This window comes from Streptomyces venezuelae, assembly GCF_008642315.1.
In the GTDB taxonomy this organism is placed as follows: Bacteria; Actinomycetota; Actinomycetes; order Streptomycetales; family Streptomycetaceae; genus Streptomyces; species Streptomyces venezuelae_D.
The window spans coordinates 5917083-6032425 of record NZ_CP029192.1 but is presented as its reverse complement, the minus strand read 5'-3'; the positions used below and the strand labels follow the sequence as shown (position 1 = coordinate 6032425).

Here is a 115343-nt window from a genome sequence, read left to right as displayed (position 1 = left end):
CTGGCCACGCTCAGCGCCCGCGTCAGGTCGCCCACCTCGACGAGGTGCTCCTCGGCCACCCAGCTCCGCAGGTCGATCAACGGCTCCATGGCGGCCGCGCCCCGGCCCTCCACCTCGGGCCGCAGCGCGCTCCACAGCGCCTCGATCTGGTCGGCGAGCTGTCGCCCACGCTCGCGCAGCCGCCATGCGTGCGCGGACGGCACCAGCTGTCCGTCGAGGTACCCGACGACCAGGTCGGCCGCCCGGTCCAACGTCCCTTCCTGCCGCGCCCGCTCCCGCAGCACCCGCTGCACGAGCCGGTGCACGGCGACCGCGTCGCCGCCGACCCGCGTGATGACCGACGCGTCGACGAGCGCACCGAGCACGTCGTCGACCGCCCCTGCTTCCTGGCTCCCCACCGCCCCGGCGAGCAGCTCACGCGGCACCCCGTCGGGCGACAGCACGGACAGGGTGTCCAGCAGCACCCGGACGAGCCCACCACCGCACCGCCCCTCCACCTCCTCCACCGCCAGCAGAACCGCCTCCCCCACCCGATGCGGATACCGGTCCCCCGGCGCCCTGGCCAGCACCTCCCGCACGGGATACGTCCGCAGCCGCTCCAGGTACCCCCGGTATCCGACGCCCCGCCCCCGGATCACCTCCGCCGCCTGCGCGAGGGCCAGCGGCAAGTAGCCCAGCTCGGAGGCGAGTTCCGCGGCCCCGTCCGGGGCCCCGCACTGCGACCGTTCGCGCAGGAAGTCCAGCGCCTCCTCCTCCGTGAACACGTCCACGTCGACCAGCGCGCCGGCGATGTTCCCGAAGGACCGCACCGTTGTCGTCACGACGACCTGCGCCCGCCCCGCGACGGGGAGCCACGCGGCGACCTCGTCCGGGTCCGTCGCGTTGTCGACGACGATCAGGCACGGCAGCTCGGGGTGGGAGCCGATCCAGCCGAGGGCGGCGCGGGCCGCCGTGGCCACGTCGTCGCCGGGGGCGCGCACGCCGAGCCGGTCGGCGAGTTCGGCGAGGCCCGAGGCGAGGCGGCCGCCGCTCTCCGCCGCGATCCACGCGACGACGGGCCAGCCCTCCACGATGCGGCGCCGCGCATAGGCCGCGGCGAGCTGCGTCTTGCCGACCCCGCGCGCGCCGGTGACGGCGTGCACGACGGTGAGGCCGGGTGCGTCCGCCGCCTGTTCGAGGCCCGCGAGGAGGTCTTCGCGGGGCTGGAAGCCACGGGGTCGGAGAGGGAGTTCACCCATGCGGACGAGTACGCGGGCAGGGTCGGGGATGGAGTCACGGACGGGAGCAGAATCCGACGGACCCGGACCCGGACCCGGACCCGGACCCGCAGCCGGAGCCGCAGCGCGCGCGTCGACCACCGCCCGCCCCACCCACGCCGCCCCCGCCGTCCCCCCGAGCGTCGCCACGACGGTCGCTGCCGCGACCCCGACGGCGATCCGGCCCTCCTCCGCGGAGGGCAGCAGCGGCACGCGGATCGCGTAGAACAGGACGAACACCCCGGCGAACGCCAGGGTGTTCAAGAGGATCACGGCCGCCCAGCGGACCCCGTCCTTGCGCACGCGGGCCGGGTTCGGCTCAGGACGGTGTCCGGGCCGTCGCGAGGAGGCGTGTCACGTCCTCCGAACAGATCGTCAGGGCGCAGCCCGCCGTGCTGAGCACATCGCGTTCGGCGGGGGTGTAGGGACCGTCGGCGAGGGCGATGCGTGCGCCCTGGAGGAGGAGCGCGTCGCGGCCCGCGGGGGCGAGGTGCGGGGCCAGCGGGCCGAGGGCCTCGTGGAGTTCGATGGCGAGGCCGGGGGCGCAGTCGGGTTCGGCAGCGCGCCCGGCGTCCGTGGCGAGCGCGTCGACGAGGGCGACGAGGCGGTCCTCCGTACAGTCCTCGTGGCCCGCGCCCTGCAGCGCGCAGACGGCGGTTTCGAGGACGGGGCGCGAGCCCGTGCCGCCCGTGGAGAGGACGGCGAGGACGATCGTGTGGACGGCGTCGCGGAGCATCGCGGAGAGCCGGGTGGTGGTGGGGTGGTCCAGGACGTCAGGGTCGAACAGGTCCTGGCAGGCGGCGCACTGGATGACGGGGCCGCGGGTGCCGCGCGGCAGGACGGGCACGCCGAGCAGGACGAAGCGGCGCCGGCCGGTGAGGCGCTGGTAGTTGCGGTCACCGCCGCACGCCGGGCAGAAGAACTCGCCGTCACCGACGGCGTCCCAGGCCGTGTTCATGCCGACCACGCGCCTGCACAGCGCCCGCCCGCGGGAGACCGGCTTGGCGGGGATGCGGGAATTCCGGCCGTTTCGTCCCCGATCTGGCAGCATCACGCACCTCCGTAACTCCCCGGCTGCATTGCCGTGTTGGCGTGATGTTAGCCACATCGATGATGTGGCGTCAGCACCTCGTACAGGAGAGCGAGCCCGACATGGCCGGGAGATGACGCGGCCCCGCCCGCCGGAAGGGCGGACGGGGCCGGGCGCGGAAGGGCGGCGGACTAGCGCGCCGCGCGGTTGACGGCGGACACGACGGCCTTCAGGGAGGCGCGCGTCGTGTTCGCGTCGATGCCGATGCCCCACAGCACCTTGTCGCCGATCGCGCACTCGATGTACGAGGCGGCCTGCGCGGACGCGCCCTCGCTCATCGTGTGCTCCTGGTAGTCCAGCAGGCGTACGTCGATGCCGATGCCCTGCAGCGCGTCGAAGAACGCGGAGATCGGGCCGTTGCCCGTGCCGGTCAGGACGGTGTCTGCGCCGTCCAGCGTGGCCTCGACGGTGAGGCGGTCGACGCCGTCGGTGTCGGTCGTCGTCTGGCCGTTCTTGACCTGAATCCGACCCCAGGGGTTCGCGGGGTTCGGCAGGTACTCGTCCTGGAAGACGCTCCAGATCGCGCCGGGCGTGACCTCGCCGCCCTCGGCGTCGGTCTTCGTCTGGATGATCCTGGAGAACTCGATCTGCATGCGGCGGGGCAGGTCCAGCTTGTGGTCGTTCTTCAGGACGTACGCGATGCCGCCCTTGCCGGACTGCGAGTTGACGCGGATGACGGCCTCGTAGGACCGGCCGACGTCCTTGGGGTCGATGGGCAGGTACGGCACGGCCCACTCGACGTCGTCGACGGTCTTGCCCGCGGCGGCGGCCCGGGACTCCAGCGCGTCGAAGCCCTTCTTGATGGCGTCCTGGTGGGAGCCGGAGAAGGCGGTGTAGACCAGGTCGCCCGCGTACGGGTGGCGGGGGTGGACCTCCATCTGCGTGCAGTACTCGTACACGCGGCGGACCTCGTCGATGTCGGACAGGTCGACCTGCGGGTCGACGCCCTGCGAGAAGAGGTTCATGCCCAGCGTCACCAGGTCGACGTTGCCGGTGCGCTCGCCCTGGCCGAACAGGCACCCCTCGACGCGGTCGCCGCCGGCCATGACGGCCAGCTCGGCGGCGGCGACGGCGGTGCCGCGGTCGTTGTGCGGGTGGATGGAGAGGCAGACGAACTCGCGCCGCGACAGGTTGCGGGACATCCACTCGAAGCGGTCCGCGTGGGTGGAGGGCGTGGAGCGCTCGACCGTGGCGGGCAGGTTGAGGATGATCTCGCGGTCGGCGTCGGGCTGCCAGACGTCCATGACGCCCTCGCAGACCTCCAGCGCGAAGTCCAGCTCGGTGTCGGTGAAGATCTCGGGGCTGTACTGGTAGCCGAAGGTCGTGCGGTCGTCGAGCAGCTTGTCGGCGTACTCCATGACCAGGCGCGTGCCGTCGACGGCGATCTGCTTCACGGCGTCGCGCGAGCCGCGGAAGACCACATCGCGCCACACGGGAGCGGTCGCGTTGTACAGGTGGACGGTCGCGCGCCGGGCGCCCTTCAGTGACTCCACCGTGCGCTCGATGAGCTCTTCGCGCGCCTGCGTCAGGACGGAGATCGTCACGTCCTCGGGGATCGCGTCCTCGTCCTCGATGATCGACCGTACGAAATCGAAGTCCGTCTGGCCCGATGAGGGGAAGCCGACCTCGATCTCCTTGTAGCCCATGCGGACCAGCAGGTCGAACATGGCGCGCTTGCGGGCCGGCGACATCGGGTCGATCAGCGCCTGGTTGCCGTCGCGCAGGTCGGTGGAGAGCCAGCGGGGAGCGACCGTGATCCGGTTGTCGGGCCAGGTGCGGTCGGGGATGTCGACCTGCTCGTACTGCCCGTACTTGTGGATCGGCATGGCAGTGGGGCGCTGGAAGTTCGGCATGTGCGGGGCTCCTCGGAAGTGTCCTGAAGGACGGCCGACGGTCTTAGCGCAACGCCGAACTCCGCGGGGAGGGGGTCGGCCTCGACTACAGGCCCTCGCCGCGGCAGCTAAGGAGAAGCAGCCCGAATCGCATGATGTGCCGCAGCCTAGCCGAGCCGCACTCGATCGCGCGGGCCCGTATCAGTATGCGGGACCGTGGCCGGATAAACCCCTAGTGGTGATCAATCCCTCTATTTCAGCAATCATGGTGGCAGGTAGTGACAGCGGCATGACCCAGTGCCACATTGCCGCCATGACCGTCAACCCACGAGCCTTCGAGCCCGTCTTCTGCACCATCGTGCCGCCCCACGTCCTGGACACGCTCGCCCAGAGCCAGGACCCCGCGCTCGCCGCGCCCGCCCGCCGAACGCTTGAGCGGGACTCCATCGAGCGCACGCACCGCCGCCTGACGACCGTCATCGGCGCGCCCAGCGCCGCCCCGCCCAAGGAAGCCGCGGCGGGCAAGCCGCACCGCACGATCTACGACGCCAAGCACCGCACGGAGCTCCCTGGCCGCAAGGTGCGCGGCGAGGGCGACAAGCCCGGCAAGGACGCCACCGTCAACCGCGCGTACGCGGGCCTCGGCGCGACCTTCGAGCTCTACCAGAAGTCGTACAACCGCAACTCCATCGACGACAGCGGCCTGCCGCTGAACGCGACGGTCCACTACGGCGAGGAGTACGGAAACGCCTTCTGGAACGGCGAGCAGATGGTGTTCGGCGACGGCGACAACGAGATCTTCCTGGACTTCACCATCCCCGTGGACGTCATCGGCCACGAGCTCACCCACGGCGTGGTGCAGTACACGGCGAACCTCACGTACTTCGGCCAGCCAGGCGCCCTGAACGAGTCGATGGCGGACGTCTTCGGCTCGATGATCAAGCAGTACACGCTCGGCCAGACCGCCCAGGAGGCCGACTGGCTGATCGGTGCGGGCCTGCTCGCCCCGCGCGTCACCGGCAAGGCGCTGCGCTCCATGAAGGAGCCCGGCACGGCGTACGACGACGACGTGCTCGGCAAGGACCCGCAGCCCGCCGACATGGACCACTACGTGCGCACGGGCCGCGACAACGGCGGCGTGCACATCAACTCCGGCATCCCGAACCGCGCGTTCTACCTGGTCGCCGACGCCCTCGGCGGTCACTCGTGGGAGCGGGCGGGACAGATCTGGTACGCGGTCCTGACCGGTGGCGAGCTGGCGCAGGACGCCTCCTTCACCGACTTCGCGAAGCTGACGGTGGCCGCCGCGCGCACGAAGTACGGCGACGGGGACGAGCTCAAGGCCGTCATCGACGCGTGGTCCACGGTCAAGGTCCCCGCGACCGACTGATGACGTGCTACCGGCCGCCCGCCCGGTGGAGTAGACAGGACCCATGCGTATCCAGGTGAAGCGGACCGGAGGATTCGCGGGCATCGACCGGCACGCCGAGGTGGACACCTCGGAGCTGGCCGATGCCCCGGAATGGCACGCCCTGGCCGAACAGGCCGTGGCCGAGGGTCGGAGCGCCCCGCCGATAGGGGTGCCGGACGGCTTCAACTACCAGCTGACGGTGGACGGGCGGACGGTGTACTGCTCGGACCCGCGACTGACGGAGCCGCAGCGGAAGCTGATCTCCCGGGTGCTGAAGGAGGGCTCATAACCACGGGCACGACAGAAACTTGAGGGTTGTTCACTTTTTCCGTGCACGGCCATTGACTTCCGTGTTCGCCGGTACGGAAGATCCCGCCCATGGCAGCGAGCGCGGCACCGGCGAGACCACCGTTCCCTGAGTTCCCCGGCGACTTCCTGTGGGGCGTCGCCACATCGGCCCACCAGATCGAGGGCGCCGCCGACGAGCGCGGCGCCTCCGTCTGGGACGCGTTCACGGCCGTGCCGGGGAACGTGAAGGACGGCTCGACGGCCGCGGTGGCCTGCGACCACTACCACCGCTACCGCGAGGACGTGGCGCTCGTCCGCGACCTCGGCGTGGACGCGTACCGCTTCTCGGTCTCGTGGCCGCGCGTGCTGCCCACCGGGGCGGGCGCGGTGAACCCGGCGGGCCTCGACTTCTACGACCGTCTCGTCGACGAACTGTGCGCGGCGGGCGTACGGCCCGTGCCCACCCTCTTCCACTGGGACACCCCGCTCGTCGTGCAGCAGTCGGGCGGCTGGCTGGACCGGCGCACCGCCGAGAAGTTCGCCGAGTACGCGGCGGTCGTCGCGGCCCGCATCGGCGACCGCGTCACCAAGTGGATCACCCTCAACGAACCGGCGGAGCACACCCTGCTGGGCCACGCCCTCGGCCAGCACGCCCCCGGCGAGCGGCTCCTGTTCGACGCGCTGCCCGCCGCCCACCACCAGCTCCTCGCGCACGGCCTCGCCGTACGGGCGCTGCGCGCGGCCGGCGCCCGCGACATCGGCATCGCCAACTCGCACGGCCCGACGTGGCCCGCGTCCGCCGCCGAGGACGACACGGCCGCCGCGGACTTCTACGACCTGCTCCTCAACCGCCTCTTCGCGGACCCGCTGCTCCTCGGCGCCTACCCGGAGGGCATCGGGGAGCTGATGCCCTCGGCGGACCTCGCGGCGGACCTGAAGGTGATCTCCGAGCCGCTCGACTGGTACGGGATCAACTTCTACCAGCCGACGAAGGTGGGCGCGCCGCTGCCCGAGGGCACGGCGGCGGAGTTCGCGGGCGTCACGCTCCCGCCCGAACTCCCCTTCTCGCCGCGGCGGATCGACGGCTTCCCGGTCACGGACTTCGGCTGGCCGGTCGTCCCCGACGCGCTCCCCGAACTCCTCGCCGCGTTCCGCGAGCGGTACGGGGACCGGCTCCCGCCCCTCATCGTCACCGAGAACGGCTGCTCGTACGACGGACTCGACGACCAGGACCGCATCGCCTACCTAGACGGCCACCTGCGGGCGCTGCACCGCGCGCTGGAGTCGGGCGCGGATGTGCGCGGCTACTTCATCTGGTCGCTGATCGACAACTTCGAGTGGGCGGAGGGGTACCGGCAGCGGTTCGGGCTCGTCCACGTCGACCACGCCACGCAGGTGCGCACGCCCAAGGCGTCGTACCACTGGCTGCGCGAGGCCCTGCGGGCGCGCCGCCCATGACGCCGGCCGCGTCGGCCGCGCTGCGGGAGCCGTCCGAGCGGGTCGGCCGCGGCTGGACGGCCTCGCTGTCGCTCGCGAACGGCGCGATCTGGGTGGGCTGGTACGGGCCGCTGCAGATCCTGCTCGCCGTCCAGGCGGAGGATCTCGCGCCCGCGGGCACGTCCAAGGAGACCGTCCTCGCGTGGGTGACGGGCGTCGGCGCGGTCGTCTCCCTTGCCGCGAACCCGCTCTCCGGCGCGCTCTCGGACCGTACGACGTCCCGCTGGGGCAGGCGCACCCCGTGGATCGTGGCGGGCACGGCGGGCGGCGCGCTCTCGCTCCTGTTCCTCGCCGCGGCGGACTCGGTGTGGTGGCTCGCGGCGGGGTGGTGTCTGGTCCAGCTCACCCTGAATGCCGCGTTCGCGGCGGTGACGGCGGCCGTGCCGGACCGCGTGCCGCGGCTGCAGCGGGGTTCGGTGGGCGGGTGGCTGGGGGCGGCGCAGCTGCTCGGCGTGGTGGTGGGGACGGGGCTCGCGACGGCGGCGGGCGGAACGGTCGGCGGGTACGCGGCCTGCGCGGTCTTCACCCTGGCGGGCGTCCTGCCCTACGTCGTACGCCACCGGGACCTGCGCCTGTCCGCCGCCGACCGGCCACCGTGGTCCCCGCGGGACTTCCTGGCGGGCTTCCGGCTGAGCCCGCGCCGCCATCCGGACCTGGCGTGGGCCTGGCTGACCCGGTTCCTGCTGAACGTCAGCAACTCCCTGGTCCTGCTCTACCTCCTGTACTTCCTCCGCGACCGCCTGCACCGCCCCGATCCGGACGAGGGCGTGCTGATCCTGACGGCGGTGAACGGCGCGACGATGCTCGCCACGGTCGTGGTGGGCGGCGCCTGGTCGGACCGGACGGCCCGCCGCAAACCGTTCGTGATGTGGTCGGGCGCGCTCATGGCGGCGGCGACGGCGCTATTGGCCCTCTGGCAGACCTGGCCCGGCGCGATCGTCGCGGCGGCGGTGCTCGGCATCGGCTTCGGCGTCTTCACGTCGGTGGACTTCGCCCTGATGACGGACGTCCTCCCCACGGCGGCGGACCGCGGCAAGGACCTCGGCATCATCAACATCGCCAACTCCCTCCCCCAGGTGGCGGCCCCCGCTCTGGCGGCCCCGATCGTGACCCACCTGGGCGGCTACCGCACGCTGTACCTGACGGCGGCGGCGATCGGTCTGGCCGGGTCGGTCCTGGTAACCCGGATCAGAGGGGTGAGATAGCGGAGCGGCGCCTCAGAAGCCGAGCTTGCGCAGCTGGCGCGGGTCACGCTGCCAGTCCTTGGCGACCTTCACGTGCAGGTCGAGGAAGACGGGCGTACCGAGCAGCGCCTCGATCTGCTTGCGGGACTTGATGCCGACGTCCTTGAGGCGCTTGCCCTTCGGGCCGATGATGATGCCCTTCTGGCTGGGCCGCTCGATGTAGACGAACGCGTGGATGTCCAGCAGCGGCTTGTCGGCGGGACGGTCCTCGCGGGGCAGCATCTCCTCGACCACGACCGCGATGGAGTGCGGCAGCTCGTCCCGCACACCCTCCAGCGCCGCCTCGCGGATCAGCTCCGCGACCATGACCTGCTCGGGCTCGTCCGTGAGGTCGCCCTCGGGGTAGAGCGCGGGGCCCTCGGGCAGCAGCGGCACGATGAGGTCCGCGAGCAGCCCGACCTGCTGGTCGCCGACGGCCGACACCGGCACGATCTCGGCCCACTCGAAGCCGAGCTCCTTGCCGAGCTGGTCGATGGCGATGAGCTGCTCGGCGAGCGCCTTGCTGTCGACCAGGTCCGTCTTCGTGACGATCGCGATCTTCGGCGTCTTCTTGATGGAGGCGAGCTCCTTGGCGATGAACCGGTCGCCGGGGCCGAGCTTCTCGTTCGCGGGCAGACAGAAGCCGATCACGTCGACCTCGGCCCACGTGGTGCGCACGACGTCGTTCAGCCGCTCACCGAGCAGCGTGCGCGGCTTGTGGAGCCCCGGCGTGTCCACCAGGATCATCTGCGCGTCGGGCCGGTGCACGATGCCGCGCACCGTGTGCCGCGTGGTCTGCGGCTGGTTGGCGGTGATCGCCACCTTCTTGCCGACCAGAGCGTTCGTGAGGGTGGACTTGCCCGCGTTGGGGCGGCCGACGAAGCAGGCGAAGCCGGCGCGGTGGACGGCCTCGGACGGCTCGGCTGAAGACGGGGTACGAACGCTCATGGCGCCCATTGTCCCTGATCCCCGGAGCCCCGCCGCACCGACCGGCGCCACGGGCGGTTCGTGCCCCTCAGGCGCGCGCTTTCAGCCCCTCCGGCGTTTGAGGAGCGGGGTCCGGGGCGGAGCCCCGGTTTCGGGAAGGGGCGGGGTGGGGGAACAGACCTCAACCCGCCTCGACCCGCACCCGGACCTCCCCGTCCACCCCCGCGAGGAACACCGGCGTCCCGACCCCACCCAGGTCCCGTACCGCGGCGAGATCCTCGTCGGTGACCGCCTCCGCCCCGGAGACGACCGCCGCCGCCTCCAGCGACTCCGCCCCGGACGCCACGGCCATGGCGACCGCCGTCCTCAGCGCGGACAGCTGAAGGGAGTCGAGCGCGACCGTCCCCGCCACATACGTGCGTCCCGTCTCGTCCCGCACCGCCGCCCCCTCGGGCACACCGTTGCGGGCCCGGGCCGAACGGGCCAGGGTGACGATCTTGCGGTCCTCGGGGTCAAGCGCGGCGCTCTCAGTCATGCCCCGAGCATACGGGGCACGCCCGCCCTGCCCGCCACCGGATGGAGCGGCGACTACCCGGCCACCGGATAGATCGACCCGCGCCGCCCCTCGGGCGTGGCCAGCCACGCCAGCTTCCCCGCGGTGTCCACCTCGGCGTCCGGCATCGGCGTGTGCAGCGCGATCGTGAGGTCGGGCCTGGCCGGCACCTTCAGCTGCGTCGACTCCAGGAACAGCGTCCCGACCACCGGGTGCTCGATCTCCTTGGCGACCTGTCCGCCGGGCAGGATGTCGCGCCGCTCCCACAGCTCGACGAACTCCGGGCTCATCGCCTTCGCCTCGGCGATCACCGCGGCGAACCCGTCATCGTCGGGATGCTCCGAGCACGCGGCCCGGTACATCGCCACGACCTGCGGCGCGTTCCGCTGCCAGCTCTTCGCGCGGGTCCGGTAGATGGGGTCGGTGAAGAAGGTGAGCAGACAGTTCTCGGAGGTCTCCGAGCGCATCCCGAGCACGGAGGCGGCCGCGTCGTTGTACATGACGCAGTTCCAGTACGCGTCCATGATGTGCGCCGGCTGCGGCATCCACGTGTCGATGAGCCGGTGCAGCCCCTCGCACATCTCCTGGTCGTCCCTGGCGACCTCGGGCCGCGGCGGATTGAGCCCCGCCAGCACGTACAGATGGCGACGCTCGGCGCCGCTCAGCTTCAGGACGCGCGCCACGGAGTCCAGGACCTGCGGCGACACGGAGATGTCGCGGCCCTGCTCCAGCCACTGGTACCAGGACGCCCCGACCCCGGCGAGCACGGCGACCTCCTCGCGGCGCAGGCCCGGCGTGCGGCGGCGGGCCCCGCCGTCGGGAAGCCCGGCCTCCGCGGGGCTGACCCGCGCGCGGCGGCTCATCAGGAACTCCCGGAGCTCTCCCAGCCGACGCGCCTTCGAGGCGTCCGTGTCCGACGTGACCGGCACTGCTGCTGCCATGTGGCGCTCCCCCAAGCCCTGACTGGTGTTCCGACCACCAGCATAAGTTCCCGCTCCCCACGTCTATTCCGGCCGAAGCAAGCTCTTGACCATGGCGATCGACACCACCACTGCCCCGTCCCCCCAGGCCGCTCCTCCGGCGCCGCAGCCGCACGGCCCCAAGCTCTCCACCCGCGACAAGCTCGTCCTCTTCGTGCTCTGCGCCGCACAGTTCATGGTCGCGCTGGACTTCTCCGTACTGAACGTCGCACTGCCTGTGCTCGGCCCCGACCTCGGCATGAGCCACTCCGCGCTGCAGTGGGCGGTGACCGCCTTCGCCCTGCCGTCCGGCGGCTTCCTGCTCCTTTTCGGCAGGACCGGTGACCTCTTCGGGCGCCGCAAGCTGTTCCTCGCGGGGCTCGCGCTCTTCGGCCTCGCCTCACTGCTCGCCACGTTCGCGTGGGACCCGGCGTCGTTCCTCGCCGGGCGCGCGCTGCAGGGCGTGGGTGCGGCGGCCATCGTGCCGACCGGCATGTCCCTGCTGACGACCACGTTTCCCGAGGGTCCGGCGCGCGACCGCGCGCTCGGCATCTCCGGCACGCTGCTCTCGCTCGGCTTCACGGTCGGCATGGTGCTGGGCGGCGTACTGACCGACACCCTCGGCTGGCGTTCCACGATGGGCCTGCTGACCCTCTTCGCCCTGATCGTGCTGCCGCTGGCGCCGGGCCTGCTGCCCGAGTCGCGGACCCCGGACCGCCCGCGCCTGGACATCCCCGGCGCCGTGACGGTCACCGGCGGTCTGCTCTCCCTGATCTACGCCCTGTCCACGGCGGCCGAGCGCGGCTTCGGCGGCACGGACGTCATCGTCACGCTGATCGCGGGCGTGCTGCTGCTCGCCGTCTTCGGATACGTCGAGTCGCGCGCCGAATCCCCGCTGGTCTCGCTGCCCATGCTGCGCCGCCGCACGGTGGCGTGGGGCAACCTGGGCGGTCTGGTCACGTTCTCGATGATGTCGACGGTCGTCTTCGTGCTGACCCTCTACTTCCAGGAGGTCCTGCACCTCTCGGCCTTCGAGACCGGCCTGATCTTCGGTGTGCAGGGCGTCCTGTCCGTGGTCGCCGGTGTGTACGCGCCGAGGATCATCGGCCGCTTCGGTGCCCGCCGCACGCTGGTGGGTTCGCTCGCCGGGCAGGGTGTGCTGGTCGCGGCGCTGCTCGGCATCGGCGGGGGCGGCTGGTCGGTGTGGCTCGCCACGGCCGCGGTGTCGGTGGCGAGCATGTTCCACCTGGGGGCGATCGTGTCGTACGGCGTGACGGTCACGTCGGGCGTCCCCGACGCGGAGCAGGGCCTGGCGACGGGCCTCGTCACCTCCACCCAGCAGGTGGGCCTCACCGTCGGCATCCCGGTCCTCGGTGTCCTCGCCACGACGGTCCCGGATCTGCTCACGGGCACGCGGACGGTCCTCGCGATCGACGCGGCGGTGGTCTTGGCGACGGCGGCGCTGGTCTCGCTCGGCCTACGTCGGAAGGCCTCGCGCGCTTGAGGCCTTCCGATTCGGCGACGGCCCGGCTCTTTCAGAAGCCGGACGTCGTCGAACTCCGCGGCTTCGATGCCCCGGCCAGGGTGAGGAACGCCGACCAGGCCTCCGGCCCGAAGACGAGCACAGCGCCCCGGGGGCGGGTGGAGTCGCGCACACGGACCGACTCGCCGATCCGGGCGACCTCCAGGCAGTTGCCCGAACTGCCGTCACTCGCGCTGCTCTTGCGCCACGTCCATGAGCCGCCCACGCTCGTCCTCCACCCCGGGTGCGGAAGGCCAGCCATCGCTTCCCGCGCGCGGCTGGTGCAGGGACACGCAGCACCTCTTCCAGAGTAACGGGACGTCACGCAAATATGAACGAGCCGATTCTCGCCAAGGTCGCCTGCCCTGCACGGAGTTACGCCTTCGCCACCTCCTGTGGCACGGCATCCTGGATCAGGGCCTCCAGGTCGTCCTTGCCCTCACCCATCCGGACGGCGAGGGCACGCAGCAGGGCGGGCATGTCTTCCTTGATGGCGAGGTCCTCCAACTCCCAGAACCGCTCCAGGTAACGACCGGTCTCCTCCGGGGCGTCGGTGACGTACGAGTCGCCGCGCGGGTTCTCCAGATAGAGCGAGTCCGGCATCTCGTCCACCTCGAACTCGAAGTGGCTGAAGGGGCCTTGAATTCCTGCATGGGCCCCCACACTGAACGGAAGGATCTGGATGGTGACGCTCGGCCTCTCCGCCAGTTCGGCGAGTCGCTCCAGTTGGGCCCGCATCACCCCACGCCCGCCCACGTGCCTGCGCACGACCGCCTCGTCCAGGATGTAGAAGACCTCCCGCCCTCCCGAGGTCAGCAACTCCTGACGGGTCTGGCGGACTTCCACACTGCGTTCCAGGCGTTCCTCGGGAATGTCCTTCTCGTAGGAGAGCATGATCGCGCGCGCATACTCCTCGGTCTGCAGCGAACCCGGCATCAGCAGCGCCCCGTAGTGCCGGACGATCGACGCGGAGGACTCAAGTGCGAGGAACTGCAGGAACTCTTTGGTGTAAAGGTCGCGGTACTCACTGAACGGCATGCGCCGACTGCCTCTGGCGAGGTCAAGGAGCTCCTCGATCTTGCGGCGGTCCCGGATGCCGTAGGCGTCCAGCAGGGGGCGCAGGTCATTGACGGAGACCCCCACCTCACCGGACTCGATCCGGATCAGTTTGGAAGAGCTCCACTCCATTTTCGCGGCGACCTGCCGCTGAGTGAGACGTGCGGCGGTCCGCGCCTTTCGGAGCTCGGTGCGCAGCCGCAGCCGCTGAAGTGCCGCACTTGGCGCGCTCATGATGGCTCCACCTCCAACCGGACCGTGCGAGGTGCAACATAGCAGACTAGCAGCTTACTCATCGAGACCTTCCGGGACGACACTTCACGCCACTGTCAGGAGACCTCGGAGCGCAGGAACGCGCAACCACGGGGGCAGTCCGAGGCCGACAGTTGCCGAGTAGCTATATCGCACTTGGCGAGGCCACGATGAGCAACGTGGACTTCAGTACTACCCATGTCGCAGCGTCCGGGCTACGATATGGCAGAGGGTAGCCTGCTCAACTGGCAACAGCCGCAAGGAGGTTGAGAACAGAGCCGATTCGGTACGGACTCACTCCATCGAGTGCGTCGCCGCCGCTGAGTTCCCCCTTCCTGGCGCCACCCGTTCGTGGCTCGCCGCGGTATCCACGACTTGCGTGGAACCAGGAAGGAGTACAGCCCGATGGCCGAGAAGCCTGACGGGCGCCGCACCATCAGCACGTGGACCGAACGGGCCGCACTGTCGGCCCCGTGGGTGAGCCTCTTGGTGATGATCCAGGAGATCATCGACAGGTGGGTGCTGCCCCACGTGTGAACGCGAACCGGCCCCGACCTGAGGCCGGGGCCGGCTGCGGCGGACGCCATCGCACAGACGTTTCCACTCCGAGTTCCTTGGCCGGCAGCCCGGAGTGGGAGCGTTTTCGGATCCGCCTGTCACTCCATTCTGCCCGCCCCACCACCCCGATGGCGAGGGGCTGTTGGGACACTTCGCCGAGCGCCTGCCCGGCCCCGCACGCCCCTCAGGGGCGGTCGAGCCGCAGCCGCTGCGCCCGGGGCAGTTTCGCCACCACCAAGTCGTACGAGTCCTCGATGAGCTCCCGGATCTGCCGGTCGGGCAGGCCGCCGTCGACGGTCACCGTGTTCCAGTGGCGCTTGTTCATGTGCCAGCCCGGCACGATCTCCGGGTGCGCCGCGCGCAGCCGGTCGGCGATGTCCGGCTCGCATTTGAGATTGACCTTGAGCGGTCGCGCGTCGAGGGTCGTGAGCGCGAACATCTTCCCGGCCACCTTGAAGACCGACGTCTCCGGCGTGAAGGGGAAGTCCTCCACCGCGTCGTTGAAGGAGAGACAGAACGCGCGCAGGCCCTCGGGCGTCACCCGGACTCCCCCGCCTTCTCCGCGCCCTGCTGCTCGGCGTGGGCGCCGTCGTCCGGCACGGGCTCCACGAGCACCGTCATGATGCGGTTGCGGCGGCCCGCCGCGGACTCCGCGGTGAGCTTCAGCTCGCGCCCGTCCGGCAGCGGCACCGTCGCGGAGGCTCCCGCGATCGGGACGCGGCCCAGCTGCTTGGCGAGGAGGCCGCCGACGGTCTCCACGTCCTCGTCGTCGAACTCGTCGAACCCGAAGAGCTCCCCGAGGTCGCCGATGTCGAGGCGGGCCGTCACGCGGTAGCAGCCGTCGGCGAGCTCCTCGACGGGCGGCAGCTCACGGTCGTACTCGTCGGTGATCTCGCCGACGATCTCCTCGAGGATGTCCTCGATGGTGACGATGCCGGCGGTGCCGCCGTACTCGTCGATGACCACGGCCACGTGGTTGCGCTCCTGCTGCATCTCGCGCAGCAGGTCGCCCGCGTTCTTCGTGTCGGGGACGAAGGTGGCGGGACGCATCGCCGTCGACACCAGCTCCGACTCGCTGTCGCGGTTGATGTGCGTCTTGCGGGCGAGGTCCTTCAGGTACACCATGCCGACGATGTCGTCCTCGCTCTCGCCCGTCACCGGTATGCGGGAGAAACCGGAGCGCAGGGCGAGGGTGAGGGCCTGGCGGATCGTCTTGAACCGTTCGATGGCGACCAGGTCCGTGCGTGGGACCATGACCTCCCGCACGAGCGTGTCGCCCAGCTCGAAGACGGAGTGGACCATGCGCCGCTCCTCGTCCTCGATCAGCGACTCCTTCTCGGCGAGGTCCACCATCGCGCGCAGCTCGGCCTCGGACGCGAACGGACCGCGCCGGAAGCCCTTGCCGGGCGTGAGCGCGTTGCCGATGAGGATCAGGAGCGGCGGGATCGGGCCCATGATCCTGGCGAGCGGCAGCAGGATGTAGGCCGCGGCGGTCGCCGTGTTCAGCGGGTGCTGGCGGCCGATCGTACGGGGGGAGACGCCCACCGCGACGTAGCTGACCAGGACCATCACGCCGATGGCGACCGCGAGGGCGTGCCAGGTCTCGGCGAACTCCTGGAGGCAGGCGTACGTCACGAGGGCTGCCGCGGCCATCTCGCACGCCACCCGCACGAGCAGCGCCACGTTGAGGTAACGCGTCGGGTCGGCGGCGACCTGCGCGAGCTTCGCGCTGCCGCGTCGCCCCGAACGGACCGCCTCGTCGGCGCGGAAGCTGGAGACACGGGCGATGCCCGCTTCGGCGCACGCCGCGAGCCAGGCCACGACGACCAGGGCGACCGCGCCGGCGATCAGTTGAGGATTCATGGCGCTACGAGACCGTGGGCGCCGGGGACGGGCCGGTCAGGCCCTTCTCGGCGCGCCAGCCGTCGACGATCGCGGCCTGCAGGCCGAACATCTCGGCCTTCTCGTCGGGCTCCTCGTGGTCGTACCCGAGCAGGTGCAGGACGCCGTGGACGGTGAGGAGCTGGAGCTCCTCGTCCATGGAGTGCTCCGTCGGGGCGTCCTTGCCCTGCTTGGTGGCGACCTCGGGGCAGAGCACGATGTCTCCGAGGAGGCCCTGCGGGGGCTCGTCGTCGTCCTTCATGGGCGGCCGCAGCTCGTCCATGGGGAAGGACATGACGTCCGTGGGCCCCGGCAGGTCCATCCACTGGATGTGCAGCTGCTCCATGGCGTCGGTGTCCACGACGATCACCGAGAGCTCGGAGAGCGGGTGGATGCGCATCCGTGCCAGGGCATAGCGGGCGATGTCGAGGATCGCCTGCTCGTCGACCTCGGTTCCGGACTCGTTGTTGACGTCGATCGACATGGTGCTGCTGGTCTACTTCCCGTTGTTGCCGCCGCTGCGGCTGTCGTGCTGCTCGTACGCGTCGACGATACGGCCGACCAGCTTGTGCCGGACCACGTCGTTGGACGTGAGCCGCGAGAAGTGGATGTCCTCGACGCCGTCGAGGATCCGCTGCACCTCGCGCAGGCCGCTCTTGGTGCCGCCGGGCAGGTCGACCTGGGTGATGTCACCGGTGATGACGATCTTCGAGTCGAAGCCGAGGCGGGTCAGGAACATCTTCATCTGCTCGGCGCTGGTGTTCTGCGCCTCGTCGAGGATGATGAACGCGTCGTTCAGCGTCCGGCCGCGCATGTACGCCAGGGGGGCGACCTCGATGGTGCCCGCGGCCATGAGGCGCGGGATGGAGTCGGGGTCGAGCATGTCGTGCAGCGCGTCGTACAGCGGGCGCAGGTACGGGTCGATCTTCTCGTACAGCGTGCCCGGCAGGAAGCCGAGCCGCTCGCCCGCCTCGACCGCGGGGCGCGTCAGGATGATGCGGTTGACCTGCTTGGACTGCAGGGCCTGCACGGCCTTGGCCATGGCGAGGTAGGTCTTGCCGGTGCCCGCGGGCCCGATACCGAAGACGATGGTGTGCTTGTCGATCGCGTCGACGTACCGCTTCTGGTTGAGGGTCTTGGGGCGGATGGTGCGGCCGCGGGACGAGAGGATGTTCTGCGTGAGGACCTCGGCGGGGGTCTCCTCCGCGCCGTTGCCGTTCTCGTCCGCCCTGAGCATGGCGATCGAGCGTTCCACTGCGTCCTCCGTCATCGGCTGACCGGTGCGGAGCACCAGCATCATCTGGTCGAACAAGCGCTGGATGAGAGCGACTTCGGGGGCGCTGCCCACGGCGCTGATCTCATTGCCCCGGACGTGGATGTCGGCCGCCGGGAAGGCCTTCTCGATCACCCGCAGCAGGGCGTCGCCGGAGCCGAGGACCGTCACCATCGGGTGGTTGGCCGGGACGGTGAAGTGGGCTCGGGCCTGGCCCTGCGCGTCGGTGTGAGTCGTGGGTGTCTGAGTCATGGGCCGGCTCTGTAGGCCTGCTCATCCTCCTCGTGCGGGGCTTGGTGGCCGCTCGACAGCCTTGCTCTCCCAAGAGTACGACGCGGCACTGTCAGTGCCGAAGGCCTTTTCCTCCCTTCCGCCTCAGCTCTCCCCCGCCGCACCGACCACGACGCCCTACGCCGACCGGAACCCGATCGTCGGCACGGCCCTGCGCAGCGGCCACGGGCGGGCCGCGGCGGGCAGGAGGGACTGGAGGAAGGCGTAGCGCCGCAGGGCCAGGGGGTCCTGGTCGTCGAATTCGCGGACCCGGCGCCACCACGCGCCGACCTCCGCCCAGCCGGGCGCCGACAGGGAGCCGCCGAACTCCTGGACGGAGAGGGCCGCGGTGAGGCCCGCGAAGGCGAGCCGGTCCGCGAGGGGCCACTCCGCGAGGGTGCCGGTGACGAACCCGGCGACGAAGACGTCCCCGGCGCCGGTGGGGTCGAGCGCCTCGACCTCGATGGCCGGGACCTCCGCGGTCTCGCCGGTCCGCCCGTCCACGGCGTACGCGCCCTCCGCGCCGAGGGTCACCACGGCGAGCGGCACGTGCTCGGTGAGGGCGCGGGCCGCGGCGCGGGGGCAGGAGGTGCGGGTGTAGCGCATCGCCTCCTCCGCGTTGGGCAGGAACGCCTCGCAGTGCTCCAGGTCGGCGAGGCCCGCGAGGTCCCAGCGGCCGGTGTCGTCCCAACCGACGTCGGCGAAGATGCGGGTGCCGCTGCGTGCGGCCTGCGCGATCCAGGGGGCGCGGGTGCCGGGGGTCAGGGAGGCGACGGCGGCACGCGCGCGTGGCGGGCAGGAGGGGGCGCCTCCGTCGGGGGCGTCGGCGTCCGGCGGCGGCTCGTGGCCGTGGCTCACCATGGTGCGCTCTCCCTCGTACGCCATGGAGACGGTCACCGGGGAGTGCCAGCCGGGCACGGTGCGTGAGGGGGTGAGGTCGATGCCCTCTCCCTGTTCGAGTGCGTCCCAGCAGTACTCGCCGTAGTGGTCGTCCCCGAAGGCCGCGGCGAGCGAGGTGTGCAGCCCGAGGCGGGCGAGGGCGGTCGCCATGTTGGCGACGCCCCCGGGGCTCGATCCCATGCCGCGGGCCCAGGACTCGGTCCCGCGCACGGGCGCCGAGTCGAGGCCGGTGAAGATGATGTCGAGGAAGACCGTGCCGGTGAGGTAGACGTCGCAGTCCGGATCCCCGGCTCTGCGGGCCGCTTTCAGCGGGTCGACGGTGGGCTGTACGGGTACGACCATGCAGGCAACGTAACGGACGATGCCTGAAGAGGCTCGCGGTTACCGGCCGTGGACCTAGGGCCTGTGTCGGAAGTCCCGCCTGCCCGGCCTCCGGGCGGACGACGGGACTTCCGACACAGGCCCTACCAGCGCGGCACGGCCGGAGTGGTCCATTCCGGGTCGGCGGCCCGCATCGCCGCCGCGTCGTCGCGCTCCCGCAGCGCACGGAAGTCGTCGTCGAGCCAGCGCGCGTGCAGGGCGGCGAGCTTGTCCCGGTCGAGTGCGACGCCGAGGCCCGGGGTGTCGGTGACGGCGACCTTGCCGCCGGTGAACCGGAGCCGGGAGGTCAGGACGTCCTCGACCTGCCACGGGTAGTGCGAGTCGCAGGCGTGGTGCAGGTCGGGGACGGTGGCCGCCACGTGCGTCATCGCGGCGAGGCTGATGCCCAGGTGCGTGTTGGAGTGCATGGACACGCTGACGCCGAACGTGCGGCAGACGGCGGCCAGTTCCCGGGTGCGCCGCAGTCCGCCCCAGTAGTGGTGGTCGGAGAGCACCACCTGCACGGCACCCGTCCCGAAGGCCTCCGGTATCTCCTCGAAGGTCGTCACGCACATGTTCGTGGCGAGCGGGACCCGCGTGCCCGCGGCGACCTGCGCCATGGCGGGCGTGCCGAGCGCCGGGTCCTCCAAGTACTCGAGTACGTCGCCGAGTTCGGCCGCGACCTTCAGGGACGTCTCCACGGACCAGGCGCCGTTGGGGTCGAGCCGCAGCGGCAGGCCGGGGAAGGCCGCGGCCAGCGCGCGGATCGCGGCGACCTCCTCGTCGGGCGGGAAGACGCCGCCCTTGAGCTTGAAGGAGGTGAAGCCGTACCGCTCGGTGAACAGGCGGGCCTGGGCGACGATCCCGGCCGGGTCGAGCGCGGCGCCCCACCCCTCGTCCGGCTCGCTCGCGACGCCGGCCGGGTGCCCGGCCCACTTGTAGAACAGGTACGCGCTGTACTCCACGGCGTCGCGCACCTTGCCGCCGAGCAGTGCGTGCACGGGCAGCCCGAGCGCCTTGCCGAGGGCATCGAGGCAGGCGACCTCGAACCCGGAGACGACGGACAGCCGCAGCTTGTCGGCGGTCTGCACGCCGCGCAGACCGCCGACATCCACCGAGTCGTCGACCCGCGCGGCGTCCACGGCCACGTCGTCCGCGAGTGTGAACAGCCCGTTCAGTTCGGACACGTCGTGCCCGACGAGCCGCCCGGCGAACGGCCGGGCGAGCTCCAGGTACTTCGAGTCCCCGTACGTCTCCCCTATGCCCGTCACTCCACCCTCGGTGACCACCTCGATGATCAGGCGGGGCGTGTAGGGCTGATGCACGCCCTGGGTGTTGAGGAGCGGCGGATCGGCGACGAGGACGGGCGTGAGACGGACGTCCGCGATGACGAGACTCTGTCCATACATGAGAACGGAGACTAGGTACGCGAACGTCGAGCGTCAATGGCGCACCCGGAGGGCTAGAGCTCGGCCTCGATCAGATCGGCCGCGCGTGCCGCGCCGCCCTCCGCGCGCACCTGCTCCCTCAACTCGGCGCACCTGCGCGCGACCTCGGGGTCCGAGGTCAGCTCCAGAAGCGCGGTCCGCAGCACCTCACCCGTCGCCTCCGGCGTGTCGACGCGCCGCGCGACACCGAGCTCCACCAGCCGGTCCGCGTTCATCGGCTGCTCCGCGCCCTGCGGCACGGCGATCATCGGCACACCGGCGTGGAGACCCTCGCCACTGCTGCCCATCCCGGCATGCGTGACGAAGGCGTCGGCCTGCTCCAGGACGGCCAACTGAGGTACCCAGGAACGGACTTCGACGTTGCCGGGCAGGCCGTCGCCCAGCTCCGCGGGATCCACGTGCCTGCCGATCTGCAGCACGACGTGCCACCCCGGCAGGTCCCCGAAGGCTGCCACGCACTGCCGGTAGAACTCCGGCTGCACGGTGTACGCCGAGCCGAGCGAGACCAGGAGCACCTTCTCGGCGTCCGAGGGCCGCACCCAGCTCTCCCGCGCGGCGCGGTCGCCGAGGCAGGGCCCGACGAAGTCGACCCGCGTGGCGTCGACGGTGTCCGCGTGCGGCTGCATGGCCCGCGGCACGGTGGCGAGGGCGCGCGGCGGCACCCCGGAGAACTCCGCGACGTCCAGCGTGGTGGCCCCGCACCCGGCGAGCCACTCCTTGAAGCGGGCCTCCAGGGCGTCGGCGCCCGGGAGTCGGGCGAGATGCGCGCCGACGTCCTCCTGATAGCTGCCCCACGCCACGAAGGTGGGCGACAGCTGGACGAGCGGCCGTCCCTGCGTCTCGGCGAGCGCACGGGCGACGTACGCGCCGATGTCGTACAGGTACAGGTCCGCGGGGTCGTCGTCGTACGCCGCGCGGAGCTGCGGGAGCACCGCCATCGCGTCGTCGAGGAAGAGCGAACTGGCCTCGATCGGGTCGTCGGGCCAGATGTTGTCGCGGAACGGGAGCGTGGACTCGTACGCGACGAGTTCGGCGCCGGTGGGCTCGATGAGCCCGGCGGTCGCGGGGTCGTTGGCGTACGTCACGCGGTGGCCGCGCGCCACCAGTTCACGGATGACTTCGAGACCGGGCAGCACGTGGCTGACCATCGGGACGCCGACCATGGCGATGTGGGCAGGGCGGCGGGAGAGCCGACGAGGCATGGGTGTTCCTCCAGGAACGGAGAGCTACGGATCCGCGGCGGTGCGGATGTGGACACGGCGGCCCGCCGCCACGGTCCTGTCCGGACGGGCGGGGGCCTGCTGGGGCCGTGTCAGCCGTAGATCTGCGCGATGGAGTCCATGCCGGGGACCCTAGCCCGGCACCCGGCGATCAGTCGAACGAATATCAGTCGAAGGCATAGGCGTCGACCTCGGCGAGGTACTTCGCCCGCAGTGCCTCGTCCGCCGCGTCCCGGTCGAGGAAGCTCGCCAGGAAGGAGTTGCGGGCGAGCGTGCGCAGCCGCTCCGGGTCGAGGCCGAGGGCCTCGCGCACGGCGTGGAAGTTGTCGTCGGCGTACCCGCCGAAGTAGGCGGGGTCGTCGGAGTTGACCGTGCACATGAGGCCCGCGTCCAGCATCCGCGGCAGCGGGTGGTCCTCCAGGACGTCGATGGTGCGCAGCCGGACGTTGGAGAGCGGGCAGAGCGTGAGCGGGACGCGGTCGCGGACCAGGCGCTCCACCAGTGCCGGGTCCTCCACGCAGCGCAGTCCGTGGTCGACGCGCTCGACGCGCAGGACGTCGAGGGCCTCCGTGATGTACGCGGGCGGGCCCTCCTCCCCCGCGTGGGCGACGAGCCGTAGGCCGCGGGCGGCGGCGGCCTCGTACACCTTCTTGAACTTGGCCGGCGGGTGGCCGACCTCGGCGGAGTCCAGGCCGATGCCGATGATGCGGTGGAGGTACGGCTCGGCGGCCTCCAGCGTCCGCATCGCGGACTCGGCGGACTGGTCGCGCAGGAAGCACATGATCAGGCGCGTGGAGACGCCGTGCCGTTCCTCGCTGCGGTCCAGGGCGCGGGCGAGCCCCTCGACGACGGTGCCGATGGGGACGCCGCGCGCGGTGTGGGCCTGCGGGTCGAAGAAGATCTCGGCGTGCCGGACGCCCTGTGCGGCGGCGCGGGCGAGGTAGGCGTCCGCGAGCTCCTCGAAGTCGGCCTCGGTGCGCAGCACGGCCATGAGCCGGTAGTAGAGGTTGAGGAAGGTCTGGAGGTCGTCGAAGAGGTAGGCCTCGCGGAGCTCTTCGGTGTCGGCGTAGGGCAGTTCAACGCCGTTGCGTGCGGCGAGCGCGAAGGCGAGCTCGGGTTCGAGGGTGCCTTCGATGTGGAGGTGGAGTTCGGCCTTGGGGATCGGCATGGTGCGGTCTCGCTCAGGTTCGCTCGGGGGCTCAGGTTCGCTTGGGGAGGGGTACGCGCGACAGGTCGCGGGCGACGGTGAGTTCGCCGTCGAATCCGGCGGCGCGGGCCTGCTGTTCGTACAGGCTCGGGTCGGGGTAGCGCTGGCTGAAGTGGGTGAGGACGAGGTGGCGGACGCCCGCGTCGACGGCGACGCGGGCAGCCTGCCCGGCAGTCAAGTGGCCGTGATCGACGGCGAGTTGCTCATCTTCATCGAGGAACGTCGACTCGATGACGAGCATGTCGCAGCCCTCGGCGAGGGCGTGCACGCCGTCGCAGAGCCGGGTGTCCATGATGAAGGCGAACCGCTGTCCGCGCCGCACCTCGCTGACCTCTTCGAGGGTCACGCCGCGCAGGCTGCCCTCCTTCTGGAGCCGGCCGACGTCGGGCCCGCCGATGCCGTGCTCGGCGAGGCGCTCCGGCAGCATCCGGCGCCCGTCGGGCTCGGTGAGGCGGTAGCCGTACGACTCGACGGGATGGGAGAGCTTCATCGCGTCGAGGGTGTACGCGGGCGTGACGTCCAGGGGGCCGTCCGCGGCCACCGGCGCCTCGGTGAGCCGCACGGTCTCGCGGTAGGCCGTCGCGTACCGCAGCCGGTCGAAGAAGCGCTGTCCCGACGCCGGGTAGTGGGCGGTGACGGGGTGCGGGACCCGGTCGAGGTTGATGCGCTGGATCACCCCGGCAAGGCCCAGCGAGTGGTCGCCGTGGAAGTGCGTGACGCAGATCCGGTGCAGGTCGTGGGCGGCGACCCCGGCGCGCAGCATCTGGCGCTGCGTGCCCTCGCCGGGGTCGAACATGATGCCCTGGCCGTCCCAGAGCAGGACGTAGCCGTTGTGGTTGCGGTGCCGGGTGGGGACCTGGCTGGCGGTGCCGAGCACCACCAGTTCACGTGCGGACAAGGAGGACGGTCCCCGCTATCCGGGGGGCCACTGGAGGCCGCGGCCTCCCAGGACGTGCGCGTGCGCGTGCCAGACGGTCTGGCCCGCGCCGGACCCGGTGTTGAAGACGATGCGGTAGCTGTCGGCCTTCTCCTCGGCGGCGACCTCGCCCGCCTCCCGCAGCACGTCCGCGGCGATCGCCGGCTCGGCGGCGGCGAGCGACGCGGCGTCCGGGTAGTGCGCCTTGGGGATCACCAGGACGTGGGTCGGCGCCTGCGGGTTGATGTCACGGAAGGCCACGGTCGTCTCGGTCTCCCGGACGACGGTCGCCGGCACCTCACCCGCGACGATCTTGCAGAACAGGCAGTCGCTTTGCGCTTCGCCCGCCATGGGCCGCCTCCTGGGTCAGTGAAGATCAGTACGCTTCGCATGCTATCGGCCCGGCGCCACGGGGCCCGGGCGAGGTCGCCGGGGCACGGCCACCGGGCGGGATCGCCGGAGCACGGCCGCCAAAGCACGGCGTCGCGGCCCAGCCGCCGGGGCGAGACCGCCGGGGCACGGCCGCCGGGCGGGATCGCCGGGGCACGGCCGCCGGGCGGGATCGCCGGGGCACGGCCGCCGGGCGGGATCGCCGGGGCACGGCCGCCAAGGCATGGCGTCGCGGCCCAGCCGCCGGGGCGAGACCGCCGGAGCACGGCCACCGGGCGGGATCGCCGGAGCACGGCCGCCAAGGCATGGCGTCGCGGCCCAGCCGCCGGGGTGAGACCGCCGGGGCACGGCCACCGGGCGGGATCGCCGGGGCACGGCCGCCAAGGCACGGCGTCGAGGCACCGCCACCTCAACGAAGTCGCCGGGCCCGACCGCCGGGGCGCGGCCACGGGGTGGGACGGCCGCGGCCCGGCCGCCGGAGCACGGCCGCCGGGTGCGGTCGTCTGGTCGTGTCACTCCGTGCCCGGCAGCTCCGGGGGCGTCTTCGCCGGGTTCTCCGTCAGGGCGGCCAGTGCGATGCGGATCGCCTCGTCCAACTGCGGGTCGCGGCCCGCCGCGTGGTCGTCCGGGGTGGTGACCACCTCGACGTCCGGTTCGACGCCGTGGTTCTCGACGCCCCAGCCCTCGCCCTCCAGCCAGAACGCGTACTTCGGCTGCGTCACCAGCGTCCCGTCGACCAGGTGGTAGCGGCTGTCGATGCCGATGACGCCGCCCCACGTGCGGGTGCCCACCACGGGCCCGATGCCGAGCGCCCTGATCGCGGCGTTGACGATGTCGCCGTCGGAGCCGGAGAACTCGTTGGCGACGGCGACGACCGGACCGCGCGGCGCGTCCGCCGGATAGCTGAGCGCGCGGGAGCCGCGGGGCAGGTCCCAGCCGACGACGCGGCGCGCCAGCTTCTCCACGACGAGCTGCGAGGTGTGCCCGCCGCGGTTCTCCCTGACGTCCACGACCAGTCCCTCGCGGGCGACCTCGACGCGCAGGTCGCGGTGGATCTGCGCCCAGCCGGGCGCCTGCATGTCGGGCACGTGGAGGTAGCCGAGACGGCCGCCCGAGTGCTCGTGGACGTACGCCCGCCGGTCGGCGACCCAGGCGTGGTAGCGCAGCGGTTCCTCGTCGTCGACGGGGACCACCACGGCGTGCCGGGCGTCACCGCCGCCGGACGGCGAGACCGTCAGCTCGACGGCCTTGCCCGCGGTGCCGACGAGCAGCGGCCCCGGCCCGGCCACCGGGTCGACGGGCATGCCGTTCACCTCGATGACCGCGTCACCGGGACGGACCGCGACGCCGGGCGCGGCCAGCGGCGACCGCGCGTCCGGGTCGGACGTCTCCGAGGGCAGGATCCGGTCGATGCGCCACAGGCCGTCCTCGCCGCGCGCGAGGTCCGCGCCGAGGAGTCCCTGCCGGTGCGCCCCGCCCCCACCGCCGCGCGGGGTGACGTAGGCGTGCGAGGTGCCGAGTTCGCCGTGCACCTCCCACAGCAGGTCGACGAGGTCGTCGTGGGTGGCGACGCGGTCGAGGACGGGGCGGTAGCGCTCCAGTACGGCGTCCCAGTCGACGCCGCCCATGTCGGGCCGCCAGAAGTTGTCCCGCATGAGGCGGCCCGTCTCGTCGTACATCTGGCGCCACTCGGCCGCCGGGTCGACGGTGTGCCGGATGCGGGTGAGGTCGACGGTGATGTTCGACGCGCTGTCCTCGTCGCCGGAGGCGCGCCGGTCGCTGGGGACGACCTTCAGCTTGCCGTCGGTCCACAGCAGGATCCGCTTGCCGTCGCCGGTGACCGCGAAGTGGTCGGCGTCCGCGGCGAGTTCCTCGACGCGGCGGTCCGCGAAGTCGTACCGCTCCAGCTCGGTCCTGGGGTCCGGGTCGTGCGGGGTGGCGCGGGAGGCGCCGAGGACGCCGCGCACCGGGTGGCGCAGCCACAGCAGACCGTCCTTCGCGGCCCGCAGCGTGCTGTAGCGGGCGGCCTCGACGGGGAACGGCACGATGCGGTCGGCGAGCCCGTCGAAGTCGATGCGGGTGACGGGCGCGCCCTCGCTGTCGGGGGTCTCGGCGCCGTCCTGCGCCTCGAAGGGCCTGCCGTGCCGCTGCGGCCCGAAGGGGGACGGCGTGGTCGCGGCGAGCGTGATCAGGTGCGGCCGGGAGCCGCCGACGAACGCGAGGTCGAAGACGTGCGCGTCGTAGACCGGGTCGAAGGAGCGGGCGGAGAGGAACGCGAGGTGCTTGCCGTCAAGGGTGAACGCGGGCGCGTAGTCGCGGAAACGCAACGGGGTCGCCTCGGCCACCGACAGGTCGGCGGTGTTGGCGAGCTTCAACTGCCGCAGCGGGCTGGGGCCGGGGTGCGACCAGGCGAGCCAGGCGGAGTCGGGCGAGAAGACGAGCCCGGTGGCCTCGCCGTCCTCACTGCGGTCCACCTCGCGCACCTCGCCGCTCTCCCGCTCGACGAGCAGCACGCGTCCGTCGTGCGAGGCGACGGCGGCGCGGGAACCGTCGGGGGCGACGGCGAGCCCGAGGACCCGCCCGAGCTGTCCCGCGGCGAGTCTGCGCGGGGTGGCGCCGGGCGCGGAGCCGGTGGCGGGCGCGAACTCCAGGGCCTCGTCGCCCTCCGCGTCCGTGACCCATACGACGTGTTCCTCGCCCTGCACCCGGAACGTACGCGGCAGCCGGGCGCGCACCCCGTGCTCGGCGGCGAGCGCGCGGGCGGGGCCCTCGCGGTGCGTGACCCAGTGGACGGAGCCGCGCACGGAGACGGCGCTGCCGCGTCCGGTGTGGTCGGGGGCGGCGGCCCCGAACCAGCGGGCGGCGCTCACGGGGTGCGGCTGCAGGTCGGTGCGCTGGCCGCCGAGGCGCAGGTCGACGCGGCGGGGCTCGGCGTCGAACAGGTCGTCGAGGAGCCAGAGTTCACCCGCGGACACGTAGACGACGCGGGTGCCGTCGGTGGCCGCGTGGCGCGCGTAGAAGCCGTCGAGCGGGGTGTGGCGGCGCAGGTCGGAGCCGTCGGGCAGGGAGGAGTAGAGGGCGCCGACGCCTTCGTGGTCGGAGAGGAAGGCGATGCGCTCGCCGACGACGAGCGGGTACTCGATGTTGCCGTCGAGCTCTTCGTGGACGCGTACGAAGCGCGACTCTCCACCGGCGGGGGCCGTGCCGTCACCGGGGGCCACGCCGTCCCCGTCGGTGCGCCGGATCCACAGCTTGCCCGCAGTGCCGCCGCGGTACCGCTTCCACCAGGCGGCCTCACGCCCCATCGGCGCGGAGAGCAGCAGGACCTGCCCGTCGGGGCCGTGGGCGGCGTCGCCGACGGGTCCGTACGGCAGGGTGGCGGCGGGGCCGCCGTCGAGCGGCACGGCCCGCGCCCAGCTGCGGCGCAGGGAGGCCTGGCCCGCCGTGCTGATGGCGAGGACCTGCCCGTCGGGCGTCCACCCGCGCACGGAGGTACGCCAACTCCCCCAGTGCGTCAGCCTCTTGGAGGGGCCGCCGTCGACGGGCGCGATGTGCACCTCGGGGGCTCCGTCGCGCGTGGAGGTCCAGGCGACGGTCGTGCCGTCCGGGGATATGCGGGGATGGTTCACGGGCATGTTGTCGGCGCTGACCCGCCAGGCCCGGCCCCCGTCGAGGGGCGCGACCCAGACGTCGTCCTCTGCCGCGAACGCGAGCAACTCGCCGTGGATGTGCGGGAACCGGAGATATGCGCGGTGCGCTGCCTCTGTCACACCGACCAGCCTAGGCAGGCTCCGGGCGGGCCGTCAGGGGGACGATCATTTCCCGGGCAGGCAGTCGCAGGTCGGCTCGGGCGGGGGCGGGTCCGCGGTGACGGTCACGGTGACGGTGGAGGTGGGCGCGGGGTCGGGCTCCTGGTGGGTGGGCGGGGTGGACGGCTGGTCGCCCCCGTCGTTCCCGCCGTCACCGTTCCCGCCGCCGTTGCCGTTGCCGTCACCCGCGTCGCAGTTGCCGAGGACGTCGACGCGGAACCACTGCTTGCCGCCGACCTTGGCGGTGAGGTTGCCGCGTACGCAGGCCCCGTCGACGACGGAACTCACCCGGCCCTTGACGCTGATGTCCGTGCCGTCGTCGGTCTCGCCCTGGCAGTCCACCTCGATCACGGACTCCGTCTCGCCGGAGGCGCCGCTCGGTGTGACCTTGTCCTTGAAGCTCGCGGTGCAGCTGAGCCAGGACACGTCGGCACCCTGCCGCTCCAGCTCCTTGGTCCCCATCTCGTCCACGGTGAGCGCGACCGCGGAGGTGTTCATCCCGCCGTTCACGGGATCGCACGCGGTGACTCCCAGCGCGGCGGCGCCGGCGAGCCCGACGGCGTACAGGATCGTCCTACGCCGTGTCCCCGACACCCGGCCGCGTAACCGCCTCAATGCCCCCATAGGCGGCAGAGTGCCACCGCGGACGCCGGTCCGGTAGACCGCATGCGGCCATGCTCAGGTGCGCAGCAGAAGCCACTCCTGCAACTCCACCAGGTTCCCCTCGGGATCCTTGAGGTAGGCCACCCGCATGCGTTCGGTCACGGGCGCGGGCCCGTGCGCGAGGACGGCCCCGCGTCCGACGATGTCCGCGCAGTACGCGTCCAGGTCGTCGACCCTGAGCACCACCAGCGAGCGGTGCCCGGTCGCCGCGTCGGCGAGCTCACCGAGCAGCCCCGCCATCATCGCCCGGTCCTGCAACGCGATGCCCGCCGAGCCGACGGCGGGACTGAACTTCTCGTACGGTCCGTCCTGGGCGCCCGACTGGGGCTTGAGGCCCAGCACTTCGCCGTAGAAGCGGTAACAGGCGGGGAAGTCCGCGACGAGCAGACGCACCTGGGCGAGTTCCAACGCATCCCCCGTGGGGTTCGGTCAGGACCAGCGGCCGGTGCGTCCGAGGAGGAGCGCCGTCGCCGCGGTCCCGGCGGTCGACGTGCGCAACACGCTACGCCCGAGCCGGTACGGCTTCGCGCCCGACTCGGCGAACACCGCGAGCTCCTCCGGGGAGACGCCCCCTTCGGGCCCGACCACCAGCACGATGTGCCCGGCCGCGGGGAGTTCCGCCGTGGCCAGCGGATCGCTGCTGCCCTCCTCGTGCAGGACGGCCGCGAAGTCGGCGTCCGCGAGGAGCGCTGCGACCTGCTTCGTCGACGCGGCGTCGGCTACCTCGGGGAAGCGGACCCGGCGCGACTGCTTGCCCGCCTCACGCGCGGTGGCCCGCCACTTGGCGAGGGCCTTGAGGCCGCGCTCGCCCTTCCACTGCGTGATGCAGCGCGACGCGGTCCACGGCACGACGGCGTCGACGCCGGTCTCCGTCATCGTCTCCACGGCGAGTTCGCCGCGGTCGCCCTTGGGCAGGGCCTGGACGACGGTGATACGGGGCGACTCCTCGGGCTCGTCGGCCACGGAGTCCATGTGGACGATCAGCCGGTCCTTGCCCTCGGTGTCCACGACCACGCACTCCGCCCAGCGCCCGGCGCCGTCGGTCAGGACGACGTCCTCACCGGCGCGCAGCCGCTTCACGGAGACGGCGTGCCGCCCCTCGGGCCCGTCGAGCACGTAGCGCCCGCCGCCGCCCGCGTCGAAGTGGTCGACGACGAAAACCGGGGCGGTCACGCGGCACCCTCCGCATCCGACGCGACCTTCGCCTTCGCCTCGGCCAGTTCGGCGGCGAGGACCTCGACGAGCTGTCCTGCGGGCAGTTCGCGGGCGAGCCGGTGGCCCTGCCCGGCCCAGAGCGCCATGGCCTGCGCGTCCCCGGCCTTCGCCGCGGCCTTGCGCACGGCGCCGGTGAGGTGGTGGACCTGCGGGTAGGCGGCGGGGGCGTACGGGCCGTGCTCCCGCATGAAGCGGTTGACGAGGCCGCGCGCGGGGCGCCCGGAGAACGCCCGGGTCAGCTCGGTCCGCACGAAGAGCGGGTTGGTCATGGCCTGCTTGTGCAGCGGGTTCGCACCCGACTCGGGGGTGACGAGGAAGGCCGTGCCGAGCTGTGCGGCGTCGGCGCCCGCGGCGAGTACGGCGGCGATCTGTGCGCCGCGCATGAGCCCGCCGGCGGCGACGATCGGGATCTGCACGGTCTCACGCACCTGCGTGATGAGGGAGAGCAGCCCGATCCCGGCCCCGTCGGTTTCCGGGTTGTCCTTGTGGGTGCCCTGGTGCCCGCCCGCCTCGATGCCCTGCACGCACACGGCGTCGGCGCCGGCCCACTGGGCGGTCTGGGCCTCCTCCGCGGTGGTGACGGTGACGACGGTCAGGGTGTTGACGCGGGCGAAGGCGTCGAGGACGTCACGGGTGGGGCAGCCGAAGGTGAACGAGACGAGCGGCACGGGGTCGTCGAGCAGGATCGCGAGCTTGGCGTCGTACCCGTCGTCGCGTCCGCTGTCCGGGTCGCCGAGCTCCGTCTCGTACCAGGTGGCCTCGCCGGCGAGCTGGTTGCGGTACACCTCGACGGCCGCGGCGTCCGCGGTGTCGGGCTGCGGCATGAACAGGTTGACGCCGAAGGGGCGCGAGGTGAGCCCTCGCAACTGTTTGATCTCCTGGTACATCCCGTCGGCGGTCTTGTACCCGGCGGCGAGGAACCCGAGCCCTCCGGCCTCGGCGACGGCCCCGGCCAGTGCGGGCCCGGAGGCACCGCCTGCCATGGGGGCCTGCACGATCGGGAGACGACAGAGCTCGGTCAGCGCGGAGGACATGACGGCATCGTGCCACGGTCCTCTTCTCCCGCCGAATCGCGCACCCCGCGCCGGTGTGCGCCACCCGTCTGCCCCTTCCCCCGCACCGGCGGCCGCGGCCCGTCCCGGGCTGGTCGCGCAGTTCCCCGCGCCCCTGAAGGGGCGCGGGACGGGGGGGTTTTAGGGGCGCGGGGAACTGCGCGACCAGCCCCCACGCAGCCGCAGGCGAAGACAAAGCCCCCGGCGACGGTCAGAGCCGTCGCCGGGGGCCGGGGAAACACCGCTCAAGGCGCTACCGCCCGTTGAACGCGTCCTTGAGGCGCGAGAACAGCCCCTGCTGCCCCGGCTGGAACTGCCCCGTGGGCCGCTCCTCGCCGCGCGCCTTCGCCAGTTCCCGCAGCAACCGCTCCTGCTCGGGGTCGAGCTTCGTCGGCGTCAGGACCTCGACGTGCACGATGAGGTCACCGCGACCACCGCCCCGCAGATGCGTGATGCCGCGCCCGTGCAGCGGAACGGACTGCCCCGACTGCGTGCCGGGCCGGATGTCGATCTCCTCCAGGCCGTCGAGCGTCTCCAGCGGCACCTTCGTGCCGAGGGCCGCCGCGGTCATCGGGATCGTCACCGTGCAGTGCAGATCGTCGCCGCGCCGCTGGAACACGGCGTGCGGCAGCTCGTGGATCTCGACGTACAGGTCACCGGCGGGGCCGCCGCCGGGCCCGACCTCGCCCTCGCCCGCGAGCTGGATCCGCGTGCCGTTGTCGACACCGGCGGGGATCTTCACCGTCAGCGTCCGACGCGAGCGGATCCGTCCGTCGCCCGCGCACTCCGGGCACGGCGTCGGCACGACCGTGCCGAAGCCCTGGCACTGCGGGCAGGGCCGGGAGGTCATGACCTGCCCGAGGAAGGACCGCGTGACCTGCGACACCTCACCGCGACCGCGGCACATGTCACACGTCTGGGCGGAGGTGCCGGGCGCGGCACCCTCACCGCTGCAGGTCGTACAGACGACAGCCGTGTCGACCTGGATGTCCTTGGTGGTCCCGAAGGCGGCCTCGTCGAGGTCGATCTCCAGGCGGATCATGGCGTCCTGGCCGCGACGCGTGCGCGAGCGCGGTCCGCGCTGCGACGCCGTCCCGAAGAACGCGTCCATGATGTCGGAGAAGTTGCCGAAGCCGCCGGCGCCGAAGCCACCCGCGCCTCCGCCGCCGCCCGCCTGGGACAGCGGGTCTCCGCCGAGGTCGTAGACCTGCTTCTTCTGCGGGTCCGACAACACCTCGTACGCGGCGTTGATCTCCTTGAAGCGCTCCTGAGTCTTCGGGTCCGGATTCACATCCGGGTGAAGCTCACGAGCCAGCCTCCGGAAGGCCTTCTTGATCTCGTCCTGGGAAGCGTCGCGGCGCACGCCGAGTACGGCGTAGTAGTCCGTGGCCACTTACGACTCCGCCAGGATCTGTCCGACGTAACGTGCCACTGCGCGTACTGCTCCCATCGTTCCCGGATAGTCCATGCGGGTCGGTCCGACCACGCCGAGTTTGGCGACTGCCTCGCTGCCCGAACCGTAGCCGACCGAGACCACGGACGTGGAGCTGAGCCCCTCATGGGCGTTCTCATGACCGATCCGTACGGCCATGCCCGAATCCTGCACTTCCCCAAGCAACTTGAGGAGCACGACCTGCTCCTCGAGGGCTTCGAGAACGGGCCGGATGGTGAGGGGAAAGTCATGTCCGAAGCGGGTGAGATTGGCGGTGCCGCCGATCATCAGCCGCTCCTCCGTCTCCTCCACGAGCGTCTCGAGGAGGGTGGACAGGACCGTCGCGACGGTGCCGCGGTCCTCGGCCTCGAAGGCCTCGGGCAGGTCCTGCACCAACTGTGGCACATCCGCGAAGCGCCGCCCCGCGACCCTGCTGTTCAACCGGGCCCGCAGGTCCGCGAGCGCGGTCTCGCCGAACGGCGCGGGGCAGTCGATCATGCGCTGCTCGACCCGGCCCGTGTCCGTGATCAGTACGAGCATCAGCCGGGCGGGGGCCAGCGAGAGCAGCTCCACGTGCCGCACCGTCGAGCGGGTGAGCGACGGGTACTGCACGACGGCGACCTGCCGGGTGAGCTGCGCGAGCAGCCGCACCGTGCGCCCCACGACGTCGTCGAGGTCGACTGCGCCGTCGAGGAAGTTCTGGATGGCGCGCCGCTCGGGCGCGGTCATCGGCTTGACGCCCGCGAGTTTGTCGACGAAGAGGCGGTAGCCCTTGTCGGTGGGGATGCGCCCCGCGCTGGTGTGCGGCTGGGCGATGAACCCTTCCTCCTCCAGCACCGCCATGTCGTTGCGGACGGTGGCCGGGGAGACCCCCAGACGGTGCCGCTCGGTGAGCGCCTTGGAGCCGACGGGCTCCTCCGTCCCCACGTAGTCATGGACGATGGCGCGCAGCACTTCGAGCCTGCGTTCACTGAGCATCGCGCACACCTCCAGCTGTCTCCGTCGTTCACGACGTCGTTCACGACGGGCCCCGGCATCCCCCGAGCCCCCTCGCCTGGCACTCCCCGCGGGCGAGTGCCAGCACTTCAAAAGGTCAGTGTACGGCCGTCGGGTACGGGCCCGGCAAGACAGCGGCTGCCGAACACCGCCCGTACGGATAGCGTCACCGTATGAACGTGACGCCGGCATGGGAAGCGGCGGGCTGGGAGCGGCTCGCACCGCGTGTGGGACGGTGCCGTCTGCCCGTCTGGGACTGCACGGCGGGGCTCGTCGTCGGCGACGACGCGGCCCTCATGATCGAGGGCGGGTCGAGCCTCGCGGAGGGCGCGGCGCTGCGCACGCAGGCCCGGCGGATCCTGGGCGGCGACCGCAGAGTGACCCATCTCGCGCTCACGCACCCGCACTTCGACCACGTCCTCGGGGCGGCGGCGTTCGCGGGCGTGGAGGTGTACGGGGCGGTGGGCATCGACACGGTCTTCACCAGGGGCCGCGACGAGCTGCGCGAGGACGCGGTGCGGCACGGCCTCGACCCGGACGCGGCGGCGGAGGCGGCCGACCTCCTGGTCCACCCGCGCCATCTGGTCTGCGGGGAGTGGACGCTCGATCTGGGCGGCGGCGTCCAGGTGCTGCTCGCCAACATCGGGCCCGGCCACTCCGGCCACGACCTCGCGGTCCTCGTCCCCGGTACCGAGGGCGGCCGGGAGGTCGTCTTCTGCGGCGACCTGGTGGAGGAGTCGGGCGAGCCGCAGGCGGGCCCGGACGCGGCGCCGAGCCACTGGCCCGCGGCGCTCGACCGCCTCCTCGACCTGGGCGGCGAGGACGCACTCTACGTACCGGGGCACGGCGCGACGGTGGATGCGGCTTTTGTCCGTGCCCAACGCGCCACACTGGCCACCCGCTTCGGCGTGTCGTGACGTGTGACGCCTCCGCTCTTCCTATCGTCACGAGAATGCGCCAGTACTCCGCCGACCTCACGCCCCCTTGGAAGAAGCCGAAGCCCGTACCGGAGGTGGCGGCGGACGCCGGCCTCGTGGTCGAGGAGCTGAGCACCGGTTTCTGCGGGGCGGTGATCCGCTGCGAGAAAACGGCGCAAGGGCCGACGGTGACGCTGGAGGACCGCTTCGGCAAGCACCGCGTCTTCCCTATGGAGCCGCGCGGCTTCCTCCTGGAGGGCCGCCCGGTCACCCTGGTCCGCCCCTCCCAGGGGGCTCCCGTACGTCCCTCGCGTACCGCGTCCGGCTCGGTGGCCGTGCCCGGGGCGCGGGCCAGGGTCGCCCGCGCGGGACGCATCTACGTGGAGGGCCGCCACGACGCAGAACTGGTCGAGCGCGTCTGGGGCGACGACCTCCGCATCGAGGGCGTCGTCGTCGAGTACCTGGAGGGCATCGACGACCTCCCCGCGATCGTCGCCGAGTTCGACCCGGGCCCCGACGCCCGCCTCGGCGTCCTGGTCGACCACCTGGTCCCGGGTTCCAAGGAGTCCCGCATCGCGACGCAGGTCACCAGCGCCCATGCGCTGGTCGTCGGCCACCCCTACATCGACATCTGGGAGGCGGTGAAACCGGCCTCGGTCGGCATCCCCGCCTGGCCCCACGTCCCCCGCGGCCAGGACTGGAAGACGGGCATCTGCCGCGCCCTCGGCTGGCCGCCCAACACGGGCGCGGCCTGGCAGCGCATCCTGGACTCGGTGCACTCCTACAAGGACCTGGAGCCACCGCTCCTCGGCCGCGTGGAAGAGCTCATCGACTTCGTCACGCTCCCGTAGGCCGCCCCGCACCGGGGGCGGGCCGTCAGTCCACCAGGTCCCGCACCACCGCGTCGGCGAGCAGCCGCCCCCGAAGCGTCAGGACGGCGCGCCCCTCTCCGTACGGGCCGGACTCCAGCAGTCCCTCGTCCCTCGCCCGCACCGAGGCCGCGAGCCCTGCCTCCCGCAGCAGCGACAGCGGGCAGCCCTCCCGCAGCCGCAGCTCCAGCAGGATCCGCTCCACGCGGCGGTCCTCGTCGGACAGCACCTCGCGGCCCGCTCCGGGCGAGCCGCCGCCCGCGAGCGCCCCCGCGTACGCGCCGGGGTGCTTGACGTTCCACCACCGCACGCCGCCGACGTGGCTGTGCGCGCCGGGTCCTGCGCCCCACCAGTCGGCGCCGCGCCAGTACAGCTCGTTGTGCAGACAGCGGCCGCTCTCGGAGGTGGCCCAGTTGGACACCTCGTACCACGAGAAGCCCGCGTTCCCCAGCACCTCGTCGGCGATCAGGTACCGGTCGGCGTGCACGTCGTCGTCGGTCATCGGCACCTCGCCGCGCCGGATGCGCCGCGCCAGCTGCGTGCCCTCCTCCACGATGAGCGCGTAGGCGCTGACGTGGTCGGGCCCGGCGCCGATCGCCGAGTCGAGCGTGGCGCGCCAGTCGTCGTCCGTCTCGCCGGGCGTGCCGTAGATCAGGTCGAGGTTGACGTGCTCGAAGCCCGCCGCCCGCGCCTCGGCGACGCACGCCTCGGGGCGCCCGGGCGTGTGCGTGCGGTCGAGGACCTTCAGGACGTGCTGCTTCGCGCTCTGCATGCCGAAGGAGACACGGTTGAAGCCGCTCTCCCGCAGCTCGCTCAGGTACGCCTCGTCGACCGACTCCGGATTCGCCTCGGTCGTGATCTCCGCGTCGTCGGCGAGCCCGAACTCGTCCCGCACGGCGGCGAGCATCGCCACGAGGTCGCGGGCGGCGAGCAGCGTCGGCGTGCCGCCCCCGACGAACACGGTCCGCACCGGCCGCGGGTCGTCGCCCAGGACCTTCCGGGCGAGCCGCACCTCGTCGGCGAGGGTCTGCGCGTAGTTGTCGCGGGAGGCGAGGACGCCGCCGGAGCCGCGCAGCTCGGTCGCGGTGTACGTGTTGAAGTCGCAGTAGCCGCAGCGCGTGGCGCAGTACGGGACGTGCAGGTAGAAGCCGAGGGGGCGGGAGGCCGCGCCGTCGAGTGCGGACGCGGGCAGCGCGCCGTCCTCGGGCATGGGCTCACCATCGGGCAGTGCGGAGGGCATGTCGTCGATTGTCCCCCACCCGCCACCGCACCCCGCTCACCCGGCCCACCGCACCCCGCTCACCCGGCCCACCGCACCCCGCTCGCCCGGCCCACCGCGAGACGCGCCCCCGCCCGCGCCCCTCCCACCGCAGAACACAACCGCTCGGCCCGCCCCGCCCCGGGCCGCGCTCGTCCGGCCCCGCCTCACCGCGCCCGCAGCACCAGCAGCGCCAGGTCGTCGTCCGGCGGCCGCTCCGAGAACTCGTGGACCAGCCGCCTGATCCGTTCCGCCACCAGCCCCGCGTCGAGCCCCGCGCAGCTCGCGAGCGCCGCCGCGAGGCCGTCGCCGTCGTCGAACTGGCGGCGGCCCGTCCGGCGCTCGGTCACGCCGTCCGTGACGCACAGGAGCGTCTCGCCGGACCGCAGGTCGAAGCTCTCGCTCGTGTACGTCTCGTCGTCGATGACCCCGAGCAGTATCTGCGGAGTGGCCGCCTCCCGGACCTTCCCGGCGGCGGACATGACGAGCGGCAGCGGATGTCCCGCGCACGCGAGGGTGACGCGCACTCCCCCTTCGTAGGGGACGATCTCCCCGTACAGGAGCGAGAGGAAGCGCGAGGTGGGGCTGTCGGGCGGCACGCCCTGCCCGCCCGCCACCGCGACGACCGCGGCCGCCGCGTCCGCCGCCTCGGTCGCGTCGTCGAGGAGCAGCTGGTTGAGGCGGTCCATGACCTCCGCGACCTGGTACCCCTCGCGGGCGAGCAGCCGCAGCCAGGGGCGGGCGAGGCCGATGACGACGGCCGCCTCGGGCCCTTTGCCCTGGACGTCGCCGAGGGCGAAGCACCAGCGTCCTTCGCCCGCCTGGAACACGTCGTAGAAGTCGCCGCCGGGGCCGCCCTTGTCCCGCGGTTCGTAGACGAGGCCGCTCTCGACGCCGGGGATCTCCGCGACCTTGCTGGGCAGCAGCCCGCGCTGGAGGACCTGGCTGATGTTGGCCTGGCGCTGGTACCGACGGGCGGTGCTGATGGCCAGGGCGACCCGGCGGCTGAAGTCCTCGACGAGTCCGGTGACTTCGTCGGGGAAGCGGACCAGGCCCGACCGGCCGATGACGAGCGTGCCGAGGACGCGCCCGCCGGCCGTCAGCCGGTACGCCAGCGCCGCGCCGGGCGGCCCGCCCGTCGGCGCCTCGCCCGGCCAGGGCAGCGGGAAGGCGCCGGAGCCCGCCGTGTCCGGGATGCGGGGCGGCTCCTTCTCCAGGACGCGGCGCAGCTCCTCTATCCGGTGCTCGCTGGTGTGCCACACCCGGGCGAGCCGCGCGCCCTGCACGCCCACGGAGTCGCGGGCGGCTCCCTGGGACGGGTCGTCGAGCCAGACGGCGCACCAGTCCGCGAGGCGCGGCACGAGCAGCTGTCCGGCGAGTGCGGCCACCAGGTCCTCGTCGAACTGCCCGGCCAGCAGGTCGGACGCCTCGGCGAGGAAGGAGAGGGCGCCCCTGTTGACCCACTCGGTGTCCTGCGCGGCGCGCTTGGGCAGCGGCGCGAGGATCTCGGCGGCGCGCAGTCCGCGCTGCAGCGCCTGTTCGCTCGCGTAGGACTCGATCTCGTGGACGGCCTGCACGCCCTCGACGGGCAGCCGGGCCCAGACCGATTTCGTGCCGGTGCGGTAGGTGATGCCCCAGGACTCGGAGAGGGTCGCGACGAGGTGGAGACCACGGCCGTACTCGGGGGTGCCGGGGGACGGCGGGCGCTGCTCACTGCGGACGGCGCGGGAGGGGTGGTGGTCGGCGACCTCGATGAGGAGGGTCTCGGCGCTCTCGCCGGGCAGCGCGTCGTCGAGGCGGCACATCAGCTCGACGGCCGTGCCCGCGTGCACGACGGCGTTGGTCACCAGCTCGCTGACCAGCAGCACCGCGTCGTCGGCCAGCCGGTCGGTGATGCCGGTGGCCGCGGGCACGCCGAGCTCGGTCCAGTCGGCGAGCGCCGCGCGCACGAATCTGCGCGCGGCGGCGGGTGCCAGCGGGTTTCCGGGCAGTGACGTGCGCACCACCGCCGGTGGCCCGGGGCGGCCCGGGTCCGTGGCGGAGGCAGGAATATCGGCCTCCCGTTGCATCGGAATGGACCCCACGGTGCGGCTCCTGAGCAGTTCGGGCGAATACGCCTCAGGCGACACCGACAGAGTGACAGACTGGCCACGCTCATAAGCACCGAGTTACCGAAGTGGGCCGTTATGAGTGAGAACAGTGCTATGCCTGTGCTTGGAAAAGACCGGATTCCGGTCCCGACGCAGACTGCCGAGTCCGGAACAGATCCGGCCAACTGCCAGCTGCGCCCGCTGCTCGCCGCCATGCGCGCGGCGCGGGACGGCGACTTCACCAAGGTGGCGCCGGTCGGTGACGGCCTGACCGCCGAGCTGTACTCGGTGTTCAACGAGATGCTGGACCGTTCGCTGCACTTCGACGGCGAGCTGATCCGCGTGCGGCGCGAGATCATACGGCACGGCCGGCTGGACGAGCGGTTCGCCGCGAGCCCCGGTCAGGGCCGGTGGGCCGCCCGTGTCTCGGAGGTCAACACCCTGCTGGACGCGCTGGTCGCGCCGGCGGCGAACGCGACCCGCGTGCTGAACGCGGTGGCGGGCGGCGACCTCACGCAACGGGTCGACCTGCACGACGGCACCCGTGAACTGCGCGGTGATTTACGGCGCCTGGGGCGCGCCGTCAACACGATGGTCGACCAGCTGTCCCTCTTCACGGGAGAGGTCACGCGGGTCGCCCGCGAGGTCGGCACGGAGGGGCGTCTCGGCGGGCGCGCCAAGGTGCGGGGTCTCTCGGGCAGTTGGCGAGACGTGACGGAGGCCGTCAACACGATGGCGTCCCGGCTCACCGCGCAGGTGCGGGACATCGCGCTCGTGACGACGGCGGTGGCGCAGGGCGACCTGACCCGCACGGTGACCGTCGAGGCGACGGGCGAGCTCCTCGAACTGAAGCTCACCGTGAACACGATGGTGGAGCAGCTCTCCGCGTTCGCCGCGGAGGTGACCCGCGTGGCGCGCGAGGTCGGCACCGAGGGGCAGTTGGGCGGGCGCGCCCAGGCGCGCGGGGTGTCCGGCGTGTGGAAGGACCTCACCGACAACGTCAACTTCATGGCGTCGAACCTCACCTCCCAGGTCCGCAACATCGCCCAGGTCACCACCGCCGTCGCCAACGGCGACCTGAGCCAGAAGATCACCGTCGACGCCCGGGGCGAGATCCTGGAGCTGAAGTCGACGGTGAACACGATGGTCGACCAGCTGTCCGCCTTCGCCGACGAGGTCACCCGCGTCGCCCGCGAGGTCGGCACCGAGGGCAACCTCGGCGGGCGCGCCCAGGTGCGGGGCGTGTCGGGCGTGTGGAAGGACCTCACCGACAACGTCAACTTCATGGCCGACAACCTCACCTCCCAGGTGCGCAACATCGCGCTCGTCTCGACGGCCGTGGCCCAGGGCGACCTCGGGAAGAAGATCACGGTCGAGGCGAAGGGCGAGATCCTGGAGCTGAAGTCGACGATCAACACGATGGTCGACCAGCTGTCCGCCTTCGCCGACGAGGTCACCCGCGTCGCCCGCGAGGTCGGCACCGAGGGCAACCTCGGCGGTCAGGCGCAGGTCCGTGGCGTGTCCGGCGTGTGGAAGGACCTCACCGACAACGTCAACTTCATGGCGTCGAACCTCACCTCCCAGGTCCGCAACATCGCCCAGGTCACCACCGCCGTCGCCAACGGCGACCTGTCCAAGATGATCACGGTCACGGCGCGCGGCGAGATCCTGGAGCTCAAGGACACCGTCAACACGATGGTGGAGCAGCTGCGCGCCTTCGCCGACGAGGTCACCCGCGTCGCCCGCGAGGTCGGCACGGACGGCAGGCTCGGCGGCCGCGCGCAGGTGCTCGGCGTGTCCGGCGTGTGGAAGGACCTCACCGACAACGTCAACTACATGGCGGACAACCTGACGGGCCAGGTCCGCAACATCGCCCAGGTCGCCACCGCGGTGGCCCAGGGCGACCTCTCCAAGAAGATCGACGTCGACGCGCGCGGCGAGATCCTGGAGCTGAAGACCACCATCAACACCATGGTGGACACGCTGTCCTCGTTCTCCTCCGAGGTCACCCGCGTGGCCCGCGAGGTAGGCTCCGAGGGCCAGCTGGGCGGCCAGGCCCGCGTCGAGGGCGTGTACGGCACGTGGAAGCGTCTGACGACGAACGTGAACGAGCTGGCGCTGAACCTCACCACGCAGGTCCGCGCCATCGCCGAGGTCGCCTCCGCCGTGGCGCAGGGCGACATGACCCGCTCCATCACGGTGGAGACCCGGGGCGAGGTGTCCGAGCTCAAGGACAACATCAACCTCATGGTCTCCAACCTCCGCGAGACCACCCGCGCCAAGGACTGGCTGGAGTCCAACCTCGCCCGCCTGGCCGGTCTGATGCAGGGCCACCGCGACCTGATGGAGGTCGCCGATCTGATCCTGCGCGAGCTGACGCCGCTGGTGAACGCGCAGTACGGCGCCTTCTTCCTGGCCGACCCGGACACGGCCGAGGCGCCCGCGCCCAGCCAGGTGACGGCCAAGGGCCTCGCCTTCATCGCCGGGTACGGAGCGGCGCAGGGCTCGGTCGTCGACACGGGCGGCATGCCCGCGCAGGGCCTGGTGCGGCAGGCGGCACTGGAGAAGAAGCGCATCCTCGTCGAGGAGGTCCCGCCGGACTACATCAAGATCCACTCGGGTCTCGGCGACGCGGCACCGGCCACGGTCGTCATCATCCCGATCCTCTTCGAGGACAAGCTGCTCGGCGTCATCGAGCTGGCGACGTTCTCCCGCTTCTCCGACGTCCACCTGGCGTTCTTCGACCAGTTCGTGAACACCATCGGCGTCGCGATCAACACCATCATCGCCAACTCCCGCACGGAGTCGCTGCTCGGCGAGTCGCAGCGCCTGGCCATCCAGCTCCAGGAGCGCTCGGACGAACTCCAGCGCCAGCAGGCCGAGCTGCGCCGGTCCAACGCGGAGCTGGAGGAGAAGGCCGCGCTGCTGGCCACCAGCTCCCAGTACAAGTCCGAGTTCCTGGCGAACATGTCGCACGAGCTGCGCACGCCGCTCAACTCCCTGCTGATCCTCGCCAGGCTGCTCTCCGACAACCCCGACGACCACCTCTCCGACCAAGAGGTGCAGTTCGCGACGACCATCCACCGCTCCGGCTCCGACCTGCTCCAGCTCATCAACGACATCCTGGACCTGTCGAAGATCGAGGCGGGCCGCATGGACGTACGCCCCAAGAAGCTCCCCCTGATCAAGGTGCTCGACTACGTCCACGCGACGTTCCGCCCGCTCACCCTGGACCGCGGCCTCGCCTTCGACGTGTCGGTGGGCGAGGACGTGCCGCGTGAGATGTTCTCGGACGAGCAGCGCCTCCAGCAGATCCTGCGCAACCTGCTGTCGAACGCGGTCAAGTTCACCTCGGCCGGCAGCGTCGAGCTGCGCGTCAGCCGCGTCAAGGCGTCCTCGGGCGACCGGCTGCTCCACGACAACGAGGACCTGCTGTGCTTCGCCGTCAGCGACACCGGCATCGGCATCCCCGCCGAGCAACTCCCGGTCATCTTCGAGGCGTTCCAGCAGGCCGACGGCACCACCAACCGCAAGTACGGCGGTACCGGCCTCGGCCTCTCCATCAGCCGCGAGATCGCGGGCCTGCTCGGCGGCCGCATCACCGCGGAGAGCCGCCCCGGCCACGGATCCACCTTCGCGCTCTTCGTCCCCGTGGTGCACCCGGGCCACGGCGCGGCCGCCGTCGCCTACGCGGCGGCACACACCCAGCACCTCCCGGAACCGATCGAACAGGCCGCCCTGCGGCCGCACACCGCACTCGAACCCGACGACAGCTGGCCCACGCCCACCAAACTGGAGGAGTGGAAGGAAGGGCACGCGGGCCGCATATTGCCGGGCCGCAGGGTGCTCATCGTCGACGACGACATCCGCAACGTCTTCGCCCTCACCCATGTCCTCAGCCGCGTCGGCATGCCCGTCCTGTACGCGGAGAACGGCCGCGAGGGCATCGAGACCCTGGAACGCAACCCCGATGTCGACATCGTGCTGATGGACATCATGATGCCGGAGATGGACGGCTACGAGACCATGGCCGCGATCCGTCGCAGCCTCCGCTGGCGGGGCCTGCCCATCGTCGCCCTCACCGCGAAGGCAATGCCCGGGGACCGCGAGAAGGCCATCTCCCAGGGCGCCACCGACTACGTCCCCAAACCCGTGGACGTGGACCAACTGCTCGGCGTCGTCTGTGCCCTCTTGGACCCAGCCGGCTCGTCGACCGACGAGCAACCAACGAACCCAGATCCAGAGACTGCCGTTCAGGAGCTGGACAGTGCTCAAGCAGAGGGCCCTGTTCCGCCGATGACGGAGTGAGGCACCGTGACCATGAGTGCAGAGGCCGCCACCGACAACCGCGCGAGCATCCTCCTAGTCGACGACATGGAGGACAACCTGATGGCACTGGAAGCCGTCCTCGGGTCACTGAACGAGCCCCTGGTGCGGGCTCGTTCCGGTGAGGAGGCGATGAAGGCGATCTTGCGCCAACGATTCGCCGTGATCCTCCTGGACGTCCGCATGCCCGGCATGGACGGCTTCGAGACGGCGTCGAACATCAAACGGCTCGACCAGACCAAGGACGTGCCCATCATCTTCCTGACGGGCACCGACAACGACGCCGGCTACGCGTTCCGTGGCTATGCGACGGGCGCGGCCGACTACCTCACCAAGCCCTTCGACCCCTGGGTGCTGCGCGCCAAGGTCACCGTCTTCCTCGAACTGCACCGCAAGAACAGGCAGCTGGAACGGATACTGGCCCGCGAGCAGCGCCAGTTCGACGAACTGGCCGCCCGTCTCTCGGCGATCGAGACCCACATGGCCGCGAGCAGCCTCAAGGACGTCCTCGAACTGCGCCGCCACGTGACGGACATGGAGGAACTCGTGCAAGAGATGCGCCGCGCCCGGGGCGTCTAGAACCTGCTCGGTTCCAGGACGACACCCCGGCCGCGTACGGCTGGCCCCGGACCCCGGGGCCAGCCCTGTGTTCAGGCCTCGCGCGACCCCGCGTACATCTCCTCGATCAGGTGCTTGTACTCCCGCTCCACCACCGGGCGCTTCAGCTTCAGACTGGGCGTCAGCTCGCCGTGCTCGACATCCAGGTCGCGCGGCAGGAGCCGGAACTTCTTGATGGTCTGCCAGCGCTGCAGGCCTTCGTTGAGCTCGCGCACATAGCCGTCGATGAGCTCGACCGTCGCGGGAGCGGCGCACACCTCCGCGTAGGACTTGCCCTCCTGCCCGTTCTCCTTGGCCCACTGCAGGATGCCGGGCTCGTCGAGGGAGATGAGGGCGGTGCAGAAGTTCCGGTCGGCGCCGTGCACGAGGATGTTGGAGACGTACGGACACACGGCCTTGAACTGACCCTCGACCTCGGCGGGCGCGATGTACTTGCCGCCGGAGGTTTTGATCAGGTCCTTCTTGCGGTCCGTGATCCGCAGGTAGCCGTCGACGGACAGCTCGCCGATGTCCCCGGTGTGGAACCACCCGTCGGACTCCAGGACCTCGGCCGTCTTCTCCGGCAGGCCGTGGTAGCCCTCCATGATGCCGGGGCCGCGCAGCAGGATCTCGCCGTCGTCGGCGATGCGCACCTCGGTGCCGGGCAGCGGCTTGCCGACCGTTCCGGTGCGGTAGGCCTCGCCGGGGTTCACGAAGGAGGCAGCGGAGGACTCCGTGAGGCCGTACCCCTCAAGGATGTGGATGCCCGCGCCCGCGAAGAAGTAGCCGATCTCGGGGGCGAGCGCGGCGGAGCCGGAGACGGCGGCGCGCAGCCGCCCGCCGAAGGCCTCGCGGAGCTTGGAGTAGACGAGGGCGTCGGCCGTCCTGTGCTTGGCGCGCAGCCCGAAGGGCACGGACGCGGTGCCGGTCCTGCGGAAGTTGTCCTGGCTGACCTTCGCGTACTCGCGGGAGACCTCGGCGGCCCACTGGAAGATCTTGTACTTGGCCGCGCCGCCGGCCCGTGCCTTGGCCGCGACGCCGTTGTAGACCTTCTCGAAGATACGAGGGACGGCCGCCATGTACGTCGGCTGCACGACCGGCAGGTTCTCGATGATCTTGTCGACGCGGCCGTCGACCGCGGTGACGTGTCCGAGCTCGATCTGCCCGGACGTCAGCACCTTGCCGAAGACGTGGGCGAGCGGCAGCCACAGGTACTGCACGTCGTCGGGGCCGAGCAGGCCCGTCGCCGCGATGGCCTTGGCCATGTACGACCAGTTGTCCTGCGGCAGGCGCACGCCCTTGGGGCGGCCCGTGGTGCCGGACGTGTAGATGATCGTGGCGAGCTGGTCCTTGGTGATCGCCGCGATCCGCTCCTTGACGAGCCCCGGATTCTTCTCCAGGTGCGCGGCGCCGCGGGCCTCCAGGTCGGCGAGGGTGAGCACCCAGCCCTCGGGGTCGCCCTCGGCGGGCGCCGCGCCCTCGGGGTCGAGCACCACGACGTGCCGCAGCTCGGGCAGGTCGGCGCGCTTCTCGCGGGCCTTGCCGAGCTGCGCGGCGTCCTCGGCGATCAGCACGCGGCTGCCGGAGTCGGCCAGGATGTACGCCGACTCCTCGGCGTTGGTCTGCGGATACACGGTGGTGGTGGCCGCGCCCGCGCACATGATGGCGAGGTCGCAGAGGATCCACTCGACGCGCGTGGACGAGGCGAGGGCGACGCGGTCCTCGGCCCGCAGGCCGAGGTCGGCGAGGCCGGCCGCCATGGCGTAGACACGCTCGGCGGCCTGCGCCCAGCTGAGGGACTTCCATTCGTCGGGGCCCTCGCCCGAAGCCGCCGGGACGGGGTAGCGGTAGGCCTCGGCGTCCGGGGTGGCCGCCACGCGCTCCAGGAAGAGATGCGCCACGGAAGGCGGACGGTTCTCGATCAAGGTCTGTGTGTCGCTCACGACATCCTCCGGGCCCACGACAGTGCGGCGAACTGGCTGGCGGCTGCTTCTTACATCCCTCAGGGCTACTTGTTTAACTTGCGAGTAACCTACGAGTGGTGATCAGAGTAGAGCGCCGACGCCCGGTGCGTAAGGGGCATCTGCCTGTCACTTCCTACAGACACCCAAACGGAATGGGCAGGCCCGCCGCAACGCGCCGCGGGCCCGATGCGTGTGCGCACCGGGCCCGCGAGGCGGCGGCGGACCCGCCGCCGGGGCACCTACTTCTTGGCCTTGCCGGGGCCGCTGTCGTCGCTGGAGAGCACGGCGATGAAGGCTTCCTGCGGCACCTCGACGGAGCCGACCATCTTCATGCGCTTCTTGCCCTCCTTCTGCTTCTCGAGCAGCTTGCGCTTACGGGAGATGTCACCGCCGTAGCACTTCGCGAGGACGTCCTTGCGGATGGCGCGGATGGTCTCGCGGGCAATGACCCGGGACCCGATCGCCGCCTGGACGGGCACCTCGAAGGCCTGCCGCGGGATGAGCTCGCGCAGCTTGGCGACGAGCCGCACGCCGTACGCGTACGCCTGGTCCTTGTGCGTGACCGCCGAGAACGCGTCGACCTTGTCGCCGTGGAGCAGGATGTCGACCTTGACGAGCTGGGCGGACTGCTCGCCGGTGGGCTCGTAGTCCAGCGAGGCGTAACCGCGCGTCTTGGACTTCAGCTGGTCGAAGAAGTCGAAGACGATCTCGGCGAGCGGCAGCGTGTAGCGGATCTCGACGCGGTCCTCGGAGAGGTAGTCCATGCCGAGCATGACGCCGCGCCGGTTCTGGCACAGCTCCATGATCGAACCGATGAACTCGCTGGGCGCGAGGATCGTGGCGCGCACGACCGGCTCGAAGACCTGGTCGATCTTGCCCTCGGGGAATTCACTCGGGTTGGTGACCGTGTGCTCGGTGCCGTCCTCCATGATCACGCGGTAGACCACGTTGGGGGCGGTGGCGATCAGGTCGAGCCCGAACTCGCGCTCCAGTCGCTCACGGATCACGTCGAGGTGCAGGAGCCCGAGGAAGCCGACGCGGAAACCGAAGCCGAGAGCGGCCGAGGTCTCCGGCTCGTAGACGAGCGCGGCGTCGTTGAGCTGCAGCTTGTCGAGGGCTTCGCGCAGGTCCGGGTACTCGGAGCCGTCCAGCGGGTACAGGCCAGAGAACACCATCGGCTTCGGGTCCTTGTAACCGCCGAGCGGCTCGGTGGCGCCCTTGCTCAGGGAGGTGATCGTGTCACCGACCTTGGACTGACGGACGTCCTTCACGCCGGTGATGATGTAGCCCACCTCGCCGACGCCGATGCCGTCGGCCGGCGTCATCTCGGGGGAGGAGACACCGATCTCCAGCAGCTCGTGCGTGGCGCCGGTGGACATCATCCGGATCCGCTCGCGCTTGTTGAGCTGGCCGTCGACCACACGCACATACGTCACGACGCCGCGGTAGGAGTCGTAGACCGAGTCGAAGATCATCGCGCGCGCCGGGGCGTCCGCGACGCCGACCGGGGGCGGGATCTCGGCGACGACCTTGTCGAGCAGCGCCTCGACGCCCATGCCGGTCTTCGCGGAGACCTTCAGGACGTCCTCGGGCTCGCAGCCGATGAGGTTGGCGAGCTCCTCGGAGAACTTCTCGGGCTGCGCGGCCGGCAGGTCGATCTTGTTCAGTACGGGGATGATCTTGAGGTCGTTCTCCATCGCCAGGTAGAGGTTGGCGAGAGTCTGCGCCTCGATGCCCTGGGCCGCGTCGACCAGGAGGATCGTGCCCTCACAGGCCGCGAGCGAACGCGAGACTTCATACGTGAAGTCCACGTGGCCCGGGGTGTCGATCATGTTGAGGATGTGCGTACTGCCCTCGGTCGGGCCCTCTGTCGGGGCCCAGGGCAGACGCACCGCCTGGGACTTGATCGTGATGCCGCGCTCGCGCTCGATGTCCATGCGGTCGAGGTACTGAGCACGCATCTGCCGCTGCTCCACCACACCGGTCAGCTGGAGCATGCGGTCGGCGAGCGTGGACTTGCCGTGGTCGATGTGCGCGATGATGCAGAAATTGCGGATCAGCGCCGGGTCGGTACGGCTCGGCTCGGGCACATTTTTAGGGGTCGCGGGCACGCAGGGTCCTGTCTCTTGAGGCGCCTGTCGCCTCGGGTCGGATCTATACGTAGGTTCCATCGTCCCATGGGTGGGGCACTGCGCTCGGTTTGGGCCGGTAGGAGGGCGGCTGGTACCGTGGACAGCTGTGTCTCGTAGCCCTCTCAAGCGTCGAGGCGCGTGTCATAACACTCATCTGCAGTTCCTCTGCAGTACCTGAACCTGAAAAGGCTCTTTCGTGGCGAACATCAAGTCCCAGATCAAGCGGATCAAGACCAACGAGAAGGCGCGTCAGCGCAACAAGGCGGTCAAGTCTTCGCTGAAGACCGCGATCCGCAAGGCCCGCGAGGCCGTTGCCGCCGGTGACACCCAGAAGGCCGCCGAGCTCACGCGTGAGGCCACGCGTCAGCTGGACAAGGCCGTCTCCAAGGGCGTCATCCACAAGAACCAGGCCGCCAACAAGAAGTCGGCGCTTGCTTCGAAGGCCGCGTCCCTCTAAGGCGTCTCTCAGGGCTGAGGCCCTTGGCCCCGGTTCGCCGGGGCGCTGATCAATCCTCCCGCGAGGGTAATTCGAGCCCTCTACCTCGAATCGCGGACAGACCATGCAGTACGCCACGCTGCAACAATGCCCCCGGACCCACTCCGGGGGCATTGCTGTGTCCGGGACAGGACCGCCGGCCCCCGGGGCCGGGGGCGGGGCGCTGGGGGTAGGGGCGCTGTGCCCGGGGCGGGGCGCTGGCGGTGGGGGCGCCGCGTCAGGGGCACGGGAAGCTGGCGATGGGGGTGCCGTGTCAGGGGCGCGGGGAACTGCGCGACAAGCCACGACGCACCCGCAGAGAACACACCCGCCCAGCCCCGCAGGGCCTAGCGGCGACCGGAGCGCGCCGCCCGGGCGATGGTCACCACGGCCTTCTCCAGCGCGTACTCGGGATCATCGCCGCCGCCCTTGACGCCCGCGTCGGCCGCCGCGATGGCGGTGAGCGCGGTTGCCACCCCGTCCGGGGTCCACCCCCGCATCTGCTGACGCACGCGATCGATCTTCCAGGGCGGCATGCCCAGCTCACGGGCGAGATCGGCGGGCCGCCCCCCACGCACGGAGGAGAGCTTGCCGATCGCCCGGACCCCCTGCGCGAGGGCACTCGTGATCATGACGGGGGCGACACCGGTCGCCAGGGACCACCGCAGCGCTTCGAGCGCCTCGGCGGCCCGCCCCTCGACGGCCCGGTCGGCCACCGTGAAGCTGGAGGCCTCGGCACGGCCGGTGTAATACCGCCCGACCACCGCCTCGTCTATCGTGCCCTCGACATCCGCCGCCAGCTGGGACACCGCGGAGGCGAGCTCGCGCAGGTCGCTGCCGATCGCGTCGACGAGCGCCTGGCAGGCCTCAGGGGTCGCCGAGCGGCCCGTGGTGCGGAACTCCGCACGCACGAACGACAGCCGGTCCGCGGGCTTGGTCATCTTGGGACAGGCGACCTCACGCGCGCCGACCTTGCGCGCGGCGTCGAGCAGCCCCTTGCCCTTGGCGCCGCCCGCGTGCAGCAGGACGAGGGTGATCTCCTCGACCGGCGACCCCAGATACGCCTTCACGTCCTTGATCGTGTCGGCCGACAGATCCTGCGCGTTCCGCACGACGACGACCTTGCGCTCGGCGAAGAGCGACGGGCTCGTCAGCTCGGCGAGCGTGCCGGGCTGCAGCTGGTCCGGCGTGAGGTCGCGCACGTCCGTGTCCGCGTCGGCGGCGCGGGCGGCGGCGACCACTTGCTGCACGGCACGGTCGAGGAGGAGGTCCTCCTGCCCCACGGCGAGCGTGAGAGGAGCGAGCGGATCGTCGTTTGCTGTCTTCCTGGCCATCGCGGTCAAGCATCCCACGCGCCACTGACAGCCCGTTCCCGTACGGCCCCCGGGCTCTTCTCTGGTATCGGAGAATGGCCGGATGACCGACGTACGACATGTCCTGGTGCTGCCCGACCGCGATGCCGCGGAGGTGGTCGCCGAAGAGCTCCCCGACCGTTTCGGCGTGGCCGAGGAGCCCCAGCTGGTCCGCGACGCCCTGGCGGGCGAGGACGACGCCGAGGACGCACAGTGGCTGGTCGTGGTCGAGGACCCCGACTCCCGCCTGGACCCGTCGGCCCTCGACGAGCTGGCCGCGGAGCACGAGGGCTGGCTGGAGTCCCCGTAGCGAACGGCTACGGGCGAGCGGCCCCCGCCAGGCCCGTCAGCCGCTCTTCGGTATGACCTGAATGTCGAGGTCGATGGTGATGCTGTGCCCGACGGCGGCGATACCGCGGGCCAGCATCGTCTGCCACGTGATCGTGAAGTCGTCGCGGTGCAGTTCGGTGGTGGCGCGGCAGGCCACGCGGGTCTCGCCCTCCAGCCCCTTGCCGACCCCCAGGTACTCCGTGTCGAGCGTGACCGTCCGCGTCACACCGTGCAGCGTCAGGCCGCCGGATATCGCCCAGCGGCTGCCGCCCTTGTGGACGAAACGGTCGCTGTAGAACTCCATCGTCGGGAACCGCCCCACGTCCAGGAAGTCACCGGAGCGCAGGTGGTCGTCGCGCATCTGGACCGCCGTGTCGATGGAGGCGGCGTCGATGACGACGTGCATCGCCGAGTCCTCCATCCGCTCCCCGATCCGGATCGCACCCGCGAAGCTGTTGAACCGGCCACGGATCCGGGCCAGACCGATGTGCCGCGCGGTGAAGCAGACCGAGGAGTGCAGCGGGTCGACCTCCCAGTCGCCGGGCTCGGGGAGCGTCGGGGGCTGGGCTACCTGGAGCGTGACGTCGCCGAGCGAGGCGTGCGCGTCCTCCGCCACCGTGGCGCTCGCACGGTACGGAGTGAACCCCTCCGCCGAGACCGCCAGACGATAGTCCCCCGCCGGAACAGCCGTGACGAACGACCCGAAGGGGTCGGTGCCCCCGCTGACGACCTTGCGCCCCATGGCGTCGCTGACGGCGAACTCCGCGTTCCGCACGGGCTCGTTGACCGGGTCGAGCACCCGGCAGCTGAGCACCCCCGCACTCGACGGGACCGTGAGCGCCGACAAGGCCCCCACCCGTCCGGTCCGATTCGTACGGTTTCCCAGCCAGCGGCCGAACACGCGCGACACACCCCCGCCTTACTTGACAACACCTGCAAACTGCAACGAAAAAGCATTCGATCACCGTTGCGGCTTTCGATGCAACACGGGCCTAGATCACATGAATGCTGCCGATGCAACGCGAAGTGTCGCGACTGGCCCGAAATGGCTGCGGCGGGTGGGGGACTCCGACGCTCACGGCGGCCGCGTGACCACCTCAAGCCCGGACCCCACCCGTGGCTCGCCGCGTGGATCGCCCCGTGGATCGCCTACCGCCCCAGAACTGCCTCCCTCCCGAGAACCGGCCCGCGCCCCCTCCCCCATCACCGCGACCGCCCCATCCGTATCCGAGCGGAGCACCTGTGCTCCCCCGGCCCGCAGCGCCGCCAAGGTGAGGGGCGACGGGTGCCCGTACGAGTTGTCGGCGCCGCACGAGATCAGTGCCAGTCGCGGCGCCGCCCTCCGCAGGAGCTCCGGGTCCTGCTGGGCCGAGCCGTGGTGGGCCACCTTCAGCACGTCGACGGAGCCGAGCGACGCCGCGGCCGGGCTACGCAGCAGGGCCCTCTGCGCGGGCGGCTCCAGGTCCCCGAGCAGCAGCGCCGTCAGCCCACCCGTCCGCACGAGCAGAGTGACGCTCGCGTCGTTCGGCCCCTCCGGCCTCGGCACCGGCCCGGCCGGAGGCCACAGCACCTGCCACTCCAGTGGCCCGGCCCGGCGCCGCTCCCCCGCCACGGCCGTCACCACCGGCACCTCCGCGGCTGCCGCCTGCTCCCGCACGAAGTCGGCCTGCTCCGGCGGCTCCCGGAACCCCGTCGTCTGGATCTCCCCCACCTCACGCCCCCGCAACACCCCCGGCAGCCCCGCGACATGGTCCGCGTGGAAGTGCGTGAGCAGGACGAGCGGCACCCGGCTGATCCCGAGCGAGCGCAGGCACCGGTCCGCCGCCAGTGGATCGGGCCCCGCGTCGACCACCACGCCCGCGCCGTCCCCGGCCGCGAGCACGGTCGCATCCCCCTGCCCGACGTCACACATCGCCAGTCGCCACCCCGGCGGCGGCCACCCCGCGATCACCCGCGTCACGGGCGCAGGCTGCACGACCACCAGGAAGAACAGCGCGGCACAGGCCACGATCAGCCATGGATGCCGCACGATCCTGCGTCCCACCAGGACGAGGACCACAGTGACGCCCGCGAGCCCGAGTCCCCCACGCCAGCCGCCCGACCAGTCGACCCCGTTCCCCGGCAGCGCCGCCCCCGTGCGTGCGATACCCGCGATCCACTCCGCAGGCCAACCCGCCACCCACGCCAGCACCTCGGCGACGGGCATCGCGACCGGCGCCACGGCCAGCGCCGCGAACCCGAGCACCGTGGCAGGCGCGACCGCCAACTCCGCGAGGAGATTGCACGGCACCGCGACCAGACTCACCCGAGCCGCCAGGACGGCGACGACGGGCGCACAGACCGCCTGAGCCGCAGCCGCGGCGGCCAGCGCGTCGGCCCATCTCGACGGCACCCCTCTCCCCCGCAACGCCTCACCCCAGCGCGGCGCGAGCGTGAGCAGGGCGCCCGTGGCCAGGACGGAGAGCAGGAAGCCATGGCTCCGGGCCAGCCACGGGTCGTACAGCACCAGTACCAGCACCGCCGTCGCCAGCGCCGGAATGAGCGACCTGCGCCGTCCCGTCACGAGGGCGAGCAGCGCGATCAGCCCGCAGGCCGCGGCCCGCAACACGCTCGGGTCCGGTCGACAGACGATGACGAACCCGAGGGTGAGCGCACCACCGAGCACCGCGGTCGTGCGCAGCGGAATCCCCAGCTTGGGCGCGAGCCCCCGCCGCTCCGCCCGCTGGGCGATACCCGGCGGGCCGATGAGCAGCACGAGCACGATCGTCAGGTTCGCCCCGCTCACGGCCAGCAGATGCGTGAGGTCGGTCGCCCGGAACGCCTGGTCCAACTCGGCCGGCACGCGTGAGGTGTCCCCGACGACGAGCCCCGGGAGCAGCGCACGGGCATCGGCGGGCAGCCCGTCCGTGGCCTCCCGCAGCCCGCCCCGGAGCCTCCCGGCGATCCTCTGCGCCCCGGTAGGCGCCCCCACCGTCCTGGGCACCCTCTCCCCGTCCACCCGCAGCACAGCGGCGACTTGGTCCCCGCCCGACAACGGCGGCGCCAACCGACCCTCCACTCGCACCCGCGTCGACGGCAGAAGAGCCGTCCAGGCGGGGGCGGCCGGGTGGACCGAGTCCCGGTCGGGGCCGGCTTCCTGGGAATCCGTGCGCACCACCACCAGAACCGGCGTACGGGTCTCCGTCGACGTGCCGTCCCGCTCCGTGACACGGAGGACCTCCGCGTCCAAAAGCACAGTCGGCGGCATCGTGTGCGCGCTCGCCACGCGGGGACGGGTGAGGCGAGGGTCGGACGTGACCTTCAACTCCGCCTTCACCTGCGCGTATTCACCTGCCAGCGAGGGAACCGGGCCGCGCCGCAGATCCGCCCCGTGCAGCGCCGCCGACGCGGCCGCCCCGGCGGCACAGAGCAGAACCGCGGCGACCGTGAAACGTCCCCACCGTCTCGGTCTCCGTCCCCCGGCTTGCGGCTGGCCGCCCCCGCCGGACCCCCGAGCCGTCCACCTCACCAACAGGACTCCGGCCGTCAGCACTGCGACCGCCACCGTGGCGATCGCCCAGCGCGGTGGAGCGTCCAGCATGAGGGCCGCCGAACCCCAGGCCGCCAGCGCGGGCGGCACGAGCCGCAGGTCCGCCGGGCCTTCCTGGCGGGGATGGGAGGCACCGAGTCGGTGACCCGACGCGAGGTGAACCGCCGCGCGCGTCATGGCCGTACGAGACCCTGGAGATCGGCGAAGCGCCGGTCACCGATTCCGTTGACCTCGCGGAGCTCCTCGACCGAACGGAACCCGCCGTGCTGAGCGCGGTAGTCGAGGATGTGCTGCGCCAATACGGGGCCGACGCCGGGGAGTTCGTCGAGCTGTTCCGCTGTCGCCGTGTTCAGACCGATCGGAGCGGCGGCTCCTGGCCCGGCGGCGCCGGGTCCGCTGGAACCAGGCCCGGCGGCACCAGATCCGATGGAACCCGGTCCAGCCCCACCCGCACCACTCGCCCCTTGTGCCCCACCGGCACCACCCACCGCCTGCGCCCCGCCCACCACTACCTGCTCGCCGTCCACCAGGAACCGCGCACGATTGAGGTCCCCCGTCTTCGTGCCCGGCCTGACCCCGCCGGCCGCCCGCAACGCGTCCGCCACCCGCGACCCGGCGGGGAGCCGATGGACGCCCGGTCGGCGGACCTTCCCGCTGACGTCCACCACGACCACGCCCGCGGCACCACCGCCACCCGCACCCGCACCCGCCGACGCCCGCCCCGCCTGCGCCGCGGCCCCCGGCGACGGAGCCGGCTCCGCGCCCCGCTCGGCCACGGCACCCGCCTCACGCACCACATCCGGTGGCCGCACGGGCTGGGCTCGACCCGTCCAGAAGTGCTGGGCGGCGAAGACCGCACCGACCCCGAGGATCAGGACGAGCGCCACCACGGCCCGCCGCTCGAGACCGCACCGCGCCTGCACCCACATCGGCAGCCGCTCCCGCACGGCAAGCCCCAGCCGTTCCTTCCGCGAGGACCCCGCCCGCGCCCCCTCCCCGTCACCCGAGGCAGGCCCCACAACGTCTGTGTCTACCGCTACCTCTGCCTGCGCCTCTTCCTCCGCAGCCTCCGCGTCCCGCGCCCACCCCGTCGTCATCCTCGTCCCCGACCGACGCACACCCGCGCCAGGAAGACCCTCCGCCCAACTCCCACCCATCAACACCGCATCCGGCCCCGCGACATCCAGCCTCGGCGACGGCAACGGTGAAGGCGAAGACAAGGATGCAGGCGGGGACGGAACCAAAGGCGGAAGTGGAGACGGAGACGAAGACGGGACCGGGGACGAAGGCGGGACCGGGGACGGAGACGAAGACGAAGGCGCCGTAGGCCAAGGCGGCGCCTGCGGTTCCGCGAACAAGCTCTCCGCCCGTCGCCTGACCGCCTCCCCCGACGCACGTCGGCGCCGCGCCCGCCCGCGTACGTGCCTGGTACCGGCGTGACCGTCGAACGCACGCCCGCCGGACGCGCGCCCATCCACCACGCGGCCATCCACCACGCACCTATCCACCGTGCGCCCGTCCGCCGCACGCCCATCGGAGCCCGGGCCACGCCCGGGTCCACTCGTCGCGGAAACCGTCCGAGAAGCTGATCGAATCGTCATGCCGACGACGCTACGCACCGCCACCACAACGTGTTGATCTTGCTCAATTCCCGTGGATTACCCAGCAGTTGTGGATAACTCCGTCACCCACACGAGGGGCTCAACAGCCGACCGCGCCCCACCTCATCGAGGCGAGACCACAGCCCCCAGCAACCCCGGCCCCGTGTGCGCCCCGATCACCGCTCCGACCTCGCTCACGTGCAGTTCACCGAGGTCCGGCACCCGTTCCCTGAGCCGCTCGGCGAGCGTCGCCGCCCGTTCCGGGGCCGCCAGGTGATGCACCGCGACGTCGACCCGGCCGGAACCGGCACGCTCGACCACGATCTCCTCGAGTCGGGCGATCGCCTTCGACGCCGTCCGTACCTTCTCCAGCATGTCGATGCGGCCGCCGTCCAGCTTCAGCAGCGGTTTGACGGCGAGCGCGGAGCCGAAGAGCGCCTGGGCCGCGCCGATGCGGCCGCCCCTGCGGAGGTAGTCCAGGGTGTCGACGTAGAAGAAGGCCGACGTGCCCGCTGCCCGCTTCTCCGCGGCGGCCACCGCCTCCTCCGCCGAGTCGCCCGCCTCCGCGGCCTGCGCCGCCGCGAGGGCGCAGAAACCGAGCGCCATCGCCACCATGCCGGTGTCCACCACCCGCACCGGCACCGGCGACTCCTTCGCGGCGACGACCGCTGCGTCGTACGTACCGGAGAACTCTGCGGACAGGTGCAGCGAGACGATGTCGGTCGCGCCCGCCTCGGCGATCTCTCGGTAGGTGTCCGCGAAGACTTGAGGGCTGGGCCGGGACGTGGTCACCGATTTGCGTTTCTGCAGGGCCAGGGCGAGGGAGCGAGCCGAGATCTCGGTGCCCTCCTCCAGGGCCTGGTCTCCCAGGACCACGGTCAGGGGCACCGCGGTGATGTTGTGCCGCTCCATCGTCTCCTGCGGCAGGTAGGCCGTTGAATCCGTGACGATCGCGACATGGCGGGACATGAGCTGGAGGTTACCTGTCTGCGCCGTCGGGTGGCAGTCCGGGCCCTCCCCGCCCCGGTGCCCGGCGCCGGGCGGATCAGGTCGTGCTCTCGGGCTTGGCCTTCTTCTCCCACGGATACGTCACCCGCGCGCTGGGCGGAGTGATCGCGGGCTGCGTCGGCTCCTGAGCCGTCCGGCGGGCCTGAGCGGACGGCTCGGACCAGGTCTGTTCCGCGGTCCTGCCCTCTTGCGGTGCGGGCTCTGGCCACGCGGCCGGGGTCCGGTCGGGCGCCGGTTCCGTCGTCCAGTGCCGCAGGGCACCCGCCTCCATGTCGATCTGCGTGCTCAGCGAGTCCAGGTCGTCGTCGGCGAACCGGCGGGCCCGGTCGCGGGCCGACCACCGCAGGGAGTCGGCGGCCTTCGTGATCTGTTCCGTGCGCTCACGCAGCGCGGGGAGCCGCTCGGCCAGAGCCGCCTTGTCCGGGTCGCGCTCGAGACGACGGAGCTCGTCGTCCAGCTCGTGTCCGTGCACACTGAGCCGGTCGAACAGCTGCAGGGTCTCCTTCAGCGAGGCGTCGTCGGAGGCGCCCGCCTGGAGGACGTCCTGCGTGGCCCGCATGGAGGTGCGCAGCGAAAGACGCAGCTTGGCCAGTTCGGCGGGCGCGCCGACCTGCCCGAAGCTCTTCGCGCGCAGCGTGGTGTCCTCGACCGTCCGGCGGGCCTCCGAAAGGGTGCGGTCTACCCCGCGCTTGGCCGCACGGACCGCCTTCACGGTCATGTACACACCCAGCACCAAGAACAGCACGACAAGCAGCGCCACGATTGCGCCCAGGGCTTCCATGACGCTCCTCTCCGCATCCGGTTCACACGGGCCGCTCGGGCCGCTCGGGCCGCCGCGGCCGCTCGACCCGCTCCATCGGCCTCTTCCACCGTAAACGGAGAAGGCAGGTCGGAGGTTCCAGCGGAACCCCCAACCTGCCCGTAAGGGAAGACCCCTAGACCGCTACGCGGGGACGATGTTCACCAGCTTCGGCGCCCGCACGATCACCTTGCGGATCCCCGCGCCGTCCAGCGCCGCCACGACCTTCTCGTCGGCCAGCGCCACCGTCTCCAGCTCGGCGTCGGAGATGGACGGGGAGACCTCCAGGCGCGCCTTGACCTTGCCCTTGATCTGCACGACGCATGTCACGGACTCGTCCACGACGTACGCCGGGTCGGCGACCGGGAAGTCCCGGTGGACGACGGAGTCGGTGCGGCCCAGCTTGCGCCACAGCTCCTCGGCGATGTGCGGGGCCAGCGGCGCGATCAGCAGCACCAGGCGCTCCGCGACGGACCTCGGCACCGCGCCGCCCACCTTCGTCAGGTGGTTGTTCAGCTCGGTGATCTTGGCGATCGCGGTGTTGAACCGCATGCCGTCCAGGTCCTGGCGCACACCGTCGATGGCCTTGTGCAGGGCGCGCAGGGTGGACTCGTCGATGTCCGCCTCGGCGACGTCGGCGACGGTGACCTCACCGGTCGACTCGTCGACGATCAGGCGCCACAGCCGCTGCAGCAGGCGGTACTGGCCGACGACCGCGCGCGTGTCCCAGGGACGCGACACGTCCAGGGGGCCCATCGCCATCTCGTACAGGCGCAGGGTGTCCGCGCCGTACTCGTCGCAGATCTCGTCCGGCGTGACGGCGTTCTTCAGGGACTTGCCCATCTTGCCCAGCTCGCGCTTGACCGGCTCGCCCTCGAAGAAGAACGCGCCGTCGCGCTCCTCGACCTCGGCGGCCGGCACCGGGAAGCCGCGGCTGTCCCGGTAGACGTAGGCCTGGATCATGCCCTGGTTGTACAGCTTGTGGAACGGCTCGGCCGACGAGATGTGGCCCAGGTCGAACAGGACCTTCGACCAGAAGCGCGCGTACAGCAGGTGCAGCACCGCGTGCTCGGCGCCGCCCACGTACAGGTCGACGCCGCCCGTCGGCTGACCCTCGCGCGGGCCCATCCAGTACTGCTCGACGGCCGGGTCGACCAGCTTCTGGTCGTTGCTCGGGTCCAGGTAGCGCAGCTCGTACCAGCATGAACCCGCCCAGTTGGGCATGGTGTTGGTCTCGCGGCGGTAGGCACGGGGGCCGTCGCCCAGGTCCAGGGTGACGTTGACCCAGTCCTCGTTGCGGGAGAGCGGCGTCTCCGGAGAGGTGTTCGCGTCGTCCGGGTCGAAGGTGCGCGGGGAGTAGTCGTCGACCTCCGGCAGCTCCAGGGGCAGCATCGACTCGGGCAGCGCGTGGGCGACGCCGTCCTCGTCGTAGACGATCGGGAAGGGCTCGCCCCAGTAGCGCTGGCGGCTGAACAGCCAGTCGCGCAGCCGGAAGTTGACGGTGCCCTCGCCGATGCCGCGGGTGGCCAGCCAGCCGGTGATGCGGGCCTTGGCGCCCGTGACGTCCATGCCGTCGAGGGAGATCTCCTCGTTCGAGGAGTTGATCAGCTTCGCCTCGTACGAGGAGAAGGCCTCGTCCCACTTCCTGGTGTCGGTCCCGCGGTCGTCCGACGGCTCCACCACGCAGCGCATCGGCAGGTTGAAGGCGCGCGCGAAGGCGAAGTCACGGCTGTCGTGCGCCGGCACGGCCATGATCGCGCCGGTGCCGTAGCCCATCAGTACGTAGTCGGCGATGAAGACCGGGACCTGCTCGCCGCTGACCGGGTTGGTGGCGTAGACGCCGGTGAAGACGCCGGTCTTCTCCTTGGCGTCGGCCTGGCGCTCGACGTCGGACTTGGCGGCGGCGAACGCGCGGTACTTGGCGACGGCCTCGGCCGGGGTGGCGTGCCCGCCCGTCCACGTCTCGTGGGTGCCCTCGGGCCAGGCCTCCGGGAGGACCTTGTCGACCAGGTCGTGCTCGGGCGCCAGGACCATGTAGGTCGAGCCGAACAGGGTGTCCTGGCGGGTGGTGAAGACGGTGATCGCGTCGCCCTCGATGCCCACGGGGAAGCTCACGCGGGCGCCTTCGGAGCGGCCGATCCAGTTGCGCTGCTGCAGCTTGATGGCCTCGGGCCAGTCCAGTGCGTCCAGGTCGTCCAGCAGACGGTCGGCGTACGCGGTGATGCGCATGTTCCACTGGCGCAGCTTGGCCTTGAAGACGGGGAAGTTGCCGCGCTCGGAGCGGCCGTCGGCGGTGACCTCCTCGTTGGCCAGGACGGTGCCCAGGCCGGGGCACCAGTTGACGGGCGCGTCGGAGGCGTAGGCCAGGCGGTACTGGCTCAGCACCTCGGCGCGCTCGGCGGCGTCCAGCTCGCTCCACACGCGCGTGGAGTCCGGTACGGCACGCTCACCGCTCTCGAACTGGGCGACCAGGTCGGCGATCGGGCGGGCCTTCGCGGCGTCGGCGTCGTACCAGGAGTTGAAGATCTGGACGAAGATCCACTGGGTCCACTTGTAGTACTCGGGGTCGATCGTCGAGATCGAGCGCCGCTTGTCGTGGCCCAGGCCCAGCGCGCGCAGCTGGGCCTTCATGTTCTTGATGTTGGCCTCGGTGGAGACCCGCGGATGGGTGCCCGTCTGCACCGCGTACTGCTCGGCGGGCAGGCCGAAGGCGTCGAAGCCCAGGGTGTGCAGGACGTTGTGGCCGGTCATGCGCTGGTAGCGCGCGAAGACGTCCGTGGCGATGTACCCCAGGGGGTGGCCGACGTGCAGGCCCGCTCCGGAGGGGTACGGGAACATGTCCATGATGAACTTCTTGGGCCGTTCGGCCAGCGCGGCCTCCGCCTCGTCCCGCGCGGCCAGGTCGCCGCTCGGGTTCGGCGCCTCGTAGGTGCCGTCGGCGTCCCAGAAGTCCTGCCAGCGTGCCTCGATGTCCGCGGCCAGAGCGGCCGTGTAGCGGTGCGGCGCGGCCACCTCGGAGGCGGCAGCAGAATTCGTCTCGCTCATGATCCTCAAAGCTCCATCGATCGTCTCTGCCTGCGGAATTGACCGTGCTGGTCAAACAAAAATGCCCCTCGCACAGGAGGGGACGCCGCGCCGATGCCGACCGCGATTCACCGGCGGTCGGGACTGATCAGCGCGGCCCGCTAAGCAGAAGGCGTACGGCACGCATGGCGTCAGGGTACCGCAGCGCCCCTTCGGCTCGCGACGAGCTTCCGCGCCGCACCGTCCGGGCGCCGCGCCGCGGTGCCGTACCGCCACAAGCCCAGGCATTGGCCAAGGGTTACTCCGCGTACCGCCCGCTTTCGGGGCAACACCAAGATCGTGTCGCACTTTGATAACAACGCAATAACTCAAACCCCGTACCCACCGGTATGGAGCGACTTAGCATGCGGCGGGACCGAACCATCTCGGAGCCGCCATGAACCCTCTGCACCCGCACCGCAAGAGCCGTTCCCTCCCGCGTTCCGCAGCCCGCTCGCCCGCTCCACGGGCCCTGGGCGTCGGCACACTGCTCCTGATACCCCTGCTCGTCCTCGCCGGCGGTGACGCCCTGCGCGCCACCATCGACTTCACCGCGGGCGTCCTCTCCCTGGTCTCGCTGACCGCCTCCGTCGCCTGGGGCCTGGTGGCCACCGACCGCCTGTTCCTGCACTCGCGCCAACGCCTCCTCGCCCAGGCCGTGCACCGCGCGACCGCGATCGCCTCCGTCGGCTTCCTGCTGCTGCACGGCACCGTCAAGGTCGCGCTCGACCACGTGTCGCTGTTCGGCGCCCTGATGCCCTTCGGGCTCGGTGTCACGGGCAGCGCAGGACTCATCGGGCTCGGCTCGCTCGCGGGCCTCCTGATGGTCACCACGGCCGTCACCGGCGCCCTCCGCAGCGCCTTCGCCTCCCCCGCGCGGATCGCGTCGCGCTGGCGGGCGATGCACATGCTCGCCTACCCCGCCTGGTGCTCGGCGCTGATCCACGGCCTGTACGCGGGCCGCGAGCCCAAGCCATGGGTGGTCACGCTGTACGCCCTGTCCCTCGCCGCGGTCGCCGGAGCGATCGCCCTTCGCGCGGCACCCCTCCCGGTCAAACGGAAGGTCGCCGCCCGCATCCTCGCCGTGCTCGAACCGGAGCGCGCCACCCCGCACCGGGAGGAGCCTCCCGCGCGGGACACCCTCTCCGTCCCGCTGCCCGGCACGAACACCCCGACCCCGGCCACGGACCCCGTGGTCGGCATCTCCGCGGCCTATCGCGCCCTGACCGTCACCGCGCCCCCGCCGCACCCCACCGTCCCCCCGCCCCGCGCCGAGCCCGCCGGCCGCTGGCCCGCGCCCTCCCCGCCACCGCCCGCCGAGTCGCCCTACGTCGCACCCCAGCCGACGTACGACACCGCGCCCCAACCCCTCTACGACCCCTCGTACGACGCTCCCCTCGACCCCGCGTACGACAGCGGCCCCGCCACCGAACCGCTGCACCGGCCCTTTCAGGCCCCCAGCACGGGCGAGCCCTGGAACGCCGCCACCGGAGGCCACCCGTGAACGCCTCGCTCCCCGACGTCCCCGAAGTCCGCGTCGTCGGCCTGCCCCTGCTCACCTCGGGCTTCGACCTCGTCGAACGCCTCGACCTCTCCATGCACCTGAAGGTGCACGGCCCGCTGGAGCCGATGGCCGGCGAACCGCTCGCCCGCCTCGCCGAGGACATCGCACTGCGGGGCCGCGGCGGTGCGGGCTTCCCCTTCGCCCGCAAGCTGCGGTCCGTCGCCGACGCGGCGATCCGGCGCGGCATACGCCCCGTGGTCGTCGTCAACGGCAGCGAGGACGAGCCCGCCTGCCGCAAGGACACCGTCCTGATCAACCGCGCACCGCACCTGATCCTCGACGGCGCCCTCCTCGCCGCCGAGGCCATCGGGGCGCGCACCCTGGTCGTCGGCGTGACCCGCGACTCGACCGAGGCGTCGATGCGCACCGCGCTGGCCGAGCGCGGCCTCGGCAACCGCCGGGGATCGGCCCTCCGCGCGCGCGTGCAGCGCAATCCGGTGCGCATGGTCACCGGGGAGTCCTCCGCCCTCGTCCGCTCGGCGGACGGCGGCCCCCCGCTGCCGCCCGGGCGCAAAGTGCGGACGTCGGACTCCGGAGTGGGCGGCGCCCCCACCCTGCTCTCCAACGCGGAGACCTTCGCGCAGCTCGCCGTCGCCGCCAGGACGGGCGCCGACCGCTACTGCCGCACCGGCCTGCGCGACGAACCCGGCACCGTCCTGCTGACCCTCTCCGGAGCGGTCGCCCGGCCGATGGTCGTCGAGGTCCCCACCGGCGTGCCTCTCCAGTACGTCCTTCAGCTGGCCGGCGCACCCGCACTCCCCCAGGGCGTGCTGACGGGCGGCTATCACGGCAGGTGGCTCGACGGGATGACGGCACATGACGCCGTCGTCTCCCGCGCCTCCCTGGACGCGTGCGGCGGCGCGCTCGGCGCGGGAGCGATCCTGCCGATCGGCGAGGGCACCTGCCCGCTGGGCGAGTCGCTGCGGGTCGCGCACTGGCTGGCCGCCGAGAGCAGCGGGCAGTGCGGCCCCTGCTATCTCGGGCTGCCCGCGGCGGCCCGTGGCCTCGCCGACGTCCTTCAGGGCGGCGGACCGACCGCTCTGGAGGCGCTGCGCGAGGTGACCCGGGCGGTGAAGCGGCGCGGTGCGTGCAAGCATCCGGACGGCTCGGCCGCCTTCCTGGAGTCGTCGATCTCGGCGTTCACGGACGACCTCGCCGCGCACGTCCTGGGCGGGGGGTGCGGCCGTCCCGTCGAGGGTGTCCTCCCCCTCCAGGAGGACACACCGCCCGCAGAGGCTCCCAGTGGGCGCACGCTGGCCGTCGACTGGACGCTCTGCCAGGGGCACGGACTCTGCGCGGACATCGTCCCCGAGCTGATCCAGTTGGGCCCCGACGGCTTCCCGTCGGTGGCGGAAGCGTCCGTACCGCGCTACTCCGAAGCGCGTGCCACCCGCGCCGTGCGGCGCTGCCCCGCACTCGCCCTGCGCATCGAGGAGGCGCCGAAGGAGGCATCCCCGTCCCGCACGACGCTGCCCGCCGCGCTCCCGCCGCGCCGGAGCCGCCGCGCACTCGGCAGCGGACGGCAGTAGGTCACGGCGCACAGCGGGACACGCTGACGCCGAAGGCACGAAAAAGCGGGCCACCCGATTCGGGTGGCCCGCTCATATCCTGTGGAGCTAAGGAGAATTGAACTCCTGACCTCCTGCATGCCATGCAGGCGCTCTACCAACTGAGCTATAGCCCCTTGCCTGTCCGCCCGGTTTCCCCGGCGGCTCCGCCAACATTACACGGTCATACCCGTGCTCCACCAAATCGTTTCCGGTCTGGGCCGGTGTGGGTGGATACGGGCGATACTGTCAGACTTCGTGACCGTGCTCGCGCTCCCCGCCGCCCGCCGCCGTGTGCCACTGGCCGCCGGGGCCTGCCTGCTCTCCTTCGCGGCCTTCTGGCTCGCCCAGCGTGCCGCCGACGTCTCGATGATCGACCTCATGGTCTACCGGGCCGAGGGCGAGACCGTGCGCGCGGGCGGCGACCTCTACGCGCTGCGCGCCACCGAGGCCCATCTGCCCACCACCTACCCGCCGTTCGCGGCGCTGCTCTTCACGCCGCTGACCCTGCTGGACACGGCGGCCATGCGCACCCTCGCGACGCTGGGCAACCTGGCACTCCTGATCGCCTTCGTGCACCTCTCCTTGCGGATGGTCCACGGCGATCGGCACGCGCGCGTGGAGGGCGCTCTGTGGGCGTCCGCCCTCGTCGTGTGGTGCGAGCCGGTCTGGACGACGCTGCGCTACGGCCAGATCAACCTGCTGCTCGCCGTCCTCGTCCTGTGGGACCTGTCGCGCCGCCCCGGACACCGCTGGGCGGGCGTGGGCATCGGCGTCGCGGCGGCGATCAAGCTCACGCCCGCGCTGTTCGTGGTCCTCCTGCTGCTCACCGGGGCCGCCGAAGCCGCTCGGCGCGGGCCGTGGCGTCCGATCGTGCGGCACGCGTGCGTGGCGGCCGCGTCGTTCGCCGGGGCGACGCTCCTCGCGGCCGCCGTCCTGCCGTACGACTCATGGCGGTTCTGGACCCGGATGGTCTTCGAGGCGGGCCGCGTCGGTCTGGCGGAGGACACCGCGAACCAGTCGCTGCGCGGCGTCCTGGCGCGGCTCCTGCACACCGGAGAGCCCGGCGCCTTCTGGGCCCTGGCGGCCTCCGTGACCGGCGCGCTGGGCCTCGCGGCGGCGGTGGCCGCCGCGTTGCGCGGGGAACGGGCCTGGGCGGTGCTCGCCTGCGCCGCGACGGCGCTCCTGGTGAGTCCGGTGTCGTGGTCGCACCACTGGGTGTGGTGCGTGCCGATGGTGCTGCTCCTGCGGGCGGAGGCCGAGCGACGGGGTGGGCGGGCACGGTGGGCGGGGGTCGGAGCCGTGTACCTGGTCTTCTGCTCGTACGCGCTGTGGTGGGTGCCCCATGGAGCGGGACGGCTCGAACTCGGCCAGAACTATGGCCAGATGACGCTGTCCGCCCTCTACGTAGTGACCGCTTTTACGTTCCTGTGGGTCGCCGTCACGCGGTGGCGAACGAGTAGAACCGCTTGAGGGTGCAGTGCTCGTCGAGGAGCCTGCCGTAGATCGGCTCCCCTTCGAGCTCGCGGTACGTCTCGATGGGGTCGCCTTTTATGATCAGTGCCCGCGCGCATTCCTCGCACCAGTACTGGTACTCCGGGTTGACCGGTTCCATGTCGCGGACGATCGGCGTACCACTGCCGCACCAATCGCATTTCCGCCGGTGTGCACCCATTGATCAGCTCCAGCTGTGGCCGCAGGCGGTGCACACGTACGAGACTCCGCCGTTGTCACCGAGTACTTGGGCGACGTGGGACGAGCCGCAGGAAGGGCAGCCGAGGAGCGTGCGGAGCGCGGACCGTTCTCGTACCGCCGCCGCTTCGGAGGGGTGGTCGACCTCTCCGAAGATGCTCGCAGGCATCGCTCTCTCCCTCCCGTCGGGCTGCGTCCCCTTCCGGCCGTCCGATTCTGCCACGGTCTGCGCGACCCGGGGTGAAGAGGTCGTGGCGGAGCACACAGAAAAATCCCGCCCCCTGATGGGGACGGGATTTCCGGACTGTGGAGCTAAGGAGAATTGAACTCCTGACCTCCTGCATGCCATGCAGGCGCTCTACCAACTGAGCTATAGCCCCTTGCGTTCTTCCCGCTCGGCGGGCGAACAAGAAGAACTTTAGCCTGCGACCAGCCGGAATGTGAAATCCGGGTCCGGGCGCCCGCCGGGAGGCTCAGTCGTCGTCGCCGAGCACCGGTTCCGGCAGCGTGCCGGCGTTGTGCTCGAGGAGGCGCCAGCCCCGCGCGCCACGGCCGAGGACCGACCAGCAGCAGTTGGTGAGGCCGCCGAGCCCCTCCCAGTGGTGCGGTTCGAGACCGAGGAGACGACCGATCGTCGTACGGATCGTGCCGCCGTGGCTGACCACCACCAGCGTGCCGTCCTCGGGCAGCTTCTCGGCGTGGCGCAGGACGACGGGGGCGGCCCGGTCGGCGACCTCGGTCTCCAGCTCGCCGCCGCCGCGGCGGACCGCCTCGCCGCGCTTCCACGCGGCGTACTGGTCGCCGAAGCGGGCGATGATCTCGTCGTGCGTCAGCCCCTGCCACTCGCCGGCATACGTCTCGCGGAGCGCCTCCTCGTGCGTGACGGGGAGGCCGGTGATCGCGGAGAGCTCACCGGCCGTGGCCGCGGCGCGCTTGAGGTCGGAGGCGACGATGGCGTCCGGCTTCAGGGAGGCGAGCAGCCGGGCGGCGCGCTTGGCCTGGGCCACGCCCGTCTCGGTCAGCTCGATGTCCGTGGAGCCCTGGAAGCGGCGCTCCAGGTTCCACGCCGTCTGGCCGTGCCGCCACAGGATGAGCCGCGGGCCGCGGTGGGTCACCGAAGCTCACCGTCCAGGTCGGCCTCCTCCGCGGCCTGCTGCTCGGCGTGCTCGGCGGCCTTGCCGCGGGTCGCCTTGGCCTCCTCCGGCAGGTCGATCTCGGGGCAGTCCTTCCAGAGGCGCTCGAGCGCGTAGAAGACGCGCTCCTCGCTGTGCTGGACGTGCACCACGATGTCCACGTAGTCGAGGAGGATCCAGCGGGCGTCGCGGTCGCCCTCGCGGCGGACCGGCTTGGCGCCGAGCTGCTTGTTCAGCTGCTCCTCGATCTCGTCCACGATCGACTTGACCTGGCGGTCGTTGGGCGCGGAGGCGAGCAGGAAGGCGTCGGTGATCGACAGCACGTCGCTGACGTCGTACGCGATGATGTCGTGCGCGAGCTTGTCGGCAGCCGCCTGGGCGGCGACGGTGATGAGCTCGGTGGAGCGTTCCGTGGCGGTCACTAGTGAGCTTTCCTTCGGCTGGTGGATACACCCCAAGGGTCTCACGGACCGCCGACAGCGCCCCAGACGATTACGTCACCGCTCCGGCGCGGGCCGCCCCGCGGGGCCCGCGCCGACCGCTCTCACCTGGTCCTGTAGTCCTGTCCGAGCACCACGGAGACGTCGGCGTTGGCCGCCGTGCTCCCCTTGCGGACCGCGCTCGCCGGCAGGCCGAGGGTCTTGGCGACCTCGGTGGCCTGCTCCTTCTTGGCCGCGTCGGCGTAGGTGACCTGCGAGGCGGGCTGGGCGGCCGGGCCCGCGCCGCCGTCGATGAAGGTGTAGCCGCCGTTGACCAGGGAGACCCGGGCGTCCTGGGCGGCGCCCTTCTTCCCGGAGGCGTTCTTCACGCCGACCCGCACGGCCGCGTCCTTCTCCGGGCTCTTCACCGCGCCGCCGAGGACGTCCTTGACCACGGCCTCTCCGGCGCCGTCGGTCAGCGTGCCGCCCTGGCCCACCGGCAGCAGCGTCGTCTTGTAGTCGCCGCCCTTCGCACGGTCGGCGAGCTTGGCGAGGAAAGCGCCGAGGTCCTTGTCCTCCAGCGACGGGTCGAGGATCTGGGCGAGCGACTGCACGGTGGTCGTGGCCGCCTGCGGGTCCGACGACAGCTTGCGCAGGACGCCCTGCATGACCGCTCCGAAGCGCTGGAGCTGGTCGGCCTCCTGCTCGCCGGACGCCCGGTACGTGGCGTACGCGACGGCCATCCGGCCGCTCAGGGTCTGCTGCTCGCCCTTCTTGACGAGGGGCGCCTCGCCCTTCTTCTTGGCCTTGGGGTCGGGCACGTCGGCGTTCGTGTCGATGTCGATGTTGCCGACGAGCTCGACGAGGTTCTCCAGGTACGGGGTGTCGAGGCGCCAGGTGCCCTCGACCTGGGTGCCGAGCACCGTGTCGATCGCCTCGCGGGTGCCGGTCGAGCCGTCGTCGTCGACGGACTTGCCGAGCGTGGTCGGCGTCCCGTCGTCGTCCGAGACGGCGAGGGTGTTGGGCAGCAGGACGGTGGCGCCCCGCTCCGTGGTGGCGTTGTTCACCAGGAGTGCGGTGGAGGTGCCGTCACCCTTCGTGTTGTGCAGGTGCAGGACGATCACGTCGCGCTTCTGCGGCCCCGAGGCGGCGGCCGCGCCATCGTCGCCGCCGGACTGGCCCGGGAGCTTGCCGGCGAACCACAGGTAGCCGACGCCGCCGGCGATCACCAGGGCGAGGACCACGACGAGCGCGACGACCCGGGAACGCCCGCGCCGCTTGGCCTCCTCGCGCCGCTCGGTGCGGCTCTCGGTGAACTTCAGCCAGTCGATGACGTCTTCGGATTCCTCGTCCGGCTCCTCGATGAACGAGAACTGCTCGGTCTTGTACTCACCGGGCTGCTCGCGGCGGGGCGGGGGCGCGGGTGCGGGTGCGGCCTCCGGTGCCGGCGGCTCGGGCTGCTGCTGCGGGATCCAGGCGGTGTCCTGGGGCGCGGCCGTCCCGTAGGGGCTCTCGGTGGTGTCGTACGAGGTTCCGGCCCCGCCGTACGCGTCGTACCCCTGCTGCCCCTGCTGCCCACCCGTGTAGGGGTCGTACCCGTAGCCCTGGGACTGCTGAGGCGGCTGCGACTGGTGGGGCACCTGCGGCTGCTGGACCTGCTGAACCTGTTGGGCCTGCGGAACCTGCTGGTACACCGGCCGCCCGTACTCGTCGTACCCGACGACCTGGTACTGGTCGGCCGCGTACTCACCCGCGTACTCGCCCGCATACGGATCACTGCCCGCATAAGGGTCGTACTGTCGGTCGTTCACCGGTGCCCCTCTCGGCTCATTCGCCGCGGTACAGCTCACGCTTGTCGATATAACGCACCACACCGTCGGGCACCAGGTACCAGACCGGATCGCCCTTGGCGACGCGCGCGCGGCAGTCCGTGGACGAGATGGCCAGGGCGGGCACCTCCACCAGGGAGACACCGCCCTTGGGCAGGCCGGGGTCGGCCAGCGTGTGGCCGGGCCGGGTGACCCCGATGAAGTGCGCGAGGGAGAACAGCTCTTCCGTGTCCCGCCAGGTGAGGATCTGGCCGAGGGCGTCGGCACCCGTGATGAAGAAGAGGTCCGTGTCGGGATTGAGGGCACGCAGATCGCGCAGCGTGTCCGTGGTGTACGTGGCCCCGCCGCGGTCGATGTCGATGCGGCTGACCGAGAACTGCGGGTTCTCCGCGGTCGCGATGACCGTCATCAGATAGCGGTCCTCGGCGGGCGAGACCTGTTTGGCGCTCTTCTGCCACGGCTGGCCCGTCGGCACGAACACCACCTCGTCGAGGTGGAATTGCGCGGCGACCTCACTGGCCGCCACGAGGTGTCCGTGGTGGATCGGATCAAACGTTCCGCCCATGACGCCGAGGCGGCGCTTGCCGTTGCTCACCGGACCGGTCTCCGGACCGGTAGGCATGTCCTGCTCTCCCATGCGTGCAGACCCTACCGGCCCGGCGGACGGGCTCTGTTTCAGCGGTCCCGGTTGAAGCGGGTGGTGATCCACAGGAGCAGCAGGAGGACGACGAACGCGCCGCCTCCGGTGAGGAGGGGGCTGAGGCTTTCGTGGTTGCCGCCGTGCTCGCCGCCCTCGGAGGCGAGAGTGACCAGCTGGGCGGCGTTGCTGTGGAGGCTCATCTCAGGCAGGACCTATCCGGAGGTGGGATGGACATAAAGACTTCCGGCCCATCGTAAGCGGGAGGCCCGTTCCGCCTTACGCCGACTCAGCCGTTGCGGTGGTCGGCACCCTTGTCGACGTCTTCGGAGGCACTCTTGTCGGCGTCCTCGGAAGCGTTCTCGCCGGCGCCCTCGGAGGCCTTGTCGGCCCCCTGCCGGTACCCGCGCAACAGGAACCAGCCGACCAGTACGCATCCGACGACCATGACGATCAGCACGATCCGCAGCAGATTGCCCGGTCCCTGCTGCTCCGCGGCCTTGGCCGCCTCCGTGAGCCAGTCGGCCCCAGGGTTGTGCTCCATGACGGAAGACTCCTTCTGTGTGCTGCCCTGTCACGGTATCTCCGCCTAGGCTTGGCCCCACCTCGGGGGCGCGAGAGGACGAGACATGGGGGATGCGGCATGACCGACGACAACCACCACGGCGGGGGCGGCGAGGGGTACGAGCGCATGCCGAGCAGGCAGCGCAGGCGCTTCCCGGGCATCTCCTCGCGCGCCTACGAGCACCCGGCGGACCGCTCGGCCCTGGTCGCCCTGCGCAAGCTCAGCGGCTTCGACACGGTCTTCAAGGCCCTCAGCGGCCTGCTCCCCGAGCGGAGCCTGAGGCTCCTGTTCCTGTCGGACTCCGTGCGCGTGTCCGACGCGCAGTTCGCGCACCTCAACACCATGCTGCGGGACGCCTGTTACATCCTGGACCTGGAGAAGGTCCCGCCGATGTACGTGAACCAGGACCCGAACCCGAACGCGATGTGCATCGGTCTGGACGAGCCGATCATCGTCGTGACCACGGGCCTGGTCGAGCTGCTCGACGAGGAGGAGATGCGGGCGGTCGTCGGCCACGAGGTGGGCCACGCCCTCTCCGGTCACTCGGTCTACCGCACGATCCTGCTGTTCCTCACGAACCTCGCCCTGAAGGTCGCGTGGATCCCGCTGGGCAATGTCGCGATCATGGGGATCGTGACGGCGCTGCGCGAGTGGTTCCGCAAGTCCGAGCTGTCGGCGGACCGGGCGGGCCTGCTGGTCGGGCAGGACCTGAAGTCCTCGATGCGCGGCCTGATGAAGCTGGCGGGCGGCAACCACCTGCACGAGATGAACGTGGACGCGTTCCTGGAGCAGGCCGAGGAGTACGAGGCCGGGGGCGACCTGCGCGACTCCGTCCTGAAGATCCTCAACGTCCTGCCGCGCACGCACCCCTTCGCCGCGGTCCGGGCCGCCGAGCTGAAGAAGTGGGCCGAGTCACGGGACTTCCAGCGGATCATGGACGGCCACTACCCCCGCCGCGACGAGGACAAGGACACGTCGGTCTCCGACTCCTTCCGGCAGTCGGCTTCGTCGTACGCGGACAACGTGCGCAACAGCAAGGACCCGCTGATGAAGCTGGTCAGCGACCTCGCGGGTGGCGCGGGCGACCTCGGCGGCAAGCTGCGCGGCAAGTTCACTGGCCCGAGCAACGGCGACGGCACACCGCCGCAGGACAAGCAGCCGTAGCCCTCGCGCACGAGCCGCGGCCGTCGCGTACGCCGCTTCAGGACGCGGAGAGCGAGGGCTGGGCCGACGCCGCGAGAGAGCCGCACAGCGGCGTCGCGCCCCCGGTCGCGTACGGGTCCGTGCCGGCCGGGCCACCCGTCTTCGCCCGCTCCCCGGCGAGCAGCGGCCGCAGGTGGCTCGCCGACTCGGCGGCGCAGGCGAGCGGTCCCGCCTGCGTGGCGGAGGTGAGCACCTCGGCGCGGTGCATCCGCAGGTCGTCGCGGTCGAAGCGGAAGTGCAGCTCGCGGCGGACGGTGAACAGCGATGCCCGCGCCCGCTCGTCGTCGGCGCCCCGGGCGCGCCGGGTGTCCCCGCGGTCGACGCCCCGCAGCGCGTACACGAACGTGTGGTCCGATGTCACCTCCAGTGTGTTCTTGTCGGACTCGACGATCCGCAGCGTGCCCTCGGTCCTGACCCGGTGGTCGGCGAGCGCGGCGCGCGCCGGGTCGAACCGCACGAGCCACCCCGTCGCCGCATGCCGCCCGTCGGCCGCCGGGCGGGCGAAGCTCCGGTCGAACTGGGCGTACTGCTGCGGGTCGATCAGGAGGCGTACGTCGCGCGGGGAACCCCCGGCGAGCACGTCCGGGTCGAGCGCGGACTCGACCAGGTAGTCCTTGGCGGTGACGAGCGCCCCCATCACCTGACTGTCCGAGAAGTGCGAAGTGCGGCGCACGGGCGGCAGGTTGATGCCGCCGGCGCCCACGCGGAACTCCGCGGCGGGGCTGTGCGCGTAGAGGTTCGAGACGCTCTTCGAGCCGGGCACACGGCCGGTCGGGGCGAGCGGCGTCACCGTCATGCGCAGGGGTTCGGGGCGCTTGGCCGCCGGAGACTGGTACGGGCTGCGCAGGCCCATGTAGATCGCGGTGCCGAAAGCGACGGCGATGAGCACGACGAGTATCAACAGCTGCCGGGAGAGCGTCCGGTGGAGGCCGGGGCGGCGGCGCACGGCGCGCGTGTGGTCGTCCATGCGCTCCTGCGCGGAGAACTCCTGGAGGCGGGCAGCCCGCACGAAGGACTCGTCGAAGACAACCGACCGGTACTCGTCCTCGCCGCCGCCGGCAGCTCCCTCGGGTGTCCCCGCGGGTGGATCTCCTGGCCCGCCCATACCTTCAGGGTAGGTCTCCGGGCCGTCAGGTAAACGCCCTGGTACACGACAAGTTCCGACAACGCGGCGCGGTGTGCTTCTCAGGGCGTACGCGGCGTCGCGGGCACCGCGGACTGGCTGAACTCGGCGGAGACGGAGGGGCTGGGCGACGCTTCGGTGTCGGCGCTCTGCCCGACCTCGGTGGAGGCGGGCGCGGGCACCTGGCCCTGGCCGCCCGAGGAGGCTCCCCGGTAGACGGCGGTGAAGGCGAGGGCGACCATGCCGATGCCCATCAGGAGGGCGAGCATCCAGGCTATGGGGCGGTGCCAGCGGGCCTGGCCGGGGTGGCGGCCCGGGCGGCCGTACCTCCCGTCCGGGTCGTGTTCGTAGGCGTCGTCGGGGTCGTCGTCGCGGCCGAACTCGGTGCTGTCGTCGGGGCCGAAGCCGTCTTCGTAGAGCTCGTCGTCCGACGCGTCGTGGCCACGGCCGCGGGTGCGCGCCCTGCGGGCCTCCGCCTCGGAGGCCTCGGCGCGCGCCTCGGCAGCGGCCAACAGCCGCTCCACGGCGGTCGGTTCATGGATCTCCGCGGCCCGCACGAAGTCCTCGTCGAAGACCACGGAGGCGAACTCTTCGTCCGCACCCCCGCGGTCGCGGTCGTCGTCGGGCTCCCAGCCGTCAGGGAACGACGGCGTGCCCCCCACGTCCTCCGGCACCCCTCCAGCCTAGACCTGGAACGGTCAATTTGGGCAGGGCAAAGGGGAATTCAGCGGATGTGACCGTCGCCCGTGACGATGTACTTGGTGGAGGTCAGCTCGGGCAGGCCCATCGGGCCGCGCGCGTGCAGCTTCTGGGTGGAGATGCCGATCTCGGCGCCGAAGCCGAACTGGCCGCCGTCGGTGAAGCGCGTCGAGGCGTTCACGGCGACCGTGGTGGAGTCGACGAGCTGCGTGAAGCGGCGGGCGGCCTGCTGCGAGGTGGTGACGATGGCCTCGGTGTGCCCAGAGGTCCACAGCCGGATGTGCTCGACGGCCTGCTCCAGCGTGTCGACGACGGCGGCCGCGATGTCGTACGAGAGGTACTCGGTCTCCCAGTCCTCGGTGGTCGCGGGGACGACGGTGGCCTTGCTGCCCTCCGCGTACGTGATGGCGCGCTCGTCGGCGTGGACGGTGACGCCGGCCTCGGCGAGGGCGTCCAGGGCGCGCGGCAGGAACGCGTCGGCGATGTCCTGGTGCACGAGCAGGGTCTCGGCGGCGTTGCAGACGCTGGGGCGCTGCGCCTTGGAGTTGATCAGGATGTCGACGGCCATGTCGATGTCGGCCGCGGCGTCCACGTAGACGTGGCAGTTGCCGGTGCCGGTCTCGATGACGGGGACGGTGGACTCCTCGACGACCGTCTTGATCAGCGAGGCGCCGCCGCGCGGGATGAGGACGTCGACGAGGCCGCGGGCCCGCATGAGCTCGCGGACGGAGTCGCGGTTCTCGCCCGGGACGAGCTGGACGGCGTCGGCGGGCAGTCCGGCGCCGTGCACCGCGTCGCGCAGGACGCGCACGAGGGCCGTGTTCGACGCGTACGCCGAGGACGAGCCGCGGAGCAGCACGGCGTTGCCGGACTTGAGGCAGAGGGCCGCCGCGTCCACGGTGACGTTGGGCCTGGCCTCGTAGATGATCCCGACGACGCCGAGCGGGACGCGGACCTGGCGCAGGTCGATGCCGTTGGGGAGCGTCGAGCCGCGGACGACCTCGCCGACCGGGTCGGGCAGGGCGGCCACGTCGCGCACGTCGGCGGCGATGGCGCGGACCCGCTCCGGGGTGAGGGTGAGCCGGTCGACGATGGACTCGCTGGTGCCGGCCTCGCGGGCGCGCTCCGTGTCCTTGCCGTTGGCCTCGACGATCTCGGCGGTCCGCACCTCGAGCGCGTCGGCGATCGCCAGCAGCGCGTCGTCCTTGGCGGAGCGCGGCAGCGGGGCGAGCGTGGCGGCGGCGCCGCGGGCGCGGTAGGCGGTCTGGGCGACCGGCGAGAGGTTGTCGTAGGGCGAGACGGGAGAGAGCGACGTCATGTCCGCAGGGTAATCCCCGTGTGCGGGGCGTCCACCCGCTGTTCCACTCCCCGAGACCGGTCCGGCCGCTGCTCGTGGGACTACGGCTCAAAAGGGGTGCACGCCGACGGGGGTGGCCGGTAACGGTCCGTAACCCTCCGCGATGCGTTGGTGATATGTGTCGCGGCCGATCACTTCGAGTCCCACGATCTCCCACGGGGGCAGCCGGGCGCTCTGCCGGTGCTCGCCCCACAGGCGCAGGGCGACCGCGGCGGCGTCGTGCAGGTCGCGGGCCTCCTCCCAGTAGCGGATCTCGGCGTGGTCCGGCGCGTACCTGCTCGTCAGCAGAAAGGGATGGTCGTGGGCGAGCTGTTCCAGACCCCGTCTGACCTCGTCCAACGGCGCTTCCTTGCCCGAGACGCTCAGCGTGACGTGCCACAGGCGGGGCGTCTCCACCGGCTCGGCCTGCGCGCTCTCGCCCGCGTCGGCCGTGCGTTGCCCGTGCGGGTCGCTCTCGTACGCCGTCCCCGCGGCGACGCTCGTCAGCGCCCGCTCAGCCGAGCCGCGGGACGCCGCCCCAGGGCGCACTCGTCTCACGACGGCCTCCTTACGCAATGGTGTGCCGATACGCAACGGTCGTGCAGAACTGTCTTCAACAAAGTTGAGCAGGCCAAGCAGTCCCGCGGGGCGGTTTTGGGGAGTTTCACCTTCCGCGGGCCGGTCGCCGGGGGCCGTGCGCGATGGTTTTCGGCCGGGGCGCACGGGGCGTGCGGGACGGGCGCTCGGACACGACCTGGGGCTTTCCCGGGCGCTATCCGGGCAGCAGGACGAGGTCGTCCCGGTGCACGACCTCCCGCTCGTACGCAGGTCCGAGTTCCTTGGCGAGGTCCCGCGTGGAGCGCCCGATGAGCATGGGGATCTCCTTGGCGTCGAAGTTCACCAGACCGCGCGCCACCGCGTGCCCCGCGGCGTCCCGCAGCTCCACGGGGTCGCCCGCGGTGAACTCCCCCTCGACGGCGGCGATCCCGGCCGGCAGCAGCGACTTGCGCCCCTCGACGACGGCGCGCACCGCCCCGTCGTCCAGGGTGAGGGCGCCCCGCGGCTCGGAGGCGTGCTGCAGCCACAGGAGGCGGTCGGCGGAGCGGCGGCCCGTGCGGTGGAAGTACGTGCCGGTGGCGCGGCCCGCGAGGGCGTCCCCCGCGTGGCTCGCGGAGGTCAGGACGACGGGGATGCCCGCGGCGGCGGCGATCCGGGCGGCCTCGACCTTGGTGACCATGCCGCCGGTGCCGACGCCGGCCTTGCCCGCGCTGCCGATCTCGACGTGCGCCATGTCGGCGGGCCCGGTGACCTCGTCGATGCGGGAGGTGCCGGGCTTCGCGGGGTCGCCGTCGTAGAGGCCGTCCACGTCGGAGAGGAGGACGAGGAGGTCGGCGTGGACGAGGTGGGCGACGAGGGCGGCGAGCCGGTCGTTGTCGCCGAAGCGGATCTCGTCGGTCGCCACGGTGTCGTTCTCGTTCACGACGGGCAGCGCGCCCATGGCGAGCAGCTGGTCGAGGGTGCGCGAGGCGTTGCGGTGGTGGGCCCTGCGGGCCATGTCGTCGGAGGTGAGGAGCACCTGTCCGACGCGTACGCCGTAGCGCGCGAAGGACGCGGTGTAGCGGGCCACGAGCAGGCCCTGGCCGACGCTGGCCGCGGCCTGCTGGCGGGCGAGGTCCTTGGGGCGGCGCACGAGGCCGAGCGGGGAGAGTCCCGCGGCGATGGCGCCGGAGGAGACGAGCACGATCTCGCGCAGGCCGCCGTCGCGGCTCTTGGCGAGCACATCGACGAGGGCGTCAACACGGTCCGCGTCCAGGCCCCCCGATGCGGTGGTCAGGGACGACGACCCGACCTTGACGACGACCCGCCGGGCCTCTGCCACTGACTGCCTTGCCGATGCCACGCTCTTCCCCAAATGATCCCGATGCCCCGGACCCGCGGTCCCGGACCTGCAATCTACGTGAGGGCGCCGACCGGGCGCCTGCCCATTCCAAGGCGCGGACCCCGGACCCCAGAGGTGAAAATCACCTCCGAGGTTCAGTCCCTTTGCCCCTTTATCCGGTGATTGAGGTCACGGAAGATTGCTACGGAGCCACTGCGCGTCATACGGTCAGTGGTCGACTTCCCCCATCCCCTCTTCATCCCCGCCAGGAGCCAAAGCCCGTGCCCTCTGCCGGACTCGCCCCCCGACGCATCGTGCAGCTGTCAGCGCTGTTCGCGATGTTCGCGCTGTTCGCGACGCAGCTCGCGACCGCGCTGATCCCCTACGTCCCGGTGTTCGTCGCCGCGGCCGCCGCGAACCTCGCGCTCGACATCTATCTGCAGTACAAGCAGCCGGGCCTCCTCTCCCTCCTTGGCAAGATCCGCTTCGACGTCACGGTGCGCCAGCTCCTGCGCGACATGCTGATCCTGGTCGGCCTGCTGCGCATCGACGGCATCGAGCCGCTGGCCGAGCAGTCGCCGCTGACGATCGGGCTGCTCACCTTCTACGCGCTGCACTTCTGCTGCCAGGCCGTCGCCGTGCTGGTGCGCCGCACCCGTTCGCTGCCGATCGTCACGCGCAACATCGACACGTCGAAGCTGCACCTGACGGCCGCCCCGCCGCGGATCCTCTCCCGCCGCCAGGCCCACCGCCTGCTGACCTTCTCGGTCCCGACGACGGTCGGCCTGCTGGTCACCGCGGCGACCACCGACGCGTACTGGGGCGGCATCGGGCTCGCCGTCTCCCTCGTCCTGATCGGCGCGGGTGCGCTGTACCTGGCCACCTGGCTGCTCCCGAAGAAGCGGGCGAAGAACGACCAGAAGGTCATGGAGTGGCTCGACGAGTGGCTCGCGGCCTACAAGCCGACCGTCGCCATGTACTTCTCCGGCGGCTCCACGTCCGCGTACCAGGCGAACATGTGGCTCTCCACGCTCTCCGAGCTCGACGGCAAGCCGCTGATCGTGCTGCGCGAGCGCTTCATGGTCCAGAAGATCGACGCGACGGACGTCCCGATCATCTGCTTCCCGAAGGTCGCCACGATGTTCTCCCTGGAGACGTCGACGCTGAAGATGATGCTGCACCCGGCGAACGCCGCGAAGACCTCGCAGGTCCTGCGCATCCCGACGATCAAGCACGCCTTCATCAACCACGGCGAGAGCGACAAGCTCTCCTCCTGCAACCCGTACGCGAAGGCGTACGACGAGGTGTGGGTGGCGGGCCCCGCGGCCCGCGACCGCTACCAGCTCGCGGACATCGGCGTCGAGGACAAGGACGTCGTCGAGGTCGGCCGTCCGCAGCTGTCGCCGATCCGCCCGTACGTCGGCGCGCCCACCGGCGCGTACACGACCGTGCTGTACGCCCCCACCTGGGAGGGCTGGGACGGCAACCCCGGCAACACCTCGGTGGTCCTGGCCGGCGAGAACATCGTCCGTGAGCTCCTTGCCGACCCGGGCGTGCGCCTCCTCTACAAGCCGCACCCGATGACCGGCTCGCAGAACCCGGCGGCGGGCGCCGCCAACGAGCGCATCAAGGCGATGATCCTGGCCGCCAACGCCAAGCGGTCCGGTGCCCGTCCCGGCGCCGACGCCGCTGCCGAGCTGATGCGCCGCACCGCGGACCTGGACCGGCTGACCGCGCGGACCTTCCGCAAGAGCGCGGACGAACAGGAGCGCATGATGCTCCAGGGCGCCCCCGAGGGCGGCCAGCAGGCGGCCGTGGCGGCGGCGACGGCCGCGTGGGAGGCCGCGTTCTGGGCGTCGTTCCCCGAGTGGGAGCACCAGATCATCACCACCGCGCGCCCCGCGATCTTCACCTGCTTCAACCAGGCCGACCTGCTGGTCAGCGACGTCTCCTCGGTCGTCTCGGACTGGCTGAGCAGCGAGAAGCCGTACGCGGTCGCCAATACGGCGGGCATGTCCGAGGCGGAGTTCCGCGCGAGCTTCCCGACGGCGTCCGCCGCGACGATCCTGACCCCCGAGGCGGACGGCGTGGCTGCCCTTCTGAAGGCCGTGCGCGCGCCGGAGCTCGACTCCCACGCCGAGGCCCGCGCGGAGCTCAAGGAGCACCTCCTGGGCCCCTCCGACCCGCCTTCCCTGGCCCGCTTCAACGCGGCCGCCCTCGCGCTGAGCGCCCAGGCCGACGCCCGCCGCGCCCGCATGGCCACCCGCGTCGACGCGGACATCCCTGGCCAGCGCGTCGCGGAGGAAGCGGCCGAAGAGATGGCGCAGGACCCGTCGGAGTCGAACGGGGCCGAGGACTCGGTCACCGCGTGACGCTCTGAACGCAGACGAGAGGGGCCCCGGAGCTTTCAAGCTCCGGGGCCCCTCTCGTGTGGTCCTTACGGCGGTTCAAGCAGGAGTACGGGACGTACTAGAAGGGCTTGAAGTCGTCGTACTCCTTCTGCGCCTCGTCCCGCTCCGCCTCGCGGTCCCTGCGGCGCTGCGCGGCCGGGCGGGGCGCTTCGAGGCGGTGGTCCTCGCCGCGGCGGCCGAGCATCTCCGCGCCGGCCATCATCGTCGGCTCCCAGTCGAAGACGACCGCGTTCTCCTCGGGGCCGATGGCGACGCCGTCGCCGTTGCGGGCGCCGGCCTTCATCAGCTCTTCCTCGACGCCGAGGCGGCTGAGGCGGTCCGCGAGGTAGCCGACGGCCTCGTCGTTGTTGAAGTCGGTCTGGCGCACCCAGCGCTCCGGCTTCTCGCCGCGCACGCGGAACAGCGGCTCGCCGCCGACCTCCTCGCGGGTGACCGTGAAGCCGCTGTCGTCCACGGCCTTGGGACGGATGACGATGCGGGTCGCCTCCTCCTTCGGCTTCGCGGCACGCGCCTCGCCGACGAGCTCGGCGAGGGCGAAGGAGAGCTCCTTGAGGCCCTTGTGCGCGACGGCGGACACCTCGAAGACGCGGTAGCCGCGCTCCTCCAGGTCGGGCCTGACCAGGTCGGCGAGGTCCTGTCCGTCGGGTACGTCGATCTTGTTCAGGACGACGATGCGCGGCCGCTTCTCCAGGCCCGCGCCGTACTCCCGCAGCTCGGCCTCGATGACGTCGAGGTCGGAGACGGGGTCGCGGTCGGACTCCAGGGTCGCCGTGTCCAGCACGTGCACGAGCACGCTGCAGCGCTCGACGTGGCGCAGGAACTCCAGGCCGAGGCCGCGGCCCTGGCTGGCGCCCGGGATGAGGCCGGGCACGTCGGCGACGGTGTAGACGGTCGAGCCCGCCGTGACCACGCCGAGGTTGGGGACGAGCGTCGTGAACGGGTAGTCCGCGATCTTCGGCTTCGCCGCGCTCAGCACGGAGATCAGCGAGGACTTGCCGGCGCTCGGGTAGCCCACGAGTGCCACGTCGGCGACGGTCTTGAGCTCCAGGACGACGTCCCGCTCCTCGCCGGGCACGCCGAGCAGCGCGAAGCCGGGGGCCTTGCGGCGGGCCGAGGCCAGCGCCGCGTTGCCGAGGCCGCCGCGGCCGCCCTGGCCCGCGACGAAGGTGGTGCCCTCGCCGACCAGGTCCGCGAGGACGTTGCCCTGCTTGTCGAGGACGACCGTGCCGTCCGGCACGGGCAGGACCAGGTCCTGGCCGTCCTTGCCGGAGCGGTTGTCGCCGGCGCCGGGCTGGCCGTTGGTGGCCTTGCGGTGCGGGCTGTGGTGGTAGTCGAGGAGTGTGGTGACGTCCTGGTCGACGACCAGGATCACGTCACCGCCCCGGCCGCCGTTCCCGCCGTCGGGACCGCCGAGCGGCTTGAACTTCTCACGGTGAACGGAGGCACAGCCGTGGCCCCCGTTACCCGCGGCGGCGTGCAGCTCGACGCGGTCCACGAAGGTGGTCATGGTGGGTGCCTCCTGGGGGTTCCCCCGGCCGAAAGGGTGGGGAAGTACGGAAATGTCTTACGTCTAACACGCGAAAGGCGGACCCGCTTCCCGATCACCGGGAAGAGAGGTCCGCCCTCGCAGAACTCGCTCGACGAGCGCCTGATCAGTCAGAAAAGACAGACTCAGGCGGCCGGAACGATGTTCACGACCTTGCGGCCACGGTGGGTACCGAACTCCACCGCACCGGCGTCCAGCGCGAACAGGGTGTCGTCCTTGCCGCGGCCGACGCCCGTGCCCGGGTGGAAGTGGGTGCCGCGCTGGCGGACCAGGATCTCACCGGCGTTGACGACCTGACCGCCGAAGCGCTTCACGCCGAGCCGCTGAGCATTGGAATCGCGCCCGTTCCGAGTGGACGATGCGCCCTTCTTGTGTGCCATCTTGTCTCAGTCCCTTACTTCGCAGCCGTGGGGATACCGGTGATCTTGATCGCCGTGTACTGCTGACGGTGACCCTGACGACGGCGGTAACCGGTCTTGTTCTTGTAGCGAAGGATGTCGATCTTCGCGCCCTTGTGGTGGTCCACGACCTCGGCCTGGACCTTGATGCCGGCCAGCACCCACGGGTCGCTGGTCACAGCGTCGCCGTCGACAACGAGCAGGGTCGAGAGCTCGACCGTGTCGCCAACCTTGGCAGTGGAAATCTTGTCAACCTCAACGATGTCGTCGACAGCAACCTTGTGCTGGCGACCACCGCTGCGCACGATGGCGTACACGCGGATCTCTCTCTCGCTCGGAACGGGACCCCCGCAGTCCAGCCGCCCGCAGAAGCGGAGCGGCCTCTCTCACGGCCGGGGCCACGAGAGGAAAAAGGTTTACAGGGGGCGGACGTGCATAGGAACACGCCGACGGTCAAGGTTACGGGGCCGCCTCTGAAGGGTCAAACCGGCCCCGCACCCCCGGTCACACGACCGGCTTCTCACCGTCCGGCGGCAGCGGCTTGACGCCCTTGCACAGGTCCGTCTTGTCCGCGCTGCCCGGCCACGCCACGGCCCGCGTGCGGTCGAAGTGCGAGCGGTACGTGTCGTGCACGGAGTCGTCGTCGATCTTGACGATCGCCTCGTCGTTCTCGCGCAGCGCCGGCGCCGTGTAGTTCTGCGAGCCGGTGAAGGAGACCTTGTTCCGCTTGCCGTCGTACACGCCGTCGACCAGCAGGTACTTCGAGTGGATGATGTACGGCGTCGTGAGGCGGGTGCCGGGGTGCAGCGGATCCCTGTCGTCGTTGTAGCAGCGCACCGAGGGGCCGCCCGACTTGTGGAGCTGCTCCCAGGTGCCCGGGGTGCCGCCCTGGCTCTTGGCGCTGTCCGTCTCCGCGTACAGGATGCTGACCGAGCAGCCCGCCTTCTTCAGCGAGACGAGCTTGTCGGCGATCTGCTTGCGCGTGATCTTGAAGATCGCGGCGCGGACCTTGGTGTGCTGCGTCACGCCAGCGGTGTCCTTGTACGTGCACTTCACGTTGTTCAGGACCGAGTACATGGTGTCGGTCTCGTTGACCGTGCCGTTGCGCGGGAAGAAGTACGCCTTGTAGCGACCGCTGCTGACCGTGCGGTAGTCCCAGTCGGCCCAGCGCTTGCCGAGCATGTCCGTGAAGTAGTCCGCGTACGCGTCGTACATGGCGGGATTGTTCGGCAGCAGCAGCGCGTCGTTGAAGAACTTGGTGTGCGCCGACGGCGTCGAGTTCGACGTGGTCTGCACGACGACGTCCTTGGCGCCCTCGACCTCCGAGAACAGCCAGAACTTGTTGTGCATGATCGACTTGCCGTACACCGGGTCGCCCAGGCAGGACTTCCCCTTCGGACAGAGCGACACGAACGACGACTTGGTCTTGTCCGTGCCGAGCGCCGTCTTCAGCGTGTTGTACGACGTGTTCGTGGGCCGGTCGCTCTTGCTGGTCTCGTCGAGCAGCATCTGCACGTGCACACCGCGGTTCTTGGCGGCGACGAGCGCGTCGACGACCGGGGCCTCCCACACGTGGTAGACGGCGACCTTGATCGTCGAGCCGGGTACGGCGGAGTTCGTCAGCTCGATCAGGCGGGACCGGATCGCGTGCTGCGCGTCGACGTCGCCCTTCGGATCGTTGAAGATCGGCCCTTCCGTCCAGGTGGACCCCGCGTCGGCCGACGCGGTCCCCACGGACCCCGCGGCCTGGATACCTGCCGCCGAAAGGACCGTGGCCAGCGCCACCGCCTGGCGGCCGCCCTTCACCGGTTTCACCGCACGGTGTCGTCCCGTGCCTCGCAGGCGCGCATGCGCCATCAGTCATCCCTCCCCCGGACGCGGACACACCGTCTCCCCAAACGCATGGTCACGCCCCTGTTCACTTATCAGACCTCATGAGTTTTACAGGTACTCCCTCGCGCTCCAAGGCCGGGGCATCGCCTTCACACTTTCGGGGTGCAATGACCCATCTGCCGGACACGCCGGTGCCCCCTGCCCGGCGGGAGACCGCCGTGCAGGGGGCACCGGTGCGCAAAGAGATCAGGCCTCGTCGGCGCTCGCGGAGACGCCGGACGGCGTCTGCTCCGCCGCCGCGGCCTTCTTCGCCGTCGCCTTCGTCGCCTTCTTGGCCGTCGTCTTCTTAGCGGCCGTCTTCTTGGCCGCGGTCTTCTTCGCGGCCGTCTTCTTCGCGGGCGCCTTCTTGGCCGCCGTCTTGCGTGCCGTCTTCTTGGCCGGAGCGGCTTCCTCGGCGGGCGCCTCGGACTCCGTCGCGGCCTTCTCGGCGGCCTGGTCGGCAGGCTTCTCCGCCGAAGGGACGACCATGACGGCCGCCTCGGCGGACGCGGTCGGCGCGGTGGCCTTGCGCACCGCGCGGCGACGCGGACGCGGCGGCGCGGCGTCGGCGACGGGCGCCTCGGTCACGGTCTCGGCGACCGGCTCGGCGGCCTCCGCCTTCGGGGCCTCCGTCACGACGACCTCGGTGGCGGCGGACTCGGGGTCGGCGGCCTTCGGCGAACCCGCGGGCGACGTCGCCTTGCGGACCGCACGGCGGCGCGTACGTCCCTTCGGCGCGGCGTCTTCCACCGGCGCCTCGGGAGCCGCCGGAGCCTCGGCGTGCGCCTCCTGTGCCGCCTCGACGGCCGCGGGGCTGCCCACCATCGGGTCCTCGACGGCCGGGGCCTCGGTACGGGCGACGTCGGACTCGACGACCGGGACCTCGGCGTCCTTGGCGGCGGCCTTCGCGGCCCGCTCCGCCTTCTCGGCGGCCTTGGCCCTCTTGCCCGACTTCTTCGCGGCCTTGGGAGCCTCGTCCTTGGCAGCGTCGGCCTGCTCGGCCTCCTCCGCGGGAGCGGTCTCCGCGCGGGGAGCGCCCGCCGGGGCCGACGCCCGGCGCGTGGCGCGCCGCCGCGAACGGCCGCGGGACGACGCGGCGGCCTCGGCCTCGGCCGCGCTGCTGTAGAGCTCCTCGTCCGCGACGAACTCGGGCTCGGGCAGCGCCACCGGGGCGGCGACCTCGGCCGCGACCTCCGCCGCGGTCTCGGTCTCCGGCTCCGCCGAGGCGTCCGCCGTCTCCACCTCGTGCGTGTGCTCGTGACCGTGGTCCTGCTGGTCCGAGCCGCCGCGGCCGCGCTTCTTGCGCTTGCCGCCGCCACCGGTGGAGGTGGGCTGCTCCATGTGCACGATGACGCCGCGGCCGTTGCAGTGCACGCAGGTCTCGGAGAAGGACTCCAGGAGGCCCTGTCCGACGCGCTTGCGGGTCATCTGGACCAGGCCGAGCGAGGTGACCTCGGCGACCTGGTGCTTGGTCCTGTCCCGGCCCAGGCACTCCAGGAGGCGCCGCAGGACCAGGTCCCTGTTCGACTCCAGGACCATGTCGATGAAGTCGATGACGACGATGCCGCCCAGGTCGCGCAGGCGCAGCTGGCGCACGATCTCCTCGGCCGCTTCGAGGTTGTTCCTCGTCACGGTCTCTTCGAGGTTGCCGCCCTGCCCGGTGAACTTGCCGGTGTTGACGTCGACGACGATCATCGCCTCGGTCTTGTCGATCACCAGCGAGCCGCCGCTCGGCAGCCAGACCTTGCGGTCCAGGGCCTTGGCGAGCTGCTCGTCGATCCGGTACGTCGCGAAGACGTCGACCTCGGACGTCCACTTGGAGAGACGGTCCGCCAGGTCGGGCGCGACGTGCGAGACGTATCCGTGGATGGTCTGCCACGCGTCGTCACCGCTGACGATGACCTTGGAGAAGTCCTCGTTGAAGATGTCGCGGACGACGCGGACGGTCATGTCCGGCTCGCCGTACAGGAGGCCGGGCGCGCTCGTCGAGGCCGCCTTCGACTTCTTCTGGATGTCCTCCCACTGCTGCTGCAGACGCTCGACGTCGCGGCGCAGCTCGTCCTCGCTCGCGCCCTCGGCGGCGGTGCGCACGATGACGCCCGCGTCCTCGGGGACGATCTTCTTGAGGATGGTCTTCAGACGCGCGCGCTCGGTGTCGGGCAGCTTGCGGCTGATGCCGGTCATCGAGCCCTCGGGCACGTAGACCAGGTAGCGACCGGGCAGCGAGACCTGGCTGGTCAGGCGGGCACCCTTGTGGCCGATCGGGTCCTTGGTGACCTGCACGAGGACCGACTGGCCGGACTTCAGGGCGGACTCGATGCGGCGGGGGCCGTTGGCCATCCCGAGCGCCTCGAAGTTGACCTCACCGGCGTACAGGACGGCGTTGCGGCCCTTGCCGATGTCGATGAACGCGGCCTCCATGGACGGCAGCACGTTCTGGACCTTGCCCAGGTAGACGTTGCCGACGTACGAGGTGGCCTGCTCCTTGTTGACGTAGTGCTCCACGAGCACGTTGTCCTCGAGGACGCCGATCTGGGTGCGCTCGCCGTTCTGGCGGACGACCATCACGCGCTCGACGGCCTCGCGGCGGGCCAGGAACTCGGCCTCGGTGATGATCGGGACGCGGCGGCGGCCCTGCTCACGGCCTTCGCGGCGGCGCTGCTTCTTGGCCTCCAGGCGGGTCGAGCCCTTGATGGACTGGACCTCGTCGGCGCCGGTGCCGGGCTCGCGCTCCTCCTTCTTGCGGGGCTCGCGGACCTTGACGACCGTGCGCTCGGGGTCGCCGTCGCCCGGCTCGCCCTCGGCGGAGTCACCGGCGCGGCGACGACGGCGGCGACGGCGACGGCTGCTGCTGGAACCGGCACCGCCGGACTCCGCGGCCTCGTCGGCGGCGTTGCTGTCGTCGGCCTCTTCGGACTCGTCGGCGTCGTCGGACGCGCCCTCGTCGGAGCGCTCCTGCTGCTCGGCGACGTCGTCGGACTCGCCCGACGCGTCGTTCTGCTCGTTGTCCTGGTCGGCGGAGTCACCGCGGCGACGGCGGCGGCCACCGCGACGGCGACGGCGGCCCTGGCGCTCGCCGGACTCCTCCGAGTCGTCGTCGGATTCGGCCTGCTCGGCGGCGGCCTCGTCGGGCTCCTCGGCCGGCTGCTCCTCGACGGCGGCGGCCCTGACCGGCTCGCGCTCCTCGGCGGCGGGCTGCTCGTCCGCGGCGCGACGGCGGCGGCGACGACGCGGCGTCGTCTCCTCCTCGGCGACGGGCGCGGGTGTGGGCTCGGGCTCGGTGGGCGTCTCCTCGGCGGCCTCGGCGGCGGCTGCCGCGGCGGCGCGCTCCGGGGTCTGGAACATCGGCTCGGCGAAGACCGGGGCCTGGAAGACGGCGACGGCGGGGCGAGCGGGCTTGCGGCCGTCGTCCTCGCCGGACTCCTCGGCGCGCTGGGCCTTGCGGGCCTTCTGCGCGGACGGTGCGGAGAACCCGGTGGCCGCGGCCTTGCGGGTGGCGCGACGGCGACGGCCGCGGGGCGCGTCGTCCTCGACGGTGTCGGCGGCGGCCTCCTCGGCGGGGGCCTTCTCGGCGGCGGCCGGCTGCTCGGCGAGCTTCGCGGCCACCTCCTTCTCGGCGGTCTGCGGCGCACCGGCGGGCGCGGAGGCTCCTCGGGTCGCGCGGCGGCGCGTACGCCCCTTGGGCGCGTCCTCCTCGGCGACCGGCTGAGCCTGCGCGGGGGCCTCTTCGACGGCGGCGGCCGTCTCTTCGGCGGTGGTCTGCGGCTCCGCGGCGGGCGCGGAGGCGCCCCGGCTCGCACGACGGCGCGTACGCCCCTTGGGCGCGTCCTCCTCGGCGACCGGCTCGGCCTGCGCGGGGGTCTCATCGGCGGCCTGCGGCGCGCCGGCGGGCGCGGAGGCCCGACGGGTGGCGCGGCGGCGCGGACGCGCTGCGGGAGCCTCCGCGGTGTCCTCCTGCGGGGCGGCCTCGGGCGCTGCCTCGGCGGCGGGCGCGGCGGCGGGTTCCGTCGCCTCGGCGGCCTGCGGCGCTCCTGCCGGGGCGGAGGCACGGCGGGTGGCACGGCGGCGCGGGCGCGCGGCGGGGGCCTCGGCGGCCTCGGGCGTCTGCGCGGGCTCCTCGGCCGCCGCGGCGGCGGGAGCCTCCTCGGCGGCGGGGGCGGCCGGTATGGCCGGAGCCGCGGCTTCGGCGGCGCCGACCGGCGGGCCCGCCGGTCGCGATGCGGCGCGGCGCCTGCGGCGCGGCGGCAGGGTGTCGCTGGGGGTGTTGTTGTCCGAGCCCTCGGTGGGTTCGTTCGGCTCAAGCATGCGGGCGGTTCTCCCGTCACGCTCCCGGGCGCCGCGCCTGGTCCGGTGATGTCGCGGCTCGCGCTGTGCGCGGGGCCGCCATCCGGGGGCGTGGGCGCCGCACGGGAGCTCTATGTCTTGTCTCGCCGGTTCCGTACGCCCATGTGCGGACGGCCTGGCGAAAGTCTCGGTCAGTGCGCTGCCCGACCCAGGTGGCTCCCGAGTACGAGGGCTGCGCGGTGACGTACGTCCCTACCGGGGGCCTTCCGGCGCCGGCGCCTTCGCGGCGGCAGGTACGGCGGCCGTGGGTGGAGCGGCCGTGTCTGCCTCGCGGTCGGGCGCGAGCGGGTCGGTCACCGTGCCGGTCTCTTCATCGAAAAGCCCCTGCGCCAGCCTGGTCACCGCTGCGGGGACCGGCGGCGCCAGGTCGGCCACAGCTCGGAGACCGGACAGGACGTCGTCAGGTCGTACGGCAGGTGTCACGTGCCGAACAACCAGCCGCAGTATCGCACAGGGCTTGTCGCTCGGCCTATCAGCGTCGTCGGCGAGCGGTCCGCCGTCGACGGTCTTCAGGCTCACCACGGCCTCGCGTGCGTCGAAGGTGCGCATGCCGTTCTTCGTGCGGCGCTGCACCTCGACCTTCTCGGCCGTCGTGAACTGCTCGGCGGCGCGCTGCGCCGTCGCGGGCTCCACGCCGTCCAGGCGCAGCTCCCAGACGGAGGCCGTCAGCCGGTCGGCGAGTCCCGAGGTGCGGGACTCGACGGCGTCGACGATGTCGAGCCCGGCGGGCATCGACTCGTCGAGGAGCTCGCGGAGCTTGTCCGGGTCGCGCGGCGCGGTGAGCGCGATCTCCAGGTACTCGGCCTCACTGCCCGTGCCGGTGGGTGCGGCATTGGCGTACGACACCTTGGGGTGCGGGGTGAACCCCGCCGAGTACGCCATGGGCACCTCGGCGCGGCGCAGCGCACGCTCGAAGGCGCGCTGGAAGTCACGGTGGCTGGTGAACCGGAGGCGGCCGCGCTTGGTGTAGCGCAGTCGGATGCGCTGCACCGCGGGTGCGGGCGGCGGGCCTACGGGCTGTCGCTTGCCCAGTGTCGTCAGTCCTTCATGAGTGCGGTCGTACTGCTGCCTAGAGTACGTGTCTCGGGCGTGTCGGGTTCCCGCCGGGCCACCGGAATCGCCTCGCGCGGCGCTCCGAACAGCATCCGGCGTACGTCGGCCCGCGCCTGGCGGACGGTGTCCCTGGCCGAGGCGAGCGCCCGTCGCGTGGTGCGGCCGACGCTGCGGGCGGCCGCGGCGACGGGGTTCCACAGCACGTCGCGGATGACGTGTCCGACGGGCGTGAGCACCGTGCGGTAAGCCCACCGGACCGGCTCGACGAAGATCCACCGAAGGAGTGTGCCGAGGAAGCGGCCCACGACGAGGGAGATGTGCCCGGCGATGCGCCACGCGTGCCCGAAGGCGTCGGCGATCTCCCGCGCGACGACCGCGATCGCCCTCCCTACGGGGGCGAGCACCCAGCGCCACAGGGCGACGAGGGGCACGACGAGGGTCCAGCGGAGCAGCGTCGTGATGCCGCGGCCGACCGGCGTGAGCACCGCTGTGTACAGCCAGACGGCCGGCACCACGATCAGCGTCCGCACCAGCCAGGCGATCGCCACGCCGACCGGCACGACCACGTACCGCCACAGGCCCACCCACGGCCACACGAACACGGCCTTGCCCAGCCAGCCGATGCCGACCCACAGGGCGCGTCCGAGCGGCGTCAGCACGCGCGCGTAGAGCCACGATGCGGGGATGACGAGCAGGACCCGGCCCAGCCAGGCGATGCCGTGGCCGATGGGGGTGAGTACGCGCGCGTAGAGCCACATCACGGGAACGACGAACAGGCCGCGGCCCAGCCAGGCGAGGCCCTTGCCGACCGGCACGATCACGTACCGCCACAGGCCGACCCACGGCCACACGAAGACGGCCTTGCACAGGAACGTCAGTACCGCGCCGATGGCCCGCCCGGCGGGGCGCAGCGCGTTGCGGTAGAGGAAGGTGCCGCAGACGGCGAGCGCGTCCCACAACAGGCGTACGGGGACGACGAGTACGAGCACGACGATCCGCACCGGGATGCGGATCGCGACGGCGAGACACCCTTCGGGCTGCGCGGCCGCCACGGGCGTCGCGGGCCGCGCGGGCGCGACGGGCTGCGCGACCTGCTGGTCAGGCCGTTTCTCCAGGTCCATGTTGTCCTAGACGCGCGCGGCGCCGGTTCGGATCCAGTACCGCAGTTTCCCGCTCCGCTCGTCCTCGAACGTGCCGCCCGCCGCCTCGATGACCTTGCGCGAGCCGATGTTGTCGGTGTCGCAGGTCACCAGGACGGATTCCAGGCCGAGTTCGGCGGCGTGCGGGAGGCAGGCGCGGAGCATGTCGGTGGCGTGGCCGCGGCGTCGGGCGGTGGGGCGGACGTCGTAGCCGATGTGGCCGCCGTACTCGCGCAGGAAGCGGGTGGCGACGGTGTGCCGGACGGCGATCCCGCCGAGGTAGTCGGCGCCGTCGACGTACCAGAGGGTCGTGACGGGGACGGAGTGCGGGGCGGCGGGGTGCGCGGCGGCGCGGACCTCGGCGACGTACTCCTCGAAGACCGCCGGGGTCCGCCAGCGCGGGCCGTAGTCGCGCAGGGTGGTGCCGAGCGTCGTGTCGTCGTCGGGCCCGCCCCGCCCCTCGGCCCGGAACTCCTCCATCGCGGCGATGAAGGAGCGGTGCACCAGGCCGGTGGGCGGGGCGAGTTGAGGCACTGTCAGGTGTCTTTGCTACTTCACGACGGTGAGCGGCAGGAGCTTCTTGCCGGTGGGGCCGATCTGGATGTGCGTGTCCATCTGCGGGCAGACGCCGCAGTCGAAGCACGGGGTCCAGCGGCAGTCCTCGACCTCGGTCTCGTCGAGCGAGTCCTGCCAGTCCTCCCAGAGCCAGTCCTTGTCGAGACCGGAGTCCAGGTGGTCCCAGGGCAGCACTTCTTCGTAGGTGCGCTCGCGCGTGGTGTACCAGTCGACGTCGACGCCCATCTCGGGCAGCGTCTTCTCGGCGCACCGCATCCAGCGCTCATAACTGAAGTGCTCACGCCAGCCGTCGAAGCGGCCGCCCTCTTCGTAGACGGCGCGGATGACGGCGCCGATGCGGCGGTCGCCGCGCGAGAGCAGGCCTTCGACGATGCCGGGCTTGCCGTCGTGGTAGCGGAAGCCGATCGATCGGCCGTACTTCTTGTCGCCGCGGATCTTGTCGCGGAGCTTCTCCAGGCGGGCGTCCGTCTCCTCGGAGGAGAGCTGCGGGGCCCACTGGAAGGGTGTGTGGGGCTTCGGCACGAAACCGCCGATCGACACCGTGCAGCGGATGTCGTTGGAGCCGGAGACCTCGCGGCCCTTCTGGATGACCTTCGTCGCCATGTCGGCGATCTGCAGGACGTCCTCGTCGGTCTCGGTGGGCAGGCCGCACATGAAGTACAGCTTCACCTGGCGCCAGCCGTTGCCGTACGCGGTCGAGACGGTGCGGATGAGGTCTTCCTCGGACACCATCTTGTTGATGACCTTGCGCATGCGCTCGGAGCCGCCCTCGGGGGCGAAGGTCAGGCCCGACCGGCGGCCGTTCCTGGTCAGCTCGTTGGCGAGGTCCACGTTGAAGGCGTCGACGCGGGTCGAGGGGAGGGACAGGCCGATCTTGTCCTCCTCGTACCGGTCGGCGAGGCCCTTGGCCACGTCGGCGATCTCGCTGTGGTCGGCGGAGGAGAGCGAGAGCAGGCCGACCTCTTCGAAGCCGGTCGCCTTGAGACCCTTGTCGACCATGTCGCCGATGCCGGTGATGCTTCGCTCCCGCACGGGGCGCGTGATCATGCCGGCCTGGCAGAAACGGCAGCCGCGGGTGCAGCCGCGGAAGATCTCCACGGACATGCGCTCGTGGACGGTCTCGGCGAGCGGGACGAGGGGCTGCTTGGGGTAGGGCCACTCGTCGAGGTCCATGACGGTGTGCTTGGACACGCGCCACGGCACGCCGCTGCGGTTGGGGACGACGCGGCCGATGCGGCCGTCCGGCAGGTACTCGACGTCGTAGAACCGCGGGACGTAGACCGAGCCGGTCCTGGCGAGGCGGAAGAGGACCTCGTCGCGGCCGCCGGGGCGGCCCTCGGCCTTCCAGGCGCGGATGATCTCCGTCATGTCGAGCACGGCCTGCTCGCCGTCACCGATGATCGCGGCGTCGATGAACTCGGCGATCGGCTCGGGGTTGAAGGCGGCGTGACCGCCGGCGAGGACGATCGGGTCCTCGACCGTGCGGTCCTCGGCCTCCAGCGGGATGCCCGCGAGATCCAGGGCGGTCAGCATGTTCGTGTACCCGAGCTCCGTGGAGAAGCTCAGGCCGAACACGTCGAAGGCACCGACGGGGCGGTGCGAGTCGACGGTGAACTGGGGGACCTGATGCTCGCGCATCAGGGCCTCCAGGTCGGGCCACACGCTGTAGGTGCGCTCGGCGAGCACGCCCTCGCGCTCGTTGAGGACCTCGTAGAGGATCATGACGCCCTGGTTGGGCAGTCCCACCTCGTACGCGTCCGGGTACATGAGCGCCCAGCGGACGTCACAGGATTCCCACGGCTTGACGGTGGAGTTCAGCTCACCGCCGACGTACTGGATGGGCTTCTGCACATGCGGGAGCAGAGCTTCGAGCTGTGGGAAGACCGATTCGGCAGACATCGCGGACCTTCATGAGCTGGCAGGGGTGACCATCAAGCGTACCCCGCCGTTCAGCCGCCCAGCGCCGACCTCACTTTCGCCCGGGACGCCTCGGCCCACACCTCGGGCAGTTCCCGCTCGCGGTTCTGGCCCACTGCCTCCTCCTGGCCGTACAGCAGGCCCCAGGTGAACGCGGACTCCCCCGCCAGGTGCGCCTGGACGGCCAGGGCGCGCAGGGCCTCGCGCGCGACGACGCTGTCCTGGTGGTCGCCGAGCACCTTCTGCACGGCCTTCATGCGCTTGGCGAACTTCTTGGCGGGCTTGCCGAGCGCGGGGGTCGCGGCCTCGCCCGCGTACCGGGCGCGTTTGGCGGCCTTGCGGGCCTCGTGCAGGGCCACGTCGCGGCCCTGGCCCGGGGGCAGGCTCAGGGCGTGGTCGATGCGGGTGGCGAGGCGGGCGTAGTCCTTGAGGGCCGCCTTGACGAGCGCCTTCCCGGGCGGCGCGGTGGCCGCGGGGCGCAGCGGGGGTGCGGCGAGGAGGGCGTCGAGGCTGTCGAGGAGGGCGAGGTAGCGCTTGCTCTCCAGGACGGCGACCGTCCTGCGCCGCGAGCCCGCGCTGCGGGCGACGGTCCAGATGCGCAGGCGGCCGTGGACCGGCCCGAGGAGGAGGGTCCCGGGCAGCGCGCCGATGCGGTCGGTGAGCCGTTCGGTGAGGACTTCCTGGTCGCGGTCGACGCCCAGCTCGGCGGCGAGCCACTTGAGTTCTTCGCCGATGGGGTCGGTGACCGTGCGGTCGAGGACCTTCCGGTACGACTTGAAGGCGCTGCGCAGCCGCCGCGTGGCGACCCGCATCTGGTGCACGGAGTCGGGCAGGTCGCGGCGGACGGCGGGGTCGAGCGAGACGAGGGCGTCGCGCTGGGTGCGGAGGCGGGCGAGGACGTGGTCTCCGGAGGAGACGGGTGTGTGGTCCTCCAGGTGGACGACGACGTGGCCCGTGCCCTCGTCGTCGGTCCGGTGGGTCTCGTCGTCCATCGGTGCTGTCGTGCGCAGGGCCCGGCTCAGCTTCGAGGACCACATCGAGCGTTCGACGCCCGCTTTGCGGAGCTTCTTGTCGACCTTGTCGAGGAGCTGCGGGTCGCCGTCGTCGGCGAGCTCGACCTCCAGCTCGGACCAGCCGATGCGCTCCCCGCCGGGGGCGCACCGCTCGGCGTGCACCGTGTCGAGGGCGACCTCGGCGAGCAGGGCGCCCTCGGCGTCGACGAGGTGCCGCACGTGCCGAGTGGTCTCCAGGCGCAGCAGCGGCTCCAGTTCGGCCTCGCGCACCCGGGCGCGCACGAGACCGGTCAGGGCCCGCGGCACCGTGTCCGAGAGCGGCGCGTGGACCTCGTCGCGCACGCCCTCGGCGAGCGACACGGGGAGTTTCAGGTGCCAGCCCGCGTCGTGGCCGCCGGTGCGGCGCCGCAGGGTGATGAAGGCCGCGGCGAGCCGTTGGTCGGGGGTGTCCCAGTAGACGGCGTCCAGGTCCGCCGTGCCTTTGTCGACGACGCCCGCGACCCCGGTGACTCTGGTGAGGTCCGGCAGCTCCGTGCCCGCTGTGACGTCGTACTTCCGCTCGATCTCGCGCTTCGTCTCCGCCATGAGTTGAATCTAGACGCGAAATCGGAAGGCAAACATGGCTGCGGCGCCACCGGCGTCGACTAGGCCGACATCGGCCGTTGCACCTTGATCGACTGGAGCAGCCCGACCGCCACCCAGACCGCGAACATCGATGATCCTCCGTACGAGACGAAGGGCAGCGGAAGGCCCGCGACCGGCATGATGCCGAGGGTCATCCCGATGTTCTCGAAGGACTGGAAGGCGAACCAGGCGATGATTCCGGCGGCGACGATCGTGCCGTAGAGCTCGGTGGTCTCGCGGGCGATGCGGCAGGCGCGCCACAGGACGACGCCGAGCAGGACCAGGATGGCGCCCGCGCCCACGAACCCGAGCTCCTCGCCGGCCACGGTGAAGACGAAGTCGGTCTGCTGCTCGGGGACGAACTGTCCGGTGGTCTGCGAGCCCTTGAAGAGGCCGGTGCCGGTCAGGCCGCCCGAACCGATCGCGATGCGCGCCTGGTTGGTGTTGTAGCCGACGCCCGCCGGGTCGAGGGCGGGGTTGGCGAAGGCCGCGAAGCGCGCGATCTGGTAGTCGTCGAGGACGCCGAGCTGCCATATGGCGACGCCACCGGCGACGCCCGTGCCGAGCAGCCCGAACACCCAGCGGTTGGAGGCGCCGGAGGCGAGCAGCACGCCGAGCACGATCATCGCCATCACCATGACCGAGCCGAGGTCGGGCATGAGCAGGACGATCATTATCGGGACGGCGGCCAGGCCGAGGGCCTGGAGGACGGTGCGGTGGTCGGGGTGGTCGCGGTCGCCCGCGTCGACGCGGGCGGCGAGCAGCATCGCCATGCCCAGGATGATCGTGATCTTCACGAACTCGGAGGGCTGGAGCGAGAAGCCGCCGCCGAGCACGATCCACGCGTGCGCGCCGTTGATCGTCGCGCCGAGCGGGGTGAGGACGAGCAGGACCAGGAAGACGGAGATGCCGTAGAGGATCGGCACGGCCGTGCGCAGGGTGCGGTGACCCAGCCAGACGGTGCCGATCATCAGGGCGAAGCCGATGCCGGTGTTCAGGACGTGCTTGAGCGCGAAGGAGTACGGGTCGTCGCCGACGAGCTCGGTGCGGTTGCGGGTCGCCGAGTAGACGAGCGCGGTGCCGATCCCGGAGAGCGCGATCGCGGCGATCAGCATGGGCCAGTCGAGCCGGCGCACTATCGAGTCGCGGGCCATGAGCCGCGACACCCCGGAGCGCTCCGGGCCGTACCCGGAGACGGAGAAGCCGCTGCCGGTCATCAGTCGCGCCTCCACTCGGCCGGCGGGCCGGCCAGTTGCTGCTCGGTCGGCGGCTTGGGGGCCGCGGGCTTGTACGGCTTGATCTTCGGGGAGGCGATGGAGCCGTCGGGCTTGATCTTCGGCAGGTTCTTCTGCGGCTCGGGCAGGAGGGCCTTCTTCGCGTCCTGCTTGCCCTCGTCGTCCAGGCCGTAGATCGCGTTGTAGATCTGGCGGACGGCGGGGCCCGACGCTCCGGAGCCCGTACCGCCCTGGGAGATCGTCATGACGATCGTGTAGTCCTTGGTGTACGTCGCGAACCACGAGGTGGTCTGCTTGCCGTAGACCTCCGCGGTACCGGTCTTGGCGTGCATCGGGATCTTGTCCTGCGGCCATCCCTGGAACCGCCAGGCCGCCGTGCCGCGCGTGGCGACGTCGGCGAGGGCACCGTCTATGTCCTTGTGCGTCTTGGCGTCGAAGGGCAGCTTGCCGTGCGACTTGGGCGCGATCTCCTCGACCTGCCGGCCGTCGGCGCTGACGATCGCCTTGCCGACGGTGGGGTCGTACAGGGTGCCGCCGTTGGCGATGGCGGAGTAGATCGTGGCCATCTGTATGGGCGTCACGAGGGTGTCGCCCTGGCCGATGGAGTAGTTGACGGAGTCACCGGCGCGCATCTTCATGCCTTCGAGGCAGTTCTCGTAGGCGATGCGTTCGGCGTAGTCGCCGCCGCTCTTCTTGCCCTGCTTGCACCAGGCGTCCTTGTTGGCCTTCCAGTAGTCCTTCTTCCACTGGCGGTCGGGGACGCGTCCTGTGACCTCGTTGGGGAGGTCGATGCCGGTCTCCTTGCCGAGGCCGAACTGGTGGGCGGTCTTGTAGAACCAGTCCTTGGGGTCCTTGACCGGCTTGTTGCCGCCGTCCTTGCGCCACTGGTCGTGCGACAGCTTGTAGAAGACGGTGTCGCAGGAGACCTCGAGGGCCTGGCCGAGGGTGATGGAGCCGTGGCCCTTGGACTCGTAGTTCTTGAAGGTCTGGCCGCCGATGGAGTACGAGCTGGGGCACGGGTAGCGGTCGTTGAAGTCGTAGCCCGCGTTGACCGCCGCGGTCGTGGGGATGACCTTGAAGATGGAGCCGGGGGCGGCCTGGCCCTGGATGGCGCGGTTCAGCAGCGGGTAGTTGGACTTCTTGCCGGTGAGCCGCGCGTAGTCCTTGCCGGAGATGCCGCCGACCCAGGCGTTCGGGTCGTACGACGGGTTGGAGGCCATGGAGACGATGCGTCCCGTCTTGTTCTCCATGACGACGACGGCGCCCGCGTCCGCCTTGTAGTTTTCGTTGGTGTTCTTGTCGAACTCCTGGCGGGCCTTCTTCATCGCGTCGTTCAGCCAGTACTCGGAGACGGCCTGCACGCGCGCGTCGATGCTGGTGACGACGTTCGCCCCGGGCCGCGCGTCGTCCGCGTCGGCCTCGCCGATGACGCGGCCGAGGTTGTCCACTTCGTAGCGGGTCACGCCGGCCTTGCCGCGCAGCTGCTTGTCGTACGTGCGCTCCAGGCCGGAGCGGCCCACCATGTCCGAGCGGAGGAACGGCGAGTCGGTGTTCTCGGCCTTCTTGATCTCGTCGTCCGTGACGGGCGAGAGGTAGCCGAGGACCTGGGCGGTGTTGGACTTGCCGGGGGCGGCGTACCGCCGGACGGCCGTGGGTTCGGCGGTGATGCCGGGGAAGTCCTCGGAGCGCTCGCGGATCTGCAGGGCCTGCTTGGGCGTCGCCTCGTCGGTGATCGGGATGGGCTGGTAGGGCGAGCCGTTCCAGCAGGGCTGCGGCGTCTTGGCGTCGCAGAGGCGGACCTTGCCCTCGACCTCTTCGGGCTTCATGTCGAGGACGTCGGCGAGCTTGGTGAGGACCGCCTTGCCGTCGTCCTTCATCTTCATCAGGTCGGTGCGGGACGCGGAGACGACGAGGCGTGTCTCGTTGTCGGCGATGGGCACGCCGCGGGCGTCCAGGATCGAGCCGCGCACGGCGGGCTGGACGACCTGCTGGACGTGGTTGCCCGAGGCCTCCTCGGCGTACTCGTCGCCGTTGCGGACCTGGAGGTACCAGAGGCGGCCGCCGAGGGTGAGCAGGAGGGAGACGACGAGGATCTGGATGATGACGAGGCGGATCTGGACGCGTGGGGTCCGTCCGGTCTCGGGGATGTTGGTCACTGGTGCCTCCCCCTCTCAGTGTGCGTACGGGTAGTACGTGTACACGCCCAGGCTGTGCGCCGGCGCCGCCGCGTGCGGGGCCGGCCGAGTGGCACTCACAGGCGCTTGACCCCCTTGATGCGTCCGGCGCGGGCCACGCGGGCCTTGGCCGCCTTCGCCCGCAGGCCGCCGCGCTGGTTGCCGATGCGCAGCCCGGTGCCGGACGAGAGCCAGCCGGAGGAGACGTCTGCGGCCTTGTTGGCCGGCGAGTTCTCCCCCAGCGGGTCGTTGTCGGCGCGCCGGGCCAGCGCGATGATCAGCGGCACGGTGAACGGGGCGAGCAGCAGGTCGTAGAGCGCGGCGGTGAACAGCAGCCCGACCAGGCCCACATGGCGGGCGGCGGTGTCGCCGACGAGGGAGCCGACGCCCGCGTACAGCAGCGTCGATCCGATGGCGGCGCTGACGACCACGACGAGCGGTCCGGTGGCGGAGCGGAGCCGGCCGCCGTCGGGCTTGGCGAGGCCCGCGAGGTAGCCGATGACGCAGAGCACCAGCGCGTACCGGCCCGCGGCGTGGTCGGCGGGCGGCGCCAGGTCGGCGAGGAGGCCCGCGCCGAAACCGACGAGGGCGCCGCCGACGTGGCCGTAGACCAGGGCGAGGCCGAGGACGGTGAGCAGGACGAGGTCAGGGACCGCGCCCGGCAGCTGGAGCCGCGCCAGGACGCTGACCTGGACGACCAGGGCGACGACGACGAGGGTGGCGGACAGCAGGATTCGGTTGAAGCGCATGGGTCCGGTCTCCTACTGCTCGTCGTTGCCGGCGTCGGCGCCGTCCACCGGTCGGCCCGACGGGGTCGCCGTGACGGTCACCGTCGGGGTCGGCTTGGGCTTTTCGGGCTTCTTCGGCAGGACCGTGTCGCGCGGGTCCTCACGGGGTGCCTCCACCACGACGCCGACGATGTCGAGCTTGGTGAACCCGACGTACGGCTTCACGTAGACGTTGCGGGTGAGGTCGCCGCCCGACGGGTCGACGCGGACGATCTCGCCGACCGGTACGCCCGGCACGAACGGCTTGTCCTTGCGCGAGCCGAAGGTGACGAGACGGTCGCCCTTCTTCACCTCGGCCTTGCCGTTGAGCAGCTGGACGGAGAGCGGACGGTCGCCCTGTCCGGTGGCGAAGCCGAGCTCGTCGGTCTTCTCCATGCGCGTGCCGACGGTGAAGTCGGGGTCGTTGGCGAGCAGAACGGTCGAGGTGTTGGGGCCGACCGTGGTGACGCGGCCGACCAGGCCGTCGCCGTTCAGGACGGTCATGTCGCGCTTGATGCCGTCGCCTGCCCCCGCGTCGATGGTGACGGTCCAGGAGAAGCCCTGAGCGGCTCCTATGCCGATGACCTCGGCGCCCTTGATGCCGTACTGCCCGGCTCCCGCCGTCTTCAGCATGCTGTCGAGCTGGCGTACGCGGCTGCGGTTGCGGTCGTCGCTGCCGAGTCTGGCTTTCAGCGCGGCGTTCTGGCGCTCCAGTTCGGCGATGCGGTTGTGGCGTTCACCGGAGTCGCGCACCGCGCCGATGGCGTTGCCGATCGGGTCGACGGCGGAGGACATGCCCTCCTCGACCGGACCGAAGACGGTGGCGGCGGCCTGGCGGGCACCGTCGACCGGTGAGTCCTCGCCGCCGCGGATGTCCACCGTGATCAAAGCGAACGCGATGGCTACCAGCAGCACCAGGAGCAGCCGGCTCTCTCGTGTGTCCCTCACGTGCGGCGGCGTGCCTTCCTCAATCGGATTCCGTGGGAACTGCGGGTTCCACGGGGTTCTGGGGAATTGTCGTGCCCTAGGGGAATTGCGTGTCTTGCCTCTATATCAACGATCCGCCGCACGAGTCGGCAGGCACTCGTACGGCGGATCTTCGCGCGTCAGATCATCTGCGCGGCTGGGCGTCCAGCACCTGCTGCAACGCCTCGAACTCCTCGACACACTTTCCGGAGCCGAGCGCCACGCTGTCCAGCGGGTCCTCGGCGATGTGGATCGGCATGCCGGTCTCCCGGCGCAGCCGCTCGTCGAGGCCGCGCAGCAGGGCGCCGCCGCCGGTGAGAACGATGCCGCGGTCCATGACGTCACCCGACAGCTCGGGCGGGCACTTGTCCAGGGTGGTCTTGACCGCGTCGACGATCGCGTTGACCGGCTCCTCGATGGCCTTGCGGACCTCGGCGGCGGAGATGACGACGGTCTTGGGCAGCCCGGAGACCAGGTCCCGGCCGCGGATCTCGGTGTGCTCGTCGGCGTCCATGTCGTACGCCGAACCGATGGTGATCTTGATCTGTTCGGCGGTGCGCTCGCCGAGGAGGAGGGAGTACTCCTTCTTGATGTGCTGGATGATCGCGTTGTCCAGCTCGTCGCCCGCGACGCGGATCGACTGTGCCGTGACGATTCCGCCGAGGCTGATGACCGCCACCTCGGTGGTGCCGCCGCCGATGTCGACCACCATGTTGCCCGTGGCCTCGTGGACCGGGAGGCCGGAGCCGATGGCCGCTGCCATGGGCTCCTCGATGATGTGCACCTGGCGCGCGCCGGCCTGCGAGGAGGCCTCGATGACGGCGCGGCGCTCGACGCCCGTGATGCCGGAGGGCACACAGACGACGACGCGCGGACGGGCGAGGTAGCGCCGCTTGTGGATCTTCAGGATGAAGTAGCGGAGCATCCGCTCGGTGATCTCGAAGTCGGCGATCACGCCGTCCTTCAGAGGGCGCACCGCGACGATGTTGCCGGGCGTGCGCCCGATCATCTTCTTCGCTTCTGCGCCGACCGCGAGAATGCCACCGGTGTTGGTGTTGATCGCGACGACGGACGGCTCGTTGAGTACGATCCCCCGACCCCTGACGTACACCAGCGTGTTGGCGGTCCCGAGGTCGACAGCCATGTCACGGCCGATGAACGACATGTTGTTCCCCATGAGGATGCGTCTGGCCTTCCCTAGTGGAGCGTGTGATGGCTTTTTAGGTAGGCGAGGTGGGTGCTGTGTGGCAGTGGAGGCTTCCATCGTAGTCTCGGCTGCGCGAACACGGCGCTAGGGTCTTCGCCATTGTCAGCAGATGATGGGCCGCCTCGCTCTTGGAGACGTGCCATCGGAGGCACGGGTTCCCCCAATTGGGGCGCATATGCCAAAGGACGGCCGAATTCGTTCGGCCGTCCGGGGCTGAAAACAGCGCGGTCCTGACGTGCGGTCAGAAAATCGTGCGTCGGGTTGATCGGACCGATCAGACCGATCGGACCAGCCGGACTAGACGACGCCCGGGAAGAAGATCTTGAGCTCGCGCTCCGCGGACTCCTCCGAGTCCGAGGCGTGGATCAGGTTCTCCCGGACGATCGTGCCGAAGTCGCCGCGGATCGAGCCCGGCGCCGCGGCGATCGGGTCGGTCGGGCCGGCGAGCGCGCGCACACCCTCGATGACCCGCTCGCCCTCGACGACGAGCGCGACGACGGGACCGGACGACATGAAGGCGACCAGCGGCTCGTAGAAGGGCTTGCCCTTGTGCTCGCCGTAGTGCTGCTCCAGGGTCTCCTGGTCCAGCGAACGCAGCTCCAGCGCGGAGATCGTCCAGCCCGCCTTGCGCTCGATGCGGCCGATGATCTCGCCGATCAGGCCACGACGGACGGCGTCGGGCTTCAGCAGGACGAGGGTGCGCTGGCTCATGTGCGGCTCCAAGAGGTGTTCATGCGATCTCTGCGATCGGGTGGGATTGGGCCGCACGATACCGGGGTCGGCTACGCCGGGTTGCCCCCGGCCTCCGGCTGCCCCTCCGCCATGGCCGCGAAGCGGGCCTTCGCCTCGTCGATCTTGCGGCCGTAGTGGACCGAGGCCCACCAGATGGCGGCGAACACGGCACCCAGGAAGAACATCACCGGCACCACGAAACCGCTCGCGATCAGCGCGATCTGCAGGGCCCAGCCGAGCTGCACCCCGCCGGGCCGGGTGACCATCCCGCAGAGCAGGAGGCTCACCGCCATCGCGATGCCGCAGACCGTCCAGACCGTGCCCATGGTCAGGTCGTCGTCCTTCATGGCGACCAGACCCGCGAAGCCGATCACGAAGAACTCGCCGATCAGCGTCGAAGCGCAGAGCGTACGCACAGGAATTCAGCCTCTCCCCAGGAGCAGTCGGGCCTCGCCGACCGTGATGACGGAACCGGTGACGAGGACGCCGCCGCCCGCGTACTCCCCCTCTTCCTCGGCGAGGGTGATCGCCGCCTCCAGCGCGTCGTCCAGGCGCGGCTCGACCTGCACGCGGTCGTCGCCGAAGACCTCCACGGCGAGTCCGGCGAGGGTGTCCGCGTCCATCGCGCGATGGCTGGAGTTCTGCGTGACGACGACCTCGGCGAAGATCGGCTCGAAGGCCTCCAGGAGCCCCTTCACGTCCTTGTCGTCGCTCGCGCCGACCACGCCGATGAGCCGGCTGAAGTCGAAGACCTCGCTGATCGCGGCGGAGGTGGCGCGGGCGCCCGCCGGGTTGTGCGCGGCGTCCAGGACGACGGTGGGCGAACGGCGCACCACTTCGAGCCTGCCCGGCGAGGAGACCGTCGCGAACGCCTTGCGGATCGCGTCGATGTCCAGCGGGCGCGCGTGCTGCGAGCCGATGCCGAAGAACGCCTCCACCGCGGCGAGCGCCACCGCGGCGTTGTGCGCCTGGTACTCGCCGTGCAGCGGCAGGAAGACCTCTTCGTACTCCCCGCCGAGGCCGCGGAGCGTCAGGAGCTGGCCGCCGACCGCCACCTGGCGGGAGACGACACCGAACTCCAGGCCCTCGCGGGCCACCGTCGCGTCGACCTCGACGGCCTTCTTCAGCAGGACCTGCGCGGCGTCCACCGGCTGCTGCGCCATGATCACTGTGGCGTCCTGCTTGATGATGCCGGACTTCTCCGTGGCGATCTCGCCCGGCGTGTTGCCCAGGCGGTCGGTGTGGTCGAGGTCGATGGGGGTGATGACGGCGACCGAGCCGTCGATCACGTTCGTCGCGTCCCAGCTGCCGCCCATGCCGACCTCGACGACCGCCACGTCCACGGGGGCGTCCGCGAACGCCGCGTACGCCATGCCGGTGAGGACCTCGAAGAAGGAGAGGCGGTACTCCTGCTGGGAGTCGACCATCTCCACGTACGGCTTGATGTCCTGGTAGGCCTCCACGAAGCGCTCGGCCTCGATGGGGGCGCCGTCCAGGCTGATCCGCTCGGTGATCGACTGGACGTGGGGCGAGGTGTACCGCCCCGTGCGCAGGTCGAAGGCGGAGAACAGGGCCTCGATCATGCGGGCCGTGGACGTCTTGCCGTTCGTGCCCGTGATGTGGATCGAGGGGTACGCCCGCTGGGGCTCGCCCAGGACGTCCATCAGCGCGGCGATGCGGCTGACGGACGGCTCCAGCTTGGTCTCGCCCCAGCGGCCCGCGAGCTCCGTCTCCACCTCGCGCAGCGCCCGGTCCACCTCCGGGTCGGTGGGCCGCGCGGGGACGCCGCTCTCGGGCGGGCCCGCCTGGGTGCGCAGGGTGCGGCTGCCCGCCTCGATCACTGCGAGGTCGGGGTCGCGGTCCGTCTCGGCATCGACGATCTCGTCGAAGGGGTCGGCGTCGGCGGGGTTGTCGGCATGGTCGTCGCGCGGGGGGAGATCACTCACGTACGCCAGTCTACGGAGCGGCACCGACAGCCGTCGTCAGGACCTGTCGGCCGGAGCCCGGGACCTTCGGCGGGACCTTCGCCGGAATCTTCGTCGGGACCTTCGGCCCGTCCGATTCGGGACCTTCGTCCCTCCGCTTCGGGGAGCCGTTGGGCAAACTTGGCGATCATGGACATAGGTATCGACCTCGGCACTGCGAACACCCTCCTCTATGTGCGCGGCAAGGGGATCGTGCTCAACGAGCCGTCGGTGGTCGCCGTGCGCGCGGACAAGGGCGGCAAGAGCGGGGTGCTCGCCGTGGGGGCGGAGGCCAAGGAGACCATCGGGCGGACGCCCGGGTCCATCACCGCCATCCGGCCGCTGCGCGACGGCGTGATCAGCGACTACGAAGCGGCCGAGGAACTGATCCGGCACTTCGTGCGCAAGGCCGTGCCGGGGCGCCGTCCCCGTACGCGCATGGTCGTCTGCGTGCCGAGCGGCGTCACTCCCGTGGAGCGGCGCGCGATCGTGCACGCCTCGCAACGGGCCGGGGCGCGCGCCGTCCACCTGGTCGAGGAGCCCATGGCGGCGGCCATCGGCGCGGGGCTGCCGGTCGCCGAGCCCCGCGGGTCGATGGTCGTCGACATCGGCGGCGGGACCACCGAGGTCGCGGTGATCTCCCTGGGCGGCATCGTCACGGCCCAGTCGCTGCGGGTGGGCGGCGACCGGCTCGACACCGCCATCACCGACTACGTCCGCAAGGAGCACGCGCTGCTCATCGGCGAGCGCACCGCCGAGGACATCAAAGTCGGCATCGGGTCGGCGTGGCCGGTGCCGGGTGAGGACGCCCTGGAGATGCGGACGTTCACCGTGCGGGGGCGGGAGAAGGTGGGCGGCCTCCCGAAGACGCTCGACCTGACGGCACGTGAGGTGCGGGCCGCGCTCGACGAGCCGATCGAGCAGATCATCGCGGCGGTCAAGACGACGCTGGAGGAGTGCCCGCCGGAGCTCTCCGGCGACATCATGGAGCACGGCATCGTGCTCACGGGTGGTGGCGCGCTGCTGCCCGCCCTCGACCTGCGCATCGCGTCGGCGACGGGCATCCCGGTGTTCGTGGCGGACGATCCGCTGGACAGCGTGGCCATGGGGTGCGGGAAGTGCGTGGAGGACTTCGACGGGCTTGAGCGGGTGATGTCGGCGGCGTAGGGGGCGGGTGGGCCGCCTGGGGTGCGTGGTGGGCCACCTGGGGTGCGTGGTGGGTCGCCTGGGGTGTGTGGTGGGCCGCCTGGGGTGCGTGGTGGGCCGCCTGCGGTGTGTGCGGGGGCGGGGGCGCGTCGGGATGTCCGTCCTCGCTATCCCTGCGCCGCGTCGGCCGCCTCCTGCCCGGAGCGTCGCTCGCCGTGCTCCGGGCAGACATCCCGACACGCCCCCTCTCGCCGTCTCGCGGGTGCGGACCGTGGCGCGTCAGGCCCGTTCGCCCGGCAGGAAGGTTGCGGCTCGTGGCGCGTCAAGCCTGTTGGCCCGACGGGGAAGGTTGCGGCTCGTGGCGCGTCAGGCCCGTTCGCCCGACGGGAAGGTTGCGGTGCGTGTCGCGTCAGGACGGTTCGCCTGCTGAGAGGGTTGCTCGCACCTCGTACGTGTGCCGCTTCGCGCCCGCCTCGAACGTGCCGCCCACCGCTCTGATCCGTTCCGCCATGCCCGTCGTGCCCGTGCCCGCGGAGACCGGGGCGGCGGGCGGGGCCGTGGTGGGGAGCGGGTTGGTGACCGTGATGTGGAGGCGGCCGCCGTGCAGGGCCACGCGGACCGCGACCCGCTCGCCCGGCGCGTGCTTCGCCGCGTTCGTCAGGCACTCCTGGACCACCCGGTGCACGGCCGCCTGGCGGAGCGGGGAGAGGGAATGGGCCTCTTCGTCGATCAGGAGGTCGACGGGGCTGCCCGCGCGGCCGCTGCGCTCGGCCAGTTCGGGGAGCGCTGCCAGGCCCGGTGTGGGGGCGCCGTCCGTGCCGCGCTGCACGATGATCTCGTTCAGCATCCGGTGCGCGCTGCGCGCCGTCTCCGAGAGCTCCTCGAAGCCGTCCTCGAAGGGGCCGCCCTCGGCCCGGCGCGCCAGGACCTGCGAGCGGACACTGAGGAGCGTCAGCTCGCGGCCCACGAAGTCGTGCACGTCGCGGGCGATACGGGTCCGCTCCCGCTGGACCGCGTGCAGCGTCTCCGTCTCCACGCGCTGCGCCTCCAGCTCGCGGACCAGGTCCTGCCGGTTCGCGGCGACGCCGACGCCCGCCGCGAGCACCCCGATCGGGACGACCAGGCTGGAGAACTCGCCGAGCGTGTCCCCCCGGTGCACCGGCCAGCCGGGCAGGTTGAACATCACGTACGCGAACGCGACGTACCCGACGACGCCGGCCGCCCCGGCGAGACGGCCCCGGTAGCGCCCCAGGGAGTACAGCGCGAACTGGGCGAGCGTCAGTTCGTGCAGCCAGCCAAGGAAGCAGAGCGCCACCGCGTACGTCACCCAGGGCGCCCTGCGACGCAGCAGAAGTGAGGACGCGCCGCCCGCGAGGGCCAGCACGGCCAGCGGGCCGTTGAGGGAGTTGTCCGCCTCGGCGAGGCCGGGGACGTCCAGGCTCATCAGCGCGAACGCGCTCAGCGCGGTCAGGATGTCCAGGGCGCGCGGCTCCCGCGACCAGCGCCCGCCGAGGCGGCCGGCCGTGGCCGCCGCCTGGCGAATCGCCTGGGCGGCGGGCAAGGTGCGCATGCTCTCCATCATCCAAGGTCTTTCGGCCCGGTCCACCGGACCTACGTCCCTGATTTGGTGATTTGCCGCACGCCTGCGCTTTGCGGATGAACACGATGAACACCGATGAACACGGTCGAACCACTTGGGCGTGCACACAACGGGTGTATTTTCGGCGCGGCTGCCCGCTCCCGGCGCGTGCCGGGGGTCAAATCGGACCATGTGGTATGCCCAGAATCCCGCCAGGCGGACCCATCAGCTCGCCGGTGACGCCGGGGTCCTCCTGTGGACCGCGCTGTGGGCCACCGCGGCCGTCGTCACCTACAGGCTGGCCTGTCTGCTCGCCCTCCCCCGCGCCCTGCAACAGCACAGCGCGCCGCTCCCGCTGGTCGGCGGCCGCGTCGACAACGCGCTGCGACGCATCGCGGCCGTCGTCGACGCGATGGATCCGGTGACCGTACGGACCGCTGTGGCCGTCGGGGCCGTCGCGCTCTTCGTCGTCCCGGTCGGCCTCGTGCTGAACGCCTGGCTGCCGCGCCGGCTGCGGTGGATCCGGCAGGCGGGCGCCGCCCGTGACCTCGCCGCCTCCGACGACGGCCGTGAGCTGCTCGCCCTGCGTACGTTGCTCAGACCGCTGCACGAAGTGGCCCTCACCGCGTCGGAGATCCCGGACGCGACGCCGGGCAGCCTCGCCTGGGGCTGGCGGCACGGTGATCCCGAGACGCTGGACGCGCTGGCCGAGGCGGAGCTGGAGCGGCTCGGGCTCGACTTCACGCCGTTGGGGCCGCCGGTGCAGCCGGGGCCGGTGCCGGTGCCGGCGTCTGTGCCGGTGCCGGGGCCGGGGGTGCCTCCCGAGGCTGTGTCCGACGAGGCTGTGTCCGACGGTCTTGTGCGGCCGGTTCCGGCGCAGGCCACGGAGGCCGTGGAGGCCGACGAGGCGTCCGGGGGCGTCGGGGTGTCCGGTGGTGTCACCGGGCCCGTCGGCTAGTGCCGTGCCCCTGAACCTGCGGCTGACCGCACAGGTCGCCGAGGCCCTGCTCGCCGCGGTGCCCGAGGGCGCGCTGCTCGTCGGTGCCGACAACCGGATCGTGGCCGTCAACCGCGTACTCGTGGAGTTGGCGCGGCTGCAGGACGTCGACACGTCGTCCGGCGCGCCGGTCGAGGCCCTCGCCGCGGCCGTCGCGGAACAGCTGCCCTCGGGCAGCACCTCCCTGCGGCAGCTCAACCGCCGCCACTTCCCTCGGACCGCCGAGGTCCGGTTCCTCGACGGCCGACTCCTGCGGACCAGCCGCCGGCCGATCGACGTGGCCGGCCAACGGGTCGGCGTGCTCTGGCTGGCCGAGGACATCACCGAGCGGCGCCGCCGCGAGACCGACCTGCGGCGCCACATCCACACGCTGGGGGAGCTCGCCCGCGAGCGGTCCGAGTTCACCGCCCGCGCCTCGCACGAGCTGCGCACCCCGCTCGCCACGATCCTCAGCTTCTGCGACCTGCTCGCCCCGCCGTCCGGGGAGCCGCTCTCCGCGGCGCAGGCCACGTACCTGCACACGATCCGGCGCAACGCGCAGCGCATGCAGGAGATGGTCGACGGGCTGCTGCACGCCGCGACGGCGGCGACCGCCGCGGGGGGCCGCCAGGAGACGGCGTACGCACGCGTCGACATGGCCCGGCTCCTGGGGCGCCTCACGGGCGAGCTGCAGCCCCGCGCGGAGACCGCGGGCCTCTTTCTGGTCCACGCCCACGAGCCGGGTCCGCCCGCGTACGCCGACCGCGGCCTCCTGGAGAACGCGCTCGCCGCGCTGCTCGACAACGCCGTGAAGTTCACCCCGGCGGGCGGCACGGTGACGGTGTCGGCCCACCCCTATGACGAGCCGGACGGCACGGGGTGGGAGATCTCCGTCGCCGACACCGGCATCGGCATCCCCAAGGAGTTCCAGGAGGAGGTCTTCACCGAGTTCGTACGGGCACCCAACGCCCGTCGCGGCGCGTATCCGGGGACCGGGCTCGGGCTCTCCGCGGTCCGGGACACCGTGCGGCTGCACGACGGGCACGTCGCCGTGCACGGTGGGGAGGGGGAGGGGACGGCTGTGGTGGTGCGGTTGCCCACGGGGCGGCCGGCGGTGGGGGCGGAGTCGGCGGTGGGGGTGTCGTCGGCGGCCGCGTCTGGGGCTGGTTCTGGGGCTGGGGCTGGCTCTGCTTCTGCCGGGCGCGGATGACCGGTCTGCTCGTCGTCGAGGACGACCCGGATCTCGGTCTCGCGCTGCGCACCGTCCTCGACCGGGCCGGCTACGAGACCGTGCTCGCCGAGGACGGCCAGACCGCGCTGCGTCTGCTCTTCGCGGAACGCCCCGCCCTGATGATCCTCGACCTGGTGCTGCCCGGGCTCGACGGCTGGGAGGTCCTCGACCGTACGCGGGACATGACCGACCTGCCCGTCCTCATCCTCTCGGGCCGTACGAGTCCGGCGGAACGGGTACGGGGGCTGCGCGCGGGCGCCGACGACTACGTGACCAAGCCCTTCGACACGCAGGAGCTGCTGGCCCGCATCGAGGCGCTGCTGCGGAGGAGCCGGCCCGATCAGTGGCGCGGCGACTACGTGGAGGCGGGGCTCCGGATGGTGCCGGAGCGGCGGTCCGCGGTGTGGCAGGGGCGGGAGGTCCGGCTGAGCGACATCGAGTACCGGCTGCTTCAGGTGCTGGTCCGCAACCGGGGGCGCGTCGTCACCAACGAGCAGCTTCTCGACCTGGTGTGGGACTCGCCGGACGGGAGCGGGCGGGAGCGGGTGAAGTTCGCGGTGCTGAGGTTGCGGCGGCGGTTGTCCGTGCCGGAGGCTTCGGCGGTCGAGGATCCGGTGGAGTCGGTGCGGGGGGTCGGGTACCGGTATCGCGGGGCGCGGTAGCGGGTGGGGGCGTTCGTGCACCGCGGGCCGGTGGGGGCTTGGCGCGCAGTTCCCCGCGCCCCTTAGCGGCGACTCCCCGGGCCCCTAGCGGCGACTCCCCCGGGCCCCGACGTGCCGAAAGGCCGGGACCAAAGGCCTTTTCCCGGCAAAGCGGCCGGATGCAACCGTCGCGCAACCGAAGGCGATCCGAGGGTGCAACCGTCGCGCCGCACTCTGCATGAGGTACGTCGCTGTTTGTTCTGTTTCTCCTGGAGTGCCCTGCGTGTTCACCGCCCCCACCCGTCCCGCCCCCGCCGGTGTAGCCGTCGTTCTCGGTACCCGGCCCGAGCTGGTCAAAATGGCGCCCCTAGTGCGGGCGCTCGGCGCGGAGGCCCGGGTGATCCACACCGGGCAGCACTACGACGACTCCCTCTCCGGGCGGTTCCTCGCCGAGCTCGGGCTGCCCGAGCCCACCCTGCTCGCCGGCGTCGGCGGGCAGACCCGTGCCGTGCAGATCTCCGTCGCCCTCGCCCAGCTCGACGCGGAGTTCGCCGCCCGGCCGCCGCGCGCCGTCGTCGTACAGGGCGACACCAACGCCGCGCTCTCCGGCGCGCTCGCCGCCAACGCCCGCGGCATCCCCCTCGTCCACGTCGAGGCGGGCCTGCGCAGCCACGACCGCGCCATGCCCGAGGAGCACAACCGCGTCCTCATCGACCAGCTCTCCGACGTGCTGTGCGCCGCCACCGAGGACAACCGCGCCAACCTCCTCGCCGAGTCGATCCCCGCCGGGCGGATCGCCGTCACCGGCAACACGGTCGTGGAGGCCGTCCGTGACACGCTGCCCTCCGACGCCGAGCGCGCCGCGCTCCTCGCCGGGCACGGGCTCACCCCGGACTCCTACGTCCTCGCCACCGTCCACCGGCCCGAGAACACCGACGACCCCGCCGCGCTCCGCGCCGTCCTGACCGAGCTGGCCGCCCTCGCCGAGCGGCTGCCCGTCCTCGTCCCGCTGCACCCGCGCACCCGTGCCCGCGCCGAGGCCGCCGGGCTCGACGGGCTTCTCGCGGCGCTCACGCTGCTGCCGCCCATCGGGTACGGGGAGTTCCTCGCGCTCGCCCGCCACGCGGCGCTGCTCGTCTCCGACTCCGGCGGTGTGCAGGAGGAGGTCACCGTCCTCGGGCGGCCGCTCGTCGTGGTGCGCCGGTCCACCGAGCGGCCCGAGGCCGTCGCCGCGGGGTTCGCCGAGCTGGTCGAGCCGGGCCCCGAGGTCGGCCGCGCGGCGCGGCGCGTGCTCGACGAGGGCCGGGCGGGACTGCACCGGCTCGCCGCGACCCCCAGCCCCTTCGGGGACGCCCGCGCCTCCCGGCACATCGTCGAACTCCTGGCGGCCCTGGTCGGCGAGAGCTCCACGCCCGACCCGGCGGCCGGTACGGCCTCCCCGGTCCCGGCGGCCGCCTGACCGCCTGCCGCCGGATATCCGAACTTCAGCTCCAAGACTCCAGGACCCTCAGGACCTTCAGGACCCTCATGCTCTTTCCCGAACAGTTTCTCTTCCTCTTTCCCTTCGCCCTGCTCGGCTGCTTCCTCCTCTACTGGGCGGGCGCCCGGTACTCGTACCTGCGCAGGCCCGGCAACGAGAGCGGCGACCCCGACGCCTTCGCCTGGCACTTCTTCGTGCCGTGCCGCGACGAGGAGACCGTCGTGGGAGCCACCGTGACCCGGTTGCGCGGCGACTTTCCCGCCGCTCACGTGTGGGTCGTCGACGACGCGAGTGACGACCGGACCGCTTCCGTCGTCGCCGCGCTCGCCGAGGACGACGTCCGCGTTCACCTGGTCTCGCGGCGCAGGCCCGACGCCCGGGTCGGGAAGGGGGCCGCCCTCAACGCCGCCTACGCCGAGCTCGACGACTTCCTGCCCGCCGACGCCGACCGCTCCAGGGTCGTCGTGTGTGTCGTGGACGCCGACGGGCACCTCGCGCCGGACGCGCTCGCCGCCGTCAGCGGGCCCGGCGGTTTCGGCGACCCCGAGATGGGCGGCGTACAGGTCAGTGTGCGGATGCGGAACGTGGACGAGCCGCGGCCGCTGCCCGGCCGGGGGCGGATCCTCAACGCCGGCGCCCGGCTCCTCGTCCGTATGCAGGACATGGAGTTCGCCGTCTCCAACGCGGGCATGCAGCTGCTGCGCGCCCGCACCGGATCCGTCGGCCTCGGCGGCAACGGCCAGTTCACCCGGCTCACCGCGCTCGACCGGATCGCCGCGGCCGAACGCCGCCCCTGGCAGCGCGACGCCCTCCTGGAGGACTACGAGCTGGGCCTGCACATGATCCTCGGCGGCTACCGCGTGACCCACATCGCCGACACGTACGTCTCGCAGGAAGGCCTGCCACACGCCCGCCGCTTCCTGACACAGCGCACCCGTTGGGCGCAGGGCAACCTGCAGTGCGTGCGGTACGCGCCCCGCATCGTCGGCTCGCGCCACTACTCGGGCCGCGGCGTCGTGGAGACCCTCTACACCTTCATGCAGCCCCTCGCACACGTCGCGAGCCTCGTGCTCACCGTGTTCCTCGTCGCCGCCCTCGTCCTCGGGCACTCCCCGCTGGACTCCGCGCTCGGCGTGTGGCCGCTGGTGCTCGTGCTGTGCCTGCTGTCCGTGCTGCCGTTCGCCCTGTGGGGGCCGGTCTACCGGCGGGACTTCGCTCCCGGACGTTCCTGGTTCGCGGGGCTGCTGTGGGGGCTCGCGCTGTGGCTGTACGCGTACCACGTCTTCGTCGTCTCGGCCCGCGGGCTCCTGCGCGCACTGCGCGGGAGGAACGGCTGGGCCAAGACGCGGCGCAACGCCGAGGCCGTGGGCGTGGGGCCGGTCGCCACGGAGGCGTAGGACGGGGAGAGTGCGCGAGGGCCCCGGACCGTATCTCCGTACGGTCCGGGGCCCTCGTCCACGTTCACCTGCGCGGCGTCACGCCGCAGGCAGCGCCTCCAGCTGCGCCTGCAGCCGCGCGATGTCCGCCTCCGCCTTGCTGAGGCGGCCGCGGATCTTGTCGACCACGTTGTCCGGCGCCTTCGCCAGGAACGCCTCGTTGCCCAGCTTCGCCTCGGCCTGCGCCTTCTCCTTCTCGGCGGCGGCCAGGTCCTTGGCGAGGCGCTTGCGCTCCGCCGCGATGTCGATCGTGCCCGACAGGTCGAGCGCGACCGTGGCGCCCGAGACCGGCAGCGTCGCCGTCGCCGTGAACGCGTCGCCCTCCGGCTGGAGGCGCAGCAGCTGGCGGATGGCGGCCTCGTGCGGGGCGAGCGCCGTGCCGTCCAGGGTCAGGCGGGCCGGGACCTTCTGGCCCGGCTGGAGGCCCTGGTCGGCGCGGAAGCGGCGGACCTCGGTGATGACCTGCTGGAGCGTCTCGATCTCGCGCTCGGCGGCCGTGTCGCGGAAGCCGCTGTCCGAGGGCCAGTCGGCGACGACGAGCGACTCGCCGCCGGTCAGCGCCGTCCAGAGCGTCTCTGTCACGAACGGGACGATCGGGTGGAGCAGCCGCAGCGTGACGTCGAGGACCTCGCCGAGGACGCGGGCCGAGACCTTCGCACCGTCGCCGCCCGCCATGAACGTCGTCTTGGACAGCTCGACGTACCAGTCGAAGACCTCGTCCCACGCGAAGTGGAAGAGGGCGTCCGAGAGCTTGGCGAACTGGAAGTCGTCGTAGAGCGCGTCGACTTCGGCCACCGTCGCGTTGAGGCGGGAGAGCACCCAGCGGTCCGTGGCCGACATCTCGTCGACCGGCGGCAGGTCGCCCTCGATCGTGGCGCCGTTCATCATCGCGAAGCGCGTGGCGTTCCAGATCTTGTTGGCGAAGTTGCGCGAGCCCTGGACCCAGTCCTCGCCGATCGGCACGTCGGTGCCGGGGTTGGCGCCGCGGGCGAGGGTGAAGCGGAGGGCGTCCGAGCCGTACTTGTCCATCCAGTCCAGCGGGTTGACCGCGTTGCCGAAGGACTTCGACATCTTCTTGCCGAACTGGTCGCGAACCATGCCGTGCAGCACGATCGTGTGGAACGGCGGGGTGCCGTCCATCGCGTACAGGCCGAACATCATCATCCGGGCGACCCAGAAGAAGAGGATGTCGTAGCCGGTGACCAGGACGGAGTTCGGGTAGAACTTCGCGAGCGAGTCGGTCTGCTCGGGCCAGCCGAGCGTGGAGAACGGCCACAGGCCGGAGGAGAACCACGTGTCGAGCACGTCGTTGTCCTGCGTCCAGCCCTCGCCGGTCGGGGCCTCGTCGTCGGGTCCGACGCAGACGACCTCGCCGTTCGGGCCGTACCAGACGGGGATGCGGTGGCCCCACCAGAGCTGGCGCGAGATGCACCAGTCGTGGAGGTTGTCGACCCAGTCGAAGTACCGCTTCTCCATCTCCTGCGGGTGGATCTTGACCTTGCCGTCGCGGACCGCGTCACCGGCAGCCTTGGCGAGCGGGCCGACCTTGACCCACCACTGCATCGACAGACGCGGCTCGATCGTGGTCTTGCAGCGCGAGCAGTGGCCGACGGAGTGCGTGTACGGGCGCTTCTCGGCGACGATGCGGCCCTCGGCGCGCAGCGCGCCGACGATCGCGGAGCGGGCCTCCAGGCGGTCCAGGCCCTGGAAGGGGCCGGGAACCGTGATGACGGCGTGCTCGTCCATGACCGCGATGTTCGGCAGGTCGTGGCGCTGGCCGATCTCGAAGTCGTTCGGGTCGTGCGCCGGGGTCACCTTGACGGCGCCGGTGCCGAACTCGGGGTCGACGTGCTCGTCGGCGACGACGGGGATCGTGCGGTCGGTCAGCGGCAGCTTGATCTGCTTGCCGACCAGGTGCTTGTACCGCTCGTCCTCGGGGTGGACCGCGACGGCGGTGTCACCGAGCATCGTCTCGGCGCGGGTGGTGGCGACGACCAGCGTCTCGTCCCCCTCGCCGTACTTGATGGAGACCAGCTCGCCGTCGTCGTCCTGGTACTCGACCTCGATGTCCGAGATCGCCGTCAGACAGCGCGGGCACCAGTTGATGATGCGCTCGGCGCGGTAGATCAGCTCGTCGTCGTAGAGCTTCTTGAAGATGGTCTGGACGGCCTGGGAGAGGCCCTCGTCCATGGTGAAGCGCTCGCGCTCCCAGTCCACGCCGTCGCCGAGGCGGCGCATCTGGCCGGAGATCTGGCCGCCGGACTCGCCCTTCCACTGCCAGACGCGCTCGATGAACGCCTCGCGCCCGAGGTCGTGGCGGGACTTGCCCTCCTTGGCGAGCTCGCGCTCCACGACGTTCTGGGTGGCGATGCCCGCGTGGTCCATGCCGGGCTGCCAGAGCGTCTCGTGGCCCTGCATGCGCTTGCGGCGGGTGAGGGCGTCGATGAGCGTGTGCTCGAAGGCGTGGCCCAGGTGGAGGGCGCCCGTGACGTTCGGCGGGGGGATGACGACGGTGTACGGGGGCTTCTCGCTCTTCTCGTCGGCGGAGAAGTAACCGCGTTCTACCCAGCGCTCGTACAGCGGCCCCTCTACCTCGGCCGGCGCGTACTGGGTCGGCAGTTCGGGAGTGGTCGCTGGAGGCTGCTGCTGAGCGTTCTCGGTCACGCGGCCAGTTTAGAGGGGTGACGGAGCGGTCCCGAAACCGGAATGTTCGACATCGCTTGCGGCCGGGGGGTCCGGGGGGCCGGGATTTCGTTCAGGATGTCCGGGACACATCAGAATCCGGAGGGGACCCCACGTAATGAGCTACAACGAACCGGGCCCGTACGGGGGCCAACAGCCCCAGCAACCGGGGCCGTACGGGGGTCAGCCTCCGCAGCAGCCGGGACCCTACGGGGGTCAGCCGCAGCAGCCGGGTCCCTATGGCGGTCAGCCTCCGCAGCAGCCCGGCCCGTACCGGGGCCAGCCGCAGCAGCAGCCGAATCCCTACGGGCAACCCCCTCAGCAGCAGCCCCAGCCCGGCTACGGGTTCCCGCCGCAGGCGCCCCCGCCCCAGGGTGGCTACAGCCAGCCGCAGCAGCCCGGCCCCTACGGGCAGGCCCCCTACCCGGAGCCGCCGCAGGGCGGCGGTGGCAAGAAGAAGACCGGGCTCGTGATCGGTGGGGTCGCCGTGGTCGCGGCCGCCGCCGTCGGCGCGTACTTCGTCTTCGCGGGCGGCGACAGCGGATCGTCGGTCGCGGACGACGGCCCGCACAAGCTGGTGGCGCCGGCCTCCGTGGGCAAGTACGAGAAGGGCGACGAGGGGGGCGCTCCCGACGACGGCCCGCTCGGCTCCGGCGACAAGAAGAACGCCGAGGAGATCGGCATCGAGAACCCGACGAATGTGTCGGCCGCGTACGAGTTCGGTGAAGCCCTCAAGGGGAAGCAGATGAGCTTCCAGGGCATGTACGGCGAGATCGCGGACCCGGAGAAGGCCATCGACGACGGCTTCGCCAAGGCCGACGAGAACGCGAAGAAGGAGTCGGCCGAGGAGACCGGCGACTCGAAGGAGGAGTTCGCCCTCGTCGGCAGCCCCGAGTCCGTGGAACCCGACGGACTCGACGGCGCGATCATGAAGTGCCAGAGCGCGAGCATCGCGGACGACGGCAAGGAAACGAAGCTGCCGATCTGCATATGGGCTGACCACAGCACCTACGGCATCGTTTTCGGCATGGACGTGGCCGCGCTGATGAAGGGCAGTGGCGGCATGGCCACGGACGAGGTCGCGTCCTTCGCCGCCGACCTGCGCAAGGCCGCGCGCGTGAAGGCGTAACGAGCGGGCGCGGAGCACGAGGGGGGAGGGCCCGGGCCGGATGATCCGCCCCGGGTCCTTCGTACGTCCGTCCTCTGGAACAGCCCTTCAACAACTCCGCATCGATCTCGTCCGGCTGCCCAACCCCGTGCGCCCATCCGCCAGGATGTTCGGAACACGTAAGCATTGGGAGGGAACCCCAGCAATGAGCTACAACCAGCCGGGCCCGTACGGCGGGCAGCAGCCCCAGCAGCCCGGGCCGTACGGCCAGCAGCCGCAGCAGCCCGGCCCCTACGGCCAGCCGCCGCAGGCGCCCCAGCCCGGCTACGGGTACCCCCCGCAGGCCCCTCAGCAGGCTCCCCAGCAGGGCGGCTACGGCCAGCCCCAGCCGCCGGGCCCCTACGGGCAGCAGCCCCAGCCCCCGTACGGCCAGCAGCCCCAGGCCCCCTACGGCCAGGTGCCGCCCCCGCCCCCGAGTGGCGGCGGCAAGAAGAAGACCGGCCTGATCATCGCGGCCGTCGCCGTGGTCGCGGCGGCAGCGGTCGGCGGGTACTTCGTCCTCGCGGGCGGCGACGACGAAAAGGGCGGCAAGAACGGCGGCTCCTCGAACGTGGCCGGCGGGGGCGGCGACTCCGGCATCAAGGACGACGGGCCGCACAAGCTGACGACGCCGTCGCTCGTCCTGGGCGACTACAAGAAGGACGAGGCCCGCTCCGGCGGCCTGAACAGCATCGACCTCGACAAGGCCGAGGCGGCCGGGGTGAAGAACCCCAAGGACGTGCAGGCCCAGTACCAGTCGGGCAGCAAGGACAACCCGATGGCGCAGAAGGTGCTGACCTTCGGCGGTGTCTACGGCGACATAGCGGACCCCGAGGGCGTCGTGGACCACATGTTCACGAACGCCAAGGAGAAGAACGAGGCGGGCGGCGCCGACGGCCAGACCGTCACGCTGGTCGGCGAGCCCAAGGAGTACAAGCCGGACGGGCTCGACGGCGCCGTCCTGAAGTGCCAGGAGATGAGGGTCGACCTGGGCGCGGGCGCGGGCACCTCCGGCTCCACGGCGGGGTCCGGCGGTTCCAGCAAGATGTCCGCGGCGACCTGCATCTGGGGCGACCACAGCACCCTCGGCTACGTCGTCACCACGGACGTCGCCAGCGCGCTGTCCGGCACGGCCGTCGACCTCGACGAGTCGGCGGGCACCACGGCCAAGTTCCGCGGCGAAGTCCGCGTGAAGATCTGACATCCGGCACCTGTCGGGCTTCTCGGGGCCCTTGGGTGTCCACGCAGCAGGGCCCGGTCATACGGCCGGGCCCTGTTGCGTCAGGATGTCGGCAACACCTGAGCGTTTTCGGAGGGGAACCCCATGAGCTACAACCAGCCGGGCCCGTACGGCGGGCAGCAGCCCCAGCAGCCCGGGCCGTACGGTCAGCCGCCGCAGCAGCCCGGCCCCTACGGCCAGCCGCCGCAGGCGCCCCAGCCCGGCTACGGGTACCCCCAGCAGGCGCCCCCGCCGCCGCAGCCCCAGCCGGGTTACGGCTATCCGCAGCAGGCTCCTCAGCAGGGCGGCTACAGCCAGCCCCAGCAACCCGGCCCCTACGGGCAGTTCCCCCCGCAGGGCCCGTACGGGCAGCAGCCCCAGGCCCCCTACGGGCAGGTCCCGCCCCCGCCTCCCGGTGGCGGCAACGGCAAGAAGACCGGCCTGATCATCGCCGCCGTCGCCGTGGTCGCCGCAGC

At 71.5% G+C, this 115343-nt stretch carries 95 protein-coding genes and 2 tRNA genes (2 of these 97 cut by a window edge); 26 read left to right on the top strand and 71 right to left on the bottom strand.

The features are described 5' to 3' along the window. From DEJ48_RS40805 to leuA, 3 genes are all read right to left on the bottom strand, one after another. A protein-coding gene (locus DEJ48_RS40805) for a tetratricopeptide repeat protein (RefSeq protein ID WP_150218730.1) crosses the window boundary here: on the bottom strand, window positions 1-1559 show its 5' end (the start). Its footprint begins 2440 nt before the window's first position; the window shows 1559 of its 3999 coding nt (coding positions 1-1559); its start codon is at window positions 1557-1559; the stop codon falls past the left edge of the window. 16 nt (window positions 1560-1575) lie between these two features. After that, window positions 1576-2307: a TerB family tellurite resistance protein gene (locus DEJ48_RS26395; protein WP_150218729.1), complete on the bottom strand. Its 732-nt coding sequence runs from the start codon at window positions 2305-2307 to the stop codon at window positions 1576-1578. Between the two features lie 170 nt (window positions 2308-2477). Further along, the gene (gene leuA / locus DEJ48_RS26390; RefSeq protein ID WP_150218728.1) at window positions 2478-4199 is read right to left on the bottom strand and encodes a 2-isopropylmalate synthase; all 1722 of its coding nucleotides are present in this window, start codon (window positions 4197-4199) and stop codon (window positions 2478-2480) included. Window positions 4200-4491: 292 nt separating this feature from the next. On the opposite strand from leuA, the gene DEJ48_RS26385 reads away from it, so the two are divergent. From DEJ48_RS26385 to DEJ48_RS26370, 4 genes are all read left to right on the top strand, one after another. Further along, window positions 4492-5568, top strand: coding sequence for a M4 family metallopeptidase (locus tag DEJ48_RS26385; protein WP_150218727.1), 1077 nt, complete (start codon window positions 4492-4494; stop codon window positions 5566-5568). A gap of 43 nt (window positions 5569-5611) precedes the next feature. Then, window positions 5612-5878 (top strand): protealysin inhibitor emfourin, encoded by a 267-nt coding sequence (locus DEJ48_RS26380; protein ID WP_150167582.1) that lies wholly within the window; start codon window positions 5612-5614, stop codon window positions 5876-5878. 89 nt (window positions 5879-5967) lie between these two features. Continuing rightward, on the top strand, window positions 5968-7335 hold the full coding sequence (locus DEJ48_RS26375) for a GH1 family beta-glucosidase (protein WP_150218726.1): 1368 nt from the start codon (window positions 5968-5970) through the stop codon (window positions 7333-7335). Next, window positions 7332-8579 carry an MFS transporter gene (locus tag DEJ48_RS26370; protein ID WP_150218725.1) on the top strand — a complete coding sequence of 416 codons (1248 nt, stop codon included), beginning with the start codon at window positions 7332-7334 and terminating at the stop codon, window positions 8577-8579. The genes DEJ48_RS26375 and DEJ48_RS26370 overlap by 4 nt, the downstream gene beginning before the upstream one ends. Window positions 8580-8591: 12 nt before the next feature. On the opposite strand, the gene era is transcribed toward DEJ48_RS26370, so the two are convergent. The 3 genes from era to DEJ48_RS26355 form a co-directional block, all read right to left on the bottom strand. Further along, on the bottom strand, window positions 8592-9554 hold the full coding sequence (gene era, locus DEJ48_RS26365) for a GTPase Era (RefSeq protein ID WP_411757483.1): 963 nt from the start codon (window positions 9552-9554) through the stop codon (window positions 8592-8594). A 151-nt stretch (window positions 9555-9705) separates the two neighbouring features. Then, window positions 9706-10059: a cytidine deaminase gene (locus DEJ48_RS26360; RefSeq protein ID WP_150218723.1), complete on the bottom strand. Its 354-nt coding sequence runs from the start codon at window positions 10057-10059 to the stop codon at window positions 9706-9708. Between the two features lie 53 nt (window positions 10060-10112). Then, window positions 10113-11018 (bottom strand): helix-turn-helix transcriptional regulator, encoded by a 906-nt coding sequence (locus tag DEJ48_RS26355; protein WP_150218722.1) that lies wholly within the window; start codon window positions 11016-11018, stop codon window positions 10113-10115. Window positions 11019-11109: 91 nt separating this feature from the next. Here DEJ48_RS26355 and DEJ48_RS26350 point away from each other — a divergent pair, with 91 nt between their 5' ends. Beyond that, entirely contained in the window at window positions 11110-12540 is a 1431-nt protein-coding gene (locus DEJ48_RS26350) for an MFS transporter (RefSeq protein ID WP_150218721.1), read from the top strand. Window positions 12541-12571: 31 nt separating this feature from the next. On the opposite strand, the gene DEJ48_RS26345 is transcribed toward DEJ48_RS26350, so the two are convergent. Then, complete coding sequence (locus tag DEJ48_RS26345) at window positions 12572-12784, bottom strand: DUF397 domain-containing protein (protein ID WP_223832208.1); 213 nt, start codon at window positions 12782-12784, stop codon at window positions 12572-12574. A gap of 149 nt (window positions 12785-12933) precedes the next feature. Continuing rightward, complete coding sequence (locus DEJ48_RS26340; RefSeq protein ID WP_150218719.1) at window positions 12934-13848, bottom strand: helix-turn-helix domain-containing protein; 915 nt, start codon at window positions 13846-13848, stop codon at window positions 12934-12936. A 423-nt stretch (window positions 13849-14271) separates the two neighbouring features. Between DEJ48_RS26340 and DEJ48_RS40800 the strand changes: the two genes are divergently transcribed. After that, window positions 14272-14403: a hypothetical protein gene (locus tag DEJ48_RS40800; RefSeq protein ID WP_263399462.1), complete on the top strand. Its 132-nt coding sequence runs from the start codon at window positions 14272-14274 to the stop codon at window positions 14401-14403. Window positions 14404-14608: 205 nt separating this feature from the next. Here the strand turns inward: DEJ48_RS40800 and DEJ48_RS26335 are convergent, their stop codons facing one another. The 17 genes from DEJ48_RS26335 to hrcA all read right to left on the bottom strand — a co-directional run bounded on the left by DEJ48_RS26335 (window position 14609) and on the right by hrcA (window position 33438). Beyond that, on the bottom strand, window positions 14609-14965 hold the full coding sequence (locus DEJ48_RS26335; protein ID WP_150218718.1) for an MmcQ/YjbR family DNA-binding protein: 357 nt from the start codon (window positions 14963-14965) through the stop codon (window positions 14609-14611). After that, window positions 14962-16287 (bottom strand): hemolysin family protein, encoded by a 1326-nt coding sequence (locus DEJ48_RS26330; protein ID WP_150218717.1) that lies wholly within the window; start codon window positions 16285-16287, stop codon window positions 14962-14964. The genes DEJ48_RS26335 and DEJ48_RS26330 overlap by 4 nt, the downstream gene beginning before the upstream one ends. Window positions 16288-16291: 4 nt before the next feature. Continuing rightward, window positions 16292-16789 (bottom strand): rRNA maturation RNase YbeY, encoded by a 498-nt coding sequence (gene ybeY, locus DEJ48_RS26325; protein ID WP_150184050.1) that lies wholly within the window; start codon window positions 16787-16789, stop codon window positions 16292-16294. A gap of 12 nt (window positions 16790-16801) precedes the next feature. After that, on the bottom strand, window positions 16802-17830 hold the full coding sequence (locus DEJ48_RS26320; protein WP_150218716.1) for a PhoH family protein: 1029 nt from the start codon (window positions 17828-17830) through the stop codon (window positions 16802-16804). Window positions 17831-17986: 156 nt separating this feature from the next. Then, window positions 17987-19090: a carbohydrate kinase family protein gene (locus DEJ48_RS26315; protein ID WP_150218715.1), complete on the bottom strand. Its 1104-nt coding sequence runs from the start codon at window positions 19088-19090 to the stop codon at window positions 17987-17989. 122 nt (window positions 19091-19212) lie between these two features. Beyond that, on the bottom strand, window positions 19213-20517 hold the full coding sequence (locus DEJ48_RS26310; RefSeq protein ID WP_150218714.1) for a glucarate dehydratase family protein: 1305 nt from the start codon (window positions 20515-20517) through the stop codon (window positions 19213-19215). A 53-nt stretch (window positions 20518-20570) separates the two neighbouring features. Continuing rightward, window positions 20571-21758 (bottom strand): macrolide family glycosyltransferase, encoded by a 1188-nt coding sequence (locus tag DEJ48_RS26305; RefSeq protein ID WP_223832207.1) that lies wholly within the window; start codon window positions 21756-21758, stop codon window positions 20571-20573. A 184-nt stretch (window positions 21759-21942) separates the two neighbouring features. Then, complete coding sequence (locus DEJ48_RS26300; RefSeq protein ID WP_150218713.1) at window positions 21943-22944, bottom strand: adenosine deaminase; 1002 nt, start codon at window positions 22942-22944, stop codon at window positions 21943-21945. Window positions 22945-22975: 31 nt separating this feature from the next. Next, window positions 22976-23881 carry a ribonuclease Z gene (locus tag DEJ48_RS26295; protein WP_150218712.1) on the bottom strand — a complete coding sequence of 302 codons (906 nt, stop codon included), beginning with the start codon at window positions 23879-23881 and terminating at the stop codon, window positions 22976-22978. Between the two features lie 15 nt (window positions 23882-23896). Next, window positions 23897-24250, bottom strand: a complete 354-nt coding sequence (locus tag DEJ48_RS26290) for a histidine triad nucleotide-binding protein (protein ID WP_150218711.1) — start codon at window positions 24248-24250, stop codon at window positions 23897-23899. A gap of 551 nt (window positions 24251-24801) precedes the next feature. Next, window positions 24802-28059 carry a S41 family peptidase gene (locus tag DEJ48_RS26285; RefSeq protein ID WP_190537593.1) on the bottom strand — a complete coding sequence of 1086 codons (3258 nt, stop codon included), beginning with the start codon at window positions 28057-28059 and terminating at the stop codon, window positions 24802-24804. 45 nt (window positions 28060-28104) lie between these two features. Next, the gene (locus DEJ48_RS26280) at window positions 28105-28722 is read right to left on the bottom strand and encodes a hypothetical protein (RefSeq protein ID WP_150218709.1); all 618 of its coding nucleotides are present in this window, start codon (window positions 28720-28722) and stop codon (window positions 28105-28107) included. 54 nt (window positions 28723-28776) lie between these two features. Further along, the gene (locus DEJ48_RS26275; protein ID WP_150218708.1) at window positions 28777-29169 is read right to left on the bottom strand and encodes a VOC family protein; all 393 of its coding nucleotides are present in this window, start codon (window positions 29167-29169) and stop codon (window positions 28777-28779) included. A gap of 21 nt (window positions 29170-29190) precedes the next feature. Next, complete coding sequence (locus DEJ48_RS26270; protein ID WP_150218707.1) at window positions 29191-29934, bottom strand: 16S rRNA (uracil(1498)-N(3))-methyltransferase; 744 nt, start codon at window positions 29932-29934, stop codon at window positions 29191-29193. Further along, window positions 29931-31010 (bottom strand): nitronate monooxygenase, encoded by a 1080-nt coding sequence (locus DEJ48_RS26265; RefSeq protein ID WP_150218706.1) that lies wholly within the window; start codon window positions 31008-31010, stop codon window positions 29931-29933. Before DEJ48_RS26265 ends, DEJ48_RS26270 begins: the two co-directional genes overlap by 4 nt. A 271-nt stretch (window positions 31011-31281) precedes the next feature. Then, window positions 31282-32421: a molecular chaperone DnaJ gene (gene dnaJ / locus DEJ48_RS26260; RefSeq protein ID WP_150218705.1), complete on the bottom strand. Its 1140-nt coding sequence runs from the start codon at window positions 32419-32421 to the stop codon at window positions 31282-31284. Further along, window positions 32422-33438, bottom strand: a complete 1017-nt coding sequence (gene hrcA / locus DEJ48_RS26255) for a heat-inducible transcriptional repressor HrcA (protein ID WP_150184061.1) — start codon at window positions 33436-33438, stop codon at window positions 32422-32424. It abuts the gene before it with no gap. A 197-nt stretch (window positions 33439-33635) separates the two neighbouring features. Here hrcA and DEJ48_RS26250 point away from each other — a divergent pair, with 197 nt between their 5' ends. Then, window positions 33636-34373: an MBL fold metallo-hydrolase gene (locus DEJ48_RS26250; protein WP_150221407.1), complete on the top strand. Its 738-nt coding sequence runs from the start codon at window positions 33636-33638 to the stop codon at window positions 34371-34373. Between the two features lie 35 nt (window positions 34374-34408). Beyond that, window positions 34409-35224 carry a DUF3097 domain-containing protein gene (locus DEJ48_RS26245; RefSeq protein ID WP_150218704.1) on the top strand — a complete coding sequence of 272 codons (816 nt, stop codon included), beginning with the start codon at window positions 34409-34411 and terminating at the stop codon, window positions 35222-35224. A gap of 25 nt (window positions 35225-35249) precedes the next feature. Here DEJ48_RS26245 and hemW read toward each other — a convergent pair whose 3' ends face one another. Then, the gene (gene hemW / locus DEJ48_RS26240) at window positions 35250-36482 is read right to left on the bottom strand and encodes a radical SAM family heme chaperone HemW (protein ID WP_150218703.1); all 1233 of its coding nucleotides are present in this window, start codon (window positions 36480-36482) and stop codon (window positions 35250-35252) included. A gap of 185 nt (window positions 36483-36667) precedes the next feature. Then, a complete protein-coding gene (locus DEJ48_RS26235) occupies window positions 36668-38584 on the bottom strand; it encodes a SpoIIE family protein phosphatase (RefSeq protein ID WP_411757482.1) in 1917 nt (638 codons plus the stop codon). A gap of 219 nt (window positions 38585-38803) precedes the next feature. On the opposite strand from DEJ48_RS26235, the gene DEJ48_RS26230 reads away from it, so the two are divergent. Together DEJ48_RS26230 and DEJ48_RS26225 are read left to right on the top strand one after the other, a co-directional pair. Next, window positions 38804-42898, top strand: coding sequence for a HAMP domain-containing protein (locus DEJ48_RS26230; RefSeq protein ID WP_150221405.1), 4095 nt, complete (start codon window positions 38804-38806; stop codon window positions 42896-42898). A 12-nt stretch (window positions 42899-42910) separates the two neighbouring features. Continuing rightward, window positions 42911-43495: a two-component system response regulator gene (locus DEJ48_RS26225; RefSeq protein ID WP_150221404.1), complete on the top strand. Its 585-nt coding sequence runs from the start codon at window positions 42911-42913 to the stop codon at window positions 43493-43495. A 71-nt stretch (window positions 43496-43566) separates the two neighbouring features. Here the strand turns inward: DEJ48_RS26225 and DEJ48_RS26220 are convergent, their stop codons facing one another. Together DEJ48_RS26220 and lepA are read right to left on the bottom strand one after the other, a co-directional pair. Next, window positions 43567-45456, bottom strand: coding sequence for an AMP-dependent synthetase/ligase (locus tag DEJ48_RS26220; protein ID WP_150218702.1), 1890 nt, complete (start codon window positions 45454-45456; stop codon window positions 43567-43569). 260 nt (window positions 45457-45716) lie between these two features. Next, entirely contained in the window at window positions 45717-47588 is a 1872-nt protein-coding gene (lepA, locus tag DEJ48_RS26215; protein ID WP_150218701.1) for a translation elongation factor 4, read from the bottom strand. Window positions 47589-47805: 217 nt separating this feature from the next. On the opposite strand from lepA, the gene rpsT reads away from it, so the two are divergent. Beyond that, a complete protein-coding gene (gene rpsT / locus DEJ48_RS26210) occupies window positions 47806-48066 on the top strand; it encodes a 30S ribosomal protein S20 (RefSeq protein ID WP_098242480.1) in 261 nt (86 codons plus the stop codon). Window positions 48067-48431: 365 nt separating this feature from the next. On the opposite strand, the gene holA is transcribed toward rpsT, so the two are convergent. After that, on the bottom strand, window positions 48432-49418 hold the full coding sequence (holA, locus tag DEJ48_RS26205; RefSeq protein ID WP_150218700.1) for a DNA polymerase III subunit delta: 987 nt from the start codon (window positions 49416-49418) through the stop codon (window positions 48432-48434). Window positions 49419-49500: 82 nt separating this feature from the next. On the opposite strand from holA, the gene DEJ48_RS26200 reads away from it, so the two are divergent. Then, window positions 49501-49746 (top strand): hypothetical protein, encoded by a 246-nt coding sequence (locus DEJ48_RS26200; protein WP_150218699.1) that lies wholly within the window; start codon window positions 49501-49503, stop codon window positions 49744-49746. Between the two features lie 36 nt (window positions 49747-49782). On the opposite strand, the gene DEJ48_RS26195 is transcribed toward DEJ48_RS26200, so the two are convergent. The 6 genes from DEJ48_RS26195 to leuS all read right to left on the bottom strand — a co-directional run bounded on the left by DEJ48_RS26195 (window position 49783) and on the right by leuS (window position 59748). Continuing rightward, a complete protein-coding gene (locus DEJ48_RS26195; RefSeq protein WP_150221403.1) occupies window positions 49783-50667 on the bottom strand; it encodes a YceI family protein in 885 nt (294 codons plus the stop codon). A gap of 174 nt (window positions 50668-50841) precedes the next feature. After that, a complete protein-coding gene (locus DEJ48_RS26190; RefSeq protein ID WP_150218698.1) occupies window positions 50842-53472 on the bottom strand; it encodes a ComEC/Rec2 family competence protein in 2631 nt (876 codons plus the stop codon). Then, complete coding sequence (locus DEJ48_RS41110; protein WP_411757481.1) at window positions 53469-54314, bottom strand: helix-hairpin-helix domain-containing protein; 846 nt, start codon at window positions 54312-54314, stop codon at window positions 53469-53471. Before DEJ48_RS41110 ends, DEJ48_RS26190 begins: the two co-directional genes overlap by 4 nt. Window positions 54315-55019: 705 nt before the next feature. Next, window positions 55020-55865: a DegV family protein gene (locus DEJ48_RS26180; RefSeq protein WP_150218696.1), complete on the bottom strand. Its 846-nt coding sequence runs from the start codon at window positions 55863-55865 to the stop codon at window positions 55020-55022. 76 nt (window positions 55866-55941) lie between these two features. Further along, window positions 55942-56685: a hypothetical protein gene (locus DEJ48_RS26175; RefSeq protein ID WP_150218695.1), complete on the bottom strand. Its 744-nt coding sequence runs from the start codon at window positions 56683-56685 to the stop codon at window positions 55942-55944. A 162-nt stretch (window positions 56686-56847) separates the two neighbouring features. Continuing rightward, window positions 56848-59748 (bottom strand): leucine--tRNA ligase, encoded by a 2901-nt coding sequence (gene leuS, locus DEJ48_RS26170; protein ID WP_150218694.1) that lies wholly within the window; start codon window positions 59746-59748, stop codon window positions 56848-56850. A gap of 415 nt (window positions 59749-60163) precedes the next feature. Between leuS and DEJ48_RS26165 the strand changes: the two genes are divergently transcribed. Next, the gene (locus DEJ48_RS26165; protein WP_223832206.1) at window positions 60164-61270 is read left to right on the top strand and encodes a hypothetical protein; all 1107 of its coding nucleotides are present in this window, start codon (window positions 60164-60166) and stop codon (window positions 61268-61270) included. After that, window positions 61267-62859 (top strand): ferredoxin, encoded by a 1593-nt coding sequence (locus DEJ48_RS26160; RefSeq protein ID WP_150218693.1) that lies wholly within the window; start codon window positions 61267-61269, stop codon window positions 62857-62859. The genes DEJ48_RS26165 and DEJ48_RS26160 overlap by 4 nt, the downstream gene beginning before the upstream one ends. Before the next feature lie 82 nt (window positions 62860-62941). Here the strand turns inward: DEJ48_RS26160 and DEJ48_RS26155 are convergent. Then, window positions 62942-63014, bottom strand: a tRNA-Ala gene (locus tag DEJ48_RS26155). 121 nt (window positions 63015-63135) lie between these two features. Between DEJ48_RS26155 and DEJ48_RS26150 the strand changes: the two genes are divergently transcribed. Continuing rightward, a complete protein-coding gene (locus tag DEJ48_RS26150) occupies window positions 63136-64350 on the top strand; it encodes a glycosyltransferase 87 family protein (RefSeq protein WP_190537591.1) in 1215 nt (404 codons plus the stop codon). Here DEJ48_RS26150 and DEJ48_RS26145 read toward each other — a convergent pair. The 9 genes from DEJ48_RS26145 to DEJ48_RS26105 all read right to left on the bottom strand — a co-directional run bounded on the left by DEJ48_RS26145 (window position 64319) and on the right by DEJ48_RS26105 (window position 69131). Then, the gene (locus DEJ48_RS26145) at window positions 64319-64552 is read right to left on the bottom strand and encodes a hypothetical protein (protein WP_023588762.1); all 234 of its coding nucleotides are present in this window, start codon (window positions 64550-64552) and stop codon (window positions 64319-64321) included. The two genes, DEJ48_RS26150 and DEJ48_RS26145, sit on opposite strands and share 32 nt — an antisense overlap. Window positions 64553-64555: 3 nt before the next feature. Next, the gene (locus tag DEJ48_RS26140) at window positions 64556-64738 is read right to left on the bottom strand and encodes an IS1 family transposase (RefSeq protein WP_150218692.1); all 183 of its coding nucleotides are present in this window, start codon (window positions 64736-64738) and stop codon (window positions 64556-64558) included. Window positions 64739-64876: 138 nt separating this feature from the next. After that, window positions 64877-64949: transfer RNA gene (locus DEJ48_RS26135), tRNA-Ala, on the bottom strand. 93 nt (window positions 64950-65042) lie between these two features. Continuing rightward, the gene (locus DEJ48_RS26130; protein ID WP_150218691.1) at window positions 65043-65684 is read right to left on the bottom strand and encodes a histidine phosphatase family protein; all 642 of its coding nucleotides are present in this window, start codon (window positions 65682-65684) and stop codon (window positions 65043-65045) included. After that, window positions 65681-66124, bottom strand: coding sequence for a ribosome silencing factor (rsfS, locus tag DEJ48_RS26125; RefSeq protein WP_150218690.1), 444 nt, complete (start codon window positions 66122-66124; stop codon window positions 65681-65683). The genes DEJ48_RS26130 and rsfS overlap by 4 nt, the downstream gene beginning before the upstream one ends. A 122-nt stretch (window positions 66125-66246) precedes the next feature. Next, window positions 66247-67932, bottom strand: coding sequence for an LCP family protein (locus tag DEJ48_RS26120; protein ID WP_150218689.1), 1686 nt, complete (start codon window positions 67930-67932; stop codon window positions 66247-66249). 16 nt (window positions 67933-67948) lie between these two features. Continuing rightward, window positions 67949-68587: a nicotinate-nucleotide adenylyltransferase gene (gene nadD, locus DEJ48_RS26115; RefSeq protein ID WP_150218688.1), complete on the bottom strand. Its 639-nt coding sequence runs from the start codon at window positions 68585-68587 to the stop codon at window positions 67949-67951. 38 nt (window positions 68588-68625) lie between these two features. Then, complete coding sequence (locus tag DEJ48_RS26110; protein WP_150184080.1) at window positions 68626-68790, bottom strand: hypothetical protein; 165 nt, start codon at window positions 68788-68790, stop codon at window positions 68626-68628. A gap of 86 nt (window positions 68791-68876) precedes the next feature. Further along, window positions 68877-69131 (bottom strand): hypothetical protein, encoded by a 255-nt coding sequence (locus DEJ48_RS26105; protein ID WP_150218687.1) that lies wholly within the window; start codon window positions 69129-69131, stop codon window positions 68877-68879. Between the two features lie 99 nt (window positions 69132-69230). Here DEJ48_RS26105 and DEJ48_RS26100 point away from each other — a divergent pair, with 99 nt between their 5' ends. After that, complete coding sequence (locus DEJ48_RS26100; protein WP_150218686.1) at window positions 69231-70316, top strand: M48 family metallopeptidase; 1086 nt, start codon at window positions 69231-69233, stop codon at window positions 70314-70316. 37 nt (window positions 70317-70353) lie between these two features. Here the strand turns inward: DEJ48_RS26100 and DEJ48_RS26095 are convergent, their stop codons facing one another. The 5 genes from DEJ48_RS26095 to proB all read right to left on the bottom strand — a co-directional run bounded on the left by DEJ48_RS26095 (window position 70354) and on the right by proB (window position 75392). Beyond that, complete coding sequence (locus tag DEJ48_RS26095; protein ID WP_150218685.1) at window positions 70354-71460, bottom strand: hypothetical protein; 1107 nt, start codon at window positions 71458-71460, stop codon at window positions 70354-70356. 80 nt (window positions 71461-71540) lie between these two features. After that, window positions 71541-72152 carry a hypothetical protein gene (locus tag DEJ48_RS26090; protein WP_150218684.1) on the bottom strand — a complete coding sequence of 204 codons (612 nt, stop codon included), beginning with the start codon at window positions 72150-72152 and terminating at the stop codon, window positions 71541-71543. 50 nt (window positions 72153-72202) lie between these two features. Continuing rightward, on the bottom strand, window positions 72203-73495 hold the full coding sequence (locus DEJ48_RS26085) for a glutamate-5-semialdehyde dehydrogenase (protein ID WP_150218683.1): 1293 nt from the start codon (window positions 73493-73495) through the stop codon (window positions 72203-72205). 87 nt (window positions 73496-73582) lie between these two features. Then, window positions 73583-74071: a hypothetical protein gene (locus DEJ48_RS26080; protein WP_190537589.1), complete on the bottom strand. Its 489-nt coding sequence runs from the start codon at window positions 74069-74071 to the stop codon at window positions 73583-73585. 214 nt (window positions 74072-74285) lie between these two features. Beyond that, window positions 74286-75392 carry a glutamate 5-kinase gene (gene proB, locus DEJ48_RS26075; RefSeq protein WP_150218682.1) on the bottom strand — a complete coding sequence of 369 codons (1107 nt, stop codon included), beginning with the start codon at window positions 75390-75392 and terminating at the stop codon, window positions 74286-74288. 281 nt (window positions 75393-75673) lie between these two features. Between proB and DEJ48_RS26070 the strand changes: the two genes are divergently transcribed. Further along, complete coding sequence (locus tag DEJ48_RS26070) at window positions 75674-77764, top strand: hypothetical protein (RefSeq protein ID WP_150218681.1); 2091 nt, start codon at window positions 75674-75676, stop codon at window positions 77762-77764. A gap of 97 nt (window positions 77765-77861) precedes the next feature. On the opposite strand, the gene obgE is transcribed toward DEJ48_RS26070, so the two are convergent. The 18 genes from obgE to folC form a co-directional block, all read right to left on the bottom strand. Beyond that, window positions 77862-79310, bottom strand: coding sequence for a GTPase ObgE (gene obgE / locus DEJ48_RS26065; RefSeq protein ID WP_150218680.1), 1449 nt, complete (start codon window positions 79308-79310; stop codon window positions 77862-77864). A gap of 164 nt (window positions 79311-79474) precedes the next feature. Further along, the gene (rpmA, locus tag DEJ48_RS26060; protein ID WP_150218679.1) at window positions 79475-79729 is read right to left on the bottom strand and encodes a 50S ribosomal protein L27; all 255 of its coding nucleotides are present in this window, start codon (window positions 79727-79729) and stop codon (window positions 79475-79477) included. Window positions 79730-79743: 14 nt separating this feature from the next. Next, window positions 79744-80064, bottom strand: a complete 321-nt coding sequence (rplU, locus tag DEJ48_RS26055) for a 50S ribosomal protein L21 (protein ID WP_055566950.1) — start codon at window positions 80062-80064, stop codon at window positions 79744-79746. Between the two features lie 187 nt (window positions 80065-80251). Next, entirely contained in the window at window positions 80252-81604 is a 1353-nt protein-coding gene (locus DEJ48_RS26050) for a phospholipase D-like domain-containing protein (RefSeq protein WP_150218678.1), read from the bottom strand. A gap of 222 nt (window positions 81605-81826) precedes the next feature. Further along, complete coding sequence (locus DEJ48_RS26045; protein WP_150218677.1) at window positions 81827-85924, bottom strand: ribonuclease E/G; 4098 nt, start codon at window positions 85922-85924, stop codon at window positions 81827-81829. A gap of 231 nt (window positions 85925-86155) precedes the next feature. Continuing rightward, the gene (locus DEJ48_RS26040; RefSeq protein ID WP_150218676.1) at window positions 86156-86953 is read right to left on the bottom strand and encodes a TIGR03936 family radical SAM-associated protein; all 798 of its coding nucleotides are present in this window, start codon (window positions 86951-86953) and stop codon (window positions 86156-86158) included. A gap of 47 nt (window positions 86954-87000) precedes the next feature. Beyond that, on the bottom strand, window positions 87001-88137 hold the full coding sequence (locus DEJ48_RS26035; RefSeq protein ID WP_223832205.1) for a hypothetical protein: 1137 nt from the start codon (window positions 88135-88137) through the stop codon (window positions 87001-87003). Window positions 88138-88143: 6 nt separating this feature from the next. Next, complete coding sequence (locus DEJ48_RS26030; RefSeq protein ID WP_190537587.1) at window positions 88144-88689, bottom strand: GNAT family N-acetyltransferase; 546 nt, start codon at window positions 88687-88689, stop codon at window positions 88144-88146. Between the two features lie 15 nt (window positions 88690-88704). After that, window positions 88705-90630, bottom strand: a complete 1926-nt coding sequence (locus tag DEJ48_RS26025; protein ID WP_150218675.1) for a TIGR03960 family B12-binding radical SAM protein — start codon at window positions 90628-90630, stop codon at window positions 88705-88707. Window positions 90631-90680: 50 nt separating this feature from the next. Continuing rightward, complete coding sequence (locus tag DEJ48_RS26020) at window positions 90681-92246, bottom strand: CYTH and CHAD domain-containing protein (RefSeq protein ID WP_150218674.1); 1566 nt, start codon at window positions 92244-92246, stop codon at window positions 90681-90683. 59 nt (window positions 92247-92305) lie between these two features. After that, window positions 92306-93502, bottom strand: a complete 1197-nt coding sequence (gene rodA, locus DEJ48_RS26015) for a rod shape-determining protein RodA (protein WP_150218673.1) — start codon at window positions 93500-93502, stop codon at window positions 92306-92308. Further along, window positions 93502-95676 (bottom strand): penicillin-binding protein 2, encoded by a 2175-nt coding sequence (gene mrdA, locus DEJ48_RS26010; RefSeq protein ID WP_150218672.1) that lies wholly within the window; start codon window positions 95674-95676, stop codon window positions 93502-93504. The genes rodA and mrdA overlap by 1 nt, the downstream gene beginning before the upstream one ends. Before the next feature lie 95 nt (window positions 95677-95771). Next, complete coding sequence (gene mreD, locus DEJ48_RS26005) at window positions 95772-96443, bottom strand: rod shape-determining protein MreD (RefSeq protein WP_150218671.1); 672 nt, start codon at window positions 96441-96443, stop codon at window positions 95772-95774. A gap of 12 nt (window positions 96444-96455) precedes the next feature. After that, complete coding sequence (gene mreC / locus DEJ48_RS26000; protein ID WP_150218670.1) at window positions 96456-97409, bottom strand: rod shape-determining protein MreC; 954 nt, start codon at window positions 97407-97409, stop codon at window positions 96456-96458. Between the two features lie 163 nt (window positions 97410-97572). Beyond that, complete coding sequence (locus DEJ48_RS25995; RefSeq protein WP_030362602.1) at window positions 97573-98592, bottom strand: rod shape-determining protein; 1020 nt, start codon at window positions 98590-98592, stop codon at window positions 97573-97575. 339 nt (window positions 98593-98931) lie between these two features. Continuing rightward, the gene (gene ndk / locus DEJ48_RS25990; RefSeq protein ID WP_150218669.1) at window positions 98932-99345 is read right to left on the bottom strand and encodes a nucleoside-diphosphate kinase; all 414 of its coding nucleotides are present in this window, start codon (window positions 99343-99345) and stop codon (window positions 98932-98934) included. Between the two features lie 71 nt (window positions 99346-99416). Beyond that, entirely contained in the window at window positions 99417-99782 is a 366-nt protein-coding gene (locus tag DEJ48_RS25985) for a DUF4233 domain-containing protein (protein WP_150218668.1), read from the bottom strand. Window positions 99783-99788: 6 nt separating this feature from the next. Further along, on the bottom strand, window positions 99789-101312 hold the full coding sequence (folC, locus tag DEJ48_RS25980; RefSeq protein ID WP_150218667.1) for a bifunctional tetrahydrofolate synthase/dihydrofolate synthase: 1524 nt from the start codon (window positions 101310-101312) through the stop codon (window positions 99789-99791). Window positions 101313-101480: 168 nt separating this feature from the next. Between folC and DEJ48_RS25975 the strand changes: the two genes are divergently transcribed. After that, window positions 101481-102497 carry a rod shape-determining protein gene (locus tag DEJ48_RS25975; RefSeq protein ID WP_150218666.1) on the top strand — a complete coding sequence of 339 codons (1017 nt, stop codon included), beginning with the start codon at window positions 101481-101483 and terminating at the stop codon, window positions 102495-102497. Between the two features lie 388 nt (window positions 102498-102885). On the opposite strand, the gene DEJ48_RS25970 is transcribed toward DEJ48_RS25975, so the two are convergent. Continuing rightward, window positions 102886-104046, bottom strand: coding sequence for a sensor histidine kinase (locus DEJ48_RS25970; protein WP_150218665.1), 1161 nt, complete (start codon window positions 104044-104046; stop codon window positions 102886-102888). 199 nt (window positions 104047-104245) lie between these two features. Between DEJ48_RS25970 and DEJ48_RS25965 the strand changes: the two genes are divergently transcribed. The 5 genes from DEJ48_RS25965 (at window position 104246) to DEJ48_RS25945 (ending at window position 109780) form a co-directional block, all read left to right on the top strand. Then, a complete protein-coding gene (locus DEJ48_RS25965; protein WP_190537585.1) occupies window positions 104246-105013 on the top strand; it encodes a hypothetical protein in 768 nt (255 codons plus the stop codon). A gap of 4 nt (window positions 105014-105017) precedes the next feature. After that, entirely contained in the window at window positions 105018-106241 is a 1224-nt protein-coding gene (locus tag DEJ48_RS25960) for a sensor histidine kinase (protein ID WP_190537583.1), read from the top strand. Beyond that, complete coding sequence (locus DEJ48_RS25955) at window positions 106238-106924, top strand: response regulator transcription factor (protein WP_150218663.1); 687 nt, start codon at window positions 106238-106240, stop codon at window positions 106922-106924. The genes DEJ48_RS25960 and DEJ48_RS25955 overlap by 4 nt, the downstream gene beginning before the upstream one ends. A 337-nt stretch (window positions 106925-107261) precedes the next feature. Further along, window positions 107262-108362 (top strand): non-hydrolyzing UDP-N-acetylglucosamine 2-epimerase, encoded by a 1101-nt coding sequence (wecB, locus tag DEJ48_RS25950; RefSeq protein ID WP_411757547.1) that lies wholly within the window; start codon window positions 107262-107264, stop codon window positions 108360-108362. Between the two features lie 68 nt (window positions 108363-108430). Beyond that, window positions 108431-109780 carry a glycosyltransferase gene (locus DEJ48_RS25945; protein ID WP_150218661.1) on the top strand — a complete coding sequence of 450 codons (1350 nt, stop codon included), beginning with the start codon at window positions 108431-108433 and terminating at the stop codon, window positions 109778-109780. A 78-nt stretch (window positions 109781-109858) separates the two neighbouring features. Here DEJ48_RS25945 and DEJ48_RS25940 read toward each other — a convergent pair whose 3' ends face one another. Next, a complete protein-coding gene (locus DEJ48_RS25940) occupies window positions 109859-112483 on the bottom strand; it encodes a valine--tRNA ligase (RefSeq protein ID WP_150218660.1) in 2625 nt (874 codons plus the stop codon). Window positions 112484-112619: 136 nt separating this feature from the next. Between DEJ48_RS25940 and DEJ48_RS25935 the strand changes: the two genes are divergently transcribed. The 3 genes from DEJ48_RS25935 to DEJ48_RS25925 form a co-directional block, all read left to right on the top strand. After that, window positions 112620-113630, top strand: a complete 1011-nt coding sequence (locus DEJ48_RS25935; protein ID WP_150218659.1) for a hypothetical protein — start codon at window positions 112620-112622, stop codon at window positions 113628-113630. A 184-nt stretch (window positions 113631-113814) separates the two neighbouring features. Then, the gene (locus DEJ48_RS25930; RefSeq protein ID WP_150218658.1) at window positions 113815-114849 is read left to right on the top strand and encodes a hypothetical protein; all 1035 of its coding nucleotides are present in this window, start codon (window positions 113815-113817) and stop codon (window positions 114847-114849) included. A 123-nt stretch (window positions 114850-114972) separates the two neighbouring features. After that, window positions 114973-115343, top strand: partial view of a hypothetical protein gene (locus tag DEJ48_RS25925; protein WP_150218657.1) — the start only. 655 nt of this gene lie beyond the right edge of the window; only the first 371 of its 1026 coding nucleotides appear in the window; the start codon lies at window positions 114973-114975; the stop codon falls past the right edge of the window.

Bases quoted from the DNA above. Each gene is read 5' to 3' on its own strand.
- DEJ48_RS26385 (WP_150218727.1), top strand. From the start codon at position 4,492: ATGACCGTCAACCCACGAGCCTTCGAGCCCGTCTTCTGCACCATCGTG.
- DEJ48_RS26280 (WP_150218709.1), bottom strand. From the start codon at position 28,722: ATGGGGGCATTGAGGCGGTTACGCGGCCGGGTGTCGGGGACACGGCGT.
- DEJ48_RS25970 (WP_150218665.1), bottom strand. From the start codon at position 104,046: ATGCGCACCTTGCCCGCCGCCCAGGCGATTCGCCAGGCGGCGGCCACG.
- DEJ48_RS26245 (WP_150218704.1), top strand. From the start codon at position 34,409: ATGCGCCAGTACTCCGCCGACCTCACGCCCCCTTGGAAGAAGCCGAAG.
- mreD (WP_150218671.1), bottom strand. From the start codon at position 96,443: ATGCGCTTCAACCGAATCCTGCTGTCCGCCACCCTCGTCGTCGTCGCC.
- DEJ48_RS26110 (WP_150184080.1), bottom strand. From the start codon at position 68,790: ATGAGCCTCCACAGCAACGCCGCCCAGCTGGTCACTCTCGCCTCCGAG.
- DEJ48_RS26380 (WP_150167582.1), top strand. From the start codon at position 5,612: ATGCGTATCCAGGTGAAGCGGACCGGAGGATTCGCGGGCATCGACCGG.
- hrcA (WP_150184061.1), bottom strand. From the start codon at position 33,438: ATGCTCAGTGAACGCAGGCTCGAAGTGCTGCGCGCCATCGTCCATGAC.
- DEJ48_RS26265 (WP_150218706.1), bottom strand. From the start codon at position 31,010: ATGTCCTCCGCGCTGACCGAGCTCTGTCGTCTCCCGATCGTGCAGGCC.
- DEJ48_RS25945 (WP_150218661.1), top strand. From the start codon at position 108,431: ATGCTCTTTCCCGAACAGTTTCTCTTCCTCTTTCCCTTCGCCCTGCTC.
- DEJ48_RS26180 (WP_150218696.1), bottom strand. From the start codon at position 55,865: ATGTCCCGCCATGTCGCGATCGTCACGGATTCAACGGCCTACCTGCCG.
- DEJ48_RS25930 (WP_150218658.1), top strand. From the start codon at position 113,815: ATGAGCTACAACCAGCCGGGCCCGTACGGCGGGCAGCAGCCCCAGCAG.
- DEJ48_RS40800 (WP_263399462.1), top strand. From the start codon at position 14,272: ATGGCCGAGAAGCCTGACGGGCGCCGCACCATCAGCACGTGGACCGAA.
- DEJ48_RS26020 (WP_150218674.1), bottom strand. From the start codon at position 92,246: ATGGCGGAGACGAAGCGCGAGATCGAGCGGAAGTACGACGTCACAGCG.
- nadD (WP_150218688.1), bottom strand. From the start codon at position 68,587: ATGGGAGAGCAGGACATGCCTACCGGTCCGGAGACCGGTCCGGTGAGC.
- DEJ48_RS26360 (WP_150218723.1), bottom strand. From the start codon at position 10,059: ATGACTGAGAGCGCCGCGCTTGACCCCGAGGACCGCAAGATCGTCACC.
- hemW (WP_150218703.1), bottom strand. From the start codon at position 36,482: ATGCCCTCCGCACTGCCCGATGGTGAGCCCATGCCCGAGGACGGCGCG.
- DEJ48_RS26105 (WP_150218687.1), bottom strand. From the start codon at position 69,131: ATGGAGCACAACCCTGGGGCCGACTGGCTCACGGAGGCGGCCAAGGCC.
- DEJ48_RS26355 (WP_150218722.1), bottom strand. From the start codon at position 11,018: ATGGCAGCAGCAGTGCCGGTCACGTCGGACACGGACGCCTCGAAGGCG.
- DEJ48_RS25955 (WP_150218663.1), top strand. From the start codon at position 106,238: ATGACCGGTCTGCTCGTCGTCGAGGACGACCCGGATCTCGGTCTCGCG.
- DEJ48_RS26320 (WP_150218716.1), bottom strand. From the start codon at position 17,830: ATGACTCAGACACCCACGACTCACACCGACGCGCAGGGCCAGGCCCGA.
- DEJ48_RS26310 (WP_150218714.1), bottom strand. From the start codon at position 20,517: ATGTATGGACAGAGTCTCGTCATCGCGGACGTCCGTCTCACGCCCGTC.
- DEJ48_RS26100 (WP_150218686.1), top strand. From the start codon at position 69,231: ATGACCGACGACAACCACCACGGCGGGGGCGGCGAGGGGTACGAGCGC.
- DEJ48_RS26370 (WP_150218725.1), top strand. From the start codon at position 7,332: ATGACGCCGGCCGCGTCGGCCGCGCTGCGGGAGCCGTCCGAGCGGGTC.
- DEJ48_RS26200 (WP_150218699.1), top strand. From the start codon at position 49,501: ATGACCGACGTACGACATGTCCTGGTGCTGCCCGACCGCGATGCCGCG.
- DEJ48_RS25965 (WP_190537585.1), top strand. From the start codon at position 104,246: ATGTGGTATGCCCAGAATCCCGCCAGGCGGACCCATCAGCTCGCCGGT.
- DEJ48_RS26095 (WP_150218685.1), bottom strand. From the start codon at position 71,460: ATGGGCGGGCCAGGAGATCCACCCGCGGGGACACCCGAGGGAGCTGCC.
- DEJ48_RS26330 (WP_150218717.1), bottom strand. From the start codon at position 16,287: ATGAATCCTCAACTGATCGCCGGCGCGGTCGCCCTGGTCGTCGTGGCC.
- DEJ48_RS26050 (WP_150218678.1), bottom strand. From the start codon at position 81,604: ATGGCGCATGCGCGCCTGCGAGGCACGGGACGACACCGTGCGGTGAAA.
- DEJ48_RS26140 (WP_150218692.1), bottom strand. From the start codon at position 64,738: ATGCCTGCGAGCATCTTCGGAGAGGTCGACCACCCCTCCGAAGCGGCG.
- era (WP_411757483.1), bottom strand. From the start codon at position 9,554: ATGGGCGCCATGAGCGTTCGTACCCCGTCTTCAGCCGAGCCGTCCGAG.
- DEJ48_RS26375 (WP_150218726.1), top strand. From the start codon at position 5,968: ATGGCAGCGAGCGCGGCACCGGCGAGACCACCGTTCCCTGAGTTCCCC.
- DEJ48_RS26395 (WP_150218729.1), bottom strand. From the start codon at position 2,307: ATGCTGCCAGATCGGGGACGAAACGGCCGGAATTCCCGCATCCCCGCC.
- DEJ48_RS26085 (WP_150218683.1), bottom strand. From the start codon at position 73,495: ATGACGTCGCTCTCTCCCGTCTCGCCCTACGACAACCTCTCGCCGGTC.
- DEJ48_RS25935 (WP_150218659.1), top strand. From the start codon at position 112,620: ATGAGCTACAACGAACCGGGCCCGTACGGGGGCCAACAGCCCCAGCAA.
- wecB (WP_411757547.1), top strand. From the start codon at position 107,262: ATGGCGCCCCTAGTGCGGGCGCTCGGCGCGGAGGCCCGGGTGATCCAC.
- obgE (WP_150218680.1), bottom strand. From the start codon at position 79,310: ATGACCACCTTCGTGGACCGCGTCGAGCTGCACGCCGCCGCGGGTAAC.
- DEJ48_RS26290 (WP_150218711.1), bottom strand. From the start codon at position 24,250: ATGGCGGGCGAAGCGCAAAGCGACTGCCTGTTCTGCAAGATCGTCGCG.
- DEJ48_RS26230 (WP_150221405.1), top strand. From the start codon at position 38,804: ATGCGCGCGGCGCGGGACGGCGACTTCACCAAGGTGGCGCCGGTCGGT.
- ndk (WP_150218669.1), bottom strand. From the start codon at position 99,345: ATGAGCCAGCGCACCCTCGTCCTGCTGAAGCCCGACGCCGTCCGTCGT.
- DEJ48_RS26145 (WP_023588762.1), bottom strand. From the start codon at position 64,552: ATGGGTGCACACCGGCGGAAATGCGATTGGTGCGGCAGTGGTACGCCG.
- DEJ48_RS26300 (WP_150218713.1), bottom strand. From the start codon at position 22,944: ATGCCGATCCCCAAGGCCGAACTCCACCTCCACATCGAAGGCACCCTC.
- DEJ48_RS26225 (WP_150221404.1), top strand. From the start codon at position 42,911: ATGAGTGCAGAGGCCGCCACCGACAACCGCGCGAGCATCCTCCTAGTC.
- DEJ48_RS26340 (WP_150218719.1), bottom strand. From the start codon at position 13,848: ATGAGCGCGCCAAGTGCGGCACTTCAGCGGCTGCGGCTGCGCACCGAG.
- DEJ48_RS26190 (WP_150218698.1), bottom strand. From the start codon at position 53,472: ATGACGCGCGCGGCGGTTCACCTCGCGTCGGGTCACCGACTCGGTGCC.
- DEJ48_RS26305 (WP_223832207.1), bottom strand. From the start codon at position 21,758: ATGCCTCGTCGGCTCTCCCGCCGCCCTGCCCACATCGCCATGGTCGGC.
- DEJ48_RS26350 (WP_150218721.1), top strand. From the start codon at position 11,110: ATGGCGATCGACACCACCACTGCCCCGTCCCCCCAGGCCGCTCCTCCG.
- rodA (WP_150218673.1), bottom strand. From the start codon at position 93,502: ATGACCGGCAGCGGCTTCTCCGTCTCCGGGTACGGCCCGGAGCGCTCC.
- DEJ48_RS26025 (WP_150218675.1), bottom strand. From the start codon at position 90,630: ATGTCTGCCGAATCGGTCTTCCCACAGCTCGAAGCTCTGCTCCCGCAT.
- leuS (WP_150218694.1), bottom strand. From the start codon at position 59,748: ATGAGCGAGACGAATTCTGCTGCCGCCTCCGAGGTGGCCGCGCCGCAC.
- DEJ48_RS26165 (WP_223832206.1), top strand. From the start codon at position 60,164: ATGAACCCTCTGCACCCGCACCGCAAGAGCCGTTCCCTCCCGCGTTCC.
- DEJ48_RS26035 (WP_223832205.1), bottom strand. From the start codon at position 88,137: ATGGACCTGGAGAAACGGCCTGACCAGCAGGTCGCGCAGCCCGTCGCG.
- rpmA (WP_150218679.1), bottom strand. From the start codon at position 79,729: ATGGCACACAAGAAGGGCGCATCGTCCACTCGGAACGGGCGCGATTCC.
- ybeY (WP_150184050.1), bottom strand. From the start codon at position 16,789: ATGTCGATCGACGTCAACAACGAGTCCGGAACCGAGGTCGACGAGCAG.
- holA (WP_150218700.1), bottom strand. From the start codon at position 49,418: ATGGCCAGGAAGACAGCAAACGACGATCCGCTCGCTCCTCTCACGCTC.
- DEJ48_RS25995 (WP_030362602.1), bottom strand. From the start codon at position 98,592: ATGTCGTTCATCGGCCGTGACATGGCTGTCGACCTCGGGACCGCCAAC.
- DEJ48_RS26175 (WP_150218695.1), bottom strand. From the start codon at position 56,685: ATGGAAGCCCTGGGCGCAATCGTGGCGCTGCTTGTCGTGCTGTTCTTG.
- leuA (WP_150218728.1), bottom strand. From the start codon at position 4,199: ATGCCGAACTTCCAGCGCCCCACTGCCATGCCGATCCACAAGTACGGG.
- DEJ48_RS25975 (WP_150218666.1), top strand. From the start codon at position 101,481: ATGGACATAGGTATCGACCTCGGCACTGCGAACACCCTCCTCTATGTG.
- DEJ48_RS26045 (WP_150218677.1), bottom strand. From the start codon at position 85,924: ATGCTTGAGCCGAACGAACCCACCGAGGGCTCGGACAACAACACCCCC.
- DEJ48_RS26315 (WP_150218715.1), bottom strand. From the start codon at position 19,090: ATGGTCGTACCCGTACAGCCCACCGTCGACCCGCTGAAAGCGGCCCGC.